At 39.8% G+C, this 115,343-nt stretch carries 98 protein-coding genes and 1 other RNA gene (1 of these 99 cut by a window edge); 54 read left to right on the forward strand and 45 right to left on the reverse strand.

Annotation, left to right across the window (positions count from 1 at the left end; all coding sequences use genetic code 11):
* Nucleotides 1–1,555 carry the 3' portion of a DNA helicase RecQ gene (recQ, locus tag BUA60_RS13035; protein ID WP_072862724.1) on the forward strand. The gene continues 647 nt to the left of window position 1, outside the view, so 1,555 of the gene's 2,202 nt are visible here — the last part of the coding sequence; its start codon lies off the left edge, out of view; the stop codon is at nt 1,553–1,555.
* 117 nt (nt 1,556–1,672) lie between these two features.
* On the opposite strand, the gene BUA60_RS13040 is transcribed toward recQ, so the two are convergent.
* The 7 genes from BUA60_RS13040 to BUA60_RS13070 form a co-directional block, all read right to left on the reverse strand.
* Complete coding sequence (locus BUA60_RS13040; RefSeq protein ID WP_072862326.1) at nt 1,673–2,731, reverse strand: S66 peptidase family protein; 1,059 nt, start codon at nt 2,729–2,731, stop codon at nt 1,673–1,675.
* Nucleotides 2,732–2,824: 93 nt separating this feature from the next.
* The gene (locus tag BUA60_RS13045; RefSeq protein WP_072862328.1) at nt 2,825–4,162 is read right to left on the reverse strand and encodes a carboxypeptidase-like regulatory domain-containing protein; all 1,338 of its coding nucleotides are present in this window, start codon (nt 4,160–4,162) and stop codon (nt 2,825–2,827) included.
* 469 nt (nt 4,163–4,631) lie between these two features.
* On the reverse strand, nt 4,632–6,161 hold the full coding sequence (locus tag BUA60_RS13050; protein ID WP_072862725.1) for a bifunctional GNAT family N-acetyltransferase/carbon-nitrogen hydrolase family protein: 1,530 nt from the start codon (nt 6,159–6,161) through the stop codon (nt 4,632–4,634).
* 43 nt (nt 6,162–6,204) lie between these two features.
* The gene (gene rluF, locus BUA60_RS13055; RefSeq protein WP_072862330.1) at nt 6,205–6,939 is read right to left on the reverse strand and encodes a 23S rRNA pseudouridine(2604) synthase RluF; all 735 of its coding nucleotides are present in this window, start codon (nt 6,937–6,939) and stop codon (nt 6,205–6,207) included.
* A 130-nt stretch (nt 6,940–7,069) separates the two neighbouring features.
* Nucleotides 7,070–9,166: a beta-N-acetylhexosaminidase gene (locus BUA60_RS13060; RefSeq protein ID WP_072862332.1), complete on the reverse strand. Its 2,097-nt coding sequence runs from the start codon at nt 9,164–9,166 to the stop codon at nt 7,070–7,072.
* 156 nt (nt 9,167–9,322) lie between these two features.
* Nucleotides 9,323–9,775: a DUF1569 domain-containing protein gene (locus BUA60_RS13065; protein WP_072862333.1), complete on the reverse strand. Its 453-nt coding sequence runs from the start codon at nt 9,773–9,775 to the stop codon at nt 9,323–9,325.
* A 276-nt stretch (nt 9,776–10,051) separates the two neighbouring features.
* On the reverse strand, nt 10,052–12,508 hold the full coding sequence (locus BUA60_RS13070) for a M14 family metallopeptidase (protein ID WP_072862335.1): 2,457 nt from the start codon (nt 12,506–12,508) through the stop codon (nt 10,052–10,054).
* Between the two features lie 202 nt (nt 12,509–12,710).
* On the opposite strand from BUA60_RS13070, the gene bshC reads away from it, so the two are divergent.
* Nucleotides 12,711–14,312 (forward strand): bacillithiol biosynthesis cysteine-adding enzyme BshC, encoded by a 1,602-nt coding sequence (gene bshC / locus BUA60_RS13075; protein WP_072862337.1) that lies wholly within the window; start codon nt 12,711–12,713, stop codon nt 14,310–14,312.
* Nucleotides 14,313–14,391: 79 nt separating this feature from the next.
* Nucleotides 14,392–15,762 (forward strand): pyridoxal phosphate-dependent decarboxylase family protein, encoded by a 1,371-nt coding sequence (locus tag BUA60_RS13080; protein ID WP_072862727.1) that lies wholly within the window; start codon nt 14,392–14,394, stop codon nt 15,760–15,762.
* A 30-nt stretch (nt 15,763–15,792) separates the two neighbouring features.
* On the opposite strand, the gene BUA60_RS13085 is transcribed toward BUA60_RS13080, so the two are convergent.
* Nucleotides 15,793–16,338 carry a pyridoxamine 5'-phosphate oxidase family protein gene (locus tag BUA60_RS13085; protein ID WP_072862339.1) on the reverse strand — a complete coding sequence of 182 codons (546 nt, stop codon included), beginning with the start codon at nt 16,336–16,338 and terminating at the stop codon, nt 15,793–15,795.
* 419 nt (nt 16,339–16,757) lie between these two features.
* Here BUA60_RS13085 and guaA point away from each other — a divergent pair, with 419 nt between their 5' ends.
* The 4 genes from guaA (at nt 16,758) to BUA60_RS13105 (ending at nt 21,523) form a co-directional block, all read left to right on the forward strand.
* Complete coding sequence (guaA, locus tag BUA60_RS13090) at nt 16,758–18,290, forward strand: glutamine-hydrolyzing GMP synthase (protein ID WP_072862342.1); 1,533 nt, start codon at nt 16,758–16,760, stop codon at nt 18,288–18,290.
* A gap of 139 nt (nt 18,291–18,429) precedes the next feature.
* On the forward strand, nt 18,430–20,595 hold the full coding sequence (locus BUA60_RS13095; protein ID WP_245802549.1) for a LysM peptidoglycan-binding domain-containing protein: 2,166 nt from the start codon (nt 18,430–18,432) through the stop codon (nt 20,593–20,595).
* 5 nt (nt 20,596–20,600) lie between these two features.
* Nucleotides 20,601–21,005, forward strand: a complete 405-nt coding sequence (locus tag BUA60_RS13100) for an OsmC family protein (protein ID WP_072862346.1) — start codon at nt 20,601–20,603, stop codon at nt 21,003–21,005.
* Between the two features lie 29 nt (nt 21,006–21,034).
* On the forward strand, nt 21,035–21,523 hold the full coding sequence (locus BUA60_RS13105) for a DUF922 domain-containing protein (RefSeq protein ID WP_072862348.1): 489 nt from the start codon (nt 21,035–21,037) through the stop codon (nt 21,521–21,523).
* Nucleotides 21,524–21,578: 55 nt separating this feature from the next.
* Here BUA60_RS13105 and BUA60_RS13110 read toward each other — a convergent pair whose 3' ends face one another.
* Nucleotides 21,579–22,448 (reverse strand): hydroxypyruvate isomerase family protein, encoded by an 870-nt coding sequence (locus BUA60_RS13110; protein WP_072862350.1) that lies wholly within the window; start codon nt 22,446–22,448, stop codon nt 21,579–21,581.
* Nucleotides 22,449–22,759: 311 nt separating this feature from the next.
* On the opposite strand from BUA60_RS13110, the gene BUA60_RS13115 reads away from it, so the two are divergent.
* The 6 genes from BUA60_RS13115 (at nt 22,760) to BUA60_RS13140 (ending at nt 30,964) form a co-directional block, all read left to right on the forward strand.
* Nucleotides 22,760–22,993, forward strand: coding sequence for a DUF3820 family protein (locus BUA60_RS13115; RefSeq protein WP_072862729.1), 234 nt, complete (start codon nt 22,760–22,762; stop codon nt 22,991–22,993).
* A gap of 63 nt (nt 22,994–23,056) precedes the next feature.
* A complete protein-coding gene (locus BUA60_RS13120) occupies nt 23,057–24,682 on the forward strand; it encodes a CTP synthase (protein ID WP_072862352.1) in 1,626 nt (541 codons plus the stop codon).
* 119 nt (nt 24,683–24,801) lie between these two features.
* Nucleotides 24,802–26,658 (forward strand): membrane protein insertase YidC, encoded by a 1,857-nt coding sequence (yidC, locus tag BUA60_RS13125; protein ID WP_072862354.1) that lies wholly within the window; start codon nt 24,802–24,804, stop codon nt 26,656–26,658.
* A gap of 544 nt (nt 26,659–27,202) precedes the next feature.
* Nucleotides 27,203–28,393 (forward strand): tRNA 2-thiouridine(34) synthase MnmA, encoded by a 1,191-nt coding sequence (mnmA, locus tag BUA60_RS13130; RefSeq protein ID WP_072862356.1) that lies wholly within the window; start codon nt 27,203–27,205, stop codon nt 28,391–28,393.
* A gap of 1 nt (nt 28,394) precedes the next feature.
* On the forward strand, nt 28,395–30,023 hold the full coding sequence (locus BUA60_RS13135; RefSeq protein ID WP_072862358.1) for a S8 family serine peptidase: 1,629 nt from the start codon (nt 28,395–28,397) through the stop codon (nt 30,021–30,023).
* A complete protein-coding gene (locus BUA60_RS13140; RefSeq protein ID WP_072862360.1) occupies nt 30,023–30,964 on the forward strand; it encodes an NAD(P)H-dependent flavin oxidoreductase in 942 nt (313 codons plus the stop codon). The genes BUA60_RS13135 and BUA60_RS13140 overlap by 1 nt, the downstream gene beginning before the upstream one ends.
* A 105-nt stretch (nt 30,965–31,069) precedes the next feature.
* On the opposite strand, the gene BUA60_RS13145 is transcribed toward BUA60_RS13140, so the two are convergent.
* A complete protein-coding gene (locus BUA60_RS13145; protein WP_072862362.1) occupies nt 31,070–32,800 on the reverse strand; it encodes a tetratricopeptide repeat protein in 1,731 nt (576 codons plus the stop codon).
* Between the two features lie 340 nt (nt 32,801–33,140).
* The gene (locus BUA60_RS13150; protein WP_072862364.1) at nt 33,141–33,365 is read right to left on the reverse strand and encodes a putative signal transducing protein; all 225 of its coding nucleotides are present in this window, start codon (nt 33,363–33,365) and stop codon (nt 33,141–33,143) included.
* A gap of 93 nt (nt 33,366–33,458) precedes the next feature.
* On the opposite strand from BUA60_RS13150, the gene BUA60_RS13155 reads away from it, so the two are divergent.
* Nucleotides 33,459–33,854, forward strand: coding sequence for a YfiM family lipoprotein (locus BUA60_RS13155; RefSeq protein WP_072862366.1), 396 nt, complete (start codon nt 33,459–33,461; stop codon nt 33,852–33,854).
* Between the two features lie 48 nt (nt 33,855–33,902).
* Here BUA60_RS13155 and BUA60_RS13160 read toward each other — a convergent pair whose 3' ends face one another.
* The 6 genes from BUA60_RS13160 to BUA60_RS13185 are packed head-to-tail and all read right to left on the reverse strand — an operon-like array spanning nt 33,903 to nt 40,122.
* Entirely contained in the window at nt 33,903–35,237 is a 1,335-nt protein-coding gene (locus tag BUA60_RS13160; RefSeq protein WP_072862368.1) for a DUF58 domain-containing protein, read from the reverse strand.
* A gap of 48 nt (nt 35,238–35,285) precedes the next feature.
* Nucleotides 35,286–36,290, reverse strand: coding sequence for an AAA family ATPase (locus BUA60_RS13165; RefSeq protein WP_072862370.1), 1,005 nt, complete (start codon nt 36,288–36,290; stop codon nt 35,286–35,288).
* Between the two features lie 3 nt (nt 36,291–36,293).
* Nucleotides 36,294–37,505 carry a DUF4350 domain-containing protein gene (locus BUA60_RS13170; protein WP_072862373.1) on the reverse strand — a complete coding sequence of 404 codons (1,212 nt, stop codon included), beginning with the start codon at nt 37,503–37,505 and terminating at the stop codon, nt 36,294–36,296.
* Nucleotides 37,498–38,226, reverse strand: a complete 729-nt coding sequence (locus BUA60_RS13175) for a hypothetical protein (RefSeq protein ID WP_143153189.1) — start codon at nt 38,224–38,226, stop codon at nt 37,498–37,500. Before BUA60_RS13175 ends, BUA60_RS13170 begins: the two co-directional genes overlap by 8 nt.
* Nucleotides 38,223–39,173: a hypothetical protein gene (locus BUA60_RS13180; protein WP_072862376.1), complete on the reverse strand. Its 951-nt coding sequence runs from the start codon at nt 39,171–39,173 to the stop codon at nt 38,223–38,225. The genes BUA60_RS13175 and BUA60_RS13180 overlap by 4 nt, the downstream gene beginning before the upstream one ends.
* Nucleotides 39,142–40,122, reverse strand: coding sequence for a stage II sporulation protein M (locus tag BUA60_RS13185; RefSeq protein ID WP_072862378.1), 981 nt, complete (start codon nt 40,120–40,122; stop codon nt 39,142–39,144). The genes BUA60_RS13180 and BUA60_RS13185 overlap by 32 nt, the downstream gene beginning before the upstream one ends.
* Nucleotides 40,123–40,160: 38 nt before the next feature.
* Between BUA60_RS13185 and BUA60_RS13190 the strand changes: the two genes are divergently transcribed.
* Nucleotides 40,161–40,886, forward strand: coding sequence for an RDD family protein (locus tag BUA60_RS13190; RefSeq protein ID WP_072862379.1), 726 nt, complete (start codon nt 40,161–40,163; stop codon nt 40,884–40,886).
* A 3-nt stretch (nt 40,887–40,889) separates the two neighbouring features.
* Entirely contained in the window at nt 40,890–41,507 is a 618-nt protein-coding gene (locus BUA60_RS13195; RefSeq protein ID WP_072862380.1) for a trimeric intracellular cation channel family protein, read from the forward strand.
* 81 nt (nt 41,508–41,588) lie between these two features.
* On the opposite strand, the gene BUA60_RS13200 is transcribed toward BUA60_RS13195, so the two are convergent.
* Nucleotides 41,589–42,305 carry a peptidylprolyl isomerase gene (locus tag BUA60_RS13200; RefSeq protein ID WP_072862381.1) on the reverse strand — a complete coding sequence of 239 codons (717 nt, stop codon included), beginning with the start codon at nt 42,303–42,305 and terminating at the stop codon, nt 41,589–41,591.
* A gap of 100 nt (nt 42,306–42,405) precedes the next feature.
* Between BUA60_RS13200 and BUA60_RS13205 the strand changes: the two genes are divergently transcribed.
* Nucleotides 42,406–43,047 carry an NUDIX hydrolase gene (locus BUA60_RS13205; protein ID WP_072862731.1) on the forward strand — a complete coding sequence of 214 codons (642 nt, stop codon included), beginning with the start codon at nt 42,406–42,408 and terminating at the stop codon, nt 43,045–43,047.
* A 39-nt stretch (nt 43,048–43,086) separates the two neighbouring features.
* Nucleotides 43,087–43,890: a lysophospholipid acyltransferase family protein gene (locus BUA60_RS13210; protein ID WP_072862383.1), complete on the forward strand. Its 804-nt coding sequence runs from the start codon at nt 43,087–43,089 to the stop codon at nt 43,888–43,890.
* On the opposite strand, the gene BUA60_RS13215 is transcribed toward BUA60_RS13210, so the two are convergent.
* Nucleotides 43,887–44,534 carry a hypothetical protein gene (locus tag BUA60_RS13215; protein WP_084532599.1) on the reverse strand — a complete coding sequence of 216 codons (648 nt, stop codon included), beginning with the start codon at nt 44,532–44,534 and terminating at the stop codon, nt 43,887–43,889. The two genes, BUA60_RS13210 and BUA60_RS13215, sit on opposite strands and share 4 nt — an antisense overlap.
* 4 nt (nt 44,535–44,538) lie before the next feature.
* Nucleotides 44,539–45,033 (reverse strand): RNA polymerase sigma factor, encoded by a 495-nt coding sequence (locus BUA60_RS13220; RefSeq protein ID WP_072862384.1) that lies wholly within the window; start codon nt 45,031–45,033, stop codon nt 44,539–44,541.
* Nucleotides 45,034–45,287: 254 nt separating this feature from the next.
* Between BUA60_RS13220 and BUA60_RS13225 the strand changes: the two genes are divergently transcribed.
* On the forward strand, nt 45,288–46,580 hold the full coding sequence (locus BUA60_RS13225) for an NAD(P)/FAD-dependent oxidoreductase (protein WP_072862386.1): 1,293 nt from the start codon (nt 45,288–45,290) through the stop codon (nt 46,578–46,580).
* A gap of 32 nt (nt 46,581–46,612) precedes the next feature.
* Here BUA60_RS13225 and xerD read toward each other — a convergent pair whose 3' ends face one another.
* Complete coding sequence (gene xerD / locus BUA60_RS13230; protein WP_072862388.1) at nt 46,613–47,518, reverse strand: site-specific tyrosine recombinase XerD; 906 nt, start codon at nt 47,516–47,518, stop codon at nt 46,613–46,615.
* 214 nt (nt 47,519–47,732) lie between these two features.
* On the opposite strand from xerD, the gene aroQ reads away from it, so the two are divergent.
* On the forward strand, nt 47,733–48,158 hold the full coding sequence (gene aroQ, locus BUA60_RS13235) for a type II 3-dehydroquinate dehydratase (RefSeq protein WP_072862390.1): 426 nt from the start codon (nt 47,733–47,735) through the stop codon (nt 48,156–48,158).
* A gap of 108 nt (nt 48,159–48,266) precedes the next feature.
* Here the strand turns inward: aroQ and BUA60_RS13240 are convergent, their stop codons facing one another.
* The 4 genes from BUA60_RS13240 to BUA60_RS13255 all read right to left on the reverse strand — a co-directional run bounded on the left by BUA60_RS13240 (nt 48,267) and on the right by BUA60_RS13255 (nt 51,447).
* Nucleotides 48,267–48,566 (reverse strand): DUF3817 domain-containing protein, encoded by a 300-nt coding sequence (locus tag BUA60_RS13240; RefSeq protein ID WP_072862392.1) that lies wholly within the window; start codon nt 48,564–48,566, stop codon nt 48,267–48,269.
* A 95-nt stretch (nt 48,567–48,661) separates the two neighbouring features.
* Nucleotides 48,662–50,053 (reverse strand): dihydrolipoyl dehydrogenase, encoded by a 1,392-nt coding sequence (gene lpdA / locus BUA60_RS13245; protein WP_072862394.1) that lies wholly within the window; start codon nt 50,051–50,053, stop codon nt 48,662–48,664.
* 163 nt (nt 50,054–50,216) lie between these two features.
* Entirely contained in the window at nt 50,217–50,711 is a 495-nt protein-coding gene (gene msrB, locus BUA60_RS13250; RefSeq protein ID WP_072862396.1) for a peptide-methionine (R)-S-oxide reductase MsrB, read from the reverse strand.
* Between the two features lie 160 nt (nt 50,712–50,871).
* Entirely contained in the window at nt 50,872–51,447 is a 576-nt protein-coding gene (locus BUA60_RS13255; protein WP_072862398.1) for a collagen-like triple helix repeat-containing protein, read from the reverse strand.
* Nucleotides 51,448–51,627: 180 nt separating this feature from the next.
* Here BUA60_RS13255 and glgB point away from each other — a divergent pair, with 180 nt between their 5' ends.
* From glgB to BUA60_RS13275, 4 genes are all read left to right on the forward strand, one after another.
* Nucleotides 51,628–53,523, forward strand: a complete 1,896-nt coding sequence (glgB, locus tag BUA60_RS13260) for a 1,4-alpha-glucan branching protein GlgB (RefSeq protein WP_072862400.1) — start codon at nt 51,628–51,630, stop codon at nt 53,521–53,523.
* A gap of 98 nt (nt 53,524–53,621) precedes the next feature.
* Entirely contained in the window at nt 53,622–56,021 is a 2,400-nt protein-coding gene (locus BUA60_RS13265) for a glycoside hydrolase family 31 protein (RefSeq protein WP_072862402.1), read from the forward strand.
* Between the two features lie 39 nt (nt 56,022–56,060).
* Nucleotides 56,061–56,870: a M48 family metallopeptidase gene (locus BUA60_RS13270; RefSeq protein WP_072862404.1), complete on the forward strand. Its 810-nt coding sequence runs from the start codon at nt 56,061–56,063 to the stop codon at nt 56,868–56,870.
* 75 nt (nt 56,871–56,945) lie between these two features.
* Nucleotides 56,946–58,274 (forward strand): MFS transporter, encoded by a 1,329-nt coding sequence (locus tag BUA60_RS13275; protein WP_072862405.1) that lies wholly within the window; start codon nt 56,946–56,948, stop codon nt 58,272–58,274.
* A gap of 22 nt (nt 58,275–58,296) precedes the next feature.
* Here BUA60_RS13275 and BUA60_RS13280 read toward each other — a convergent pair whose 3' ends face one another.
* From BUA60_RS13280 to BUA60_RS13295, 4 genes are read right to left on the reverse strand one after another with little or no spacing between them, the layout of a single operon-like run.
* Nucleotides 58,297–59,022: a head GIN domain-containing protein gene (locus BUA60_RS13280; protein ID WP_072862735.1), complete on the reverse strand. Its 726-nt coding sequence runs from the start codon at nt 59,020–59,022 to the stop codon at nt 58,297–58,299.
* A gap of 19 nt (nt 59,023–59,041) precedes the next feature.
* On the reverse strand, nt 59,042–60,133 hold the full coding sequence (locus tag BUA60_RS13285; protein WP_072862407.1) for a DUF4097 family beta strand repeat-containing protein: 1,092 nt from the start codon (nt 60,131–60,133) through the stop codon (nt 59,042–59,044).
* Nucleotides 60,114–60,674 carry a hypothetical protein gene (locus BUA60_RS13290; protein ID WP_072862408.1) on the reverse strand — a complete coding sequence of 187 codons (561 nt, stop codon included), beginning with the start codon at nt 60,672–60,674 and terminating at the stop codon, nt 60,114–60,116. Before BUA60_RS13290 ends, BUA60_RS13285 begins: the two co-directional genes overlap by 20 nt.
* Entirely contained in the window at nt 60,664–61,227 is a 564-nt protein-coding gene (locus tag BUA60_RS13295) for an RNA polymerase sigma factor (protein ID WP_072862410.1), read from the reverse strand. The genes BUA60_RS13290 and BUA60_RS13295 overlap by 11 nt, the downstream gene beginning before the upstream one ends.
* 219 nt (nt 61,228–61,446) lie before the next feature.
* Here BUA60_RS13295 and lon point away from each other — a divergent pair, with 219 nt between their 5' ends.
* The gene (gene lon / locus BUA60_RS13300; protein ID WP_072862411.1) at nt 61,447–63,897 is read left to right on the forward strand and encodes an endopeptidase La; all 2,451 of its coding nucleotides are present in this window, start codon (nt 61,447–61,449) and stop codon (nt 63,895–63,897) included.
* A 213-nt stretch (nt 63,898–64,110) separates the two neighbouring features.
* A complete protein-coding gene (gene cmk / locus BUA60_RS13305) occupies nt 64,111–64,803 on the forward strand; it encodes a (d)CMP kinase (protein ID WP_072862413.1) in 693 nt (230 codons plus the stop codon).
* Between the two features lie 103 nt (nt 64,804–64,906).
* Here the strand turns inward: cmk and BUA60_RS13310 are convergent, their stop codons facing one another.
* Complete coding sequence (locus BUA60_RS13310; protein ID WP_031442955.1) at nt 64,907–65,284, reverse strand: LysM peptidoglycan-binding domain-containing protein; 378 nt, start codon at nt 65,282–65,284, stop codon at nt 64,907–64,909.
* 263 nt (nt 65,285–65,547) lie between these two features.
* Here BUA60_RS13310 and rpsA point away from each other — a divergent pair, with 263 nt between their 5' ends.
* The 9 genes from rpsA (at nt 65,548) to BUA60_RS13355 (ending at nt 75,075) form a co-directional block, all read left to right on the forward strand.
* The gene (gene rpsA, locus BUA60_RS13315) at nt 65,548–67,389 is read left to right on the forward strand and encodes a 30S ribosomal protein S1 (RefSeq protein ID WP_072862414.1); all 1,842 of its coding nucleotides are present in this window, start codon (nt 65,548–65,550) and stop codon (nt 67,387–67,389) included.
* Nucleotides 67,390–67,676: 287 nt separating this feature from the next.
* Nucleotides 67,677–68,216, forward strand: coding sequence for a bifunctional pyr operon transcriptional regulator/uracil phosphoribosyltransferase PyrR (pyrR, locus tag BUA60_RS13320; protein ID WP_072862737.1), 540 nt, complete (start codon nt 67,677–67,679; stop codon nt 68,214–68,216).
* A 2-nt stretch (nt 68,217–68,218) separates the two neighbouring features.
* On the forward strand, nt 68,219–69,145 hold the full coding sequence (locus BUA60_RS13325; RefSeq protein ID WP_031442959.1) for an aspartate carbamoyltransferase catalytic subunit: 927 nt from the start codon (nt 68,219–68,221) through the stop codon (nt 69,143–69,145).
* A gap of 7 nt (nt 69,146–69,152) precedes the next feature.
* Entirely contained in the window at nt 69,153–69,485 is a 333-nt protein-coding gene (locus BUA60_RS13330; protein WP_072862416.1) for a ribonuclease Z, read from the forward strand.
* 147 nt (nt 69,486–69,632) lie between these two features.
* Complete coding sequence (locus BUA60_RS13335; protein ID WP_072862418.1) at nt 69,633–70,538, forward strand: ribonuclease Z; 906 nt, start codon at nt 69,633–69,635, stop codon at nt 70,536–70,538.
* Nucleotides 70,539–70,824: 286 nt separating this feature from the next.
* Nucleotides 70,825–71,472 (forward strand): pyridoxamine 5'-phosphate oxidase, encoded by a 648-nt coding sequence (pdxH, locus tag BUA60_RS13340; protein WP_072862421.1) that lies wholly within the window; start codon nt 70,825–70,827, stop codon nt 71,470–71,472.
* A 135-nt stretch (nt 71,473–71,607) separates the two neighbouring features.
* Nucleotides 71,608–72,090: a SixA phosphatase family protein gene (locus tag BUA60_RS13345; RefSeq protein WP_072862423.1), complete on the forward strand. Its 483-nt coding sequence runs from the start codon at nt 71,608–71,610 to the stop codon at nt 72,088–72,090.
* A 2-nt stretch (nt 72,091–72,092) separates the two neighbouring features.
* Nucleotides 72,093–74,171, forward strand: coding sequence for a polyphosphate kinase 1 (gene ppk1, locus BUA60_RS13350; protein ID WP_072862425.1), 2,079 nt, complete (start codon nt 72,093–72,095; stop codon nt 74,169–74,171).
* A 16-nt stretch (nt 74,172–74,187) separates the two neighbouring features.
* Complete coding sequence (locus BUA60_RS13355) at nt 74,188–75,075, forward strand: Ppx/GppA phosphatase family protein (RefSeq protein WP_072862426.1); 888 nt, start codon at nt 74,188–74,190, stop codon at nt 75,073–75,075.
* Nucleotides 75,076–75,128: 53 nt separating this feature from the next.
* On the opposite strand, the gene miaE is transcribed toward BUA60_RS13355, so the two are convergent.
* Nucleotides 75,129–75,710 (reverse strand): MiaE family protein, encoded by a 582-nt coding sequence (miaE, locus tag BUA60_RS13360; protein WP_072862427.1) that lies wholly within the window; start codon nt 75,708–75,710, stop codon nt 75,129–75,131.
* 177 nt (nt 75,711–75,887) lie between these two features.
* Between miaE and BUA60_RS13365 the strand changes: the two genes are divergently transcribed.
* The 8 genes from BUA60_RS13365 (at nt 75,888) to BUA60_RS13400 (ending at nt 86,768) form a co-directional block, all read left to right on the forward strand.
* Complete coding sequence (locus BUA60_RS13365; RefSeq protein ID WP_072862428.1) at nt 75,888–76,745, forward strand: EboA domain-containing protein; 858 nt, start codon at nt 75,888–75,890, stop codon at nt 76,743–76,745.
* A 488-nt stretch (nt 76,746–77,233) separates the two neighbouring features.
* Nucleotides 77,234–80,584, forward strand: a complete 3,351-nt coding sequence (locus tag BUA60_RS13370; protein ID WP_072862430.1) for a ThuA domain-containing protein — start codon at nt 77,234–77,236, stop codon at nt 80,582–80,584.
* Nucleotides 80,585–80,830: 246 nt separating this feature from the next.
* On the forward strand, nt 80,831–81,745 hold the full coding sequence (locus BUA60_RS13375; protein ID WP_072862432.1) for a TatD family hydrolase: 915 nt from the start codon (nt 80,831–80,833) through the stop codon (nt 81,743–81,745).
* The gene (eboC, locus tag BUA60_RS13380; protein ID WP_072862433.1) at nt 81,745–82,647 is read left to right on the forward strand and encodes a UbiA-like protein EboC; all 903 of its coding nucleotides are present in this window, start codon (nt 81,745–81,747) and stop codon (nt 82,645–82,647) included. The genes BUA60_RS13375 and eboC overlap by 1 nt, the downstream gene beginning before the upstream one ends.
* Nucleotides 82,648–82,658: 11 nt before the next feature.
* A complete protein-coding gene (locus tag BUA60_RS13385) occupies nt 82,659–83,840 on the forward strand; it encodes a 3-dehydroquinate synthase (protein WP_072862435.1) in 1,182 nt (393 codons plus the stop codon).
* A complete protein-coding gene (gene eboE / locus BUA60_RS13390) occupies nt 83,834–85,027 on the forward strand; it encodes a metabolite traffic protein EboE (protein WP_072862437.1) in 1,194 nt (397 codons plus the stop codon). Before BUA60_RS13385 ends, eboE begins: the two co-directional genes overlap by 7 nt.
* A gap of 3 nt (nt 85,028–85,030) precedes the next feature.
* Nucleotides 85,031–86,407, forward strand: coding sequence for an alkaline phosphatase family protein (locus BUA60_RS13395; protein WP_072862439.1), 1,377 nt, complete (start codon nt 85,031–85,033; stop codon nt 86,405–86,407).
* A 1-nt stretch (nt 86,408) separates the two neighbouring features.
* Entirely contained in the window at nt 86,409–86,768 is a 360-nt protein-coding gene (locus tag BUA60_RS13400; RefSeq protein ID WP_072862441.1) for a transmembrane 220 family protein, read from the forward strand.
* Here the strand turns inward: BUA60_RS13400 and BUA60_RS13405 are convergent.
* The gene (locus tag BUA60_RS13405) at nt 86,757–88,592 is read right to left on the reverse strand and encodes a DNA polymerase III subunit gamma/tau (RefSeq protein ID WP_072862443.1); all 1,836 of its coding nucleotides are present in this window, start codon (nt 88,590–88,592) and stop codon (nt 86,757–86,759) included. The genes BUA60_RS13400 and BUA60_RS13405 overlap by 12 nt on opposite strands.
* A gap of 133 nt (nt 88,593–88,725) precedes the next feature.
* Between BUA60_RS13405 and rnpB the strand changes: the two genes are divergently transcribed.
* Nucleotides 88,726–89,042, forward strand: an RNA gene (rnpB, locus tag BUA60_RS13410) — RNase P RNA component class A.
* Nucleotides 89,043–89,228: 186 nt separating this feature from the next.
* Here the strand turns inward: rnpB and BUA60_RS13415 are convergent.
* The 3 genes from BUA60_RS13415 to BUA60_RS13425 are packed head-to-tail and all read right to left on the reverse strand — an operon-like array spanning nt 89,229 to nt 91,238.
* Entirely contained in the window at nt 89,229–89,774 is a 546-nt protein-coding gene (locus BUA60_RS13415; RefSeq protein ID WP_072862445.1) for an RsmD family RNA methyltransferase, read from the reverse strand.
* Nucleotides 89,774–90,610: a DUF3822 family protein gene (locus tag BUA60_RS13420; RefSeq protein ID WP_072862447.1), complete on the reverse strand. Its 837-nt coding sequence runs from the start codon at nt 90,608–90,610 to the stop codon at nt 89,774–89,776. Before BUA60_RS13420 ends, BUA60_RS13415 begins: the two co-directional genes overlap by 1 nt.
* On the reverse strand, nt 90,588–91,238 hold the full coding sequence (locus tag BUA60_RS13425; protein WP_072862449.1) for a hypothetical protein: 651 nt from the start codon (nt 91,236–91,238) through the stop codon (nt 90,588–90,590). The genes BUA60_RS13420 and BUA60_RS13425 overlap by 23 nt, the downstream gene beginning before the upstream one ends.
* 101 nt (nt 91,239–91,339) lie before the next feature.
* Here BUA60_RS13425 and BUA60_RS13430 point away from each other — a divergent pair, with 101 nt between their 5' ends.
* The 7 genes from BUA60_RS13430 (at nt 91,340) to BUA60_RS13460 (ending at nt 98,200) form a co-directional block, all read left to right on the forward strand.
* Entirely contained in the window at nt 91,340–92,773 is a 1,434-nt protein-coding gene (locus BUA60_RS13430) for an ATP-dependent DNA helicase (RefSeq protein ID WP_072862451.1), read from the forward strand.
* Nucleotides 92,774–92,806: 33 nt separating this feature from the next.
* The gene (locus BUA60_RS13435; protein ID WP_072862453.1) at nt 92,807–93,370 is read left to right on the forward strand and encodes a DUF4126 domain-containing protein; all 564 of its coding nucleotides are present in this window, start codon (nt 92,807–92,809) and stop codon (nt 93,368–93,370) included.
* A 118-nt stretch (nt 93,371–93,488) separates the two neighbouring features.
* Nucleotides 93,489–94,217, forward strand: a complete 729-nt coding sequence (gene kdsB / locus BUA60_RS13440) for a 3-deoxy-manno-octulosonate cytidylyltransferase (protein ID WP_072862455.1) — start codon at nt 93,489–93,491, stop codon at nt 94,215–94,217.
* Nucleotides 94,208–94,909, forward strand: a complete 702-nt coding sequence (locus BUA60_RS13445; RefSeq protein ID WP_072862457.1) for an HAD family hydrolase — start codon at nt 94,208–94,210, stop codon at nt 94,907–94,909. The genes kdsB and BUA60_RS13445 overlap by 10 nt, the downstream gene beginning before the upstream one ends.
* Nucleotides 94,910–94,913: 4 nt before the next feature.
* A complete protein-coding gene (locus BUA60_RS13450; RefSeq protein ID WP_072862459.1) occupies nt 94,914–96,041 on the forward strand; it encodes an iron-containing alcohol dehydrogenase family protein in 1,128 nt (375 codons plus the stop codon).
* A 139-nt stretch (nt 96,042–96,180) separates the two neighbouring features.
* Nucleotides 96,181–96,720 carry a 1-acyl-sn-glycerol-3-phosphate acyltransferase gene (locus tag BUA60_RS13455; protein WP_072862461.1) on the forward strand — a complete coding sequence of 180 codons (540 nt, stop codon included), beginning with the start codon at nt 96,181–96,183 and terminating at the stop codon, nt 96,718–96,720.
* Nucleotides 96,721–97,105: 385 nt separating this feature from the next.
* Entirely contained in the window at nt 97,106–98,200 is a 1,095-nt protein-coding gene (locus tag BUA60_RS13460; RefSeq protein WP_072862463.1) for a hypothetical protein, read from the forward strand.
* Between the two features lie 97 nt (nt 98,201–98,297).
* Here the strand turns inward: BUA60_RS13460 and BUA60_RS13465 are convergent, their stop codons facing one another.
* The 4 genes from BUA60_RS13465 to gcvT all read right to left on the reverse strand — a co-directional run bounded on the left by BUA60_RS13465 (nt 98,298) and on the right by gcvT (nt 101,355).
* Nucleotides 98,298–99,008: a YebC/PmpR family DNA-binding transcriptional regulator gene (locus tag BUA60_RS13465; RefSeq protein WP_072862465.1), complete on the reverse strand. Its 711-nt coding sequence runs from the start codon at nt 99,006–99,008 to the stop codon at nt 98,298–98,300.
* A 67-nt stretch (nt 99,009–99,075) separates the two neighbouring features.
* Entirely contained in the window at nt 99,076–99,363 is a 288-nt protein-coding gene (locus BUA60_RS13470) for a 4a-hydroxytetrahydrobiopterin dehydratase (RefSeq protein ID WP_072862467.1), read from the reverse strand.
* A 48-nt stretch (nt 99,364–99,411) separates the two neighbouring features.
* Nucleotides 99,412–100,230 carry a sugar nucleotide-binding protein gene (locus BUA60_RS13475; protein WP_072862469.1) on the reverse strand — a complete coding sequence of 273 codons (819 nt, stop codon included), beginning with the start codon at nt 100,228–100,230 and terminating at the stop codon, nt 99,412–99,414.
* A 39-nt stretch (nt 100,231–100,269) separates the two neighbouring features.
* Entirely contained in the window at nt 100,270–101,355 is a 1,086-nt protein-coding gene (gene gcvT / locus BUA60_RS13480; protein ID WP_072862471.1) for a glycine cleavage system aminomethyltransferase GcvT, read from the reverse strand.
* 261 nt (nt 101,356–101,616) lie between these two features.
* On the opposite strand from gcvT, the gene BUA60_RS13485 reads away from it, so the two are divergent.
* Complete coding sequence (locus tag BUA60_RS13485) at nt 101,617–103,230, forward strand: aminopeptidase P family protein (protein ID WP_245802550.1); 1,614 nt, start codon at nt 101,617–101,619, stop codon at nt 103,228–103,230.
* Nucleotides 103,231–103,248: 18 nt separating this feature from the next.
* Here the strand turns inward: BUA60_RS13485 and BUA60_RS13490 are convergent, their stop codons facing one another.
* Entirely contained in the window at nt 103,249–104,292 is a 1,044-nt protein-coding gene (locus BUA60_RS13490; RefSeq protein WP_072862474.1) for a glycosyltransferase, read from the reverse strand.
* 136 nt (nt 104,293–104,428) lie between these two features.
* Here BUA60_RS13490 and glf point away from each other — a divergent pair, with 136 nt between their 5' ends.
* Nucleotides 104,429–105,526 (forward strand): UDP-galactopyranose mutase, encoded by a 1,098-nt coding sequence (gene glf, locus BUA60_RS13495; RefSeq protein ID WP_178346998.1) that lies wholly within the window; start codon nt 104,429–104,431, stop codon nt 105,524–105,526.
* 11 nt (nt 105,527–105,537) lie between these two features.
* Here glf and thrC read toward each other — a convergent pair whose 3' ends face one another.
* From thrC to thrA, 3 genes are all read right to left on the reverse strand, one after another.
* On the reverse strand, nt 105,538–106,833 hold the full coding sequence (thrC, locus tag BUA60_RS13500) for a threonine synthase (RefSeq protein WP_072862476.1): 1,296 nt from the start codon (nt 106,831–106,833) through the stop codon (nt 105,538–105,540).
* A gap of 66 nt (nt 106,834–106,899) precedes the next feature.
* The gene (locus tag BUA60_RS13505; protein WP_072862478.1) at nt 106,900–107,832 is read right to left on the reverse strand and encodes a homoserine kinase; all 933 of its coding nucleotides are present in this window, start codon (nt 107,830–107,832) and stop codon (nt 106,900–106,902) included.
* 36 nt (nt 107,833–107,868) lie between these two features.
* Nucleotides 107,869–110,313 carry a bifunctional aspartate kinase/homoserine dehydrogenase I gene (thrA, locus tag BUA60_RS13510; RefSeq protein WP_072862480.1) on the reverse strand — a complete coding sequence of 815 codons (2,445 nt, stop codon included), beginning with the start codon at nt 110,311–110,313 and terminating at the stop codon, nt 107,869–107,871.
* A gap of 268 nt (nt 110,314–110,581) precedes the next feature.
* Between thrA and BUA60_RS13515 the strand changes: the two genes are divergently transcribed.
* Nucleotides 110,582–112,123 (forward strand): bifunctional ADP-dependent NAD(P)H-hydrate dehydratase/NAD(P)H-hydrate epimerase, encoded by a 1,542-nt coding sequence (locus BUA60_RS13515; RefSeq protein WP_072862482.1) that lies wholly within the window; start codon nt 110,582–110,584, stop codon nt 112,121–112,123.
* Between the two features lie 36 nt (nt 112,124–112,159).
* On the opposite strand, the gene BUA60_RS13520 is transcribed toward BUA60_RS13515, so the two are convergent.
* Both BUA60_RS13520 and BUA60_RS13525 read right to left on the reverse strand, forming a co-directional pair.
* The gene (locus BUA60_RS13520) at nt 112,160–112,570 is read right to left on the reverse strand and encodes an STAS/SEC14 domain-containing protein (protein ID WP_072862484.1); all 411 of its coding nucleotides are present in this window, start codon (nt 112,568–112,570) and stop codon (nt 112,160–112,162) included.
* Between the two features lie 205 nt (nt 112,571–112,775).
* Complete coding sequence (locus BUA60_RS13525) at nt 112,776–115,328, reverse strand: ATP-dependent Clp protease ATP-binding subunit (protein WP_072862741.1); 2,553 nt, start codon at nt 115,326–115,328, stop codon at nt 112,776–112,778.
* Nucleotides 115,329–115,343 lie beyond the last annotated feature (15 nt).

Here is a 115,343-nt window from a genome sequence, read left to right on the forward strand (position 1 = left end):
TAGGCCTAAAACCCAAAATGTTGATGGTGACATCATTCGTTTTATAAAACAAAATTCCGGTAAATCGGGCATTATTTATTGTCTTAGTAGGAAACGGGTAGAGGAGCTGGCACAGGTATTACAAGTGAACGGTGTTAGTGCGGTACCATATCATGCGGGATTGGATGGTAAAACTAGGTCCAAGCACCAGGACATGTTCCTTATGGAGGATGTGGATGTAGTGGTTGCCACCATTGCATTTGGGATGGGGATAGATAAACCGGACGTTCGTTTTGTAATTCATCACGATATTCCTAAGAGCATAGAAAGCTATTATCAGGAGACTGGTAGGGCTGGAAGGGATGGGGGAGAAGGACATTGCCTTGCATTCTACTCCTATAAGGATGTGGAAAAACTGGAAAAATTTATGTCTGGAAAACCCGTGGCAGAACAGGAGATAGGAAACGCCCTGCTACAGGAAATTGTAGGGTACGCCGAAACTTCAATGTCCCGAAGAAAATTTATACTTCATTATTTTGGGGAGGAATTCGACGAAATTAACGGTGATGGTGCCGATATGGATGACAATACCCGAAATCCCAAGGAAAAGCAGGAGGCTAAGGACGATGTGGTTAAGCTCATCAATGTAGTAACGGGTACTAGCGAAAAATTCAAATCCAAAGAGGTGGTTAGGACCTTGGTAGGGAAAGTAAATGCCCTGATTTCCTCTCATAAGACCGACGAAAAGGAATTTTTTGGGATAGGAAATGATAAGGATAAAGGTTATTGGATGGCTCTGATTCGACAGACCTTGGTTGCCGGTTTACTTAGAAAGGAAATTGAACAATACGGTATTTTGCATGTAACCCCACTAGGGAAGGAATTTGTAAAAAATCCAGCATCATTTATGATGACCATGGATCATGTTTACAATAAGGAGACGGATGACGCTATTGTAAGCGCGGCCAAATCTTCTGGAGGTGTGGCAGATGATAATTTATTGAAGATCCTAAAAGATTTAAGAAAAAAAGAGGCCCATAAATTGGGTGTTCCGCCTTTTGTTGTGTTTCAGGATCCTTCCTTGGAAGATATGGCCCTTAAATATCCAATATCCTTGGATGAACTGGTCAATATCTATGGAGTTGGGGAAGGTAAGGCTAAAAAATACGGCAAGCCATTTGTAGATCAGATTGCTTCCTACGTTGAGGATAACAACATTTTAAGACCCGATGATCTGATCGTAAAAAGTACAGGTGCCAATTCCTCCCTTAAACTTTATATCATTCAGAATGTAGATAGAAAATTGCCATTGGATGATATCGCTTCCGCAAAGGGGTTGGAATTGAACGAGTTGATCAAGGAGATGGAACAAATTGTCTTTAGTGGTACCAAATTGAATATCGCCTATTGGATCGATGAGATTTTGGATGAGGATCAGCAAGAAGAAATCCATGATTACTTCTTGGAAGCCAATACGGACGATCTTGAAGTGGCCTTAAAGGAGTTTGATGGGGAATATGAAGATGAAGAGCTCCGGCTATACAGACTGAAGTTTATTAGTGAAGTGGCCAACTAACCGATGATCTATTGACTTTAAACAAAAGCAGCCATGCTAAATATGGCTGCATTATGCTTTACTGTAAAATGCTTTCTTTAATTAATAGTTAGCGGTCCATAAGTTTCGGTGGAATATTTATCGTACCGCCTTTTCCAATAACTGTAGTGTCATTTTCTGAGTATCCAATTTGGCATTGATTCCTATTGGGAGTGTAAAGTTGTTTTCTATATGGCCAAATGTCATCCCGTAAACTGCCGGTATATTCAGGGGTTTAATTCTATCCAGTATCACTTCCTTAAGTGTAAACGATTTGGGATCGGGAACACTATCACATCCTTTAAAAACACCTAAGGCAATTCCTGCCGCCTTATTAAAGGTCTTGCCCTGCATCAATTGGGTCAGCATTCTGTCTATGCGATAGGGGGCTTCTTCTATATCTTCAAGAAATACGATGGCATCCGTAAAATCAATTTCATGGGGGGTTCCTATTAGGGCATTTACCAAAGTTAGACTACCACCTACCAATTTTCCCGTTACAATTCCTGGTTTAATACAATATCTATCATATTCAGGTTTGCTGTATTCTTCTAGATCTGTAATTTCTACATTGTTTATAATGGGGGGCAATTCTTTGGATTTCATCACCACATTTTGCAGTTGCTCAATACTATAAGGATCATTGATGGTGCTCCCTACTGGTCCGTGAAACGTAATAAGGCCCGTTTCCTGATGTATCCCATTTAAAAGCGCTGTAATGTCGCTAAAACCAATTAAGGCTTTGGGGTTTTTTCTAATAAGATCATAATCTATTAAATGCATAATCCTAGTGCATCCATATCCCCCACGTGCGCAAAGGATGCCGTCTACCTTTTTATTCGCGAACATTTCGTTCAAATCTGCAACCCTTTCCGCATCCGTATTGCTGAAGTAACCATAGTTCCCGTGTATGCGATCCGTATGGTAAGGTATAAATCCCATTTTTTCCAAAGTCTCTTTGGCCTCTACAAGAACCTCGGGTTTTATGGCGTAACCAGGTGCAATAAGACCTATAGTATCTCCTTTTTTTAATGCTTTGGGCTTTAGGGGTACAAGGGGCGATTTTCTTTCCTGTGGATTGGCAAAAATTGTTGATGGTACTAGGGTGGCTACCCCTGCCCCAAGGGCTGTTTTAAAGAACTGTCTCCTTTTTTTCATTAAGCTTATTTTCTATCACCTAAATATATAAAAAATAGCATAAAAAAAGTCCGTCATAAACATGACGGACTTCATTGTTCAAATATAATAGTTCTACATTCCCAAAGAGGAGGAGTCCTCTTTGGATTTGGACCTTCTTAGCTGTCTTTGTATTTTTTTAATAGCAGATTCAATAGATTTTTCCGGCTCTATGATATTGTACTCGCCCCAAAAATCCGGGTCTGAAAACCCGATGGCCTCATCCTCTAGAATTATGGAAGATTTAATACGGTCCTTAAATTTGGGCGATTCGCCTGTGGTGTTCTTCTCCCAGTCGGTAATGGCCATTTCGCAGGTCATGCTGTATACCGAATTGAAAAGTCGATCGTCCCAATTAATTTTGAATTCCAATAGAACATTGCTGTACCCGTAATACCATTTTCCGTTCTTTTCCCTGTAATCCACACGGTACGCAATATCCGTTGGCCATACATTGGCATGGGCGGGTTTTTTACGAACGAACATTTTGGCTGCCTTGTCCCGGTCCGTAATGTTCAAGGAATATATGGCGCTGGTCAGAATTTTTTTGTCGGCATCAATATACAGTTTGCCTTGGTACAAGGGGTCTGTAATGGATTCCTTTTGTTTGAAATTGATAACGAAGATAAGTTTGTCGTTAACTTTGGTGGAGTTTTCAAAGCTAAAGTTATAATCATCAAACGTTTCTTCCGTAAAGATGTATTGTGGGTATTTGATCATGTCCACAAAGAGGGTGTTAAAAGGTCCTCCTTGCAGTTTAATGGCCAAGGTGTCCAGTTTGTCATAATCGGTGCTCTTCCTCGCTTTGTAGAGCTGTAATGCGTCCCTACGATCGGAATTGTAGGGAGACTTGTAAATATTTACCACGGCTTCGGATAAAGAAACGTTTTTCCTTCTTTTTTTAATGGTTTCCCTGTAAAAGGCTGTCATTAAGGTGGGGTCGTCAAAATAATTTTCACCTTTCCTAAGCAGCGTTTCCTTGACCAGGGCTTTAGCGTCTTTAGGAACGGCGAGGCTCACCTCGGATAATTCCATAAAACTTACTGTCAGTTCAATTTCGTTTTTATTTTCCTTCAACTGGCTTAAAGGGATCGTTCTGGTCTCGTATCCCAAAAAGGAAACACTAACCTGTCCTTCGCTAATGTCCTTGGGGACTTTCAATGAAAAGTAACCCTCGGTATTACTAACGGTACTAATATTGGTATTATCAATGGAAAGAGTGGCGAAGACCAATGGGTTTTTGGTTTCACTATCAATAATTTTACCTTGATATTGGTTAAATGAATTTTCCTGTTCCTGCATGTCTTGATACAGGAGGGCCGCCGAAACGGAGGGCGTTACCCCTAAAAACAATAAAAAAGATATTGCAGCTATAAGGGGGAATTTACTAAAAAGAGTTTTTTCGAGTTTCATCTGTTTAAATTTAATTGTTCTAATCGCCCAGTGGTATTCGCAATAAATTTAAAAGTAATTGGTGCAGGTTGGTAAAGGTAACGTAGGTTAAGCATTCAGTGCTTATATCAATGAACGATTGTCTTCCTAAGTTAGTGATTTTTAATGAAATACCCTATTAAAATTTTGTTTAATTTTCAGGGTGGTTAAGACGGTGAAACACCCGCTATTGGTGGTTGGCTTTCCTGCGGGTGATTTAAACAGGCTTGTGTTTGCTCCGCATTTTTTGATATTGGCAATATGGGAATTTTGCGGCTAAACCTAATTGCAATGTCGCTTTTGGGAAAACATAATTGCAATTAGGCCAACACGTATAAAGTTATTTATACTGCTGTTTTTATTGGAGAGGTTACACCCCCCCTATAATAAGGTGGGGTATATGTTAGTTAATGGATAATATCGTTTAAAAAAGTCTGTTTTAGGAGTTAGGTCAATTCTTTCTACGTACCTCAAATATATCCGTTCTTCTGTCTTTTAGGTTTCTAACGCTTCCAAATTGGTTTAGCTCCCTCAGCAGATCAATATCCAGATCAACGATCAAAATCATTTCGGTATTTGGTGTAGCTTCGGCCTTTATTCCATTGGCCGGAAAAGCAAAATCACAGGGTGTAAATACCATGGACTGAGCATATTGTATGTCCATATTATGTACCTTGGGCAAGTTGCCCACGCTCCCTGCAATGGCTACATAACATTCGTTTTCAATGGCCCTTGCCTGTGCACAATTCCTGACCCTGGAAAACCCATTTTGGGTATCGGTGAGGTAGGGAACAAATAGAATATCCATTCCTTCATCAGCCAATAGTCTACTTAATTCCGGAAATTCGGAATCATAGCAGATCAAGATACCGATCTTGCCGCAATCCGTGTCAAATACCTTTAGTTCCTTGCCTCCCTGCAATCCCCAAACCCTTTCCTCATCGGGAGTAACATGCAGTTTTTCGTATCGCTCCCTGGTACCGTCACGTTTACAGAGATAACCTACATTGTACAATTTTTCATCCACTACTTCCGGCATACTCCCCGTAATTATATTGATGTTATAGGAAATTGCCAACTCGGAAAATCGCTGAACAATGGTTGTAGTGTAATTAGCCAGTTCCCTTATGGCCGCAGATTCCGATAAATGATTGTGTTCGGCCATTAAAGGGGCATTAAAGAATTCGGGAAATAGGGCAAAGTCCGAGCGATATCCCGAAACGGCATCTACAAAATACTCTGCTTGTTGCAGTACGTCATCCAGGTTTTTGTAAGGTCTCATCTGCCATTGGATGAGCCCGACCCTTACAACCTTTTTTACAACGCTAGCCTCTATATTCTTCTTCTCATAGTAAATGTTGTCCCATTTCAAAAGTACCGCGTAATCGCTGGAAGCAGAATCACCTTCCAAATAGTTTTTTAGAATTTTACTGGGATGGAAGTCGTTGGAAATTTGGAAGTTAAGTACAGGGTCGTTTATTTCCTTGCGTTTTACTTTTTCAATATATTCCTTGGGAGATAAGGTGTCTTTGTACTTATGATAGTTGGGGATTCTACCTCCAAAAGCAACCCCCTTTAAATTTAAACGCTCGCATAGGTCTTTTCTGTAATCATATAGTCTACGACCCAACCGCATACCCCTATATTCAGGTTTTATAAAAACATCGATACCATACAGTACATCACCTTCCGGAGAGTGGGTGTTAAAGGTGTAATTTCCGGTTATTTGCTGGTAGGTATGTTTATTTTCAAATTTATCATAATCCAGAATAATGGACAATGCGCAGCCTGCAATATGGCCATTCACTTTTATGACTACCTGTCCCTCCGGAAATTTGGAGATTAAATTATCTATTTGATGTTCCCGCCAGTAAGATTCCGGCATAGTGGTGTAAGATTCTATCATGGCCGTTTTAAGCTCTTGATAGTCATCCACGCTTAAGTACAATAACTCAATATTTTCTATTTCTTCCATCTTCATGGCCATACTTTTAAAATTAAATTAGAGGGGCAGTTTATTGTTTTTACTTGTGATGGGTCTTGGTAGAATCGGAAATCATTTCATTGATTTCACCCAATTCCTTTTCGGATAAATATCGCCATTTACCTACTGGGACGTCCAATTGAATATTCATGATCCTGATTCGCTTTAGGGCGGTTACATTGTAGCCCAAATACTCGCACATTCGCCTTATCTGACGGTTTAGCCCTTGTGTTAGAATAATCCGAAATTGGAACGTGCTTATTTCCTCAATTTCGCACTTACGGGTTACCCGATCCAAGATGGGCACCCCATTGGCCATTTTTTCTAGGAAAACCTTGGTTATAGGCCTGTCTACGGTAACAATATACTCTTTCTGGTGCTTATTTCTGGCCCTTAATATCTTGTTTACGATATCTCCGTCATTGGTCAATAGAATTAATCCTTCACTAGGTTTGTCCAATCTTCCAATTGGGAATATCCTGGTTGGGTAATTTATGAAGTCGATAATATTGTCCTTTTCCACCCTGGTATCGGTGGTGCAAACAATGCCAATAGGTTTGTTGAAGGCTATATATACGGGCTTTTCTTGAGGTTCGGAAATAAGCTCCCCATCCACGCGTACCTCGTCGGCCATGGTTATTTTTGTACCCATTTCAGGAACCTTTCCGTTAATGGTTACCCTACCTTGCTCTATAAGTTTGTCCGCGGCCCTGCGCGAACAATACCCCATTTCACTTAAAAACTTGTTTATTCGGGTGGCTTCCTTCTCTTTCATATACGCTCCTTAAGCCCGATTTCCACATCGGATTTAGGGGCGAAATATACTTAATTAAACGCTTATTATTGTTAACATTGGTATAAGATATTTCACCCCTATTTCTTCTACAGTAAATTTTGGCAAGTAATTATTTTTTTAACGGATCTGCATTCTCCATGTAAATTTCCTTTCCAAGTTCTTGGTTCAATTTTTTAAAGAACAATATTTCTGCATAGAATTGCCAATCGAAATTTATGGTTTGATTGGCCAAATGCACATGATGGTCCTGATCCAGAATGTAATTGTCCGGTTTGTTCAATATACGGGTTTTGCCATATACCATTTCCAATTCCTTTCTTAGGCTTCCAAATTCGGATTCCAACTCCTTTAGCTTGGAGGCCGTGGCCATGATGTCCTCCCTGCTTTCCGCAATGTCGTAATCACGAAGGGCCAGTAACATTTTTGGACTATAACCCGCCAGTTTGTTTACCTGTTCATATACTTGTAGGTTGTGGTCGTTGCGCAGGGCGAGTGAACGGGCATTCTCAATTTTCTTTGCAATACTATCTGTTTGGGATAGGGTTTGGGCGGCTGTCTTTAAACGCTCTTCATTGGCCAAGCTCCAGGCTCCTATATTTTCTTTGTTCGGAAAGTCAATAACAGCTTCTTCCAGTGGATCTTTCATCTGATGAAGGAAGTTGCGTTGGTTCTTTTTAAGAAGGGCATTTTTCCAAAAGGCCACGGGGGTTTCAAGATCGGTAATAAAAGCCTTATTGCCATCGGCCAAGGTGTACCCATATTCCCTTTGTCTAAAGGCCGACTTTATTTCCTCTTTACTGCGTTTATCGCCAACCCAGGAATATTCGGCAAAGGCCAAGATACCCCTCATGTACAGTTCAAAATGTGGAGAATCATCATCCCATAAAGTCAATAATAACCCATTTAGGCCGCTGTCTATGGAGCTAACGGCAAAGGAACGTATGTTTTCCATATTGCTTTCTTCCTGCGGCATTAATACCCATCTGGTTTGCCCCGCCGTGGCACCCATAACCTCCATGCCATGATCCGTAAACCATTGCATGGCCTTGATGTTTCCTAAGGCTTGTGGCGAACTATAGTTCCATCGCATATAAATGCAATTCTTAGGGAAGATATCCAGAAACTCCAATAATTTGTGCTCGTTATCCTTCCAAACCTGGTCCACTTCTTCTTGTGTCATATCTTTTTTGAACATAGGGTCGTAAACGTCTGCCTGTTTTAGGGGCATATCATCCCAAAAAATAGGAGTCTTTCCATGTTCTTCAGCAAATTTGGCCACTTTGTCCAACCACATTAGCTGTAATTTTAAAGGCGACTCCTTGCTACCTCGTCCAGTAGTGTGTACTTCGTCGCCCCCAACATGCAGGTATCTACCGTAGGGAAAAGCCTCCATGGCATCCAAATAAAGGTCAAATTGTACTTCATAAGTCTTGGGGTCAAGGGGATTAAAAGCCCAATCGCTTTCGGGACTGTCCCTAAGCTCCGTGTATTCGGGATGCTTTAGAATAAACGAGGCATGGCCCAAACCTTGTACCAACGGACTAATTTCTATATGTCGCTCTTTGGCATAATCGCTGATATTTTTCCATTCCTCAATACTCAAGGCATCTGCGGAGGCGACTGTAGGTTGACGTTTAAATTTTAATTTGTCCTCAACTTCCAGTATAATGCCGTTGATTTTGTAACTGGCTAACTTATCCAGAAGTTCATAGTAGTATTCTGTTTTTTCCAAATGGTGTTTTACATCCAAGTGGACCGAGCGATATGCCAATGAAGGGTAATCCTTTAACTGGCATAATGGTAGGTTTACCTTTTGGTCCTTCGCATCCTCCATTAATTGTTCCAAGGTTTTTAACCCATAAAACAAACCGGCTTCATCCTTACCTATAATTAGAATCTGGTCGTTGGTAATGGTCAGGGTGTAACCTTCGGCAGGAGTATCTAGATTGCCATCCATCTCGTAGCTCAAAGTATATTTGCCTTCATCTCCAAGTAATAATATATCGTTATTAATTATAGGCAGTACTTCCCCGTTTTTTGCTTCTGCTTTTAGGGTTGCATCGTGCGAAATTGAACTAACCCCAGTGACTTCAAATTCTTGTGGTTGAGGTAATAATTTAAAGTCGCCCATCTTGTTCTCTTTAGGGGAACAAGAGAAGAGTAGAACGAATAATGTCAATAGGTAAATGCCGGTAATTTTTCTCATGAAATTTGTAATTGGTAGTTGATTTTGGATTTAGAATTTTAATTAATAGGTAAAAATATTGAATAATATTCAAATACGAAATCTTTTTTGGAAATTGGCCCAAAGCCGTATCGAATGATGAATATTATGGGCTCAATAGCTTTCTTGCATTGCACTTTAGACCCCAAATTGTTCCAGATGATGGTTGAGATGTTTGTAAAACAAATTATTCCATTCCGTTTTGGTCAATGGGCCAAATGAATGTGATTCCTTATTGTGAAAATGATCCTCTCCAAGTTCTTGGGTTTTTGTCAAATGGTCTATCAATCGCTTCTTTTCCTTATCAAAATCCCTTTCGTCCACGATTAGGAAAGCAGGTGCTGTGCGGCTATTTTTTTTGTATGGTTTTTCATTGACCACCGTTGGTTTTACAAAAAGTTTAAGCATAAGTTTCATGGGACCCTTGGGTTTGGGATGCTTATCCGTATACACCATTTCATAGGAAACATTGCAGTGGGCCAACATTTGGGCAACATTCATCTTACCCCAAATTCCGGTACTTTTTGAGGTTAATCTATTAATTCTTCCTATTAGCTCATCTACTACTTTTTTTTCAAAAATGTTTTTCATCTTCTGGTGTTTTTAGTTGTTACTGTTTCTTGTTCAGGAGGTATGGTTTTGTTGCTAAATATACCCAAGAATGGCAAGGTTTGCGGGTTTTCGTCAATTATTCCTGTGGGTTGGCTTAACCGTATTAATATATTATTTGATATCTAGGTGAAATTAAAATCTGTACACTACAATGATTTTCGGTTCCCATATTCCCTTATGTTTGGGCTTACGTCCAAAGCTATACATAAAATATAATGCGTCACCGGCAAATCTGCTAAATTGATTTTATAGGAATTATTTTACCATAAACAGGGCATTGACGAAGAAGAGCTTTCCATTTTCCCAAAATCCCCTAAACAATGGGTTGTCTACCATATAAATAACCTGTCCCTTGCCCACTTCCTCAACACCGAATACCAATGTGTTTGTAATTTTTTTCTTTGCCTCACTTCCTGCAAATCCCGCAATATGTGAATTGGCATTTTCCAAGTAGACCACGGTCCCGGTCTCTAAATTTTCAAAGGCATCATCGCTCAATTTAAGGGTAAAATAGTGGTCGCCATAACCGTAGGCCAATGGATGTGTCTGGTCGACTTTGGTTTTAAAAATGGCACCGGTAATGGCATTTTTAATGTCTTCCCGCTCCGCTTCTTCATATGGGAGTATGTTTTCTGTGCTGTCTTTTTTTATTTCCTTTTCCTTAATGGCAAACCCATGTTCACCATTTATAGCTCTTATAGCTCCTTCCATGGCAATCAACTTTCCACCATTGGATACAAAGTCCTTCAACTCTTGCAGTTTATTTTCCGTGAAGAATTTGCTGTACCATCCGTTTGGCAGAATAAGGACATCGTATTCGGATAAATCCACCTCGTCATAATATTCGGTATCCAAAATAGTTAGTGGATAATGAAGTTGTTGTTCAAAAAAGTGCCAAATTTCTCCAAATTCGAGGGTGCTGGTAGGTTCTCCAGACAGCATGGCTATTTTGGTATCCGTAATCATAGGCACATAACTGGAACCAAAATCATTTCCTTTTTCAACAAATCCTGTATTGGTCGGTGTCAAAATAGTCTTATTGTATTGTGCAATCCGGCTTAGTGTCTCCACAAAATCCTTGTGGTTTCTATTGTCCCCTTTGGTAATGATGAGGCTGCCCCTATCAAATTTTTTGCCTTCTGCCCAAAAAGGATTTTTTGCAAAACGCACCCTAATATTTTCTTTTACCAATGCGGTTAAAAAACGGGCATCCTTCATGCTGGACCAATCACTTATATAAGCATAGGTGTCCAGGCTAACGTTGGCTCCCTTAGTCGGTTGAGGCTCCCGGCTCCCGGATGGGTCGGACTCTACCAGCGATTGGGAAGCAATAGCCTCCAAACCATATGCGTAGGGTAAGGACCATGCAGTTATATCATAGGTCAAAGAATCACTTAGCTTGGTATTGGGCTCCATAAGTACTTGGGCCAAGGTTCCTTTGACCTGGTTGGTGGATACTACCAGATTGGCAGGGGTGGTTTTCAAGGTGCCCAATTTTCCTGAGCTATAAAGATGGCCCTTGGCAGTGCCTTCCTTTGCCCAGCCATATTTAATCTCATGGGAATTGAGTAGTGCCGCAATGGCATCAATTTTATCGGGATCCCCATTCAAAACATAACTTTTGTATTTGAAATTTTTATTCTGATAAAACTTCTTGAATTCCCTGTTTAATTTTTCCATGTTTTTGGAAGCTACTTCTACAGTAGACAGGCCAGTTGTAAGATGATGGGCTATACGATCGTGTAGGGTAAGGGTATCCCCTATAAAAGTTCTAACACCCAGGCCGGCACGCCCGCTACCGCCTTGCTCATAGGTCATACCTATGCCGCCATTATATGTGGGGTAGGTATCACCATAACTAGGATATAATAGGTCGAAAACTTCTTTTGTAAAATAAAACCAGCCATTGGCATCAAAGTACTTGGCATGGTTCTTCCCTATGGTAATTTGAAAATCGCGCTGAAAATCGGTTACCACCTCATGAAAGGGTTCTGCGGCCGGGGCAAAATAATAGGGGTTATTTACGCCTTGTTCATGAAAATCAACATGTACATGCGGTAACCACTGGTTGAAAACTTTTATCCGTTGCTGACTCTCTACCTGTGTAAGCCATGCCCAATCCCGATTAAGGTCGAACATATAGTGGTTGGAACGCCCGTTAAGCCAACCTTCATGGTGCTCCTTGCTATTGGGATCTATGTTATTAGGGGTGTTCTTAAATTGGTTGTACCAGTTGACATATCTATCGCGACCATCCGGATTAATGCACGGATCCATGATTACCACCGTATTTTCCAAGTAACTGGACTTGCTGGTCAAAAGTTCATATATGGTCTGCATGGAGGCTTCGGTACTTACGCTTTCGTTGCCGTGAACATTATAACTTAGCCAGACTATGGCCTTGGTGGGCGATCCCTGACCAGTGGTATTCTTTAAGTGCTCCAATCTGATGGATTCCAAGTCAACTATGTTTTCCGGGGTGGAAACATAGGCCACGATCAGCGGCCTGCGCTCATTGGTTTTTCCATATTCTACCAATTTAATGCGGTCTGAAGCATTTTCGGCCAGATATTTATAGTAATCTACCACTTGGTGATGCCGTGTAAATTCGGATCCCAATTCATAACCTAAAAAATCGGAAGGAGATAGTAATGTTTGGGAAATACCGTAGGTGGTTGAAAGGAGAAAAAAGGATAGTAGAAGTTTTTTCATTTAAATCCATTGATTTGCTAAGAATCAAATCTAAGGAATATTCGTGATATTAGTGGCCTTCCATGAATACTTGCCATTATTTGGATTGGGCAAGCGGTGCACCAAAAAAATATTAAAAAAGTGAATATTAAACTTCTTAACGTATTTTTAGGAACTGAAAAAAGGGATAATTTTATCTTTACCAGCTATTACCAACATTTCTATGGAAGTCGAATGCATACCCTTTAAAAAAACTGGCTATTTTTCCAATTTAATATGTGATTATCTGGATGGGAAGGAAACTTTGTCTCCTTTCTATGACAGGCCTCCGCAAATAGATCAGTTTACCGAACAGATAAAGGCGAAGCAAAATTTTCCCAGCTCCCATCGTGAAGTTCTGTATTCGGTTTTGAAAAATCAGTACAGGAATGTTGATATTTCAGAGGATACCAAGGTAAATATATCGCTTCTTAAAGAAACCTCAACGTATACGGTTGTAACCGGCCATCAATTAAATTTATTTACAGGGCCATTGTATTTTTTGTACAAGATCATTTCTACCATCAATTTGACCAAGGAACTGAAGCTGGCCAATCCGGAAAACAACTTTGTGCCAATATATTGGATGGCCACGGAGGATCATGATTTTGATGAAATAAATTACTTCAATCTTAAAGGTAAAAAATTACAGTGGAATAAAAATGTTTCCGGTGCGGTGGGGCCATTGGGAACGGATGGACTGGAATCGATACTAGAGGCTTTTTCCAATGAAATGGGCAACAGTATAAATGCCAGTAAGCTTAAGGAATGGTTTAGTAGGGCATATTTGGAGCATGATAATCTTACCGATGCGACCCGTTTTTTGGCCAATGAACTTTTTGGTGAACACGGCCTGGTTATTTTGGATGGGAACAATACCGAATTGAAGCGTTTATTGGTGCCCTTTGTTAAGCGCGATTTGTTGGAAAATACTTCCTACAATAAGGTTGTTGAAACTATAGATCAATTACAGCAGCTGCCGGAAAATTACGGTATACAGGTAAATCCAAGGGAAATCAATTATTTTTATTTGTTGGATGGTGTCCGGGAAAGAATTGTGGAGCAGGATGGCAGATTTTATGTGAATGACACTAAAATTGAATTCAGCCAGGACGAAATTCTAAAAGAATTGGAGAATTACCCTGAACGTTTTTCGCCCAATGTAATTACCAGACCTCTTTACCAAGAGGTGATATTGCCCAATCTATGCTATATAGGAGGAGGAGGCGAACTGGCGTATTGGTTGCAATTGAGAGCCATGTTTACGGAAATGAAGGTTCCGTTTCCTATATTATTGCTCCGTAATTCCGCTTTGGTCATTACCGGAAAGCAGATGGAAAAATTAAAACGAATGAATATCTCGCTTGCCGATATATTTTTAAATCAAAGTAGTTTTATCAATAAGAAGATTAGGGAGATATCCAATATTGATATCGATTTTACACCACAAAGGAAACATTTACAAGAGCAGTTCAAGGACCTGTACGAACTGGCCGCCAAAACGGATGCCTCTTTTTTGGGGGCTGTTAAAGCCCAAGAGGTTAAACAGTTAAAGGGATTGGATAATTTACAGGGAAGGTTGCTGAAGGCCCAAAAAAGGAAGTTGCAGGATCATGTGGTGCGTATGACGGAGATTCAGAATCAACTTTTTCCCAATAAGTCGCTTCAAGAGCGCAACCTTAATTTTTCGGAGCTTTATCTTGAGTATGGGGAGCGGCTGATTCCACATTTGATGAAAGCGCTCAAGCCACTTTCCGGAGAGTTTTCTGTTGTAAAAATGGATTGATCCATACCGATTTATTACAATACCTGACGGGTTTGTAGACAGTCAAAAAGGTTATATTTGTTAAAAACAGAGTATGTCCATGCACAAAGTAGACTTTGAAATGGTGGAAATGACATTGGATGTCATGAAGTACGCTATTGGTCGAATTACCCATCCGGCTCCGGAACTAGGCAAGCCCAAGAAGGAAGAGGAGTTAAAGACCCTGGTAGGGGAAACAATAACGCCTGATGGAATTGGAGGAGAAAAGGCTTTTCAATTGTTTAAAGAAGTTCTAATAAAAGCTACCGTACCTATTGATCATCCCCGACATTTGGCTTTTGTGCCCGCCTCGCCCACAAGGGCTGCAGTGATGTTCGATCTGGTAACTTCGGCATCCAGTATTCACGGAGCGTATTGGATGGAGGGAGCCGGCGGAATATTTTGCGAGAATGAGGCCATGAAATGGTTGGTATCCCTAACTGGCTTACCAAAGGGGTCTTTCGGGGTTTTTACCAGTGGAGGAACGGCTGCCAATTTATCGGCCATGGTAACAGCAAGGGAGAATTGGCGGAAGAATCCGGAAAATGTTAATAAAAAAGGATTGATCATAACCTCTTCAGGGGCGCACTCATCGGTAAAATCTATGGCCAAGGTGATAGATTGTGATGTGCTTTTGGTGGAAACCGAGGAACAGATGACTGCAGAGGCCCTAAGTGAAAGCATTAATTCCTTGGATGCCCAGCAAAGGGATAGGTTATTCGCGGTGGTAGCAACCGGCGGTACCACGAATGCCGGTATAATAGATGATTTGTTAGGTATTGCGGAAATTTGCGAAACCGAAAATCTTTGGTTCCATGTGGATGCTGCCTACGGAGGCGGTGCCTTGGCATCAAAATCGGCCCGGCCACTTTTCCATGGTATAGAAAAGGCGGATAGTATAACCATTGATCCGCATAAATGGCTGTTCTCTCCCTATGATTGCGGGGCCATAATCTATAAAAATCCGGAGTTGGCCAAGGAAGCACATTCACAGGAAGGTTCCTATTTGGAAATATTTAAGGACGAAGGTGCGCATGGTTTTAACCCTTCGGACTATCAAATACAATTAACGCGTAGGGTAAGGGGTTTGCCTCTTTGGTTTTCACTGGCCATGCACGGGACAGATAAATATTCTTGGGCCGTTGATCAGGGTATTGGGTTGGCCAATTTGGCAGGGGAACTTATAAACAAGCATCCCTTGGTAGAATTGGTAAGGGAGCCCAGTCTTTCATGTGTCCTGTTTAGGAGAAAAGGGTGGTTGCCGCAAGATTATACCCACTGGACCTATAAAAATCACAGGGAAGGTTTTGCCTTGGTGACTCCTACCAAGTATAGGCAAAAGGGCGTTTACGAAACTGTAGCGCGTTTTTGTTTTATTAACCCGGATACAACTGAAAAGGATATTTCAATGATATTGGATTCCATGGTATAGTATAATGTGATCGCAATTTCCAAAATAGTCCTAGGGCACCAGATATTCACTTTCCCATTGTAAGCCAACTTTGGAGAACCGGACCCTTATATGATTGGGTTGACTTAATTTTAGATATTCAATTTTGTATGGAGTAATCTCCACAAGACAGAAATGATTTTCTTCACTCAAATATTCAAGATTTTGGGGGTTGATTAAATTACTCCCAGGAGACCTGCTTGTGGTATATTGCTTTTTTGCGTAGCTGTCCAGTTTACTCCAATATTTCTCTTTAGTGGCATCATCATCTTTGTAGATTGCCGTACCTTCAATCTTTAATTGAAGCAATTTGGTAGGGTGGTATAGGAGTAGGCTAACCCTTTTATTTTCTTTGATATGTGTAATTTTTTTTGAGCGCCTATCGGTGTAAAAAGTTAGTTTTAGATTATCGGAAACGTCCCTTAAAACAACGGTGCGCAATCGTGCAACCTGATCCAGACCGACAGTTGCAAGCGTAAAAAATCGGAAAGGATGGTCTTTTTCCTTGGGGACCTTTTGTAGCTCTTCCCTTATTTCCTCTAAATAAACGGTGGCCATGATAATCTGAATTTTAGTTTTATTAAAGATAAAAATAAATGTTGGAGTAGGGTATTTCTTTTCTCAGGTGTTATAGATATAAATTGCTATGAATTTGAAAATAATTTCCAACGAAATTGTGAGTAGTTATAATTAGTTAATTGGTTTAGGTTGGTTTTGATTAGTAAGCCCGGTTGGTTACCGGGCTTTTTTTGTGCATAAATGAAAAAATCTTTGCAATGGAGCCAAATTTTCACCCTGTTCGAATTTGACTGTTGTGTATTTTAAATAATTATTGTGTTTTTCAATGGTAGAAGGAAGCCCTTGTTTAAAAGGCCATATCGGCAAAAAGCTTGGGTAATATCATTCTGTTTATAAGTTTTGTGATTATTATCCTCTAAAGATACTTTTTCAAAAATTTCAAATTACTATTTTTGCCCATGCAAAATAACGTCCTCATATTAGATTTTGGTTCCCAGTATACGCAGCTCATCGCTAGAAGGGTCAGGGAACTTAATATTTTCTGCGAAATTAAACCGTACAACCATTTGCCCGAAGATTTATCGGAATACAAGGCAGTGATTCTTTCTGGATCGCCATTTTCGGTAAGGGGAGATGATGCGCCACATCCTGATTTATCACAAATAAAAGGAAAAAAACCGCTATTGGCCGTTTGTTACGGAGCCCAATATTTGGCGCATTTTAACGGTGGCAATGTAGCGCCTTCCAACACCCGTGAATACGGTAGGGCAAAATTATCCTTTATAGATCACAGCGAATCCTTTTTCGAAGGGATTTCTGAAGGGAGCCAAGTTTGGATGAGCCATAGTGATACCATAAAAAAATTGCCCGAAGGAGCTATTAAATTGGCAAGTACCCATGATGTGGAAAATGCGGCTTATAAGCTGAAAGACGAAGATACCTATGCCATACAGTTTCACCCAGAAGTATATCATACTACCGATGGGAAAAAATTGTTGGAAAACTTTTTGGTCCATATAGCTGGGGTGGCCCAAACATGGACTCCGGATTCTTTCGTGGAAACCACCGTAGCGGAATTAAAGGCAAAAATTGGTGATGAAAAGGTGATACTTGGTTTATCTGGGGGTGTGGATTCCACAGTAGCAGCGGTCTTATTGCACAAAGCAATCGGAAAGCATTTACACTGTATATTCGTGAATAATGGACTTTTGCGGAAAAACGAGTTCCAATCCGTATTGGACCAATACGAAGGAATGGGCCTAAATGTGAAGGGAGTTGACGCTTCGGCACGTTTTTTGGATAGCTTGGAAGGAGAAAGCGATCCAGAAAGGAAACGAAAGGCCATAGGTAGGGTTTTTATAGAGGTCTTTGATGATGAATCACACTTGGTGGAAGATGCAAAATGGTTGGCGCAGGGAACGATATATCCAGATGTTATAGAGTCTGTCTCTGCCACTGGAGGTCCGTCCGCAACCATTAAGAGTCATCATAATGTAGGTGGATTGCCGGATTATATGAAATTAAAGGTTGTAGAGCCCTTGCGAATGTTGTTTAAGGATGAGGTTAGGCGTGTAGGTGCCAGTTTGGGTATAGATAAGGAATTGTTGGGCAGACATCCTTTCCCTGGACCAGGTTTGGCCATCCGTATCCTAGGCGATATTACTCGGGAGAAAGTGGCTATTCTACAGGAAGTAGATGCCATTTTTATCAACGGATTAAAGGAATGGGGCCTATATGATAAGGTTTGGCAAGCGGGAGCTATGCTTTTGCCCGTCAATAGTGTAGGCGTAATGGGGGATGAACGGACATATGAGAAATGTGTAGCATTGAGAGCTGTGGAAAGTACGGATGGTATGACGGCGGACTGGGTAAATTTACCCTATGAGTTTTTGCAAAAAACCTCCAACGACATTATAAATAAAGTTAGGGGAGTAAATAGAGTGGTTTATGATATAAGTTCCAAGCCACCTGCAACGATCGAATGGGAGTAGGTTATAAGCATCCGCGATGGAATTTTAAATTTCCAACTGCGCATTATTTTTTAATTTTTATTATAACATTGTTGTGTTTATGTTCGTTCTCAATTTTGTACTTGGCTTAATCTAAATAGAACAAATAAAATCTATACTTGTGAAAATATATAGAAAAGTAATATTGACAACATTATTATTAATGTTGGTGAGCATCAATGCAATAGCACAAAAATTCACAACACATTCCGTTAAGGCAGGGGAAAGCTTGGAAAGTATCGCTAAACGATATCAGGTATCAGAGCAAGCGATATTAAATTACAACAAGGAGCTAAAAAAGGGCCAGGCCTTAAGGGCCAATACTATCTTGGTGATACCATCTTCCAATGGCGCGGCTGTAAAAAGTGATAGTGTTTCAAGAGTAGACGCCTTATTGCAGGCATTACAGGGTGATGAGTCTGGGCCTCAGCATCGGGAGCCCATTGGCTATACCTCACATAAGACAAAAAGAAAGGAAACCTTGTTTGGTATTTCCAAACAGTACAATATCTCGGAGGATGAAATTAAACGGTACAACAAAGAGTTGTACTCCGTTCAATTGAAAAAAGGCATGATTCTTAAGATACCCAAATATAAAAGGGTAGACCCGTCCGAAAAGGAATATATTGAGGAAAATTATGAAATCTATACGGTACAACCCAAGGAAACGCGTTGGAGTATAGCCAATAAATATGGGATTACTATAGATAGTTTATTGGTGTTAAACCCTAAATTGTCCAAAATAACCGATTATCTTTCTTCTGGACAGGAGCTTTTGTTGCCAAAGATATTGGGGAGTTCCATTGAGGATCAGGAAACCCAATTGTACAATTCATATACCGTTCCGGCCAAACAGACATTTTATAGTTTGGAGAAAAAATTTGGACTAACGGCCAACGAAATCATAGCCTTGAATCCTGAAATAAAGGAAAGGGGAGGATTAAAGGAAGGTATGGTATTGAGGATTCCGGCCAAGAAGTTGGAAACCGGCGAGGTCAATATTGAGAATTACAATTTTTACGAGGTGAAACCAAAACAGACCGAGTTTTCACTTACGCGTAAATTTGGTGTTACCTATAAAGAATTATTGGAGCTCAATCCGGAATTAAAAGATGGATTAAAGGCGGGAATGGTTCTTAAACTACCTAAGGCCCAAATCGGAAATTTTGACGTAAAAAATGCCCTGATCCTGGATAAGATAAATCTAAGGGACAGTATCAATACATTAAACCGCCCAAAATTGGTTTTTCTCTTGCCGTTTAGATTGGATAGATTGGATTTAAACGATAACGCTGCCACCAAGAGTGCCATTGAGAACAGGAAGGACGTGAAATACAGTCTGGGACTCTATTCGGGGGCAATGGTTGCCTTGGATTCCATAGCCAAACTGGGGATTTCCGTAGATGTTAAAACATATGATACCCAATTGGATATGAATCGCACCAAGGGTATATTGCAAAAGGAAAATTTAATTGGCGTATCGGCAATTTTTGGTCCTTTGGAGGCCCAATCCCTAAAAGAGGTAGCGTTGCAAGCCTCGGAGTATGGAGTCCCCGTGGTAGCACCCTTAACGGATAAAAGCGATTTAAGTTTGAACAATGTATTTTTTGCCCTTCCTTCAGAAAAGGTGATGGAAGAACATATGATGACCTATGTTGAAGGATTGAGGACAAAGGAAAATGTAATCATAATAGCGGATCAAAAGAACAAGCCTACGGAATCTGCTTTGTTAATGAAGTTTCCCGGTGCAAAAATAGTGGCCTTAAAGGAGGATAGAACGGTGGATATAGATAAAATCTCCAAGATACTGTCCCAAGAGACCGAGAACTGGGTGTTTTTGGAAACTGATCAGGCCAATGTGGTGTATCATGTAGGTTCATTATTGAATTCATTGATAAGTAAGGAAATTAGCATACGTCTTTTTACAACGGATAAGAACAAGGCTTTCGATAGTGAAGTCGTTTCCTATTCCCATCTTTCCAATTTAAGGTTTACCTATCCTTCAGCTTCCAGAGAAGTAGGGGATAATAGTTTTGCGAAATTATATAGAAAGAAATATGGGGCGGATCCAGATACTTATGCCGTACGTGGTTTTGACCTTACTTATGATCTACTTCTAAAATTGGCCTATAAAAATGATTTGGTCAGTGCTTCCAAGCTAGTTGGGGAGACCGAATATGTGGGCAACAAATTTAATTTCAACAAAGACATTTCCTCTGGATATTTTAATAGGGCCTCCTATATTCTTGGATATGAGAATATGAATATTGTAGAACTTAAAGACTAAATCCCATGACAGCGAAAGTAACCTATACCGGTGGACTTAGGACAAACTGTGAACATGTAAGATCGGGCAATTCGTTTATAACAGATGCGCCGCTGGATAATCATGGCTTGGGACAGGCCTTTTCGCCTACCGATACAGTAGCCACAGGTTTGGCCAGTTGTATGTTTTCCGTTATGGGAATAAAGGCCAGGGGATTGGACTTGGATCTGGAGAATTCCACTGCCGAAGTCATAAAACATATGGAGGCCGATCCGAGGCGGATTAGCAGAATCGATGTTACATTTAATATGCCCAAGAAAATCTCTGATAAACACAGAAAAATTTTGGAGCATACGGCACGTACCTGCCCCGTCCATCACAGTTTGCACCCGGACATAATAAGGAATATCACTTTCCAGTGGGATCTTTAGGGAAAATAGTTTGGCTTTTTATTTGGCTTATGTTCCAATGGGGATATGGCCAGGAGGATGAGGTGATTTTATGGACCCCTGCAAGAAAATTAGCGTGGTCCGATTTCAAGGGCAAACCATCCAATATTTCAGGTGCGGCGGCTATCACGGCTAGCGGTATTACCTACAATTTTTCCGCTCAGGGAACCAAGGATAGAATGGAGCTTGATTTTAAGGTGGAGACCCATTTTTATCCGGATAAATCGTGGTACAAGTCTAAATTGGCAAACCCGATCATCTTGAGCCATGAGCAATTGCATTTTGATATATCCGAAGTGTATGCCCGAAAAATGAGGCAAATTTTGGCCAAGACCAAATTTACTAGCAATGCAAAGTCTGAGGTAAAGGCGATATATAGGGATATACTCCGTGAACTGAACGACTTTCAGAACCAATATGATTCCGAGACCAATTTTTCCCGGGATACCGTTCAGCAGTTAATCTGGAATAAGAAGATTAAAAAGGCCTTAAACAATTAAAAGGAGACTTTTTTCAAAATCTCCTTTTAAATGGATCTGTCACTTAATTTATAACTTATACGTCGCAGATGGTAACGCCTTCTTTAAGGGCGGCTATTTTATCGTCCCAAGTAGGTATAAATTCTTGCGCCACATGTCCTTTATAACCTGTGGCCAAAATAGCCTTCATTATTGCGGGATAATACAATTCCTGTGTTTCGTTTATTTCATTTCGTCCAGGATTGCCGCCTGTATGGTAATGTCCAAAGTACGAATGGTAGTCCTGTATGTTGCGTATAATATCGCCCTCCATTATCTGCATATGGTAAATGTCATAAAGCAGTTTAAAATTGTTGGATCCCAATTTTTTACACAATTCCACGCCCCATTCGGTGTGGTCGCACATATAATCTTCGTGGTTCACTTTAGAGTTCAATAACTCCATTTGTATTATCACTCCGTGTTTTTCTGCCAGTGGCATAATCTTCTTTAATCCGTCCACACAGTTCTGCAGTCCAACAGCGTCATCCATTCCCCTGCGATTGCCGCTAAAACAGATAAGATTGGTATAGCCAGCTGCCGCCACTTTTGGAATCATTTCTGTATAATTCTTGATCAAAGTTTCATGGTATTTGGGGTCGTTCCATCCTTCGGTAAGGCTTATTTCGGCCCCATTGCACATGGAGGAATTGATATTGTATTTTTTAAGTAATGGCCAGTCCTTAGGTCCAATTAGGTCAACGCTTTTTATACCAAGTTCGTTAAGCGACTTTAAAAAATCTTCAAGTGGAATGCTTCCATAGCACCAATAGCAAACACTGTGATTAATGTTGTTTTTTAATTTAGATTCTTCTTTTTTGTTTGGCTCCATTGCATTTCCAGTTTTGTAAGCCAGCATGCCAACCGACGCCGCTGCTGAGGTTCCTATAAATGTTCTTCGTTTCATCTGTTCTACTTTAGTTTATTATTGATGGTACTAGGTGGGTTGCTTTCATATTTTCCAGGAATATTTACCTGGCCTGAAATTTGCCAAAATCTGCCCTGTGTAATGATCAGAATACCGCTATGGCAAGATATATAGTGGCAAACCGTTTTAAATGTAAATTGTACGCGTATAAAGATAGTGGATTTGTCATAAAAATACGAAATTTCGGATTGAAATGTTCCAAAGGTGATGGGTATAAATTTGGAAATAGATTTCAATTAAATCCTTGGGAGGCATTTCTGAAGATGGTATCTTTGGGGAGAAGTTTTAATATGAATGTAGTTCCAGACAAGAGACAGTTGATAGAATTGGCACATTATAGAATGCCATTTGGTAAATTTAAGGGAAGATATTTGGTGGAACTGCCCGAACCATATTTGGTATGGTTTCAACAAAGCGGTTTTCCAGAGGGAAAGCTGGGAAATTTGTTAAGGGCCATGCTTGAAATTAAAATTAACGGACTTGAGGGGTTAATTCGAAAAATTCAAAAAGATTTTCCCCAATAATACCCGTGAATTGTGATAGCAATTCGTATTTTTGCTCGCGTTACGAATTCAACCTAACGCTTCATGTCGCAGACTAAATATATTTTTGTAACCGGTGGGGTTACTTCATCCCTCGGAAAAGGGATAATAGCAGCCTCTCTTGCCAAATTATTACAGGCTCGAGGTTACAGAACTACCATTCAAAAATTAGATCCTTATATAAACGTTGATCCGGGAACTTTAAATCCCTATGAACATGGTGAATGTTATGTTACCGATGATGGTGCCGAGACCGATTTGGATTTGGGCCATTATGAGCGTTTTTTAAATGTTAGGACTTCACAGGCCAATAATGTTACCACCGGACGCATTTATCAAAGCGTTATAGAAAAAGAACGCAGAGGTGAATTTTTGGGAAAAACGGTTCAAGTAGTACCCCATATTACCAATGAAATAAAGGAACGTATCCAGTTATTGGGGAAAAGCGGGGATTATGATATTGTCATTACTGAAATTGGGGGAACTGTTGGGGATATAGAATCCTTACCTTATATAGAGGCTGTACGTCAGTTGCTATGGGAGTTAGGCGATAATAATGGGATTGTTATTCATTTAACTTTGGTGCCCTATCTTTCTGCGGCCGGGGAGTTAAAAACAAAACCTACCCAGCATTCCGTAAAGACCTTAATGGAAAGTGGAATAAAAGCGGATATTTTGGTCTGTAGAACAGAACATGAAATTCCGGATGACCTCAAGGAAAAATTGGCACTTTTTTGTAATGTTAAAAGGGAAGCGGTAATACAATCCATAGATGCATCAACCATATATGATGTGCCCATTTTAATGCAACAGGAAGGGTTGGATACCGTAACATTGAAAAAATTGGCCCTTCCTGACACCGTTGTTCCGGATCTTACCAATTGGAACCAATTTTTACAGTGGCATAAGAACCCTAAAAATGAAGTCACCGTTGGTCTTATTGGAAAGTATGTGGAATTACAGGATTCCTATAAATCCATTTTGGAATCTTTTATACATGCTGGTTCTGTGAACCATGTAAAAGTAAAGGTGAAATCCATTCATTCCGAACATCTTTCCGTCAAGAATATTGAAAAGAAGATGCAAGGACTGGACGGTATACTAGTTGCCCCAGGTTTCGGGGAAAGGGGAATAGAAGGGAAAATTAAAGCGGTTCAATTTGCACGCGAAAATAAGATACCTTTTTTGGGCATCTGTTTGGGGATGCAGATGGCCGTAATAGAATATTCCAGAAATGTACTTGGCCTTAAAAACGCCAATTCCACGGAGATGGATGAAAACACCCCTGATCCAGTGATCAGTATTATGGAGGAGCAGAAAAATATTGTTAACAAGGGCGGTACAATGAGATTGGGAGCCTGGGACTGTCATTTAGAAAAAGGTAGTCTGGTACAAAAGATCTATCATGGAGCGTCCGAGATTTCTGAGCGCCATCGTCACCGTTATGAGTTTAACAACAATTATAAAAATCAATTGGAGGAAGCCGGACTGGTGGCTTCCGGGGTAAACAATGAAACAGGATTGGTAGAAATAGTAGAGGTTCCTGCCCATCCTTGGTTTATTGGGGTTCAATATCACCCAGAATACAAGAGTACGGTAGACAATCCGCACCCTTTGTTCGTAGGGTTTATTAAAGCTGCTTTAAAGCATCAGAAGGAAGTAAAGCAATAAACTAGTGCCAGTTTGGCATATATAGCCTAATTGGGCATATATTTGCAAGCTGATTTAATCCGTTGGGAACGTAGATGATGTTTGTATCCCCGCCGATAATATTTTAAATTAAACTTTAGATGGAGGAAAAGAAATTGGATATTAATACCATTATCGGTTTTGTACTGATTTTTGGTATTCTTATTTTTATGTTTTGGCAGAACCAGCCAACACCGGAAGAGCTGGAAGCACAGAAGGCAAAACAAGAGCAGCTTGAAGCCGCCGAAATGCAAAAGGCCAATTCAACCAAAGAAGAGGTTGCACAACCAAAAACAGTGGATCTACAAGATTCTATGGCCGTTGCAAGTTACAAAAGTGCAATAGGTGCTTTTGGTTATACGGCTCCTACAGAGGGAACAACAGTTTTGGAGAACGATGTTGTTTATTTGGAAATAAGCAACAAGGGAGGCCAGATTATCGAGGCAAAAATGAAAGGTTACGTAACCTATGATTCCATTCCAGTTTATTTGATAAAAGACGGCAATGCCAATTTTGCACTTAATTTTAGTACTTCGGACAATAGGGTTTTAAACACCAACGATCTTTATTTTGAACCTACACTTTCCAAATCTGGTGAGAATCAGGTGTTGTCCATGAAAGCCAAAGTAGCATCCGATAAGTTCTTGGAATATCGCTACGAAATGAAACCTGACGAATACCTTATCGGTTTTACAGTGCGTTCGCAAGGCTTAAATGGAATCGTAAATAGTTCAAAACCTATTGATTTGGATTGGAAGATGAAGGCCATCCGCCATTCCAAAAGTATTCAATATGAAAATAGATATACTAGGGTTACCTATAATCACGATGGGGATAAAATAAGTAAGTTATCCGAGGGCAGTGAAGATGAGGAAACGGAAGTGGATGTAAAATGGATTTCTTACCGTCAACACTTTTTTAGTTCCATTCTTACCTATTCCGATAAGTTTGAAACGGCCAAATTGAATTCTATTAATTTGGTGGAGGAGGAAAGTCACACCCAACAATTTACCAAGGAGTTCGCTGCAGAGGTGCCTTTGGAGTTGCAGGGCGGAGAGTTTGCCTATAATTTTAATTGGTACTACGGGCCAACAGATGTAAAGGTTTTGGCGCAGTACAAGGAATTGGGACTGGAAGATTCCATACCATTTGGATGGGGAATTTTTGGATGGATCAATAGATACATTTTTACCCCCGTATATACTTTTCTAAGTTCGTTCTTACCTTACGGTATTGCCATTGTGGTCATGACCATTTTGGTAAGACTTATCATGTCGCCAGCTACTTATAAGTCCTACTTGTCCCAAGCAAAAATGAAGGTTTTGAAACCTGAAATTACAGAGCTTAATGAGAAGTATAAGGACAATGCCATGAAAAAGCAGCAGGAAACCATGAAATTATATAATAAGGCCGGGGTAAGCCCTATGAGTGGTTGTGTGCCCGCTTTGTTGCAGATGCCAATCTTCTATGCCTTGTTTATGTTTTTCCCAACTTCCTTTGCGTTAAGACAGAAGCCATTTTTATGGGCAGATGACCTTTCTTCCTATGATGCCATAGCGCAATTGCCGTTCACCATTCCTTTTTATGGGGATCATGTAAGTTTGTTTCCAATTTTGGCCTCTGTTGCCATATTCTTTTATATGATGATGACCACTGGGCAGAATATGCAGACGCAACCAGGAATGCCCAATATGAAATTTATCATGTATTTGTCTCCCTTGATGATGTTGGTTTTCTTCAACAACTATGCAAGTGGATTAAGTTTGTACTATTTTGTGTCTAACTTGATTACCATTTTTATAATGTTGGCCATCAAGAATTTTATTTTGGACGAGGACAAGATCCACGCGCAGATACAAGAGAATAAAAAGAAGCCTAAGAAAGAAAATAAGTTTCAAAAAAAGATGCGCGAGATGATGGAGCAGGCCGAGGAACAGAAAAAAATAGGCAAGAAATAAGTCTATATCTATAACATTCGATTAAAGTGCTTGAATTTTTTCAAGCACTTTTTTTTTGAACCTAATTGACGCAATGGAAGAAAAGGATCAATGGCCTAGGATTGTATTATAAATAAAAACCCCGGCCATCTGGTCGGGGTTTTTAGCATTGATTTGGTTTAGTTTGGTAAGATTTGGGTCTCCAAAGATTGTACTTTTTTAAACTGTATAAAACTATTAGTTGTAAAGAGGTCTTTTTAGTATGCTAAAGTGGCTTCTTTTGATGTATGGTTATTTTTTTGATTACAATTCTCCAAATTTAAGGTTGGCGGTATTCCAATTTTACGACTGGGTTTTCAAATAAAGTATGTCCAAAATCAAAGATGTTTTTAGTCTTGATGACAAAAGGTGGTACAATTGTTCTTTACTAAACAAGGAAACCATCCCTCAATTTTAGTTGGATTATATTTTTAGGGTGGGCAAAATCCAATTTTGTATTTTTGCATGGTAATTGTAAGCCATTAATGGTTTGCAGCGACCAAGGGTAAACAATAAATTATTACAGATGCAAAAGGTGGTAGTTGGACTTTCCGGTGGAGTAGATTCCAGTGTTACGGCATATCTATTAAAGGAGCAGGGATACGATGTTATTGGCCTGTTTATGAAGAATTGGCATGACGATTCCGTGACAATTTCCAAGGAATGTCCGTGGCTGGAGGATAGCAATGATGCCCTTATAGTTGCGGAGAAGTTGGGAATACCCTTTCAAACGGTAGATTTAAGTGCCCAGTACAAGGAACGTATTGTGGACTATATGTTCAGGGAATACGAGAAAGGGAGAACACCAAATCCGGATGTACTTTGCAATAGGGAAATAAAGTTTGATGTGTTTATGAAAATTGCCATGCAACTGGGTGCAGACTATGTGGCAACGGGTCACTATTGTAGAAAAGGTGTGATTAAAAATGAGGATGGAACGGAAACGTATCAGTTGTTGGCCGGTGCGGACGCAAATAAGGACCAATCTTATTTTTTATGTCAGCTATCCCAAGAGCAACTTGCTAAAACCTTATTCCCTATAGGTGAGTTACAGAAGCCTGAAGTGAGGAAAATTGCTGCAGAAAATGATTTGATTACCGCAGATAAAAAGGACTCACAAGGCCTCTGTTTTATTGGAAAGGTGCGTCTGCCAGAATTCCTTCAACAGAAGCTGAGACCAAAAAAGGGGGTAATTGTGGAAGTACCGGCGGTATTGGAGCAGTATGCTAGCACCATTCCCCAGTTTAATTCCAAATTGGAAGAATTGGCCTTTTACGCTGAAAAGCCCCATTATGACCTAACCGATGGGAAGGTGGTAGGGGAGCACCAAGGGGCCCACTATTTTACGAAAGGCCAGCGCAAGGGGTTGGATGTAGGGGGGACCAAAGAACCTTTATTCGTAATTGAAACCGATGTTGATCAAAATGTCATCTATACCGGTCAGGGCAAGGCTCACCCCGGACTTTACCGTAGGACATTATTTGTAAACAATGATGAACTGCATTGGGTTCGTACAGATTTGGCATTGGAAGTGGACCAGACCATGGAGGTTATGGCCAGGATAAGATATCGTCAACCGTTGCAAAAGGCAACGCTATACAGGGTTGATTCCGGTTTGTATGTGGATTTCGTTGAAAAACAATCGGCAATTACGGAAGGGCAATTTGTAGCTTGGTATATTGGAGAGGAATTGGTAGGTTCAGGCGTAATCTCCTAAAATGGCCAGGGCTGTCCTTTTTCTATGTATTATATTCTCGGTTTGGGGAGGGGCCCAAGAGCATGCCTGGGTATATTTTAAAGATAAAGACCAGGTAGAGGCCTCCATTTTAAATCCATCAAGTATTTTATCCGAACGGGCAATACAAAAAAAGAACAGATATAATATAGGCATAGACCAAAGGGATGTTCCTGTCAATGAGGATTATATTGCCCAATTAAAACTTCAAAATGGTATCACGGTCAAGGCTAAGTCCAAATGGTTCAATTGTGTTCACGTTCTTGGCAGTGAATCGGACATAGCAGCTTTAACGGATCTTCAGTTTGTAGACCATATTTCTTATGCCGATAAGGGTTTGAATGCCAAATCCAACTTCGTTACGTTTGTGGGAAATGAAGTCAATAATCATAAAAACAAGTTTTTGGAACAAGGGGTGGATTTTGTCTATGGACAATCTTATTCCCAGGTAGAACAATTGGGGGTACACGTTTTGCACCAAAACAATTTTACAGGGGAGGGTTTCTTGATTGCAGTTTTGGATAGTGGCTTCCCCAATGTGGATCAAATGGGTGCATTTGACCGTTTACGTGCGAACAATGGTTTATGGGGCGGATATGATTTTGTTGCTCGGTCAACAAATATTTATGTAGCTAACGGAAATGATCACGGTACAAGGGTATTGTCCGATATGGCTGGTTTTGTGGACGGACAATTTGTTGGTACCGCTCCGGATGCCAGTTACATTCTTTTTAGAACTGAAGATGCCGCTACGGAAACACCAGTGGAGGAAAGCTACTGGGTAGAGGCTGCTGAGCGTGCGGATAGCCTTGGTGTAGATATAATTAACAGTTCCTTGGGCTATAGTACTTATGATAATCCAAGATATAACTATTCCCCAGCGGATATGGATGGAAATACAGCGTTTATTTCCAAAGGGGCCAATATAGCCACGGAAAAAGGGATATTGGTCGTGAATTCTGCAGGGAATTCCGGTGATAGCTCTTGGGGCATTATTACTGCCCCGGCAGATGCCAATGTATTTGGTGTTGGTGCGGTTGATACCTCTGGCGACTATGTGGCATTTAGTTCCAGGGGGCCAAGTGCCGATGGAAGGATTAAGCCTGATGGGATGGCCTTGGGCGCAGGAGCAACGGTAATAGGTCCGGACGAAAGATTGGTGAAAAATAATGGAACCTCTTTTGCATCGCCAATTATGGCGGGTGCCATGGCTTCATTTTGGCAGGCCTTCCCCGATAAAAACAATATGGAAATTATGGACATGGTAAGGGAATCCTCTTCCCGTTATCAAAATCCAAATTCCCAAATGGGTTTTGGAATACCCAATTTTTCAACGGCATTGACACTTTTGGGAATTGATATTACAAATTCAGGGGACGATTTGTGGTACCTATTTCCTAATCCTTCCAAGACCGAGTTTCAGGTTCGGCTTCCAGAGACCTATGGGAATGCCCATGTAACGCTTTTTGATATTTATGGAAGACGTATCCTGGAAAGGCAATTAAATCAAGGTAACGAGGAAATATCCGTAGAAACTTTAAGTAGGGCCATTTACATTGTACATGTAAATGTTGATGGGGTTCGAAAGGAATATAAATTGATAAAAAACTAATGGGAAATAGAATTGCCGATCTTTTTGGAATTCAATACCCTATAATTCAGGCTGGTATGGTATGGGCCAGTGGATGGCGGTTGGCATCTGCCGTTTCCAATGCCGGGGGATTGGGTATAATAGGAGCTGGGTCCATGTATCCGCAGGTATTACGGGAACATATAGTAAAATGTAAGTTGGCCACCAATAAGCCTTTTGGGGTCAATGTGCCTATGCTATATCCGGATATTGAAAAGCTCATGGCGATCATAGTGGAGCTTGATGTGAAGATTGTATTTACCTCGGCAGGAAATCCTAAAACCTGGACTTCATATTTAAAGGACAGAGGGATTACTGTTGTGCACGTAGTGAGCAGTGTGAAATTTGCCCAAAAAGCAGAGGAAGCTGGGGTGGATGCCATTGTTGCCGAAGGTTTTGAAGCCGGTGGGCATAATGGTAGGGATGAGACCACTACTTTGACATTAATTCCTGCGGTAAAGGAAAAAATAAGTATCCCATTAATAGCTGCAGGGGGAATAGCAACAGGTAGAGCTATGTTGGCGGTTATGGTTTTGGGTGCCGATGGTGTGCAGGTGGGCAGTCGATTTGTGGCGAGCAATGAAGCTTCGTCCCACCCTCTGTTTAAGCAAAAGGTAGTAGAGGCCGGTGAAGGGGCTACCCAATTGACCTTAAGGGAATTGACACCCGTTAGGTTGATAAAAAATAAATTCTATAACGATATTCAAAAGGCCTATGCCGGTTGTGCAACGGTAGAGGAGCTAAGGGCCCTATTGGGTAGGGCCAGGGCCAAAAAGGGGATGTTCGAGGGAGATATGGAGGAAGGTGAATTGGAAATTGGTCAGGTGGCCGCTTTAATCCATGAAATAAAACCTGCGGCCCAAATTGTGATGGACATGATGGAGGAATTTACCCATGCCAAAGCAGATGTCCAGCATTTGTAGGAGAAATAATCAATCTAGTTCTGTAATATACCCCATATTGGAAATTAGTTTACCAAACGTCTTCCAAGCTTCCTTAAATATGTCCTGTTATTTTTTTGGGCGTAATTATAGTACAGAAGTTTTTAATGAGATATCTGCATGTTTCCATGCCTCATCATATTCCTGCTCGATCTTTTTTGCCTCTTCTATTTTACCTTGACCAATAAGGCTTTTATGCAATCCCATTAAAGACCAGCCGTTTTGGCGGAGTATTTCCAGGTCTTCCTTGTATACTTTTTCAGCTTCTTCATATTTTTGGGCCTTTAATAAAATAGCACCTAAAGTCTGCCTTACTGGTATATGCCATGCTGTAGGTTCGCTATAAATTAACTGGTCTTCATGATATACCGCTTGCTTTAGAAATTCCAAGGCCTCTGTTGTATTACCTTCTGCATGGGCTATTTCACCGGAAACAACCCCATGTGCAATTTGGGCTATACTTGAAGATGGATTGGTGTAATTGGCCACAACGGTTTCCAATTCTGGGTCGTTCTTCATTAATCGAAGGGCTTCCAGCTCTTCCTTGGCCTCTTTGATGTTATTTTTTCTGACAAAGGCAATTCCCCTTGCGTAATGCCAAATAAGTTTAAGGTGTTTATATTGATCTCCTGGATAAGGTATGGTCAGAATTTCATTCCACTTTCCAAAGCGGATATAGGCCAACAGTGGAGAGGAAGCAAAATCTTGTAAAAATGGCAAAGTTGCCATCTCGCTTATTGGTACTTTTTCCGCTGTTTTTTTTGCGGCGTCAATAGCTAGGTCACTGTTGCCCAAGAGGGTAGCGGCAGACCATAGAAAGTGTAGATTGTGCGGGTAATATCCCAATGGATACATGCCCTGGGAATAGCATTGGGAGATATAATCCTCATCTGCCAAAATAGCTGCCTGATTCACCTTTACCGCATCCTCATACCTGCCTACCCTTATATAAATATGTGAAGGCATATGTACAATATGGCCTGCTGCGGGCATTAGGGACCCTAGTTTGTCCGCACTGGGAATGGCGAGGTCTGGTTTGGGAAGCTCCACCATATGAATATAATAATGATGGGCTCCTGGATGGTCGGGATTCAGGATCATTGCACGCTCTAACGCAGTTTTTCCCTTTAGTGTATTGGGAGCTGGGTTGCCATCATTGTCCCAATAATTCCAAGGCATGGTATTCATAATGGAGGCAGCGTACAAGGTCTGTATATGGGCATCATCTGGAAATGCTTCCACTACTTTTTCCATGGCACTCATATAGGCCATGTTCAATTCTGAAATTTCTTTAGTTAAATCACCACTATATCTGTGGGTCAAAGCTTCTATTAAAGCTTTTTCCTTGGGCGAACTGTTTTGGGACAGGTTTTTGGCTTTTAATATTGCTTCATAAGATTTTTTTCTGCGCTCGTCATCTGGCATGGGGTCATTTATATTGGGGCCCAATGCGTAGGCCTGTCCCCAATAGGTCATGGCAGCCTTTGGGTCGAGTCGAGATGCTTCCATAAACGAACGGTGGGCTTCGGCATGGTTAAAAGCATAGGTAAGTTTTACGCCCTGATCAAAATAAGCTTGGGCCTTTTGGTCTTTTGTGCTTATGCCGAAATGTAAATTACCTAGGTTCTCGAACAGCGGTGCAATTTGTTGGGTGGTATCCACATTGCTCAATAGGAATTTGGCCACAGTACATTTCATGGAGTAAAAACTGGCTTCCTGCGTTACCTCCAATACCTTTGGAGAGGTTTGAGGCGTCCAAAAATAGGCTATGGCCATTAGCACTATCAAGAATATGGACAAACTTAATTTTGTTTTCATGACGTTGATGTTTTATGTTGATGCCGTTAGGTCCATTTTGGATTTCCAAAACGTTGCAATGCCTCAACCTATGTTTGATGATAGGTTGGCTTTGTTTTTAATTAAGGACTGTTTAAGTGCGAGGGGAAAATTTGTAATCGTTTAAATACAGGGGAGATAAAAAACTAAATATTACGATATCTAAAAGTAGTGAATTCTAGGAGGTTATACAAGTATTAAATGGTTGGTGTTGGTGAAAGAAAGCCCTTGAAGTTGATATTCCGCAAACTATGAGTTGGCTATTTCTACGAATAATAGGGTCAAGAATGTTACATAGAAAATTTCTTGGCAATATATTCCTTTAGTCACCAATAGCTTTTTGGACAATACTTTGCGCTTTTCCCAGCTCATCGGCATGGACATAGATCTCTTGGTTCCCTTGAATGGCAGATCCAAAACCTGCCAACCTTCCGGATTCCGATTCATCCTTTATCACTGGTACTATGCCAATTTCCCTTAGTTGATTAACTATTGTCTGAACAGAAATAAAACTACCTGAAAATATGCGGGTATAATTGGAATTCATTTTTTTAGTATTGGTAAACTGTTGTTAAGATACAAATTTTATATAAACGCCAATCAGACAGTATTTGTTTCGGCATTAGTATCTTTGTGGCCGATGAAGACTATTATAGTAGGTATTATCTTTTTTTTATGCGCATTGCCGCTGTACGCACAACTGGAACAGGATAAGGTGAAACATTTTATGGCCGGTACCTTAAGTGGGGCTATAGGAGCAGATATTGCGGATGGCTTTTCTGGAGGTAACCGCTATTGGAGAATTGCCGGTGCCGTAACTTCAAGTCTGTTGGCAGGCTTGGCCAAGGAGGCATATGATGAGTATAAGTACAACGGTTGGGACAACAGAGATCTTGCTGCTACAGTATTGGGAGGAGTTTCCATTGGAATTACTATTGATATTTTTTCGGAGAAGAGGCAAAGAAAGGGAAAAGAAATGATGGTTGAAATCGTCGATGAAAATATGACTTTTGGTAAGCATGAAATGGAATACTGAAGGAATTGATTTTGATTGAAAATCCATAAAACTGGACGTTACCAAATCTTAGATTAGTCCTCTCGCTTTTATTTCCAAATATTTGTTGATGGTATTTATGGTCAAGTGCTCTGGTTTTGTTAGAATGGTCTGTATTCCGTATTTCCTTAGTTCGTTAACGATAAGCTTCTTTTCATAAACAAATTTCTCTGCAATTGTTTTTTCAAATATTTGTTGGATGGTCTCGGCCTTTTCATCCGTAAATTTGATCAATTCGGTGTTCTCAAAGAAAATGACTACTAATAAATGTTGCTTGGCAATTGCTTGTAGGTAGGGTAGTTGTCGCTGCAGGGCATCCAAGGTCTCGAAATTGGTATAGAGCAGTAGCAGGCTCCTGTGGGTAATATTTCTTTTAATATCGGCGTATAATCGACTGTAATCACTTTCTGCAAAATTCGTCTCCAAATTGTAAAGTGTTTCCAAAATAAGGTTCATTTGGGAACTTCGTCTCTCGGCAACTACCCTGTTTTCAATCTTCTTGGCAAAGGCGAACATTCCGGCCTTGTCATGTTTTTTAAGGGCAATGTGGGAGATGACCAAGGTAGCGTTAATGGCATAATCCAATAAGCTAAGTCCGTCAAAAGGCATTTTCATGACCCTCCCTTTATCTATAATGGAGTAAATAGGCTGCGACTTTTCATCCTGATACTGGTTTACCATTAGGCCACCTTTTTTTGCAGTTGCCTTCCAGTTAATGTTCCGGATATCATCTCCCAGAACATAATCCTTGATCTGCTCGAACTCCATGGTATGGCCAATACGGCGAATTTTCTTAAGGCCGTATTCGAAGAGTTTATTGGTAAAGGCCATAAGGTCATACTTCCGCAATTGTAAAAAGGAGGGGTACACAGGGACTTGCTGTTCATTGCCAAAAATGTACTTTTTGGAGATGAAACCAATAGGGGAGTTGGCAAACACGTTTAAATTCCCAAAGGAATACACTCCTCTTTCCGTGGGTCTCAGGTAATAATTGAACCGCTTTTCCTTACCTTTCCCAAGGGTAGTGTAAATTCCGAAATCCCGCTTTTGAAATTGATGGGGTACTTCATCCAAAATCTTCAAACCGACCGGGAACAAGTAAGAATTGGATAGACTTATGTTAATTTCGTTTTCATCCCCATTGGAAAGTTTTTCGGGAACCGAACGATGTCCTGTTATTCCGCCCTTGGATGCGAATACCAATATAATATCGACCAAAAAAATTAGGGCAAATACATAGAACAATAATTTAACTGCTCCAAAAATATTTGGCACCATATAAGAAAGCAAGAACCCTAAGACCAAAATAGTCAATACAATAAAGAATCTCTTTTGTAAATAGATGTTGCTTAGGAGTTTCTTCATATGATATAGGGTACTATCGTACATTTTATAGCCAATAGATTTTGTCCGTTATCTTGGAATTTCAATGGTTTCCATAATTTGTTTAATCACTTTATCCGGAGTAAATCCTTCCATTTCCCTTTCAGGAGTCAATATAACTCTGTGCCCCAATATTGGGGTTGCCACTTTTTTAATATCATCCGGGGTTACAAAGTCACGTCCGTTGATGGCAGCCAGAGCTTTGGAGGCGTCCATGATAGCTATGGAGGCTCTGGGGGAGGCTCCAAGATATAGGTTGGCATTGTTACGTGTATTATGGACAATTCCTGCTATATACTTCATTAGATTGTCCTCTATAATAATTTCCTTGATAACCTCTTGATAGCTGGCTATTTGGTCTGCGCTAAGCACCGAAGTTATTAAGCTTTCCAAATTTTTGTTTTTTTGGCGATGTTTACTTTCCAAAATCTCTATCTCTTCCTCCAGGGATGGATAGTTCACTTTTATTTTAAAAAGGAAACGGTCCAATTGGGCTTCGGGAAGTCGGTAGGTACCTTCCTGTTCAATTGGATTTTGTGTGGCAAATACCAAAAATGGCGGCGACATTTCATAAGTAAGTCCATCCATGGTAATTTGCCGTTCGGCCATAGCTTCAAACAAGGCTGCTTGGGTTTTGGCGGGGGCTCGGTTTATTTCATCTATCAAAATAATATTTGAAAATAAAGGGCCTTTTTTAAATTCAAATTCCGAGGTCTTCACATTAAAAATTGATGTGCCCAAAATATCGCTTGGCATTAGATCTGGTGTGAATTGTATTCTGCTGAAGCCTACGTTCATTGTCTTTGCCAGGAGTTTGGCAGTGACGGTTTTGGCAACACCCGGTACCCCCTCAATTAAGGAATGCCCATTGGCCAAGATAGAAATAATGAGTAATTCGATCATTTCCTGTTGCCCAATGATAACTCTTCCCAATTCGGTTTTTATCTGTGCCACCGACTCTTGTAGCTGGCTTAGGTCTATTCTGTTTTTAAATTCCAACGGCCTGTAGTCTTCCCCTTGCTGACTTTCTTCCATGTATTATTTTTTAAATTGATTTATTTTTTTGTTCAATTGAACCACATCTTGTTCATTGTGATGTTTTTTATTGTTAAGATGTACTACAAAATCTAAAAGTTCTTTGACTTTCAATAGTGGTTTGCCCGATTTTGCCGCAAGATCCATGGTGGTTTTTTCGTTTATGGATTCGGTATTTAGTTGATATTGACTTCTAATATGCTCCAAGAAAAAATTAATCTTTTTATGGATCAGATCTGTATAGTCCCTATGCTCATAATATAGCCCCCCGACGGTTTTGGCAAATTCAATGGACGAATTCTCCAAAGGTGTAATCACTGGAATAATCCGTTGCTCCCTTTTGGCCTTGAATATTATAAAAATTAATAGTCCTAACATACCCAAGTAATAGGCCCACCTTAGGGATGCTTGATTAAGTATAAAGCGCATGGGGGAATCTATTACTATCCGTCCGGATTTTTTATAATTATCCCAATATACATCCAAATCCTTGAGATAGCCAAAGGCATTTGCTGCATAGTCTTTATTGCCTCTAAGCATATAATAGTTGGTAAACGCTTGAGGAGTGGTATTCAGGTAAAAATGGCCCTTACCGAATCTTACCTTTACAAAATTGGGACTCATGGCCATTTTATTGGATCCTGAAGCTAAAGTTCCCTGTTCCGATTTAAAGTTAATATACCCTAAAACCGTTGTGTTTAATGTATCCACGGAAGAAAAATGGGTATTGTATACTCCGCGCTTTAAGGGATAATTTTGTTTGGAAAATGAATTGTTGGTAAGGTGGATCAGGACTGTATCCTCTTTTATGGAGTATTGGGTTTCTACTTCAATGTTTAAGGTGTCTGCCAAATAGGTGCCAAAGCTGGAAGCAGCAATAAAGGTGTCATTACCATCATAAACGTATTGAAGTAATTTAAAAGTCTCCTGTTTGTCCAGATCCAGAAAATCATTGATCAATAAATAGTTGGAGGCGGTGCTGGAATCCCTTGTAGCAAGGACGTTGTATAAACTTTCATTGGTAGTGTGTATTTTTTGTCCTGGGAATAGTTTGGGGAGTTCATGGAACAGTACATAGCACCCAAAAGGTATTTTGTCCGAGGAAGTATATGATGGTCGCCAGTTTAGGGGTTTCGGGCGCACAACTTCGGTTACTATAATGCCAATAAGTACGGCAAGAAACAACCCAAGGATTATTTTGGAACGCTTATCCATGGGCGCTTATGTTGTTAAGGTTGGTAAACGTAATCTGGGCGGCTCGGTATTTTTGATCGTCTATTTCCTGTTCCCCGTACCAGATATGGTCGTATAAATAGGAAACATCTTTAAATAGTAGCCTTATTTTGGGAGCTATTATTTCTTTTTCGTAGTCCAGATTGGTTTTTTCATAATGCCATTCAATGATCTGATGTTGGGACAGTGTTTTTAATACTTTTAGATACTGGTAACGTATGGCCAGTCTGTAATTATTTTGTTGTATGGCATCGGTTATCAAAGCATCCAAATCCAAGCTTTCTATATGTTCCTCGGCCAAGTTTAGATTTATGGTTGCAGCCTCCTTTTTTCTAAATATGGCTGAGGCGTTTTCTCCGGTCAGGAATCTTATTAACAGGTATATGGCCAAAGCGCCCATTAGTCCATAAATAAGGTATTCCAGTAGTTGGGTAATCCCTGGTGGAATGTCAATACCAAAAACATCCCTGAGTCCGTTCATAACCCATGTAAGAAAACGGGCCAGTAAATTTTGTGATTCACCATCCTTGATGTCGTAGTTAAACTCCTTTCCCTGATATTTTTGGATAAGATCTTCATCCAAACTTCGCAATACCAATTTACTGTTGGTATCTTCGGTTAAGGGTACCGAATCCTTTTCCCCTTGGGCCAACCCGAAGAATAAATTAAAAAAACAATAAAGGGTTGCGGTTAATCTTATCACTGGTCTTGAAGTCCTATTTGGTCTATTTTGCTTCTTGAATTGAGATTATATGTTTTTTCGTGCAGGGAAAAGTACAACAGCCCATTTACAAACTGCGATAGACATTGCGAATAAACCGCAATTATCAGGAACAGGCAGGTGCCCAAGGTGTAAATGATAGTGGGTACCACGGAAGCACCTAGATCAACATCGTTTTGAACTACGTGAAAAGTGTATATCCCGATAAGAATTCCAGGAATCATAATGACCACCATGAACAAAAGACCAATTAAGAACCCTAAGATAAAGTTAACCCCTACGGACCTCCAAAAATTTTTGGTCACCAAGTTCCAACCTTCTCCAAGGGCATCGGTAACACCTCGTTTTTCTTTCAACATTACAAAGAAGGATACTCCTACCCAGGCCATTACGAAGTATTGAATTACATATTGTGCAAGCATACCTGCCAAGGGTATAAAAGTCAAGATTATGGCTGCGATCATAATGCCAAAAAATAGTAACATCAAAATCAGAATAAAAACAATGATGCTTCCCAGATTATTTTTGACTTCTTCCCAAACCTCGGTTTTATCAAAATTCTGCCCTTTGCGTTCTTCGTATTTTATCATATATGAAGTGCTGAGACTATAATTTAACACAGCCACCATTAGAAAAATAACAAAGAACAGAATACCTCCAAAGATAAAGTACATAATATAGGCTTCGCTGCCGGAACCTACTACATCCAAGACTGTATTTTGGTTATTGGTGATAAGTCCAATTACCCCGGATACCAGCAAATAACTAACAACTAATAGTCCTATTAGAAAAATACCGTTGTAGCTTAGAAAAACATTGGTGAATTTTTTAAGGTTTTGTTTAAAGAATTCGAAGTAAACATTGATGATATCCCCAAAGTCCCTATTAACTCTTAGTTCAATAAATTTTTCCTGATTTTCGACTTGCATAAGATTGGTTTAACAAAATGGGATATATGATATAATAAAAAAGAACTAGCAATAAAGAGCTGCCTATAATTAAAAACGCCAACCAAGAGGGCATATTGGAATAGCGGGTAATAAACCCTTCTATAAAACCGGCAATTATAAAAAAGGGAATGGTGCTGACCACTACTTTTAATCCGTCCTTGGCCCCTTTCATAAAAGAAATTCTTCTGGAATAGGTTTTGGGAAACAGAATGCTATTGCCCATGATCAATCCGGCACAACCGGCAATAATGATAACCGAAATTTCTATGGTCCCATGTAGCCAAATCTGCTTGTTTGCCTGATAAAAGACATCCTGGGTGTAAAAAAAAGTAATGAAAGCCCCTAGCATTACACCATTGCTAAACAGAATATAAGCAGTACCGATACTGGTAATTACACCAAAGGAAAAGGCCATAAAGGCTACTTTGATATTGTTTATGGTAATTCCTAAAAAAGTGCCAATTTCACTGCCTCCTTTATATATGGCAGTGGGGTCTCCGCTGGCAATATTGTTGAGGGTTTCGTTTACATAGGCATCACCTAAGATCAACCTTACAAAGGTATCGTCGTTCATAGCGGAAATACTGCCTATAGCACTGGCGATCATAAAGATTAGAAAGGCGATGCCCAAGGTTTTATGATATTGCCTAAAAAAAAGTGGGAATTCCGTTTTCCAAAATTCCACTATTCTGTTACTGCTCTCCTTTTTGTTCTTATATATTTTTTGATGTGCCTGGGATGCCAAGGAATTTAAGTACAATAATGTCTTGCTTTCGGCGTAATAAGTCTGTGCGTAGGCGAGGTCGTTGGTCAATTGAATGTAACCATTGGCAAGTTCGTCCGGACTAATGTGGGCATTATAGTTGATAGCCTTTTCAAATGCTATCCATTTTTCCTTATTTTGCTTCACAAAAGCTGCCTCACGCATACTGGGATAATCCTTTAAAAAATAAAAATAGTACTAATATGTCCAAACTTCAAATCAATACAACGCAAAATGTAAACCTGGATTATAAAATTGTTGGAATTGGTGAAAGGATCGTGGCTTTTTTAATCGACGGCTTTATACTATATCTCTACGCCATGCTGGTGCAGTTGATAGGAAGGGCCATAGGTTATGTGTATGATGATAGTTGGACACAAATAGGGTTGGTAAGCCTTATTTTTCTTCCGGCCATGTTTTATAGCTTAATATTGCACTCACTTTTCAATGGTCAAACGGTGGGGAAAATGCTCATGAAAATAAGAGTGGTGAGATTGGACGGATCCCCTGTACATTGGTCAAATTTATTGGTTAGGTGGATGCTCCGTGTTGTGGATATTTGGCTTTTCTTTGGGTCCGTTGGATTATTGACCATTTTATTTACGGATAAAAAACAAAGGTTAGGGGACGCCGCTGCCGGTACCGTGGTTATAAGTACTAAAAATACAGTGAAAATTTCACATACTATTTTGGAAGAGGTAGAGGAAACCTATGCCCCTAAGTTTACCAACGTTACCTTATTGACAGATAAGGATGTTCGTCTCATAAAGGAAACCTACCAAATTGCCAAAAATAGTCATGACTATAAGACCATGAAGGCCTTGAGGGATAAGGTGGAAAGTGTTTTGAATTCCAATTCGGACCTGTATGACGTGCAATATATAGATACAGTATTAAAAGATTATAATTTTTATACCCAAAAATCATAGCCCATGCTCTATTTTGTAATTGATATATTAGGAATAATTTCCTTTGCCATTTCCGGAGTTTTGGTGGCTATGGACAAAAAATTGGATCTTTTTGGGGTCTTTATTATAGCTTTTGTAACGGCGACCGGGGGTGGTACTTTACGGGATTTGTTAATTGGCAATACACCAGTATTGTGGATGCAGGAACCTACCTATGTTTATGTGATAGCCGGAACCGTTGTTTTTGCCATAATTTTCAGGAATCAATTGAAATATGTGCGCCGGTCACTATTTCTTTTTGATACTATTGGAATAGGCCTGTACACCATGGTTGGCATTTCTCATGGGTTACAATCGGGCTTGCCTCCGGTAATGTGCATAGCCCTTGGTACTATAACAGCTTGTTTTGGAGGGGTAATACGCGATATATTATGTAATGAAATACCTGTAATATTTAGAAAGGAAATTTATGCCACGGCCTGTATAATGGGTGGTGTTAGCTTTTTCCTTATTCGTAAATTGCCCTATGATGATGCATATGCCTATGTAGCTACCATATTGATCGTCATCGGGATCCGATTGCTTGCAGTTAGATTCAAGATATCCCTTCCAAGTATCTACCGTAGAGTCAAGGAAGGGTAGTTGCTTTTGTGGATAGGGTGCAATTAGAGGGTAGGAATAGGACCGCTTGCTTTGTATCAATATATAATAATTTATTGCCTATTAAAAAGCTTCCGCTTTTAGAATATAGATATTCTGGGAAGGCCAATCCCCATTGTCCACAGGTTGGCTGTTTATTTTGTCTACCACATCCATGCCGTCTATTACCCGTCCAAATGGGGTGTATCCACCATCCAAGTGATAGGAGCCCGGTTTGGTAACCACTATAAAGAATTCGTAGGGAGATGCCAATTTATGGGGGTTGTTGATTTCACTGCTGGGCATAGATACTACCCCCCTATGGTGTTTGTGCCCTTTTCTTGTATCGGGAGGCAAAAGATATCGTCCAATTTTTGACCTTTTTTCCGCAGTTTCCACATTATCGGCATTTCCTCCTTGAATTATGAAGTTTTTAACTACTCTATGGAAATAGGTATTGTTAAAATACCCCATTTTGGTAAGGTATATAAAGTTGGCTTTATGATAGGGCACGTTGTCGAATAGTTCTATGGTAATTTCCCCTAGGCTAGTGGTTAGTTTTACCTTGTCCTCCTTTAAGGTTTTGCTGTAATTGAAGAAAAACTCAATGGCATTATCTTCCGTTAGCTCAAAGGCCTCTTCTTCTTTTTCCTCTACTTCTGCAGGTATCTCTGGAACAATGCTATCTTTTTTAATATTGTTCTGGGGAAGCTTGTTTTCTTCGGTAGTCGGCTGATCTTTGCAGCTCCCTAAAAGGAACATAAACAATAATGCAAAAAGTGAAATTTCTTTAAGTGACATGTAATTTGTATTATTTTTTAAATGAGTGTTAAATGATTAATATCGCCCGAGGGTTGGTTGTTTTTTAATTAATTTGCTGAAAATTACAAAAATAGAATTTGTGCATTTTGACGATTTTTCCAACAGAGTATCAAAAATAGAAAATCTAGAACTTCCTGGAAGTGCTTCGCATTATAAAATGGCCCCAATGTACAGGATAAAAGAGTTGGAGTCCGGTAAAATAGTAAAGAAAAATCCGAGGCAGGCTGCAGTAATGGCGCTTTTTTATCCAAGTATGGACTACCAGACCAACCTACTTCTGATATTAAGAAATACCTATAAGGGCATACATAGCAATCAGATAGCATTGCCTGGTGGCAAGGTGGAAAAGTTGGACCTAAATTTGTTGGATACCGCCTTGCGTGAAACCCAGGAAGAAGTGGGGGCAATTCGGGAGCAGATTACGGTAATCAGATCCATGAGTGAGGTCTATATTCCTCCGAGCAATATTGAGGTTACGCCCTACCTTGGGCTCTATAAAAAGGAGAAACCGTTTTTACGACAGGCAGATGAGGTGGCGGCCATTGTAGAGGTTCCCTTGTATGATTTTATGGATGATAAGAAAATTTTTCATCAAATTTTGAATACGTCCTATGCACAGAATGTAGAGGTACCAGCCTTTAAATTAAATGGTTATACAGTTTGGGGGGCAACCGCAATGATGTTGAGTGAAATTAAGGAATTGTTTAAACAAGTGTTATAAGGTACTTATTTTGTAATTTTGAATGTTAACAAAAAAAATATGGGCCTGTTTAAGAAAAATCCGTTTGGACATAATTTGTTTTTAAAGAAGTGGCTTATACGCATTCTGGCCGTTATCACGCACAAAAGATATAGGGGATTTAATACTATTGAAATTGAGGGGTCGGATATTATTAGAAAATTGCCACCTCAAAATGTACTTTTTGTAAGTAACCATCAGACATATTTTGCGGATGTGGTAGCCATGTTCCATGTCTTCAACGCCAGTTTAAGCGGTAGGGAAGATTCTATAAAAAATTTGGGATACATATGGCAGCCCAAATTGAATATGTATTATGTGGCGGCGGCGGAAACCATGAAGAAAAGCCTGTTGACAAAAATCTTGGCATATGCGGGTTCAATTAGTGTGGAGCGTACTTGGAGGTCCGAAGGACAGGACGTTAACAGACAGGTTAAAATGAGCGATATTTCCAATATTGGGACGGCACTAAAGGATGGTTGGGTAATTACATTTCCCCAAGGCACCACAACTCCCTGGAAACCGTTACGTAAAGGAACTTCCCATATTATAAAGAAATACAGACCCGTAGTGGTCCCTGTGGTCATAGACGGTTTTAGAAGATCTTTCGATAAAAAAGGACTGCGTATTAAAAAGAAAGGAATTCTACAGTCTATGGTAATCAAGGAACCATTGGATATCGATTATGAGAATGAATCTTTCGATTCCATCATTGAAAAATTGGAATATGCCATAGAGCAACATCCGTCCTTCTTAAAGGTTATTCCCAAAAGTGAGTTAATGGCATACGAAGAGGAAAACAAAAAACGGAAATTCAGGGTCTAAATATCCATTTCCTTAAGTTCCTTATAGTTTTTCTTTAGTTTCTTTAGGAGGATTCCGTAAAGTAAAAAATAAATACATCCCATTACTAGGGTAACCACTACCCCCAAAACAACCACTGTTGCGATCAAGGTGGTCTTTAATTGTTCCCGGCTAATATTTTCTGGCTGATAGCTATAGCCCATTGCGGCCATGGGATCTTCGTTCAAATATATACCTACGGCCATGACTATGAACGACAGGAATATCAGGGACAAACAGAATATGACGTAATATTTAACGGTCTTTCTGGTTTTTAAGATGTTCAATAGAAGTTTTTTGGCATTGTCCAAGGTTGATATTTCCCTATATCTTCTATAGAACTGAAAGATAAAAAAGAGCACCACGGTATATTGAAGCACGTTGGAAATCAATAGAAAATTCCCAAGGCCCAGATCTTTCCATACCGCGAGATTTTTGGACATAGAAGGAAGGAGGTACAATAGGTGGGGTACCAAAAATTCTATAATACTTATTAAGAAGATCCATTTAACGATGGAAGAGGATTTCTTCCATATCATTTTATAAATCTCATCAAAGGACAGTTGAGGCAATTGCTTGTCTTTCTTTTGCCAATCCCTTTTTAATAATTCCAGTTCATCCATCATGTGGCTAGGGATTTAAAATGGTTTTTAATTTGTTTTTTATTCGGTTCATTTTCACTCTGGCATTTACCTCGGTAATACCCAAGGTTTCCGCTATTTCTCTGTAGTCTTTATCTTCCAGGTAAAGAAAGACCAAGGCCTTGTCTACATCCCCTAATTGCCGTACCGCATTGTACATTAGTTTAAGTTGTTGTTCCTCGGTAGGGTCGTATTCGTCCGCTGTTATTTTAAACATGACCGACTCATAATCTTGGGTCGGTATACTTTTTTTTGATTTTCTATATAATGTTATGGCCGTATTCAATGCAACCCGATACATCCATGTACTAAATTTGGATTCTCCCCTAAACTTGGGATAGGCCTTCCATAATTGAATCGTTATTTCCTGAAACAAATCATTATGGGAGTCCCTATCATTGGTGTACAATGTACAGACCTTATGCACAATATTCTGATTGTGCTCCAATTCCGTAACAAATTGATGTTCCAAATCTTTGGTCACTCGGTTCTAGTAGTTAGTTGATGATTAGTAGCAGAAAATATATTTTTGTTACAACCAATATATTTTTTAAAGCGGATAATTAAAAATTATTGTGGATTTACTTTGTTCTACATTATGATTCATCTATTAGAATAGTCAAATCGTTCGTTAAAGTTGTGTGCTATTTTATTTTTGGTAAATCTGAATACATTTAAATCCAATATTCTTCTTCTTGATTAGTTTGCGAATGTTTAAATTTACCCATATTTACGCGTATGAATATTCCTAAGACTAGTTTTCCAAGAATTGTTATTATAGGTGGTGGTTTTGCAGGTATTTCCATTGCCAAAGGATTGAAAAATAAAGAAGTACAGGTTGTACTTCTGGATAAACATAATTATCATACTTTTCAGCCTCTGTTATATCAAGTATCTACCGGGGGCTTGGAGCCAGATTCCATTGCCTATCCCATACGAAAAGTTATAAAGGGCTATACCAACTTTTTCTTTAGGTTGGCCAATGTTGAGGAAATAAGAACCGAGGAAAATACTATTGTGACCAATATAGGTGCCCTTGAATATGATTATTTGGTGATTGCCACTGGTTCTGAAACCAATTATTACGGGAACAGGGAGATTGAAATTAATAGTATGGCCATGAAAACCATACCCCAGTCATTAAATCTTAGAAGTTTAATACTGGAAAACTTTGAGCAGGCACTTCTCACCGATCAATATCATGAAAGGGACGCCCTAATGAATTTTGTCATTGTTGGGGGAGGGCCTACGGGGGTGGAATTGGCCGGTGCCTTGGCGGAAATAAAAAAAGGGATTCTGCCAAAGGATTATCCGGATCTGGATACCAGAAGGGTACAAATTCATATCATTCAATCCGGAGATCGCATACTTAAGGAAATGAGTGAAAAAGCTTCACAAAAAGCGGAGGATTTTTTGGAGGGACTTGGTGTTCAAATATGGAAAAATACAAGGGTAACGGGCTATGACGGTAAAACGGTTACCACGGATACAGATGTTAATTTTGAAACTGCTACCCTAGTTTGGGCAGCTGGTGTAAAAGGAGTTGAAATTAAAGGTTTGAATGCCAAAGATCTATTGGTGGGAGGAAGTAGAATTCCGGTAGATGAATTCAATAAGGTAAAAGGTCATAGCAATATTTTTGCTGTTGGGGATGTGGCCTGTATGCAGACGGAGGATGCGCCCAAAGGGCACCCTATGATGGCTCAGCCCGCCTTGCAGCAAGGAAGGAACCTTGGGGAGAACCTAGTGCGATTATTGGAAAACAAGCCCTTAGAGCCCTTCGTTTACAAGGACAAGGGCAGTATGGCCACTATTGGAAGGAACAAGGCAGTGGTGGATATGAAGAATATTAGGTTCCAAGGAGTTTTTGCCTGGTTTGTTTGGATGTTCGTACACCTGTTCTTTCTTATCGGCTTTAGGAACAGAATGGTGGTCTTCGTGAACTGGGTTTATAATTATGTTCGCTTCGATAGGGAGGCCCGATTGATCATTAGGCCCTTCAATAGAAATTATAGCGCTTTTAAGGATTAGAATAAGTAAGCATTAAGTTTAATTGTCCAATCCTATATCACACTTTTTCTGGGATGGTATTTATTCATTACTTCGGCTAAATGTGTGCGATCTACATGCATATAAACTTCCGTTGTGGTTATGCTCTCATGGCCGAGCATTTGTTGAATGGCCCGCAAATCTGCTCCATTCTGCAATAAGTGGGTGGCAAAGGAATGCCGAAATGTGTGGGGGCTTATACTTTTTTGTAGCCCTATATCCTGTGCAAGTTGTTTTATAAGGGTAAATATCATGGCACGGGTCAATTTATTCCCTCGTCGGTTTAAAAAAAGGACATCTTCAGCCCCCTTTTTAATGGTCATATGGCTTCGTATTTCCTTTCTATAGATATTGATGTATTTTTTGTTGATTTCGCTTATGGGAACAAAACGTTGCTTGTCGCCTTTTCCCGTAACCTTGATAAAATCCTCCTCAAAATAAAGGTCCGATAATTTTAAGTCCAATAGCTCGGAAACCCTTAGTCCACAGCCATAAAGTGTTTCCAAAATGGCCCTATTGCGCTCTCCTTCGGGTTTGGAAAGGTCTATGGCCCCAATGAGTGTATTAATTTCCACTTCGGAAAGTGTATCGGGGAGTTTGCGGCCAACTTTGGGGGATTCTATCAATTCCATGGGGTTGTCTTGGCGATAATCCTCGAAGACCAAGTAATTGAAAAAGCTTTTTAAACCCGATATTACCCTGGCTTGAGACCTAGGGTTTACATTTTTTGCCAGTTCGTAAATAAATTGTTGAACCGTACTTTTATCAATATTTATGGGTGTTTCCACAATTTGATGGCTTTCCAGGAAAAGTATTAATTTCTCAACATCCAAAACGTAGTTGCTAATGGAATTCTTGGAGAGACCTCGTTCCAAATTTAGGTAATGTTGAAAATCGTGAAGGGCTTGATTCCATTTCATAGCCTAAATATAATGGACTTTTTTGGGTTGAAATAACATATGCCCACTAACTCTTTATACGGATAAATTAATACTGGTTCTTTCCTGGTGGGTTGAATTGTTTATTGCCAATGGATTGTATAGAAACCGCCAGGGGATCAAATCCTTTTTCAAAGCGGGATTAATACTCCATGACCCTCTTTTTTTATGAATTACAATTTCTTACATTTATCCCATGAAGATTATCATTATCAACGGACCAAACCTTAACCTTTTGGGCAAACGAGAGCCAGAGGTTTATGGAAAAACAACTTTTGAGGAGTATTTTGCCACCTTGCAATTCAAGTTTAAGGAAGTGCAATTGGAGTTTTATCAATCTAATATAGAAGGTGAAATCATAAATAAATTGCACGATTGTGGTTTTGAAGGATACCAAGGTATTGTTTTGAATGCCGGTGCCTATACCCACACTTCCATTGGTATTGGCGATGCCATAAAGGGAATAACCACTCCTGTAGTTGAGGTCCATATCAGTAATACCTTTGGGCGGGAGGAGTTTAGGCATACCTCCTATATTTCCCCAGTAGCCAAAGGCGTAATATTGGGCTTTGGTCTAAAAAGTTACGACCTGGCTATTCAAAGCTTTTTGAAGGTAGACTAAGGTTGTGGTTTGTTTGGATAAAAAATAGCTATCCAAGTAAAATACAGTATTTAAACAATATCAGTGACGTACACTACTGACTACTGACTACTGAATACTGTTCACTGATTACTGCCCGCTATTTACGGCCATTTGCGGCTTTAGATACTTCTTGTCAACATAAAAAGTACCAAAAGGAACAAGGGAGGCAATGAATAGAATGGCAAACATTTTTAGGTCCCATTTTTTTTCTACGCAGACCACGATTGCCAAAACTACATATGCCATGAACAGAAATCCATGGGCATAACCAATATAAATATTGGGTTCTGGTATTTGGGCCATATATTTTAAAGGCATTCCAATGCCAAAAAGCAATAGATAGGAAATACCTTCAAGAATTGCGGTCAAACTAAAAATTTTCAACATATCTTTTTCGGTCAGGTTCGAAATAAAATTATTTTTTAAGACCCGTTAGGATATAGGCCTAACGGGTCTAAATTTTTAAGGAAGTGAGCCTTGTTTTATATGTGTATTACTTCCCCATAGGCATGTGCTACAGCCTCCATTACCGCTTCACTCATGGTAGGGTGGGGATGCACGGCTTTTAGGATCTCATGGCCTGTAGTCTCCAATTTACGGGCAACTACTGCTTCGGCAATCATGTCCGTAACTCCTGCACCGATCATGTGGCATCCTAGCCATTCGCCGTATTTGGCATCAAAAATTACTTTTACAAAGCCGTCCTTGTTACCGGAAGCACTGGCTTTTCCACTAGCTGAGAATGGGAATTTACCAACTTTTATTTCATATCCTTTTTCAATAGCCTGTTTTTCGGTAAGTCCAACAGATGCTATTTCAGGAGAACAGTAGGTACACCCAGGAATGTTACCGTAGTCCAAAGGTTCTACGTGCATACCCGCAATTTTCTCCACACAAAGTATTCCTTCTGCCGATGCAACGTGGGCTAGGGCCTGCCCTGGTGTTACATCGCCAATGGCGAAGTATCCGGGAATATTGGTCTGATAATAATCGTTTACCAAAATTTTATCCCTATCCGTTGCAATACCAACATTTTCCAAACCAATATTTTCAATATTGGTCTTGATACCTACGGCAGACAATACGATATCGGCCTCTAGAATTTCTTCTCCCTTGCTTGTTTTAACTGTGGCCTTAACTCCCGCACCAGAGGTATCTACCTTGGTTACTTCGGAGGAGGTCATAATTTTTATTCCTGTCTTTTTAAGACTGCGCTCCAATTGTTTGGAAACTTCTTCGTCCTCTACCGGTACTACGTTTGGCAAAAACTCCACTACGGTTACTTCTGTGCCCATGGCATTGTAGAAATAGGCAAATTCTATACCTATGGCCCCACTGCCCACTACAAGCATTTTCTTTGGTTGTTTGTCCAAGGACATGGCCTCGCGGTAGCCTATAATTTTTTTGCCATCCTGTGGTAAACTGGGTAGTTCCCTACTGCGTGCGCCTGTAGCAATAATAATGTTATTGGCCGAATACTCTGTTTCTTTGCCGTCATCGGATTTTACACTTACTTTTTTTCCTGGCTTTAAGGTTCCATAGCCCTTAATGACTTCAATCTTATTTTTTTTCATCAAAAATTGAACGCCCTTGCTCATTCCTTCTGCAACGTTCCTACTTCTCTTGACTACGGCATTAAAGTCCTTGTCCACACCTTCGGCCTTTAGTCCGTAATCCGCTGCATGAAGCAAATATTCGAAAACCTGAGCGGATTTCAATAATGCTTTGGTAGGGATACATCCCCAATTTAAACAAACGCCACCTAGATTTTCCTTTTCTATAATGGCAGTCTTAAATCCCAATTGAGAGGCTCTGATTGCGGCTACATAACCTCCAGGACCACTACCTAATACAATAATATCGAAATTGCTCATTTATATTTTTTTTGGTAAATAAATTATGAAGTCGCAAAGTTACAAAACCATACTGAATCCACACAGAGGCCGTTTTAAATTAATTGGAATAAAATAGGCTGGCCCGTATGTAGATGTTGGCCAGCCTGATGAATTAAATAGTTTGTTTTATTGTAGTCTTACCTTATTTTTCAGGTACAAAGTTCAAAGCAGCACCGTTAATGCAATGTCTCTTACCGGTGGTTTGTCTGGGGCCGTCGTTAAAAACGTGACCCAAGTGCCCTCCGCAGGTGGCACAATGTTCTTCAGTCCTGGCATAACCTAGGTCATAATCAACGTCATAGGCAACATTTCCCTTAATCTCCCTGTCGAAACTGGGCCATCCCGTTCCGGAATCAAATTTGTGCTCACTTTTAAAAAGTTCGGTTCCGCAGGCTGCACAGGTATAAACACCCTTTTGTTTGTTGTTCAACAACTCGCTGGATCCAGGGTTTTCCGTACCTGCCTTTCTAAGGACATAAAACTGCATGTCTGTAAGCTGTTTTCTCCACTCTGCCTCAGTTTTGGTGACTTTGAACTGCTCCTTTTTTTTGGTATCCAATTTGGGCGCCTCCTTTTCCTGTGAGGTTCCCTTGCATCCAATAAAAACCACACAAAGCGCGAATATTATTTTTTTCATAGCGTATCTTATTTTATTGTACTTCCTACATTTAGACGAAATGCAAATAGCTTCCTTTCACTGCTTCACTTAAGTCAATTCCTGAGTTAAGGTTTCAATGTATAAAAATAGCCCTTATTTCCTAAAGGAATTAAGGGCCAAGTAAATTTTGTAACGAAGTTTAATCCAATGTAAATCGTTTAACATCTTTTTCTTCAACACCTATAGTGCTCATTACGGCATTAATATTGGATTTGTCCAATTTCGATGCGGCAAATTGACTAGGTAGTATTACGATTCTAAACAATTGATTGTCTGTAAATCCGGTGTCTAAATTAGATAAGTTAAAATTACCGTCAATAAAAATCTCAACATCTATGAAAGTGTGGGCATTGGTGTATTGTATAGTGCCTTCGGGTAAAAAGAAATTTTGAGGTATCAGGCTCCATGCATCGGCTGTTGTATTGTCTTGATAATCTACCGAACCATCATATCGGTATACCAGAACTGCATCAGATTCGAAGACAGGGAAACTAGTAAAATCAGAATACGTAATAATGTAAGAATAGATATCACCACCTGCATCATAGTTGAAGTCAATATTATCTACTTCAAATACTTGTCCTTGGATGCCGTCCTCGCCATCCTGTCCGTCCTGTCCATCAAAACCATCAAAGCCAGGAGGGCCTGCAGGTCCTTCACAGGAGATAAAAAATAAAGCAATAAATGCGCCGAGTAATAAGGTTACTTTTTTCATAATATTTATTTTAGTGTTTAATCAAAATCTATAAATGTTATTGTATTTTTATTGTAGTTTCAAAAAGCGTTCCATTTTTTATATCTATACTTGCAAAGTTAGGTTTTAGAGAAAACTTGTTGTTCGTATATCCAAATTACGGAACAAAGTTGTCTAAACAGTGCACTAAATAACGTAATCATGACCAAAGTAGTATCCCATAGTTTATTTTCAGATTTTGATATAAATCTATTTAAGGCGGGCAAACATTTCAAATTATATGAAAAGTTGGGTTCCCATCTTATTGAAGTCAATGGGGTCAAAGGGACCTATTTTGCCGTTTGGGCGCCTTCCGCCCGTTCCGTTTCAGTGGTGGGCGATTTTAATAATTGGTACGAAGCTGACCATCAATTGTACGTGCGTTGGGATGGTAGTGGTATCTGGGAGGGATTTGTTCCAGACTTGGGAAAAGGCACTTTGTATAAATATATTATTCATTCTACAAATCATGGAGTGGTTACCGAAAAGGCAGACCCCTTTGCCCGAAGCTGTGAACATCCGCCTATGACGGCATCTATAGTTTGGGAAGATAAACATAAATGGGGAGATGAAACCTGGATGAAATCCAGAAAGGAAAAAAATGCCCTGGACAAGCCATTTGCTGTATATGAGGTGCATTTGGGATCTTGGAAGCGAAAATCCAATAATGATTATTTGACCTATTCGGAATTGGCCGAAGATTTGGTGAAATATGTTAAGGAAATGAATTTTACCCATGTGGAGTTTATGCCCATCATGGAGTATCCATATGATCCTTCATGGGGATATCAATTAACGGGCTATTTTGCCCCTACTTCGAGATTCGGAAAACCTGAAGGTTTTAAAGTGTTGGTGGATGCATTGCATCAAAATGGAATTGGGGTTATCCTGGATTGGGTACCTTCGCATTTTCCGGAAGATGCCCACGGTCTAGGTTTTTTTGACGGCTCCCACCTTTATGAGCATCCCGATAGCAGAAGGGGCTATCATCCCGATTGGAAAAGTTTGATATTTAATTACGGGAGAAATGAGGTAAGGGCATTTCTGATCAGTAATGCCATGTTTTGGTTAGATCAGTTCCATGCCGATGCACTTCGTGTAGACGCCGTAGCATCCATGCTATATTTGGATTATTCCAGGGATGAAGGTCAGTGGGAACCCAATATTTACGGGAATAACGAGAATTTGGAGGCAATTTCATTTATCAGGGAACTCAATGAAACCGTTTATTCCAATTTTGAGGGAATACAGATGATTGCCGAGGAATCCACCTCTTTTTCTATGGTGTCCAAACCGGTAAGTATGGGAGGTCTTGGTTTTGGAATGAAATGGATGATGGGTTGGATGCACGATACCTTGGAATACTTTAAAAAAGAACCCATTTATAGGAAACACCATCAAAACGATCTTACCTTTAGTGCTACCTATGCCTTTACAGAGAATTTTATGTTGCCTTTTTCCCATGACGAAGTGGTTTATGGTAAACAATCCCTCTTGTATAGGATGCCTGGGGATGAATGGCAACGTTTTGCCAACTTAAGATTGCTTTTTGGGTATATGTATACCCACCCCGGGGCCAATTTAATTTTTATGGGAGGCGAATTTGGACAATCTTCCGAATGGAATTTTCAAAAAAGTTTGGACTGGCATCTCTTGCAATATGACTTCCATATAGGAATTCAAAATTTGGTGAAGGATTTGAATAAATTGTATCAGGAGTATCCTGCGCTATACGAGAAACAATTTAGTCCTGAAGGTTTTCAATGGATAGATTACGGGGACCATCAAAATTCGGTCCTTACCTATATTAGAAAAGGAATTAATCCCAAGGAGAATATCTATATAGCCTGTAATTTTACTCCGGTACCTAGGGAAAAATATAGAATGGGAGTTCCAAAATCAGGACAATTAAAGGAAATTTTCAATAGTGATGACACAAAATATGGCGGTACAGGGATGAAAAACAGCACATTGAAAATTGGGAAAACCGCATGGCATGGATATGATAAGTCCGTGGAAATCACAATACCACCTCTAGGAGTGGTCGTTTTTAAGTGATTTTTTATATTATAATGCTACCCAATGTATTTGCACCTCATATCATTTCTTTAATTCACATGAATGTATTTTTTTTGTATTCGAAAAATTAACCGCCCATGATCACTAATACTGAACTTGAATACAAAGGCAATTTATACCCCAGTACAATTGTTGAATTTCATAGGGATACGGATAAATTGTATTTCACCACCTCGAACGGGGTCATTTTGGAGATGACAATTTTACGGGACAGTATATTAAGATTTAGGTACGCCACCGAAAATATTTTTGAGCCCGATTTTTCATACTCTATCAGTGAAAATGTTAGTGTTGGGTTTAATCACCTTAAGGTAGAGGAGACTACTACAGAGTATTTGGTGTATACGGCCAAACTAAAAGTGCTCATAGATAAAAAGACTTTGAGGACCCAGATTTCAGATCTTGACGGCAATATAATTAATGAGGATGAACTTGGTTTTCATTGGGAAGAGAATTATGAGTTTGGAGGTAATTCTGTAAAGATGAGCAAGATTACCCAAAACGCGGAGAGTTTCTACGGTTTGGGAGATAAGGCTACACATTCCAACCTAAAAGGGAAACGTGTAAGTAATTGGGTAACGGATCAATACGCATACGGAAAGGATCAAGATCCTTTATATAAGGCAATTCCATTTTTTATAGGCTTGCACAATAATAAGTCCTACGGAATTTTCTTTGACAATACCTTTAAAACGAACTTCGATTTCGCGCATGAGCGGAGAAATGTAACCAGCTTTTGGGCAGATGGGGGAGAGATGAATTATTATTTTATCTACGGTCCCCAAATGAGCCAAGTGGTCAAAGCTTATACCAATTTAACCGGGACGCCAGAGTTGCCCCCAATGTGGGCTATGGGTTATCATCAATCCAAATGGAGCTACTATCCGGAGAGCAATGTTAGGGCCATAGCCAAGAATTTTAGGAAAATGAGGATTCCATGTGATGCCATTTATTTGGACATCGATTATATGGACGGATTTAGGTGTTTCACTTGGGACAAATCGCGTTTTCCAAATCCTAAAAAGATGATTTCTGATCTGGAGGAGAAAGGGTTCAAGACGGTAGTAATGATAGATCCGGGGATAAAGATCGATAAGGATTATTGGGTATATCAAGAGGCTATTGAAAACGATTATTTCTGCAAACGGGCCGATGGTGCGTTTATGAAAGGCAAGGTATGGCCCGGAGAGTGCAATTTTCCGGATTTTACCAATCCCAAGGTAAGGGAGTGGTGGGCCGAACTTTATAAGGAAATGATGTCGGAAATTGGCGTTCATGCGGTTTGGAACGATATGAACGAACCTGCGGTTATGGAGGTCCCCACCAAAACGGCACCTTTGGATACCCGTCATGATTTTGATGGACATCCATGCTCCCATAGAAAGGCACACAATGTATATGGAATGCAGATGGTTCGTGCTACCTATGAGGGCATTAAAAAGTACGTGTATCCAAAGAGGCCCTTTGTAATTACCAGAGCGGCATTTGCAGGAACCCAAAGATTTTCTTCTACATGGACCGGCGATAATGTGGCTACGTGGGAACATTTATGGATTGCGAACGTACAGGCGCAACGTATGTGTATGAGCGGATATTCGTTTGTAGGTTCGGATATTGGGGGCTTTGCGGAACAACCCAATGGCGAGCTATTTGCAAGATGGATTCAATTGGGGGTTTTTCATCCGTTCTGTAGGGTGCATTCCAGTGGCGATCACGGTGATCAGGAACCATGGTCCTTTGATGATGAGGTAACCAACATTGTGCGCAAATTTATTGAATTGCGCTATCAGCTTTTGCCTTATTTGTATACCATGTTCTATAGGTATTCCAAAGAAGGGGTGCCCATGTTGAAGCCATTGGTACATTTTGATCAAGAAGATCATCAAACTCATTTTAGGACCGATGAATTTATTTTTGGGGAGCAAATTCTAGTTTGTCCAGTACAGGAACCGAATGCCCAAGGGCGTAGGATGTACCTGCCAAGGGGCATATGGTATAATTATTGGACGAATGAGGCCGTAGTTGGTGGTATGGAGAAATGGGTGGTAGCCGGTTTGGATAAAATTCCAATCTTTATTAAGGAAGGTGCCATGATTCCAAAATACCCTGTGCAACAATACGTAGGTGAACTGGACATTAAGGAATTGGTTTTGGATGTTTACTATAAAAATGGAGTAGAAACGTCAACCGTCTATGAGGATGGACAGGATGGCTACGACTATAAAAAAGGCAGATATAGCCTAAGAAACTTTAATTTAAAAGGAAAGCCTAATGAACTCCTTATCCAACAGTTTAAGGATGGAAGTTTTATAACTTCCTATGAAACCTTTAAAATGAATCTTCATGGGCTACCCTTTAAAATAAAGAAAATTCAAGTGGATAATGAGTTTGTGGATTTGAAAGATGTTAAGTTAAACGGTAACAATAATATTCATATCAGCAAGGATTTTACTTTATTGCACATTATTGGTGCGTAATTTTTTGTAATTTTCGGGGAATAAATATCTAATCTTAAGATGAAAAAAATAGTTTTAATAATAATGGTCTTTTTAGGCGTTATGGCCTGTAAAACCAATCCCTTTACAGGGCAAAAGGTTTTGAACTTTTACCCTAATAGTCAACTTTTTCCAACAGCTTTTGCTCAATACGACCAATTTCTTGAAGAAAACAAGGTAATTACCGGAACGGACGATGCAAGAATGATAACCAAAACCGGTCAGCGTATTGCAGCGGCTGCCGAACGTTGGCTAACTGCCAATGGTTATGCGGGATACCTTAAGGATTACAAGTGGGAATATAATCTGGTGAACGATGAGACGGTGAATGCCTGGTGTATGCCTGGAGGTAAAATTGTCTTTTATACCGGAATACTTCCAATATGTCAAGGAGAGACCGGAGTGGCGGTAGTAATGGGTCATGAGGTGGCCCACGCTTTGGCAGACCATGGAGCACAAAGGATGAGTGCCGGTACTTTACAGCAATTGGGTGCAGTGGCCGGTAATGTAGTGATACAGGATGAACAAAAAAGGAATATATTCAATCAAGCGTATGGAATAGGTTCCCAAGTTGGGGTAATGCTTCCTTTTAGCAGAAGCCATGAAACGGAAGCCGATAGAATAGGTTTGCAAATTATGGCCATTGCAGGCTATAATCCAGATGAAGCAGCAGAATTGTGGAAGAGAATGCAGGCCAATAGTGGAGGTAGTGCACCGCCAGAATTTCTAAGTACCCACCCTTCCAACGAAACCCGTATAGCCAACCTTACGGAATGGGCACCTTTGGCCAAAAAAGAAGCCGCTAAATTTGGCGTTACCTCTTTTCAATAGTGATAGTTGAAATAAAAATAATTAGTACTAATTTCAATTGGGAAGCTGCTCTTATAGGAGCAGCTTTTTTTATATATGAGTCGAATCCTTCCCATTAAAGGCAGTAAAAAATTATTGAACGCTTGGGCATTTTATGATTGGGCCAATTCTGTTTATAGCCTTGTAATTTCTTCCGCCATATTTCCTATTTTTTATGGAGCCCTGTTTAGAGTGGCCGGAATAGAGAAGGTGTTGGTATTTGGTGGAGAAATTGCTAGGGCACCCCTTATAAGCTATGTTACCTCGGCCGCATTTTTGTTCATAGCGCTTATAACGCCAATTTTATCCGGTATTGCAGACTATTTGGGGAACAAAAGGCTTTTTATGAAATTGTTTTGTTACCTGGGAGCCTTGTCCTGCATAGGATTGTATTGGTTTTCCTTGGAGCATATTTATTTTAGCCTGATTTGTTATTTTTTTGGATTGGTGGGATTTTGGGTAAGTTTTGCCTTTAGTAACTCCTACCTTCCTGATATAGCTTTCCCGGGGCAACAGGATAGGATTAGTGCAAAGGGTTTTTCACTAGGTTATATTGGAAGTGTTATTTTGCTGCTATTTAATTTGGCAATGGTCATGAAGCCCAATCTCTTTGGAATCGAAACAGACGCTGGTGGAATAGCGGAAATCAAGGCTATGAGGTATTCCTTTCTAACGGTAGGCCTTTGGTGGATAGGGTTTTCACAGTATAGCTTTTATTTTCTGCCCAAAGGGTTTAAAAGGGAAGGGGTAAGGCAACATGTAATCCTTAATGGTTTTAGGGAACTAAAAAATGTGTGGCATCAAATGGGAGGGCAAATAAAATTGAAACGATATTTGGCCGCCTTTTTTATCTATAGTATGGCTGTACAGACCGTGATGCTGATAGCCACTTATTTTGGGGAAGAAGAAATTCAATGGACTTCAGACTCCGAAAGGACAACAGGATTGATCATTAGTATCCTTCTGATCCAGCTAGTGGCCATTGCGGGAGCAACGCTTACAGCCAAAGCATCCAAATCCTTCGGCAATATTGCGACACTTATTGTGGTGAATATACTATGGGTGTTGATTTGCATTTATGCCTATTTTTTGATTACACCTTTGGATTTTTACATAGCTGCGGGGTGTGTAGGTGTCGTTATGGGAGGGATTCAGGCACTTTCCAGGTCCACTTATTCCAAATTTTTGCCGGAAACCACAGATACTGCATCTTTCTTTAGTTTTTATGATGTAGCGGAAAAGATAGGAATCGTTATTGGCACTTTCTTATATGGTTTTGCTGCCCAATATTTTGGTAGTATGCGATTTGCCATTATTTTGCTTGGATTGTTTTTTATGGCAGGCGCATTTCTATTGACCAGGGTTAATAAGACACGGAAAATATAAGGTCTTAAGGTAATATTTCCGCTTAATGCTGGGTAATGTCTCCGGATCCTGAAACCTTAGTGCTAATTTTTTCAGGATTGCCCCGATAATCTATGTCGCCCGAACCAGACACTTTTGCGCTTATTTCTTTATTGGCGGTTACCTTTACATTTGCAGAACCGGAAACTGTGGCATCTACATTTTCGGCAATAAGGTCATAAGCATTGATATTGCCCGATCCCGAGATGGACGCTATAAAATCTGTTGTTTTTCCACTTAGGGCCATATCCCCGGAACCGGACATACTGGTATTTATGGAATTTACATCCAGTGCCAGGGTAATATCCCCAGAGCCGGACATAGCGGTTTCAAAATGATTGGCTTTTAATGTCTTTTTGCCAACAATTTCCCCGGAGCCGGACAAGCTCAAGGCCGTAATGCTTTCTACAGGAATGGTTATGTAAACCCCTTTTTTCCAGGAAGATGGATTTAGGTTATATCCGTTTTTTACTTTTATCGTTAATTTATGGCCAGTTACTTCGGTTATAATATGGTCCAATATATTTTGTTCTCCCACCAAAGTAAGCATGCCTTCCTTACCATCGACCAACTCAATATTGAAGAAACCTGAAATGGCAATTTGATCGTAGTCCTTTGTTGTTCTCTCTAGGGTAACCTGTTTGCCGTTACCACTTATTTTCTCGTTTCTTTGGGCACTAATGCAGCCAATAACAAATAGACTTAATAGGCCGAGTGTTAAATGTTTCATCTTTTTTACCTGTTTAACGTTATTTTTTATAAAATGAAATCCCTCCATATTCACTGGTAATGGTCATTAGATTACCACTATTTTGACTTCCGTAATAGCCCTTAAAATATTTTTGGGTAGATCTTTCATTGCTAATGTTTATTTCGAATTCATCCTTTCCACTTACTCCTGCATATTTGCTGTCAATTTCAAAATTGAAATGATACGCCGGGGAGTACCCTATTTTTATGCCCGTGTAATCCGTATTTATCCGAAGGTTTTTAGCATCTGGTGCCATCTCGTCAATTCTCACGGACCCGTAACTGGATTTTATATCCACGTTACCGTGAATGGTTCCCAAGCTTACATTTATATAATCACCGTTGCCTTGAACATTTCGCGCTTCCTTTATTTCCAATTTACCATAATCGCATACATAGGAAAGGTCTTCCATAGATTGGACCGTGGCATTGGTGTAGTCGGCAACGATATCCAGGTTTCCCGCCTTTTCAATGGTAAAGCCTGAATAATCGGCATTAATTTTACCGCTGTTGATATAGCCTATGGTAGATTTGGAAGTGTAATCGAAGGATAATTGGTTGCTTCTCCCATGTAGTTCCCCAATTTCCAATCGGCCATAGTCGCAATTTATTTTGGCATGGCCGTCTATCCTGTCCAAAATTATGCTACCGTAGTCGTTGCTCAGATTTACGCTGTTCTTTATTGGGATCTTTACCGTGTAGTTTACCTGCATATTTACATTGTTGCTACTGCCCCAATTCCATCCCCAACTATTTTTACTCTTGTTAAAGATGGTGGTGGCAGAGACCATAGTACTGCTGCCCTCAAAATCTACGTTGATTTCATCCAGCTTGCGCTGTACCTTATCTTCGTTGTCCCCAGTGGTTTTGATATGGACCTCTATGGTTACTCGGTCTTGGTTCCAGGAGGTGATATTTAAATTTCCATAGCTATTGTCGATTTTCAATAAGGCGTCCAAATTTACTTTGTACTCTTTTTTAATGGTTTTCTCCTTTGTATACTTGCCTCTAGGCATATCATTGATGGCAAAGGAACTAATAGGTACAAGCCATAACAGGGCGATTATGTATCTAAGCCGTAATATTTTCATTTTCGTAGTTTTTAAAATTTTTAATTTCTTCAATTTGTTCCAGTACTTCATTTAATAGATCTATTCTGGTCTGAAAATTGGTGATCATGGCACTTAATATTAATTTGCTATTGCCTCCATCCAATAGATCCTGCTCCATCTTTTTGTAATCATTGTCCAAGTTTCTAAGTTGGGTCATGGTATCGGCAATTAATTTTTGAGTTTCGGGTGTACTTTCTTTTTGCATTTTTTTTACCTGGTCCTCTATAACACTGGCAAAGTAGTTTTCGGTATTGCTGATTTCCGGGGAAATTTTGGAAACCTGTTGCTGTACGCTTGGGGATGTGTAAAGGAAATTGAATCCTATGCTACACAATATTATCACGGCAGCAGCTATGGATAGTGGCTTCCAACCAAAAAGATTCTTTTTGGTTTTTGTTGACGCCTTCGAAGTGGCTTCCAGTTTTGCCAGGAACCTTAATCTGTGTCCATCTGCCGGCTCCGCCGTATCAAAGGAGCCCTTTAATTCCTTAAACAGTTTTTCTATATGATCAACTTCCATGGTATTCGGTATTTAATTTTTGTCTTAGGCTATCTTTTGCCCTGGATATCAATGTCCTGCAATTGGCATAACTCAATTTCATTATTTCGCATATTTCTTCGTAATCGTATCCTTCAATCAAATGTAAGGTCAAAGAAATTCTGTAATTGTCTTTTAACAGCTTCATGGTTTCAATCACTTTTTGAGCCTTTAGTTCAATCATTCCATTATCTGGGACATATCCATCATTGTCTTCGACCTTGTACATTACATTTCCAAGATCGACTTCCTGGCGTTTCATTCTCTTTTTATACTGATGAATACTATTGTTTACCACAATTCGCTTTAGCCAGGCCCCAAAGGAAACTTCACCCTTAAATTGGTCCAGTTTGGTCAGTGCACTTAGTAGGGATTCCTGCATTACATCTTCTGCAATGGCGCTGTCTTTTACGATCCTATAGGAAACATTGTACATTCCTTTATAATAGCGATTGTAAATTTCTAGTTGCGCGTTCCGGTCGCCGTTTAAGCACAATGGTATCAACTCATCAATATGTTTCTTTTCTAGGCTCAAAAAGGTAATGGTTTGCTTAATAGATGAGGTAATTTATGGAATGTTACAGTTTATTTATAAAAAGATTTTCTTAGTTGGCATAAGAATTGCCCAAATAGAAATGAAAAGGAAATGTTAGAATCCCCAATCTCCTGATTATTATAGGGAAAGGAGGTGTACAAAGGATTAAATATAAATTGTTTCTCTGTCTATGAATGACAGAATGACCGAAAATAGAATATGGCTAAAACAAAAAACATACAATTTGACACAATGTCATTGCACGGGATCGATGAGGATGCGGAATTAATACCTTTAATGACGCCTGAGGATGAGGAGGAGATCAACAATGAAAAGTTGCCCGAAACCTTGCCTATATTACCCTTGCGCAATACTGTTTTGTTTCCTGGTGTAGTAATTCCAATCACTGCAGGAAGGGATAAATCCATTAAATTGATAAAGGATGCCAATAACGGATCAAAGGTAATTGGTGTAGTAGCCCAGAAAGATGAGGAAACAGAAAATCCCGGCGTAAAGGATATCAATACATTGGGAACGGTGGCGAGAATATTAAGGGTGTTGCAAATGCCCGATGGAAACACAACCGTAATCATTCAGGGTAAAAAGAGGTTTGAGGTGGCCGAAGTGCTTACCGAAAAGCCGTACATCACGGCTACCGTTAGGGAAACTACCGAAGTTAGACCAACACGTGACGACAAGGAATTTAGGGCGATTATAGATTCGATTAAAGAGCTGTCTTTGCAGATTATAAGGGATAATCCAAATATCCCCAGTGAGGCTTCCTTTGCTATAAAGAATATTCAGAGCGATTCATTTTTGATAAATTTTGTCTCCTCCAACCTTAACTTGAGCGTAAAGGACAAGCAGGAATTGTTGGAAATAGGCAGTTTGCAGGATCGTGCACTGGCTACCCTTAAATATATGAACATTGAGCTTCAGAAGCTGGAACTGAAAAATGATATTCAGTCCAAGGTGCGAAGTGATATGGATCAGCAGCAACGGGAGTACTATCTTCATCAGCAAATGAAAACCATCCAAGAGGAATTGGGTGGACTTTCTTATGAAGAGGAAGTGGACGAGATGCGGACAAAGGCCAAAAAGAAGAAGTGGAACAAAACCGTTGCCGAACATTTTGAAAAGGAATTGGCCAAAATGCAGCGGATGAATCCTCAGGTGGCCGAGTATTCCATTCAACGTAACTATTTGGATCTGTTCTTGGAGTTGCCTTGGAACGAATTTTCCAAGGATAAGTTCGATCTAAAAAGGGCCCAAAAGATATTGGATAGGGACCATTATGGTCTGGAAGATGTTAAAAGAAGGATAATCGAATATTTGGCGGTGTTAAAATTGCGGAATGATATGAAATCGCCCATCCTATGCTTATTTGGACCTCCTGGTGTTGGTAAAACCTCCTTGGGAAAATCTGTAGCAGAGGCTTTGGGAAGGGAGTATGTGCGAATTTCACTTGGTGGCCTAAGGGACGAAGCCGAGATTCGCGGGCACCGTAAAACCTATATAGGGGCCATGCCCGGTAGAATTATTCAAAGTCTAAAAAAGGCCGGTAAATCCAACCCTGTTTTTATTTTGGATGAAATAGACAAACTATCCAATAGTCATCAAGGCGATCCTTCCTCGGCAATGTTAGAGGTTTTGGATCCGGAACAGAACAATGAGTTTCATGATAACTTTTTGGAAATGGGCTACGACCTATCCAAAGTAATGTTCATTGCTACGGCCAATAGTTTGTCGGAAATACAGCCTGCCCTTAGGGATAGGATGGAAATTATACACGTAACAGGCTATACCATAGAGGAAAAAGTGGAGATTGCAAGGAGGCATTTATTGCCTAAGCAGTTAAAGGAGCATGGTCTTACCGTAAAACATTTGAAAATTGGCAAGCCTCAATTGGAAAAGATTGTCGAGGGTTATACCAGGGAATCTGGGGTTAGGTCTTTGGAGAAACAAATTGCCAAGATGGTGCGGCATGCTGCCAAATCAATAGCAATGGATGAGGAGTATAACCAAAAGGTTTCCTTTGAAGATATTGAAAAGGTTTTGGGGCCTGCACGTATGGAAAGGGATAAGTACGAGAACAACGAAGTGGCCGGTGTGGTCACAGGCTTGGCCTGGACCAGTGTTGGTGGGGATATTTTATTTATAGAGTCCATCCTGTCCAGAGGTAAGGGGAACCTGACCATTACGGGTAACTTGGGCACGGTGATGAAGGAGTCTGCCACCATAGCCATGGAGTATATAAAATCCAATTCGGATAGGTATGGATTAGATCCAGAAGTATTCGATAAATACAATGTTCATATCCATGTTCCGGAAGGGGCTACTCCTAAGGACGGTCCTAGTGCAGGGATCACCATGTTAACCTCTTTGGTATCCCTGTTCACCCAGAAAAAAATAAAGAAGAGCCTGGCAATGACAGGAGAAATTACCCTAAGGGGAAAAGTGTTGCCTGTTGGTGGGATAAAGGAAAAGATTTTGGCTGCAAAGCGAGCAAAAATCAAGGAGATCATTCTTTGCGAGGATAATAGGAAGGATATTCTGGAAATTAAGGAGGACTATTTAAAGGGGCTTACTTTTCACTATGTCAACGACATGCAGGAGGTTATAGATATTGCCGTCACGGATGAGTCCGTTAAAAATCCAAAGCAATTGTAGAGAGATTGATTTTAATGAATTTTTAGAAAGTACCTACTAGGAAATTAGTAGGTACTTTTGTTTTTTAGGGAAGCTGTGACCATTTGATAAAAGTTTTAGAAGAATCTAACTGATGCCTAGGAATTGGAATTTGAAAGGATTCCCTTGTCAAAATGGTAATATTAAGGCTTGTCTATATGCTCCAATTGAGCAATTCTTACTATTTTTAGACCCATGGGAAAGATAACTATTGCTATTGATGGATATTCATCTACAGGAAAAAGTACTATAGCCAAGCAGTTGGCAAAGGCATTGGATTATGTATACGTAGATACCGGGGCCATGTACAGGGCGGTAACACTTTTTGCTATGCGCGAGGGTTTTATTGGGGGTGAAAAGGATGATCTGGATGGCTTGGTCCATGCCCTTCCCAGTGTGGAACTTACATTTGTCTATAATAAATCCCTTGGGTTTTCTGAGATGTATTTGAACGGGGAGAATGTGGAGAAGGAAATCCGGACCTTGCCCGTTTCGCAACAAGTAAGTAAGATTGCCACTATAGAGAAGGTGAGGCTAAAATTGGTGGCGATGCAGCAGGAAATGGGTAAGAAAAAAGGACTTGTAATGGATGGTAGGGACATAGGGACCGTTGTCTTTCCCGATGCCGAATTTAAAATTTTTATGACGGCTTCTCCAGAAACTAGAGCGTTTAGAAGATATAAGGAGCTTTTGGACAAAGGAGACAAGGTGTCCTATAAGGAAGTGTTGAAAAATGTTCAGACTAGGGACTACATTGATTCCCATCGCGAATTTTCACCCTTGAGAAAAGCGGATGATGCCATAGAATTTGATAATAGTGACATGGGCTTAAAAGAACAATTGGAACGCATATATAATTTTGCACTCCGTAAAATTGAAGGAAAATAATTTTCTTTAATTGTTCCTCTAAATATCAAATCGGGCGTAGTTGGGATGTTATTGCCTTAGTGGCTTTAATCCTTACTACGCCCGAATTTAATATGTGATTCCCCTAGTTGGGGATAACCAAGACTTGGTCTGGATGAATAACATCCGGATTTTTAAGGATATTGGTATTTGCCTCAAATATTTTTTTGTATTTCATTGGGTCTCCATAGTATTTTTTGGCAATCTTACTAAGCGATTCCCCGCTTTTTACGGTGTGTCTGTGATAAACACTTTCGTCGGCAACGGTAATGTTGGCTTTAATATCCGAAGGATTTTCACCGCCCAGTTCCTTTATTTTGTCCCACAAAAGATTTTTCTCGTACTGGGTTGCGGCCTGCCCTTTTATCTTTAGAATACCTGCTTCCTCCTTTACGTCCCCATCCTTTATTTTTAACTGCTCGCCAAGGTTCAGGACAGCTTGATATTTTGCTTTTACACTCATAATCGTATTTTTTTAACGGTTAATATTTATGGCTTCAAGATAGGGATTCTTGGTCTAGTTTTCATAGATTTTTAGAAAATAGTCAAGTAATTGGCACTCATCTCATTTTTAGGTTTGTAAAACCATTTTTTAGTTGTATTTTTGCACTCCTTTTTTAGCAAAGCATCGAGAGGAAAAAGGGACGAAAAGAAAATCAATATAACTTCTTCCGTGGTAATTGTTAGCTCTTGTTACTCCATGGAATACAAATTAATAATCAGCAAATGGCTGAAGAAAAAACATCAGTTGAGGTAGAAGAAACTACTGAAGCTACACAAGAAACAAAAGTAGAAACCCAAGCGCAGGATCCAAAAGAGTTTTTGGAAAATTTTGATTGGGACAAGTATGAGCAGGGAATAGAGCGTGTTGATGATTCCAAATTAAAGGAATTTGAAAACTTGGTCGCTGAAAACTTTGTAGATACTGCAGACGAAGAAGTAGTACAGGGAACAGTAGTGTACCTTACAGAACGTGAGGCGATTATTGATATTAATGCCAAGTCTGAAGGTGTTATTTCACTGAACGAATTCCGATACAATCCTGACCTTAAGGTTGGAGATAAGGTAGAGGTGTTGATCGATATCCGTGAGGATAAAAGTGGACAGTTGGTACTTTCACACAGAAAGGCAAGAACTATTATGGCTTGGGATCGTGTAAATGCGGCCCATGACAAAGAAGAGATTGTTAGTGGTTTTGTAAAATGCAGAACTAAAGGTGGTATGATCGTCGATGTTTTTGGAATTGAAGCATTCTTACCAGGTTCACAAATAGATGTTAAGCCAATCCGTGATTACGATCAATATGTAAATAAGACTATGGAATTTAAAGTGGTTAAGATAAACCATGAATTCAAAAACGTAGTTGTATCGCATAAGGCGTTGATCGAGGCCGATATCGAAGAGCAGAAAAAAGAGATCATTGGTCAATTGGAAAAAGGACAGGTTCTTGAAGGTGTTGTTAAAAACATTACTTCTTACGGTGTCTTTATTGACCTTGGTGGTGTTGATGGATTGGTACATATTACCGACCTATCTTGGAGCAGAATCAACCATCCAAATGAAGTGGTGGAATTGGATCAGAAATTAAATGTTGTTATCCTTGATTTTGATGAGAACAAATCTAGAATCCAGTTAGGTCTTAAGCAATTGGAGAAACATCCTTGGGATGCTCTTAGCGAAGACATTAAAATTGGAGACAAGGTTAAAGGTAAAGTAGTGGTTATTGCCGACTACGGTGCATTTATCGAAGTTGCAGAGGGTGTTGAAGGATTGATCCACGTTTCTGAAATGTCTTGGTCTACACATTTACGTTCCGCTCAGGATTTCGTAAAAGTTGGTGACGAGGTAGAAGCTGTTGTATTAACCTTGGATAGGGAAGACCGTAAAATGTCTCTTGGAATTAAGCAATTAACTCCAGATCCATGGACTGATATCACTAGCAAATATCCTGTTGGATCTAAGCATAAAGGTATTGTACGTAATTTCACCAATTTTGGTGTGTTTGTTGAATTGGAAGAAGGAATAGACGGGTTGATCTACATCTCCGATCTTTCTTGGACCAAGAAAATTAAGCATCCATCCGAGTTTGTAACCGTAGGTGATACTTTGGAAGTTGAGGTATTGGAATTGGATGTTGAAGGTCGTAAGTTAAGTTTAGGACACAAGCAGACTACTGAAAATCCTTGGGATAAGTACGAAACTGAATTTGCTTTGGATACAGTTCACAAAGGAACTATCGCTGAAATAGTGGATAAAGGAGCAACTATAGAATTTAACGAGGATATCGTAGCCTTCGTACCATCACGTCATTTGGAAAAAGAAGATGGCAAGAAATTGGTAAAAGGTGAAGAGGCCGAGTTCAAGATCATTGAATTCAATAAGGAATTCAAAAGAGTTGTAGCTAGCCACACCGCTATCTTTAGAGAAGAGGAACAACGTAATGTAAAAGCTGCCGTTAAAAAAGCTGCAGCCTCTGCTGATGAAGCTAAACCTACTATAGGTGATGCCAACGAAGCATTGCAAGCGTTGAAAGATAAAATGGAAGCTAACGACAAGAAAAAGAAGTAAGCTTTTAGTTTATTAATATAAGGGAGCCCTGACATTTTTGTCAGGGCTTTTTTTTGTTGTAAAAGGATTGAAATTTTAATTCCTAGTTTATACGGAATTGAAGGTGGGCTAATTCCGTGGTTATTTACGTTCGGAATATTATATAATATGCAACTTCTGGGTTCTCAAGGATTTGTGTGCCGGATAAAATACTTATTTCTGTTAAGTTGTGGTCTTTTGTCTTTATGGCGCCAATATTAAATAGAAATCCCTACTTTTGTAGTTCAAAAGCATTGGCCAAATCATCTATGAGTCAAAAAGTATTACTTTCTTCCAAAGAAATAAATATTATCCTGCATCGCCTGGCTTGTCAATTATTAGAAAACCATCTCGATTTTAAAAATACTGTTCTCATAGGGATACAACCTAGGGGAATATTTTTGGCTTCCCGCCTGGCCAAGATCCTTAAAGAGGATTATGGAGTGAAAAATATTAATTTAGGATTCTTGGACATAACATTCTATCGTGATGATTTTAGGAGAGGTGATAAGACCTTGGAAGCCAACAAGACCAAAATAGATTTTCTTGTAGAGGATAAGAAAGTAGTCTTTGTGGATGATGTTCTTTATACCGGTAGAAGTATAAGGGCAGCTTTAACGGCTATACAGTCTTTTGGAAGACCGTTGGAAATAGAATTGTTAACATTGATCGATAGGCGTTTTAGTAGGCATTTGCCTATTCAGCCCAATTATAGGGGGCGGCAAGTGGATGCCATAAATGGAGAAAAAGTTAAGGTAATGTGGGAGGAAAATGATGGGGAGGATGTAATATATTTAGTAAAGACATAGGTATGGGCGAATTAAGTGTGAAACACTTGTTGGGAATCAAGTATCTGAAGGAATCGGATATTCAGCTCATTTTTGAAACTGCAGATCACTTTAAGGAGGTGATCAACCGATCTATCAAAAAAGTTCCTTCCCTACGCGATATCACCATAGCCAATATATTTTTCGAGAACAGTACCCGTACACGACTTTCCTTTGAGTTGGCGGAAAAGAGGTTGTCCGCAGATGTTGTTAATTTTTCTGCAGCTCAATCTTCGGTCAAAAAAGGGGAGACCTTGATAGATACGGTCAATAATATCCTTTCCATGAAGGTAGATATGGTGGTAATGCGCCATCCCAATCCTGGAGCGGGAATATTTCTTTCCAAACACGTAAAAGCATCTATTGTCAATGCCGGTGATGGTGCCCATGAGCATCCCACACAGGCCTTGTTGGATTCCTATTCCATTAGGGAAAAATTGGGAGACGTAGCGGGAAAAAATGTGGTCATCGTAGGGGATATTCTTCATTCCAGAGTGGCCCTTTCAAATATTTTTGCCCTGCAATTACAAGGTGCCAATGTAAAGGTTTGCGGACCCAAAACATTGCTGCCCAAACACATAGAATCCTTGGGTGTCACCGTAGAAACCAATTTGCGAAAGGCGCTGAATTGGTGTGATGTAGCCAATATGCTGCGTATTCAGAATGAACGTTTGGATATTAGTTACTTCCCCACAACAAGGGAGTACACCCAGCAATTTGGGGTAAATAAGGCCTTGTTGAACAGTTTGGATAAGGAAATTGTAATAATGCACCCGGGTCCCATAAACCGTGGAGTGGAAATAACCAGTGATGTAGCGGATTCCAAACAATCCATTATATTGAACCAGGTAGAAAATGGGGTAGCCATTCGTATGGCAGTGATTTATTTATTGGCGTCAAAAATTAAATAATAGGTCTATGATTTTGGATAAAGAAGGGAATGTAACTACGGTTCTTCAAGAAAATATCTCATTAAGCAAGTTTCTTGCCAATTTTAAGGATATGTATCCTAAGATTAAGAACGATCATATTATTGTAAATCTTTTTTCATTTTCAAAACTGACCTCCAACGACGTTTTGGAATTTCTGGAACTCTCCGATGCCCATCGAAAAACCAAAAAATCTTTTGTTTTGGTAACCGGAAAAGTATCCTATGACGAGGTTCCAGATCGTATCTGTGTGGTGCCTACCATTCAGGAGGCAAAGGATATTATAGAAATGGAGGAGATTGAAAGGGACTTGGAACTTTAAGAATATATAATTTATAAGTGATAGTGGAAGAAAGATGTTAATTGAAGTGACAACCACATTTTTATTGGGTTGTTATTGTCCCTTAAGGGTCTTTTAAATATAATAAGGGAATAATCTTCCATTTTCCACTTTCAATATTTCATTTTTATGAAACTAACCGTATTGGGTTGTTATGCAGCAACACCAAGATCTTTAAACAATCCTACATCACAAGTATTAGAGATTAAGAACCAATTGTTTTTGATAGACTGTGGAGAAGGGACACAGGTGCAATTGCGCAAAAGCAAAATAAAGTTTTCCCGAATCAATCATATTTTAATATCGCATTTGCACGGGGACCATTTTTTTGGATTGCCGGGGTTAATATCTACTTTTAGGTTGTTGGGCAGGACCAATGAATTGCATGTGTATGGCCCAAAAGGGATTAAGGAGGCTATTACCCTATTTCTCAAACTGGGGGATTCATGGACCAATTACCCCCTTGTTTTTCATGAATTGACTTCAACAGAGCCCGAAAGGATTTACGAGGATGATAAGGTGTCCATTACCACAATTCCATTGGAACACAGGGTATATACCAATGGTTTTCTGATTAGGGAACAACTGGCAGAGCGAAAATTGAATGTAAAAGCCGTTGCCAAATACAAAATAGACAAGTGCTATTTTCAGAATATTAAGAATGGCAAGGACATTGTTTTGGATAATAATACGATTATTCCCAATGCCTTGTTGACCTTTGACCCTCCAGCTCCCAAAAGTTATGCGTTTTGTAGTGATACAGCCTTTTCCAGAAGAATTATTCCTTGGATAAGTAATGTGGACGTTTTATATCATGAGACTACATTCTTGGAGACGGAAAAAAGATTGGCCCCGAAAACAAAACATGCAACCGCCAAAGAGGCCGCTACCATTGCCAAAGAAGCCAATGTAGGGCTGTTGATATTAGGGCATTTTTCAACTAGATATCAATCTTTGGACCTGTTTAAGGAAGAGGCCAAGACCATATTTCCAAATGTGGAACTTGCTGACGATGGTAAGGAGTTTGATCTTTAGTCCAGAGAAATCCCAATAATTTAGTTGCGGAGGTAAAGTGTGTTGATTTAAAGAAGTTTAAAATCGACTTGTTATTTTTTGGGCGATGTAAAAAAAACAGGACACTGATTCTGTGATAGATCGTCTTGACTTTTTCAAATTCACACTTAACTTTTGGGATTGATGCTACATAGGGCTTCCTTCGGTTTTTAGAGGTTAAAAAAACTACACTTACTTTTCGTGTTTCAGTTTGTTTTATGCAATTTTGTATAGTAACTTTTCACGCTAATAATATCCAAGAGTACATATGCAAAAAGACCTAGGGAATTACAGGAAATCCTATGAAAAAAGCTCGCTTTCAGAAGAGGTTATTTCTGATAACCCTATGGAGTTATTTCAAAAATGGTTCTATGAGGTCGAGGCGTCGGATGGAGTAGATGAACCCAATGCCATGACGGTCTGCACCATTGGTTTGGACGGGTTTCCAAAGAATAGGGTGGTATTGCTGAAAAAGTACACTTTTGAAGGTTTTATTTTTTATACCAATTACGAAAGTGAAAAGGGGAGGGCCATAACCCAAAACCCCAATGTTTGCATTTCTTTTTTTTGGCCCAATATGGAAAGACAGATCATAATTAAGGGTAGGGCCGAGAAAATAGCTGAAAATTTATCTGATGGCTATTTTGAATCACGCCCCGATGGTAGCAAACTGGGTGCAATAGTATCCAAACAGAGCGAGGTGGTTCCGAATAGGGAATATCTGGAAAAGAAATTAAAGGATTTGGAGAAGGAATATGAAAATAAGGAGATAGTTCGTCCAAAATACTGGGGCGGATTTATTGTAAAGCCTGTTTCCATTGAATTCTGGCAAGGACGTCCCAACAGATTGCATGATAGGATACGTTACAGCCTGCAGGCCAATTACGATTGGAAAATTGAAAGGTTGGCCCCTTGACGCTTGGCCGGCACTTTGGATATGAATGGTAATGGGGTTGTGCGAATCAATATGTGGAAAAAGGTGGCGAACAATTATTGGCGCCATCAATTTTTGGTTTTCTTTTTTAGGAATGAATTAAAATGATTTAAGCGTATGAAAACGGTAATATTGGTAAGGCACGGAAAATCGTCTTGGGAATATAATGTTTCGGACAGGGATAGGCCATTGATGGAAAGAGGTATTAAGGATGTAAATAAGGTGGCAAAGGAATTTTCATCAAATTTGATACATATTGATGCAGCTTATTCCAGTCCCGCCAATAGGGCTTTGCACACGGCAATGATTTTTTTAAGAGCCATAAACTTTCCATTTACAAAATTTGAACTGTCCAATGAACTTTATGATTTTTCGGGTGAGGATGTATACCGTTTTATAAAGGGATTGAACAATGACAAGGATACGGTAGTTATTTTTGGACATAACGAAGCCTTTACACATATTGCCAATTCTCTAGGAAACATGTATATTGACAATGTGCCCACTAGTGGATTGGTACAATTAAAATTTGACACAAACGATTGGAGTGCCGTAACAAAAGGAATTACCGCACAGACACTTTTTCCAAAACAATTATAAGAATGATCAAGAGTAAAAATCAATATATAAATAGAGAAATTAGTTGGTTAAGTTTTAATGAGAGGGTTTTACAGGAAAGTGCGGACAAGAATGTTCCTTTAATAGAGCGACTCCGATTTTTAGGGATATTTTCCAATAATTTGGACGAATTTTTTAAGGTGAGGTATGCAACCGTTAAAAGAATTGTAGAAGCAGGTAGAACCGGGAAAAGTGTTTTGGGAGGGGAAACAGCAAAGGATCTTCTTGAAGAAATTACCGAAATTGTTATTAAGCAGCAGACCAAAAGCTTAAAAATACTTAGCGATATTGAAAAGGAATTGGAAACCCAGAATATTTTTTTGATCAATGAGAAAAAAATAACGGAGTCCCAATGTGCCTTTATTAAAAATTATTTTATTGAAAAGGTCAGTCCGGTTTTAATGACCATAATTTTGAACGATTTGGCCGGCTTCCCAATGCTGAAAGATACAGCGGCCTATTTGGCGGTAAAATTGATATTAAAGAAACAGCCCGATAGCAAATCCAACTTTAAAGAAAAGCGATATGCTCTTATAGAAATACCTAAAGGTATAGATCGTTTTGTGGTTTTGCCCAAGGAGGGCGATAAAAATTATATCATTATTCTCGATGATCTTATCAGGTATTGCCTGGGGAGTATTTTTAATATGTTCGACTATGAATCCATATCGGCCCATATGATCAAAATTACCCGTGATGCCGAGCTGGATATGGACAATGACCTGAGCAAGAGTTTTATTGAAAAAATATCATCAAGTGTAGAGCATCGAAAAATAAGTGATCCCGTACGTTTTGTGTACGATAAAAGTATTGGTAAGGATACGCTCGATTTCCTAAAGGACAAAATGGACATTGAGGATACGGACAGTGTAATTCCGGGAGGTAGATATCACAATAGGCGAGACTATATGGGCTTTCCAAGTTTGGGAAGAAATGATCTAATGTACGATAAGATATCCCCATTGCCCATAAAGGGAATTTCATTGGAAGGCAGCCTTTTTGAGCGGATTGCCGAAAAGGATTTCCTGCAGTATACCCCATACCAGACTTTTTCTTATATCATTAAGTTTTTAAGGGAAGCTGCTCTAGATCCCAAGGTGAGAAATATCAAGATTACAGTCTATAGATTGGCCGATAACTCCCAGGTGGCGGCATCCTTGATCAATGCAGTAAAAAATGGAAAACACGTTACGGTGCAGATAGAACTGCAGGCAAGGTTCGATGAGCAGGCCAATATTGAGTATGCTGAACAATTACAGGCAGAAGGGGTGAAACTTATATTCGGTGTCCGTGGTTTAAAAGTGCATAGCAAAATATGTCTTGTAGAACGGGAAGAAGGAGCGCATATTAAACGCTATGGGTTTATTAGCACAGGAAATTTCAATGAATCAACGGCCCGTATCTATACCGATTATACCTTGTTCACGGCACATGATGGGGTATTGAAGGAATTGAACAAAGTTTTCGATTTCTTTGAGACTACCTATAAGATCAATAAATACAAACATCTGATAGTTTCTCCCCACTACACCAAAAATGTGTTCAAGAAGTTGATCGATAGGGAAATTCAAAATGCCAAAGCTGGCAAAGAAGCCTATATTAAGATAAAAATGAACAGCTTTACCTCCTATAAAATGGTAGATAAACTGTATGAGGCCAGCAGGGCGGGTGTAAAAATTCAGCTTATTATCAGGGGTATTTGTTGTTTGGTGCCAGGTGTTAAGGGGATGAGTGAGAATATAGAGGCCATTAGTATTGTGGACAAATTTTTGGAGCATCCTAGGGTCTTCATTTTTGGAAACGATGGTAATTCCAAAGTGTATATATCCTCGGCCGATTGGATGACCAGAAATTTAGATTATCGTGTAGAAGTTGGTGTGCCAATTTATGATGCTGACGTTAAACAGGAACTTCTGGATACTTTCGATATTTCTTGGAGGGATAACGTAAAAGCCAGGATGTTTTCTGAACGGCACGATAATGCCTACAGAAAGAACAATAATCCCAAAGTGCGTTCACAATTCGCCACCTATGATTATTACCTTAACAAATTGAATTCCTAAATAAAGAACAGCAACTTTGAAAGTAAGGAAATACGCTGCCATAGATATTGGCTCCAACGCTATACGTTTACTTACCCATAACGTAATTGAAGAAGAGGGGAAAGATACCCTATTTAGAAAAAGCGCCTTGGTCCGATTGCCCATAAGGCTTGGGGAGGATGTGTTTAAAAATGGGACTATTTCCAAGCGCAATGAAGAGCGTTTGTTGAATGCTATGAAGGCTTTTCAGCTCTTGATGGAAGTGCATGGTGTGGAAAAATATATGGCCTGTGCTACATCGGCTATGAGGGAGGCAGATAATGGGCAGCAGGTCATTGATAATATCTTAGAGGCTTCAGGAGTACATATTCAATTGATTGACGGGGAAAGGGAGGCTTCCATTATAGCCTCTACAGACCTTAAGAATTTGATAAGAAAGGATGAAACTTATCTTTATATAGATGTGGGCGGTGGTAGTACTGAGTTCACGGTCTTTTCCGAAGGGAAAATAAAAATTTCTGAATCCTTTAAGATTGGAACCGTTCGGCTACTGAATGGTATGGTAGATGATACTAAGTGGAACGATCTGGAGTTTTGGCTGAAGAAACACGTTAAGGGGCTGCCCAATCTATCGATCATTGGTTCTGGGGGAAATATTAATAAACTACATAAAATGTCGGGCCGAAAGGAAGGGGAGTCCTTGTCCTATATTTGGTTACGGGCTCAATATCATTTCTTGGCAAGCCTAACTTTTGAGGAAAGGGTCTCAGAATTGGGACTAAATCCTGATAGGGCCGACGTAATTATTCCTGCAACCCAAATTTTTGTCTCTTCGGCAAAGTGGATAGGAGCCAAAAAAATTCATGTACCCAAAATAGGTTTGTCGGACGGGATTATTAAAACCCTGTACTATACCAAAGACTAAGGAATTCTGGTACCGAAGCCGGATATATTGGTCTTTTTTCGATGAAAGGTAATTTAGCCGTGCACGGTTTCGGTATTGCCCAAATCCTTCATGATGGATGCTTCGTAAGTTAGTAGAGCGTCCCATTTCTTGTCTACCTCCTTGCGGTCTCCATACTTGCGGGCGAAGTTTAAAAACATGGTGTAATGACCTGCCTCACTGATCATGAGTTTATGGTAAAAATCTGCCAGCTCTTTATCCTGTAATTGTTCGGATAACAATCTAAAACGCTCACAGCTACGGGCTTCGATTAATGCGGCGTATAATAAACGGTGCACCAACTGCGTGGTTCTGCTGCCTCCTTTTGGAAAAAACTTCAATAATGCTATCACATAGTCGTCCTTTCTGTCCCTCCCCAATGTTTTGCCACGGGCCAATATACGGTCGTGTACCATTTTAAAATGTCCCATTTCCTCTCTGGACAAGGCTATCATTTCTTGGGTAAGTTCCGTGTATTCGGGAAAACTCACAATTAAGGAAATGGCTGTGCTAGCTGCCTTTTGCTCGCAATAGGCATGATCTGTTAAAATTTCATCTATATTCTTTTCAACAATGTTGACCCATCTAGGGTCTGTGGGTAACTTTAAACCTAACATAGCACAATTTTCTATTTCAAAAATAGAAAGAATACCATAAACCGCGGTAATTAATGCTGATATAGTTTTATATTTAAGCCTTCTTTGTAGGCAAGGTGCAATAATTTGGATTGCTCATCGGCTTACTATATGTTTTATTAAAATTTATGGTTTAACACGGGATAAATATATTGTAATATGTTATTTGAAAATATCGGTGCCCAACTTCTCAAAATTTTAGAGGATAATGTGGATAATGAAAATAAGCAATGGTTGTTGTCTAAAATTGAAGGCATTGTGGAATCGGAGTCCACAAAGGATCTATATCTAACCTATAGTTTGGTGCCCACAAAAATTAGATCGGAAAAGGATTTGTCACTTGCATTGGATGATAAGGAATTAAAGGCTTATTTGGAAATTCAACATGCAGACCTTCAGCAAATAGGTAGAATTTACTTGCTTTACAAGGTGTTGGAAGCCAAGGAAGATTTTTTTAAGGCCAAGGTGGCCAATATTATTGAAGTGGCGGATAAGAGTGAACTGGAAACCTTCCTTAAATTTTTGGTGTTGTTGCCCCACCCCGAAAACTATAGGGTACAGGCTGTTGAGGCACTTAGGACCAATATCTCTACCGTTTTTGATGCAATTGCCTTGAACAACCCTTACCCAGCACTTTATTTTAATGAACAGCAGTGGAACCAAATGTACCTTAAGGCGGCTTTTATGCAGCAAAACCTTAATGAAATTGTACAGGTGGAAAAAAGAGGAAACAAGGAACTTGCTAGAATTATTTCCGATTACGCCCACGAACGTTGGGCTGCATCAAGGGAAATAGACCCCTGTTTTTGGAGGCCAGTGAGTAATTTTATGAACGAAAAACTCTTAAAGGATATGAAGCGACTTTTTTCCAGCGATAATACTGCTGAGAGAAAAGCGGCCGCTCTCTGTTGTTACCACTCCAATTCAAGTGAAGCCAAGGAATTGTTGGCAGGATTTCCCGACCTTATAAAAGGAATTGAAAATGGAAGTATTACTTGGCAGAACATTAAAGAATAGTGTTACTTTTAAAATTAGGAGCGGCTCAGTATTGATACTGGGCCGCTTTTTTTGTGGGATTTAAGAAGGCTTATTTCTTCAATGAGTTGATCCATCATACAATTTTAAGGGCTCTATCATTAGGGACATGGGGTACAGGTGCCATTGGTATTTGGTTTTCCTGCTTCTAATAGCTAACCACTTTTCATAACATAAGCACTCACTTTAATTCAGATAACTGTGACATGTTCATTTCCATTTCAAAAGGCCCAACTTGGAATAGGGTAATGTTGGTCCATGGTCGTATTTTTTTACTGGTTTATATAAAATTCTTTTCAAATGATTTAAATTGCTGCATTATTGTAAAGAATTCTACGTTTTAGGCAAAAAAAGTATTTATAATAGTATAATTTGTTTTTGGTTGAGGTGTTTTTTCAGATTTGAAGGTTACAGTTGAATCTACATTTGCGACACCTTATTCAATGATAGTATTTAATTAATTGATTTTTATGGATAATATTTTAAAGTTGGCAATGGGACTTATCCTAGTTTGTATTCTAGGCTCCTGTACCTCCAAGGAAACCAAATTATTGGTGTTTAGTAAAACGGAAGGGTTTAGGCATGGTTCTATTGAGAAAGGTGTGGAAGCAATGAAGGTAATGGGCGATCAAAATGGTTTTATAGTGGAGGCGACCGAAGATGCAACCTATTTTACAGAGGAAATATTAAAGGAATATTCGGCAGTTATATTTTTAAATACTACCGGGGATGTTTTAAACGATGTACAACAGGCCGATTTTGAAAGGTACATTCAAGCTGGAGGGGGATTTTTGGGAATCCATGCCGCGACCGATACGGAATACGGCTGGCCTTGGTACAATAAATTAGTGGGTGCCTATTTTAAGAATCATCCCAAAATTCAGGAGGCAAGGTTGAATATAGTGGATAAAAGCCACCTGGCTACCAAAACTATGTCTGATAATTGGATGAAGACGGACGAATGGTATAATTTTAAGGATATCAACCCGGCGATAAAAGTGTTGATAGAAATAGACGAGACAAGTTATGAGGGAGGGGAAAATGGGGAGCACCATCCCATATCCTGGTATCACGAATATGACGGAGGAAGATCTTTTTATACGGAAATGGGGCATGACGATGCGACCTTCGAAAACCCTGATTTTTTAAATCATGTATTGGGTGGTATTAATTATGCAATTGGGGATAAAGCTTTGGATTACAGTAAGTCAAAAACCGAACGGATACCTGAGGAAAACAGATACGTTCGCAAGGTGCTCGATTTTAATCTGAACGAACCAATGGAATTGGAAGAGCTGCCCGGTAGGGGGATTTTGTTCGTGGAACGAAGGGGGGCTTTGAAGCTCTATGATTTTAAGGAGGAAAAAACAAAACAAATAGCACAGCTTAACTTGTTTTATGGCAATGAGGATGGATTGTTGGGTATAGCGGTGGATCCCAATTATCAAAAAAATAATTGGATCTATTTATTTTACTCTGCCCCAGGTGAAATATCGGAGCAACGCATTTCAAGATTTACCTTGGTAGGTGATTCCTTGGATTTTGCTTCTGAAAAAAACCTATTGACTATTCCAACATTGCGTAAATGCTGCCATAGTGGAGGGGCGTTGGAATTTGGTCCGGATGGCAATTTATTTATTGGCTTGGGCGACAACACCAATCCTTTTGAATCTTCTGGTTACGCACCAATAGATGAAAGAGAGGGTAGAGCCCTATGGGATGCCCAAAAATCAGCAGCCAATGCCAATGACCTAAGAGGGAAGATTTTGAGAATTAAACCAGAGGACGACGGCACCTATTCCATTCCCGAAGGAAATCTGTTCCCGGTGGGTACTCCTAACACTAGGCCGGAAATATATGTGATGGGTTGTCGTAACCCCTTTAGATTTTCTGTAGATAGTGAAACGGGGTATTTATATTGGGGAGATGTTGGTCCGGATGCCGGGAAGGGCGACCCCAATAGGGGACCTCATGGAATGGGCGAATTTGACCAGGCTAGAAAAGCGGGGAATTGGGGATGGCCTTATACACGGGGCAATAATCAGGCTTATAATGATTATGATTTTACAACCGAAACTCCAGGGGAAAAATTTAACCCTGCCAAATTAATTAATGATTCTCCCAATAATACAGGTATCAAAGAGCTTCCGCCCGCACAGGAATCATTGATATGGTTTTCCTATAGTGCTTCGGAAGAATTTCCTTGGTTGGGCTCTGGAGGGGTAAACCCAATGGCGGGCCCAATTTATCATGCTTCCAATTATCCCAATGCTGCCAACAAATTTCCGGAATATTTTGAGGATAAGATTTTGTTGTATGAATGGATGAGGGATTGGATCTATGTGGTAACATTGGATGAAGATCACAATTATGTAAAGGCGGATCCTTTTATGCCCAGTGATGAGTTTTCCCACCCAATGGATATGCTTTTTGCCTCCGATGGCAACCTATATGTACTTGAATATGGACAAAAGTGGAATTCCCAAAATATGGATGCACGCTTAAACAGGATTAGCTATGTTAGTGGAAATCGCAAGCCAGTTTCCCGAATTATCTCTGATAAAATGGTTGGTTCCCAACCCTTTACTGTAAATTTTTCCGGTGCTGAATCTGAAGATTTTGATAAGGATAAATTGCGTTATGAGTGGTATTTTAATTCTGATGAAGTACAGGATACGGCTATGGAGCCGAGTTTTACGTTCAATGAACCTGGGAATTATACGGTTCGTTTAAAGGTGACCGATGACGCTGGAAACTCGGATATAGCCACCCAGAAGATATTGGTGGGCAACGATATTCCCGAAATAAAAATTGAATTGGATACCAAGAACAGAACTTATTGGGATGGACATAAAGTGGCCTATAAGGTTGTCGTAACAGATAAACAGGATGGCAGTACCCTTGAGGGTACCATAGACCCCAAGGATGTTAAAGTTACTTTTGATTATATACCGGAAGGTGAGGATATGGTAAAGGCTACCATTGGTCATCAACAGAATACCATTCCGGAAGGCAAATTGATTATGGACGATACGGACTGTAAGGCATGCCATGCCGTAAATATTAAGGTTAATGGGCCATCTTACGAGGAAATTGCAGCACGCTATTCAGCTAAGGACAAAAATTATTTGATAGATAAGATCATTAAGGGTGGTTCCGGGGTTTGGGGAGAAGGTATGATGTCTGCCCATCCTCAACTTAAGGTTTCCGAAGTGGATAAAATAGTAGATTATATTCTTTCTTTAAATTCTGATAAAGGAAAAGATGAAAATCTATTGGATGTACTAGGTGAAGTTAATTTCAATGCACATCAGGCAAAAGATAGTCAAGGCAAGTATGTATTAATGGCTTCTTATACGGATAAAGGCAGCAAGGACCAACCAGAATCTTCACTATCGGTCAGGGATCAAATTATATTTAAATTCCCAAAGTATGAAGGAACCAAAGCCGATGAAAAAAGTGGGGGATTGAGTAATTGGGAGGTGGAAGGAGACCAGGTAGTTGGCTCCATTAAAAATGATTCCTATTTAAAATTCAACGATATTGGCTTGGAGGGGCTAAAAAATATTGAGCTGTTTATGTATTATGGGGCCGATTATCCGTATGAGGGTAAAGTGGAAATTAGAGAGAATAGTCCTAATGGAACACTGATCGGGGAAAGCTCCCTGAAATATTTTAACAAAGAAAAAGGAGCCAAGAAGAACTATCTTATCCCGGTAAAGCCTACCAAGGATTTTGATGCCCTATATCTTGTTTTCAAAGGTTCGGGAGACAAGGAGCAAATAATAGCCAATTTTAACGCTATGGTATTGAAATATTGATCGGGTCAAGGTTATGGATAAGAATTGGATTCCTTAGGCACTGGGTTAAGGTTGTAGGTTCCTTTTATTGTTAAAACACTTTTAAAATGGGCCAATTATAATCGCTATGACCCATTAATTAATTAACTTTATCGGTTGGAGTTGCCATCAGAATAGGGAATTTGCCGTAATTGGAACACGATCCAGAAGGCTGTTAAAACATTTGAATAGTAGAAGCGTTAATCAATTAAAGTATATAATATTATTATGGAAGAGAAAATGATGATTATAGACCCCCATGTACACATGACCTCTAGGACAACCGATGATTATGAGGCAATGGCAGCGGCGGGCGTAGTGGCTATTATAGAGCCTTCATTTTGGTTGGGGCAACCGCGTACACAGGTAGGATCTTTTCAAGATTATTATAGCAGCCTTGTGGGCTGGGAACCTTTTAGGGCCAGTCAGTTTGGGATACATCATTATTGCACTATTGGATTAAATTCCAAGGAGGCCAATAATGAAGCGCTGGCGGAACAGGTAATAGAATTATTGCCCTTGTACGTACATAAGGAAAATGTGGTAGCCATTGGTGAAATTGGTTACGACGATCAGACCCCGGCCGAGGATAAATATTTTAGAATGCAGTTGGAATTGGCCAAAGAATTGAATATTCCGGTACAGATACATACCCCGCATAGGGATAAAAAGTCGGGAACCTTAAAAAGTATGGAGGTCTGTTTGGAACATGGTCTGGATCCGGGTATGGTCGTTATCGATCACAATAACGAGGAAACTGTTAAGGATGTATTGGATCGTGGTTTTTGGGCTGCATTTACAATTTATCCAAAAACCAAAATGGGGAATGAAAGAATGGTGGAAGTAGTGAGAAATTTTGGAAGCGATCGCATTATTGTGGACAGTTCTGCGGACTGGGGTGTTAGTGATCCCTTGGCAGTGCCAAAAACAGCCTCATTGATGCTGAAAAGGGGAATAGCTAAATCGGATGTGGTTAAAACCTGTTACCAGAATGCATTGGATATTTTTGGTAAAAATGGTAAAATGAAAGAATCCGATTGGTTGAATCCAAAAGGCATCAATCAAACCAAATTATATAACGATAATAGTGTTTTGCGAGGGCAAGAGCCTAAGGTTGATGCGGATGCGGATAAAATAGTATAATGAATCCTGTATTGAAAGGATATTTAAGGCTCGCGAGACCTGCAAATTTACCTACAGCTGCAGCCGATGTATTGGCAGGTGTGGCTATTTCCGGGGTATTCATAGGTGTTTTTATTGATAAGGCATGGAATACGTCCATGTTGTGGGATATTCTTTTGTTGGTATTCTCCTCCGTATTTCTATATGCCGCAGGTGTGGTTCTCAATGACTTCTTTGATCATAAATTGGACAAAACGGAGCGGCCGGAAAGACCCATTCCTTCCGGATTGGTTTCTGTTCGATCTGCCGCAATCTTTGGAGGAGTTTTAATGAATTTAGGGGTTCTATTTTCATTTTTGGTGGGCACTGTAAGTGGAATGGTTGCCATTACACTAGGGCTTTCCATTCTTTTGTACGATGCCTTGGGAAAACACCATTCCTTTTTTGGTCCACTTAACATGGGAGTTTGTAGAGGTTTAAACTTACTTTTAGGGATAACCATTTTAAGCGATTTTAGCAATTGGGGGTATTTTATTTTCCCTGTTTTATATATAGCGGCCATAACCCTTATAAGTAGGGGCGAGGTACATGGGGATAATAAGAACCACATTATTTTTGCAGGGGCGTTGTACAGTATTGTAATTTTGGGAATAGTTGTTCTTTTTGCAACTTCCGGCCTTAATTTATTGGAGTCAGTTCCATTTTTACTACTGTTCGCTTTTTTAGTATTTAGACCTTTGTTGAAGGCATATTCGGAAAATTCGCCCAAGAATATAAAAAAGGCGGTAATGGCCGGAGTCATATCGATCATTGTTTTGGACGCATCTTTGGCCGTAGGATTTTCCCATTGGTGGGTAGGGTTGATTATACTATTGCTATTGCCCTTATCTGTTTTTTTATCAAAACTGTTCGCAGTTACCTAAAGTTTTAAAGTATGTCACATTATAAACCAATAGAGCAATCCTTTAAAGTAGCTTATGAGTATAAGCTACATTTCACGGAACATATTTTTAGTATGGATAACCCCTTGTTCAAAGATATTATTCAAGGGTATAACAGTAAGGGGGACGTAAAAGTACTTTTTGTAATAGACAGCGGTGTACTAACCTGCCATCCAAATTTAAGTAAGGATATTACCTCCTATTGTACCCGGAATAATTCGGTGATCCATCTAACGGAACAAATGGTGATTACGGGCGGGGAACAGTGTAAAAATGATTACCACCATGTAGAGCGGATATTAAATGCCGTAAATGATAATAGGATTTGTAGACACTCGTTTGTTGTTGCTATTGGAGGAGGTGCCATCATTGATATGGTGGGATATGCTGCCGCAATAGCCCATAGGGGGGTTAAGTTGATAAGGATTCCTACCACAGTGCTGTCCCAGAACGATTCGGCCGTAGGGGTGAAGAATAGTTTTAATATATTAGGGAAAAAGAATTTTCTAGGGACTTTTGCTCCCGCTTATGCCATAATAAACGACAGTAATTTTTTAACCACTTTGGAGCAGCGCGATTGGATTTCCGGTATAGCGGAAGCGGTAAAAGTGGCGTTGATTAAGGATGCGGTATTCTTTGATTTTATTGAGGAGAACAGTACACTGCTTCGGGCACGTGATATGGAGTCCATGGAGTACTTAATTTATCGCTGTGCAGAGATGCATATGGAGCATATTGCCCAAGGGGGCGATCCATTTGAGAGCGGTTCTTCCAGACCTTTGGATTTTGGTCATTGGGCAGCCCATAAATTGGAGTATATGACCAATTATCAACTGAGACATGGTGAGGCTGTTGCCATTGGTATGGCCTTGGATTTGGTGTATGCCCATTTTATTGGATTGATCGGTAAGGAGACACTGGACCGAATTTTAAAAGTTCTGGAACAAATTGGCTTCGATTTGCATATCCCTTTGCAGAAGGATGGTGATTTGGACGATCTGTTAAATGGCATACAGGAATTCAGGGAGCATTTGGGCGGGGAACTTACCATTACCTTGATATCCAAAATAGGTGCCAAACACGATGTTCATGAAATTGATATTTCCACCATGGGGAAAGCAATTGTATGGCTAAACGAAATGTACAAACCTAAAGTATCCAATACCGCATGTTAATACAAAATAAATATCATCTTAGTTATTGTAGTAATATTCATCCTGGTGAAGATTGGGAGCAGACCTATGATAGTCTAAAAACATATCTTCCTAAAATAAAGAAGGAAGTATCTCCAGAATCTCCTTTTGGCATTGGACTTCGTTTGTCCAATGTAGCAAGTTTGGGACTTAATGAAGGTAGTAATTTGAAGGATTTTAAGGATTGGTTGGACCAAAATCAATTCTATGTTTTTACCATGAACGGCTTCCCTTATGGAAATTTTCATAACGAAAGGGTAAAAGATATGGTACATGCCCCGGATTGGACTACCAAAGAAAGATTGGATTATACCAAGCGACTTTTTGATCAATTGGCTTTTTTGATTCCTGAAGGTATTTCAGGAGGAATTTCTACCTCACCTGTTAGTTATAGGCACTGGCATACTTCAGATAAAGCTTTGGAAAAGGCCTTTGCAACGGGAGCCGAAAGTATGTCGGAGATTGTGTTACAGTTGGTGGAAATTGAAAGCAAAACCGGTAAGTATCTTCATATGGATATTGAGCCGGAACCGGATGGGATGATAGAGAACAGCGATGAGGTGCTTCACTTTTACGATACTTATCTGCTTCCCTTAGCAACCCAAAAATTGATCACAGTTCTTCGGTGCAGCGAGGAAAAGGCCAAAAATTTAATTCTAAGGCATATAAGCGTTTGTTATGATGTGTGCCATTTTTCACTAGCCTATGAGGAACCGGAACATACTTTGGCAAAATTTAAGAAAGCTGGAATAAGGGTTGGTAAAATACAAGTAAGTTCTGCTCTTAAGATTCTTTTCAAAGAGGGCGATAATGAGGCTATATGGCACTCGCTTAGTCAGTTTAACGAACCCACTTACTTGCATCAGGTCACCGAAAAGATAGGTGACAAAGTAGTTACCTATAAGGATCTGCCCGAAGTTTTGGAGCATCGCTCCAATACCAAAGAGCTAAGGTCCCATTTTCATGTACCCATTTTTTTGGAAAAGTACGACGATTTATTTTCTACCCAGGACCAAATACTCAAGGTGTTGGAATATCTAAGGGAAGATCAATTTTCGGATCAATTGGAGATTGAGACCTATACTTGGGATGTTTTGCCCAAAGATCTTAAAACCGAACTGTCCAATTGCATTGTTCGTGAAATTGAATGGTTAAAGAGTAAAATTTAAGGAATGAGGAAAACCGTAGTGCTAAACGTTGTAGGATTAACACGGGGATTGATAGGGGAGCATACGCCCTTTATTAAATCTTTTATGGAGAGAGGAGCTTCGGCAACTATTACACCACAATTGCCTGCAGTGACCTGTGCAGTTCAAGCCACCTATTTAACGGGCAAAACGCCATCTGAACATGGTATAGTTGGTAATGGTTGGTATTTTAAGGAAGAGCATGAGGTTAAGTTTTGGCGTCAATCCAATAGTCTTATCCAATCTGAAAAAATATGGGACAAACTTAAAAAGCTTGATAGCAATTTTAGTTGTGCCAATATGTTCTGGTGGTACAATATGTATTCCAATGCGGATTACAGTGTTACCCCAAGACCAAATTATTTGGCGGATGGAAGGAAGATACCTGATGTGTATTCCTATCCGGCGGAACTTCGGGACCATTTACAAAATGAATTGGGAACATTTCCGCTATTCCACTTTTGGGGACCAAAAACCTCTATAAAATCCAGTCAGTGGATTGCTGATGCAAGTCTAAAAACGGATGTGCTACATGATCCGACCCTTACTTTGGTCTACCTACCGCATTTGGACTACAATATGCAACGCTACGGGACCGATTTAAACAAAATTTCAAAGGACCTAAGGGAGATAGATGATGTAGTTAAGCAATTGGTGGAATATTATGAAACCAAATCGGCCCATATTATTATACTTTCAGAATACGGGATAACCAATGTAAACAATCCTATTCATTTAAACAGAAAACTGAGGCAGGAGGGCTTACTTGGCATACGAGTGGAAAGGGGACTGGAATTATTGGATGCTGGAGCCAGTAGGGCGTTTGCCGTTGCAGACCATCAGTTGGCCCATGTGTATGTAAGGGATAAGGAGGATTTTGATAAGGTCAAGGCCATTTTAAAGGGCTTAAAGGGGGTTGAGCAAGTGCTTTCTGGAAGCGAAATCAAGGAGCTGCATTTGGATCATGAACGTTGTGGAGATTTAGTGGTAATTGCGGATAAGGATTCGTGGTTTACCTATTACTTCTGGCTGGATGATAACAAGGCACCTGACTATGCTAGGATGGTGGACATTCACAAAAAGCCCGGATACGATCCAGTAGAGATGCTTACCGATCCGAAGGATAAATTCTTGATGCCAAAGGTTATTTGGAAGTTGTTGAAAAAGAAATTGGGTTTCAGAACGGTAATGGATATTATTCCACTGGACGCTACATTGGTTAAAGGATCACATGGTAGGATGCCCGAGGATTCCAAAGATCATCCAATATTGATAACCAACAAAAAAAGTGATTCGTTAAAGGACAATGTGTTGGCAACGGAGGTGTACGGTATTATAGAAAACCATCTTATTAATTCATAACATGCGACTTTTTTCCAAGATATTTTCGGGAGTATTCACCATATTGTTTGTTTGGGCGGCATTGCTCCAATATAACGATCCAGATGCCTTTATGTGGTACATTATCTACGGAATTGCCGCTGGGGCATCCTTTTTATTTTTCCTTGGCAAGCTAAATTTATTGATACCGGTGGTGCTATCGTTTGCCTACTTGATAGCGGCGTGGATTTTTTGGCCGGATCATTTTGAAGGAGTTTCAATAGGCAGTGGAAATATAGATAATATAGAACATGCCAGGGAGTCCTTGGGGCTTATAATCAATGCCTTGGTAATGTTGTTTTATGCTTGGAGGGTTAAGGTTGTAAGGGCGCTAAATATCTAAATCGAACTCTTTTCTCAAAAGGTCGATAGCTGGATTCTTCTCCCTTAATTTCATGTATTTTTCTTCCGGGGTAAATGCAAATTTCTTGGCAGTGGCCTCGTTTACCGTTATTCGCAGTTGAATAAAGTGGTTGTTCAGTTTTAGTTTTAAATACTCCATCAGGTCGTACTTTTCCCGCTCGATTTCCTTTTTCATGGTACCATTGGGCAATTCAATCCAAATGGTAAAATTGTCGGTAAGCTTGGGAACATCCGAATGCAGATTGGATGCCAAAATTTTACGTCCATCATTATCCAAAATATCAACGAAATCTGCCCAATGTTTTTGCATTTCTTCCTCGGTAAAATTGGCTTTTGGAAGGTTGCTTTCGTCAATAACGTCCTCTTTTTTGTTCAGTTGATGTTCCTTTTTGGCCTTTAAGCTAGAAAGCGAAAGACCAGAAACCCTCCTTTCGGTAGATTTTATGTTGATTTTGGTTCTGGGGGCAGGATTGGACTCTTGGGCAACATTTACGGATCCACTCCCGTCACTTTTGTGTGTCTTTGTGGAAGTATGTGAAGGGGAAGCTTGGCTCTGGGAGGCTTGTTCCTCTTCAACGACATTTTGGGTACTGGGAACTTCGGTATGGACGGTTTTTGCTTCCGATTCGTTGGCCTTGGCTTCTTTCTCTAAAGAGGAGGGCCGACTTACCTTATAAAAGGAAGCGGGGATTATAAAATCTGGTTTGTTACGACCATTCCCTAAGGATTCAGACTTTTTTTTTTCTCCATCAAAATCGATAGAGGCTAATTTCATTAAGGTCAGTTCAACAAGAAGACGTTGGTTTTTACTGGACTTGTAATTTATGTCGCAGTCGTTGGCCAAATCGATTGCCGATAGTAAAAAGCTACTGGATGTTTTTTTGGATTGCTCGCTATAGTGTTTTTTTGCCTCCTCCCCAACTTCCAGGAGTTCAATAGTGTTTGGGTGTAGGCATACCATTAAATCCCTAAAGTGTGAAGCCAGACCACTTATAAAATGGTGTCCGTCAAATCCCCTGGCCAAGGTTTCATTAAAAAGAATCAATAGACCTGGAATATCATGCTTTAGAATAAGATCTGTAGCAGCGAAATAGGTGTCGTAGTCCAGTACGTTCAAATTCTCGGTAACGGCCTTTCTGGTCAATTTTTTGCCCGAGTAACTTACTACCCTGTCAAATATAGATAGGGCATCGCGCATGGCGCCATCAGCTTTTTGGGCTATGATATGAAGCGCATCGTCTTCAGCTTCTATTTCTTGGTTCTCGGCAATATATTTAAGGTATTCGGCGGCATCTTTAACGGTGATGCGCTTAAAATCAAATATCTGGCAGCGAGATAGAATTGTAGGGATAATTTTATGCTTTTCCGTCGTAGCCAAAATAAAAATGGCATGGGCCGGCGGTTCCTCAAGTGTCTTTAGGAAAGCATTGAAGGCGGCCTGTGACAGCATGTGCACCTCGTCAATTATGTATACCTTATATTTCCCGACCTGGGGGGGTATGCGCACCTGACTGGTGAGTTCCCTTATGTCATCTACGGAATTATTGGATGCGGCATCAAGTTCAAAGATGTTAAAGGCAAAGTCCTCATCGTCGTCCGTCCTACCATCCTGATTGATCTGCTTCGCCAAAATACGCGCACAAGTTGTCTTTCCTACGCCTCTGGGACCTGTAAACAAAAGTGCCTGAGCTAGGTGGTCATTGTCTATGGCATTGGTCAAGGTATTGGTAATAGCCTGTTGTCCAACTACATCCTTAAATGTTTGGGGCCTATATTTTCGGGCGGATACTATAAAAGGTTCCAAGGCTATTGACTTATATACGGTGCAAAAATAATACGCCGATGGGTGAAGTACAAATATAAAAATAGCATTGCATTAAAGGGGCTATTTAACTTTCTTTAGTATTTTATTTATCAACAATTCAATTACCTTTGTATCAGCAGGTCGCCTTATCGCTCCCCGCGTTCCGCGGGGGGAGGAAAGTCCGGACACCATAGTGCAGTATAGCGGGTAACGCCCGTCCATCGAGAGATGAGGACAAGTGCAACAGAAAGTATGTACAGGTAATGCTGTAGTGAAACCAGGTAAACTCTATACGGTGCAACGTCATGTAAATCAGTGATTGAGGGCTGCACGCCCGAGCTGAAGGGTAGGCGGTTGGAGCCAAAGGGCAACTTTTGGCCTAGATAAATGATAGGGAGGCCTTGAAGTAATTCAAGGCTAACAGAATCCGGCTTATGACCTGCTTTTTTTAATGAGACAGCATTTGCATAGCAAATGCGTAGTCGAATTAATGCCGCCGCAGGGCGGTATCTTTTTGATGACCGCTGACAAAGGAAGATTATGTCAGTTAATGCCGCCGCAGGGCGGTATCTTCCTGATGAATGCTGCCATTGGAAGATTCTTTTGATAAATACTGCCGCAGGCACTATACTTTCATTATTCTTTAGTCCATTCAAAAAAACTGAAAACACTACCACCATACTTTCTTTGGTTGGTGAAATGCTCCAATTTTGAAAGATCGGTATGTTTGGAATGCTCAATGATCAAAACACCATTCTCTAGAAGTAGCTGTTTTTCAAATACCAGTTGGGGAATGGTAGCAAATTCTTCAGGGGATAGATCATAGGGGGGATCGGCAAAAATAATATGTGCTTTTACAGGGTTGGTCTGCAAGTATTGAAAAACATCTTTCTTAATGGTCACTATAGGGAAGTCCATCTCCGTAGATGTTGCTGTAATAAACTTAATGCATCCATAGTCTGCATCCACGGCGGTTATATTTTCCGAACCTCTGGATGCAAATTCGTAACTGATGTTTCCCGTACCGGCAAATAGATCCAATACGCTTACCTCGCTAAAGTGGTATTGGTTATTGAGTATGTTGAAAAGGGCCTCTTTAGCCATATCGGTTGTGGGGCGGACCGGGAGCTTTTTGGGAGCTGTAAGTCTTTGGCCTTTGTTTTTACCAGATATAATACGCATTAAAGAGTGTTTAGTAGTGTAAAATCTATAGTCTCCTTATCCGATCCCCCAAAATGATGAAATGAGGTGTTGGAGGGGATAAAAATGGAAATATCCCTTATATATTGATGGCACATAGTGTAAAGTTCATCGCCTTCCTCAATAGAACCAAAAAGTTTGAGCTTAGTGGTTTCCGTATCCAGTTTCAATTGTTCCAAAGTAAATAATAGATAGTAAATAAAATCCTCCTTGGTAGCAAAACTGAAGTTATTGTACAGAATCAACTTTTTATTTGAAATTACGGCGATGTCCATATGTCCCTCTATGAGGTGTACATAGCAAATGGGTTCGTTTTGGTTGCCATGGTGGTTTGTCAAGGTTTGGATCATGATCGTTCCATGGTGCATAAATTCAAATTCGCCGAAAAGGTCGTAGATATAATTGTTTATATTCATAAAAGGAACATAAACGTTTACCATGTCCAGACTTTTAATTTCATCGTATTCCAGATGGTCGTTTGCTAAGATTTTGGCATTGAATTTTAGGTAGTTGGCCAGTTCATTTTCATTGAAAAGAGCCCGTGGGACCAAGCTGAAAAGATTGTTCCTGTGTATTGCAACGACTTCTGAAAACTTTACATCCCTTATTCTGTTTTTTTCAAAAAGCTGCTTTATTTCCTTTTGAACGGCATATGGGGTAAGCTCATTTTCAAACACCATCCTTTCAGAAGCAAGAATGGTATTGGAAAGTGTGTCCACGACACAAAAAGAAAGTCCATTCAAGCTAACTTGAATGGACAATTTATGATATTCCGATTTAGAATTTTCTAAAACGCTATTGGTCGTTTCGTTTGTCATATATAGATGGCCAATTTCCACTGGTGCTTACCTCGGTCAAAGATCCAACCTTAATTACATTTCCATTTACCTCATCTACATTGATTTGGGTATTCTCCCTTGCCAACAAAGCTTTGGGTTGGTCATGTAAAACAACGTCCTTGCTCACTTTTACTTCAAAAACTGGAGCTTTGTATCCGCTTTTTTCGATGATGGTCGACTTCATTTCAAATTTTTCGCCATTAGGAGCGTAAGGTACATTCATCATGGTCTTAAAGCGATCGTCTTTTTTGAATAAGGAATCCTTAACGGAAACAGTACCAAGTGTATCAATTATTTTAACTTCCTTCAACATATCGATACCAAAATTCTTGTCGTACTCCAAATAAGAGGAATCTCTCTGCTGGGTAATGGTATATTTACCGGTGTCGACAAAACTTACTAGGGACTCAAAATCCTTGGCATATCTACCATTTACAGTTTTATAGGCTTCTTGGGAATTTCTAATATCCTTTAGATTGGCTATTACCTTAGCAAAGCGTTCTTGCTTGACTTTCTTAAATTCAATTGGGCCGTTCACAGAATTATATATCATATAACCCAACACGATAGCTGCTATCCAAAGGAAAATTTGTAAAATGGTCTTCATTTTGTAAGTGTTATTTTATTTAGTGGTTGTCACAAATCTACAATTTTTTTTTAATGGTAAAAGTATTTGACCTTAAAAATACTGATTATCTTTGATGACCTATGACTTCTATAACCGACGCTACTTTTTTTAAACTCCTGACAGACAAATTTCCACATGACCCAACTGCCAAGCAGTCAGTGGCTTTGCAAAAACTTGCAAGTTTTGTTTTATCCAAGGAAAAGGATAGTGTTTTTATGTTAAAAGGGTTTGCAGGTACCGGTAAAACTACAATCGTAGGTACAATTGTGACCAATCTTTGGACGACGACGATGAAGGCTGTTTTAATGGCCCCTACAGGTAGGGCGGCAAAGGTAATGTCCAATTACTCGGGCACACAGGCATTTACTATACACAGAAAAATTTATTTTCCCAAAAAACAGAGTGGGGGTGGAGTGCAGTTTGTTTTGTCTCCCAACAAGCATAGAAATACCATTTTTATTGTAGATGAGGCCTCCATGATTCCAGATACCCCCACCGATTCCAAGTTGATGGAAAATGGGTCACTTCTGGACGATTTGCTAATGTACGTGTATTCGGGACATAATTGTAAACTCATACTCATTGGGGATACTGCACAGCTTCCTCCGGTTCATTTAAACATTAGTCCAGCTTTGGATGAAAACCAATTGGGCTTGAATTATAACAAGGAAGTTATAAAATTGGAGTTGGATGAGGTAGTGAGGCAGGCAGAGGATTCGGGAATCTTAGTTAACGCAACCAACCTAAGGGAACAGCTGCAAAGTGAATTCTTTGATGATTTTAAGTTTTCTGTAAGTCACTATACGGATATAGTCCGCTTGGTGGATGGCAATGATATCCAAGAGGCCATAGATGACTCCTATTCGCAAAATGGTAAAGAGGAAACGGCCATTATAGTACGCTCCAATAAGCGGGCCAATCTATACAATGAAAATATTAGGAATAGAATCCTATATCTGGAAAACGAGTTGGCCACAGGGGACTATATGATGGTGGTTAAAAACAACTATTTCTGGTTGAAACCTACTTCCGAGGCCGGTTTTATTGCCAACGGGGATATTATTGAAGTGTTGGAGATATTTGCCATTAAAGAGTTATACGGTTTTAAATTTGCGGAGGTAAAGGTGAAAATGGTAGATTATCCCAATCAAAAACCATTTGAAACTGTGCTTTTATTGGATACCATTATGGCAGAGACACCATCCTTGTCTTATGAAGATGGCAACCGACTTTATCAGGAAGTTATGAAGGACTATGCCGATGAGAAATCCAAATACAAGAAGTTTTTGGCAGTAAAGAACAATAAGTTTTTTAATGCTTTACAAGTTAAATTCTCCTATGCCATTACCTGTCATAAGTCCCAAGGGGGCCAATGGAATACTGTCTTTGTGGAACAGCCGTATTTGCCCAACGGAATAGACAAGGAATATCTTCGCTGGTTGTATACCGCTGTGACCAGGGCAAAGCACAAATTGTACCTGATAGGCTTTAAGGACGATTTTTTTGTTGATTAGGAATAGTCTAATTTCGCATTAAAGTTAGGAAATATGACTTTTGAGACCATTTTAAGCATATTTTTAGGTATCGGGCTGGCGGCATCCGTAGGTTTTAGGATTTTTTTGCCTTTGTTTGCTTTAAGTTTGGCCGCGTATTTTGATGTATGGCAGCTAAATGAAAACTGGGAATGGGTAGGGAGTATGGCCGCCATAATAACATTTGGTGTCGCCACATTGGTTGAAGTATTGGCGTATTTTATTCCTTGGTTGGATAATTTGTTGGATAGTTTCGCGATACCTATGGCTGCCTTGGCTGGTACCGCCGTCATGGTGTCAACAGTCTCCAATCTAGATCCAGTGATTACCTGGACCCTGGCTATAATTGCCGGTGGGGGAACGGCCACCGCAATAAAAGGAGCTTCGGCTACCGGCAGGTTGGCCTCTACGGCCAGCACCGGGGGAACGGCCAACCCTGTTATTGCCCTCGTAGAAACGGGAACCGCGGCAGTAGTAACTACAGCATCAATTTTCGCTCCTATCCTTGCGGCGTTTTTGGTCCTTGTAATATTGATAATTATATATAGGTTATATAGAAAGATTAGACCGAGAACATAATCCAAATTAATTTTAAATAATTTTCGTACGAAATGGGCATGACCCAAAACTGGTCGCAAAATCAATAATGAAGATATGCTTATTTCATATGACCTTTAAAAAACAATAAGATCTACTTATGAAAATCATTGCAATGATACCGGCTCGTTATGCAGCCTCAAGATTTCCAGGGAAGCTTATGCAGGACCTTCAAGGGAAACCAGTAATACAAAGAACCTATGAAGCGGCTTTAAAAACCGGTTTGTTTCAGGACGTTTATGTAGTTACGGACAGTACTACTATATATGATACGATTACCAATATAGGAGGCAAGGCCATAATGAGTGTAAAACAGCATGAGTGTGGAAGCGACCGAATTGCTGAGGCAGTGGAATCCATGGATGTGGATATCATTGTAAATGTACAGGGGGATGAACCATTTACGGACAGGGAAAGCTTGGCCAGTGTAATCGAAGTTTTTAAGGATGATGTTAAGAAAGAAATAGATTTGGCATCCTTAATGACCAGGATTACGGATTGGGTGGAGATTAATGACCCCAATACAGTAAAGGTAATAGTGGACAACCAAAATTTTGCCCTTTATTTTTCCAGGGCCCCAATTCCATATCCCAGATCAAGGGAGTTGGACATACCTTATTTTAAGCACAAAGGAATCTATGCCTTTAGGAAAAGTGCATTGATGGATTTTCAGAGATTGCCTATGCTTATTTTGGAAGCCACGGAAAAAATAGAAGCTATTCGATACCTGGAGTATGGAAAAAAAATAAAGATGGTAGAAACTAGTGTTACCGGGATAGAAATAGATACGCCGGAAGATTTGGAAAAAGCAAAGAAGGTATGGAAGTAGATTTTGGCAATATCACGGTGGTGGGTTTTGATGCCGATGATACCCTTTGGGTAAATGAAACGTATTTTAGGAATGCGGAGGAAAAATTTGCCAGTCTTTTGGATAGCTATGAAACCAAGAATCAAATAGATCAGGAGCTGTTTAAAACAGAGATCAAGAACCTTGAGCTATATGGTTATGGCATTAAAGGTTTTATGCTTTCCATGATAGAATCTGCCCTGGATCTGTCCAATAATAGGATTTCGCAAGCAACGATTACGGAAATTTTGAATCTAGGGAAGGAAATGTTGACACACCCAGTGGAATTATTGGATGGCGTGGAGCAGGTATTGGAAGCATTGAAGGACAAATATCGGCTAATAGTATTGACCAAAGGGGATTTGTTGGACCAGGAGAGGAAATTGGAAAAATCTGGCCTCACCCAATATTTTCATCATGTGGAAGTTCTGAGCGATAAAAAGGAAGAAAATTATAAGAATCTATTGGAGCATTTGGAGATTCCTGTGGAGGAGTTTTTAATGATCGGAAATTCTTTAAAATCGGACGTACTGCCAATACTGAAAATAGGAGCACAAGCCGTGCATATTCCTTTTCATACTACTTGGCTGCATGAAGAGGTAAAAATGGAGGAACATAACAATGATCATCTTACCTTAAGCACTATTTCCGATATTTTAAAGTATCTTAAATAAATTTATGGATATAAAGAGTAAAAATATCAACACAATTATAAGCCCTGAATTGAAAACGAATTACAAGAACTTTCCTATGGTGCCGCGCGTTATATTTGGCGCAGGTTGTTTTGGACAGTTGGGAGAGATTTTAATGCCAAAACGCATTAATTCCGAGGCGCCATTTATTTTTTTAGTGGACGATGTATTCGAAGGCACTGGGCTAATTTCTAGAATACCGCTAATTTTTAATGATCAGTTAATATTCATTTCGGCGGACGAAGAGCCTAAAACGGACCAGGTAGATGCCTTGGTCCATAAAATTAAAAGTGATTATGACGATCTGCCTTCCGGAATTATAGGTATTGGTGGAGGCACTTTATTGGATCTCGCAAAAGCTGTGGCAATCATGTTGACCAATAAGGGCAATTCCTATCAGTATCAAGGTTGGGATTTGGTAAAAAAACCATCCATATATCACGTGGGTATACCCACCATTAGCGGTACAGGAGCAGAAGTGTCCCGGACAACGGTACTATTGGGGCCTGAGAAAAAATTGGGAATAAACTCTGATTATACCACTTTTGACCAAGTTCTCATGGATCCCGATTTAACGAAAGGGGTTCCTAAGGAGCAGTGGTTCTATACCGGAATGGACTGTTTTATACATTGTATAGAATCCTTAAATGGCACTTTTTTGAATGCCTTTAGCCAAAGCTATGGTGAAAAGGCACTGGAATTATGTAAAGAGGTCTATTTGGAAGACCTACAGGAGGATGAAGCCAGAAATAAATTAATGATGGCTTCTTGGCACGGAGGTATGAGCATAGCCTATTCACAGGTTGGGGTTGCACATGCCATGAGTTATGGTCTGTCCTATTTATTGGGAGTAAGACATGGAATAGGGAACTGTTTGGTGTTTCAGCATTTAAAGGAGTTCTATCCTGAAGGAGTAGAATTATTTAATGAAATGAAGGAAAAACACAATATCCTGTTACCAAAAGGCATCTGTAAGGAATTGACCAATGATGATTTTGAAATTATGATCAACGTTGCCCTTAGTCTTGTGCCCCTATGGGAAAATGCACTTGGAAAGGAATGGCGTACCATTGTAACCCCTGAAAAATTAAAATCGATATATCAAAAAATATAGTATACCTAAAACCAGGAATCGTTTTGATGTAGTCAATATTGTTTTATTTTTTGATTAACGGGATCATGGAAGTTATTGATAAATTGGGATATCTGGATCAAATACGAAAACTCCTAACATGTTAAATAGTTGATGATTTATGCGGGCCCTAGCCAAATTTATTTATTTTAAGATTTTGGGGTGGAAGCTGGTGGGCTCATTTCCACAGGTGGACAAATGTGTTGTTATTGTGGTGCCGCATACCAGTTGGGTCGATTTTTTTTTGGGACTTTTGATTAGGAGGGTTTTGAATGAGGAGATTCATTTCATTGGAAAAAAATCACTTTTTAAACCTCCATTTGGCTGGTATTTTCGCTGGATGGGCGGTGCTCCCATCGATAGAAGTAAAAATATGGATACCGTGAGCGCTACAGTCAAGATATTTAATCAAAATAAAAAGTTCAGATTGGCACTTTCCCCGGAAGGAACCAGAAAAAAGGTTACGGAATGGAAAACCGGTTTCTATTTTATTGCCAAAGCGGCCAAGGTTCCCATTGTATTGGTGGCGTTCGACTTTGGAAAAAAGCAGATCAAAATTTCCAAACCACAGTATCCTACGGATAACAAAGAGGAAGATTTTGCAACCTACAAAGCCTTTTTTAAAGGCGTGGTGGGAAGGGTGCCCGAGAATAGTTTTTAAGATAGGCAGTTGCATATCCCGTTTAAACAGAATAAATGCTCCCTTGACATTATCTTTTCCAACTTGGAACAATTCAAATTAACAAGGATATTTCGCCATGGTCAATTCCATTTATTTTTAATATCTATAGGAGCTTTTATTAATTGGTGGGTAATACCGCCAAGCGCGATGGATTTGATTCCCATTAAAAAATCAAACTGCACAATAAGGGCTTTACACAACATTTTCAGGCACTTATACATCTTTGGGGTTATAAAAAATCCTTTTTTAGGTGGGGAATACTAATTTTGATCTTAATACGTTATGAAGGAACAAGGTATAAGCTTGTTTCTTAAAAGGAATAACGTTGATTTAATTAACATTTATAGTATTAATTCCATCGAGAATGAAAAGAGATCAAATAATTGTTTTTTTAATTGCCTTCTTCTGTTTTTCCATATCCATTGCACAATCCGAGGTAATGGTTACCGATCTTGGCGACGATAATAGCAAGGGTACTTTACGTTGGGCCATAAATACGGCCAATACAGATGCGGATATAGATGAAATAAGTTTTTTGGAAGGATTGGAGGGGACTCTTAGATTATCTTCAGATCTGCCTCATATCAATAATAACCTGACCATTACAGGACCAGGTGCGAAGCATATTACCATCTCTGGGGAAGGCAAATATCGGATGTTCGTAATTAATAAAGGTTTTAGACTGGATATTTCAGGACTTACATTTACCGATTCTGCGGATAATTACAATGACGGAACCATTTTTGCTGTTTCGGGCTCTGAAGTAAAGGCTTCTGAAATAAGGGTAACCGGCGTTTCCAATCAAACGGCGTTTTGGTCCAAGGGAGACAATTCATCCATTACCATTTCCAATTCAATTTTTGAAAATAATTCTGCCACCTTGTTTAGGAGCTATTGGGGATCTACTCCCAATTTTACTTCGGACAATGAAAATGATTATACCAATAGAATTACCATTACGGGATCTTCATTTATTTCCAATAAGGGCTTAATCTTTTCAACAGAGCATTATGTAAAAATAGATAGCTGCGTCTTTAGCGGGAATTATGATCAAATAGCAAGTTTTAAGGGGGTAAACCGTTACCAGATATTGAACTCTAAATTTGTTAACAATACCGGCCGGTTGTTATTTACGTTTTCAAGTAAGATTGGCGATACCCCATCCTGGGGAGAAGATACACTTGGGACCAACAATACCCTTTTTGATGGGAACCTTTTTCAGGGAAATACGGGAACTATTATTAATACAGGTGGAGGCTTTAAACATGATTCCAAGACTACCATTACCAATAATATCTTTGTAAACAATGGAAATAACTGGTATGGTAATCCTATTGTAACCACAGGAAACCAAGAGAATAATTTTATAACCTCGGTTACCCCAACGGAAGATGAGGGAACCATAGTACTTACGTTGAACAAATCACTCATTATCGGGTCTGAAGACAAGCTGCACTAAAACTGGATTCTGCAAAATTTATCACCTAATTTTGTTGTTTTAAAAAAACAAAAGAGGCCCATTTACGGGCCTCTTTCTAATTATTGTAAGGTGATTATTATTCCTGCATGGTGTGATAAACGTTCTGCACATCATCATCTTCCTCTATTTTCTCCAAGAGTTTTTCCACATCGGCGGCTTCCTCCTCGCTAAGGGCCTTTGTGACCTGTGGAATGCGCTCAAAGCCTGAAGATAGAATTTCGATCCCCCTGTTTTCCAATTCTTTCTGGATGGCCCCGAAGCTCTCAAAGGGAGCATAGATCAATATACCGTCCTCATCCGCAAAAACTTCTTCGGCCCCAAAGTCGATCATTTCCAATTCCAATTCTTCTGGGTCTATGCCTTCGGCAGATATCCTAAAGTTACAGGTGTGGTCGAACATAAACTCTACCGAACCCGAAGTTCCCAGGCTACCGTTGCATTTGTTGAAATAACTTCTAACATTGGCCACGGTCCTTGTATTGTTGTCCGTAGCTGTTTCTACTAAAATGGCAATTCCATGTGGTGCGTATCCTTCAAAAAGCACTTCCTTGAAGTCGCCCAAACTTTTGTCGGATGCCCGTTTAATGGCTCTTTCCACATTGTCTTTAGGCATGTTTACTGCCTTGGCATTTTGGATAACGGCCCTTAATCGCGCATTGGAGCTCGGGTCTGGCCCTCCCTCTTTTACCGCCATAACGATGTCTTTGCCTATTCTGGTAAAGGCCTTTGACATTGCGGACCACCTTTTCATTTTACGTGCTTTTCTAAACTCAAAAGCTCTTCCCATTTCTTAGTTTTATTAGAATAATATGGAACAAATTTAATAATTTTTACTCCTGGGGCAAGTGTTAAGTTTACTTGCTAACAATAATTTCCTCTATACTGTGCGCCAACTTAAAATCCCTTTCGGTTACTCCCTCCGCATCATGGGTAGAAAGTCGTATATTAAGGGAATTATAGACATTGCTCCAATCCGGGTGATGATTTTGGGATTCACATTCAAAGGCAATTCTGGTCATTACCGAGAAGGCATCCTTGAAATTTTTAAATTCAAAAGAGGTCTCAATGGCACCATCCACATAATCCCAGCCGTCAAATTCTTCCAATCGTTTTTCTATTTCTGATTCCGTTAATTTTTTCATGTCGCTATTTTTTATAAAGTTAAAGAAAACACTACAATTCCAAGCGGCTTATTCACTAAAGATATGATGGTCTATTATTTCCTGATAATTGAATAATAAATTTTTTGGAAGCTGATTGGACTTCGGTAGCACTGCCAAATAACGATCTTCATTGGTGGTAAATACACGCTTATAAATAGGACTGTAATTGCCCAAACGATTTACGATTTCCTTAATAAAATCTTCATGGTGTATCAGGTCTGTACTTCCCAAATGAAAAGTCCCCGTCTTATTGTGGTTTATCAGATAATGTATTTGTTGTGTTAGTTTGTCATCGTTGGTGACGTTTATGATCAAATTGGGGAAGACTTCAATAGGTTCCTTGTTGGTCAGGGCATTTTTTATTTCCTTAATCCTAGGGGAATTTATACCAAAAACCATGGGCACTCTAAGTATAGCCATTTTAGAATCGGGTATCCTTAGAAGCATGTTTTCAATTTTAATTTTCAGTCGACCATATATGCTTTCGGACAAGGTCTTGTCATTTTCATAAGATGGATATTTGCTATAGGCATCAAAGACATTGGCAGAGGATATAAAATACAATTTGCAATCCCTATTTTGAATGTATTCCACCATATGTTGGTGGGCCATTACCTGTGCTTGGAAATTTCCCCTCAAGGCAGATATTATTAAATCTGGCTTTACCTTATTCAAAATATCATGAACATCGTCTTCTTCCAGGTCATACCGGAAGAACTGTTGATTGTTCTCAAAGCTTCTTCTTGAAGAATAGTAGGTACCATAGGTGTCAAAGTAGGAATGTAATTCCTTATAAATGGCATTGCCTATAAAACCGCTAGCTCCTAAAATGAGTATTTTGTTCATTCTATCACCTCCTTTTGCAAAACTCAACCGCTACATCTGTTAGTCCTTATAAAAAGGGAGTTTAACAATGGTGGCAGGAACTGCATTTTTCCTAATTTGAATGTGGATTTTACCGCCAATTTGGGATAGTTCCGTGGGTACATAACCCAAACCAATACCCTTTCCCATGGAAGGCGACATGGTGCCCGAGGTTACAACTCCTATTTTATTTCCGTTGGGATCCACTATATCATAATCGTGTCGTGGAATTCCCTTCTCATCCAGCTCAAAAGCAACCAGTTTTTTAGTAACACCTTCTTCTTTTTGTTTTGCCAGGGCTTCGCTATTTATAAAGTCCTTGGTGAATTTGGTAATCCAACCTAGGCCCGCTTCAAGAGGCGAGGTGGAATCATTAATGTCATTACCGTACAAACAGTAGCCCATTTCCAATCGCAATGTATCTCTTGCGGCAAGTCCAATAGGTTTAATGTTGTAGGCCGAACCCGCTTCAAAAACCTTGTCCCAAATTTGTTGTACTTCTTCATTCTTGCAATATATTTCAAAACCTCCTGAACCTGTATAACCGGTGGCTGAAATAATTACATGTTCTATACCTGCAAAATCCGCTACCTCAAAGGAGTAGAACTTAATAGCGCTTAAATTAATCGAGGTCAATGGTTGCATGGCTTCCACTGCTTTGGGGCCCTGAATGGCCAGAAGGGAATACCCTTCGGATATATTGCGCAGATCCGCACCAAAATTTTCATTGTATTTGCTGATGTGCTCCCAATCCTTATCAATGTTGGATGCGTTTACAACCAATAAATATTGCTCTTCCTTAATTTTATAGACTATAAGGTCATCCACAATACCACCAGTTTCGTTAGGTAAACAACTGTATTGCGCCTTGCCAATGGTTAATTTGGAAGCATCATTGGAGGTTACTTTTTGTATAAGGTCCAATGCCTTGGGGCCTCCTACCAAGAACTCTCCCATATGGGATACATCAAATACGCCCACTCCTTTGCGTACCGTTTCATGCTCTATATTAACTCCTTCATAGGACACAGGCATATTATATCCTGCAAACGGTACCATTTTTGCACCTAATGCCTCATGGGTCTTTGTCAATGCGGTGTTTTTCATTTGAATAATTTGTGGCGTAAAAATATCGAAAATTAATCTAAGGGAGAATCTATACACTTTTTGTTTTGCACAAATTAATGTTAATTTGGAACCTTACTTTGTTAATTTGGCGGGCTTGGTATGTTGACTGTTTAAACTAGGCATTGAACTTTTTTTGTCCCAGTAGGGATTGTCCGATATGCTTTTCCAAGTTTTTTGGCCAATTATTAATCAACCTGGTATTATAATTGATTATTTTTAAACATTAAATTAATGATGACTATGAGGAATTTAATAATGATTTCTTTATTTCTTTTTTTTACATCTTGGTTTCAGGCCCAAGAGGTACCCAACGATTTTTTAAGTGCGGATTTTCATAAGGGAAGGCGACAGGAGGTACGTAAGGCCATGCCTCCAAATAGTGTGGCGGTATTTTTTGCCGCAGCTGTTAGGAATAGGGCCAACGACGTAGATTATGTATACCATCAGGATCCTGATTTCTATTATTTAACCGGATATAAAGAACCTAATTCCTTGTTGCTTATATTTTCCGAAAAGCAAAATGATGGGTCAGGGAACAGTTATGATGAGGTGCTATATGCCCAGAAAAGGGATGAAAAGGCCGAACAATGGAATGGAAAGCGGTTGGGGGTAGAAGGGGTTAAGGACCAATTGGGATTTGATCGCGCCTTTAATGCGGAAGAATTCTTATACTCGGATATTGATTTTTCCCAGTTTGAAAGTGTTCTGTTTTTCGATTTTAAAAATGATTTTAGGGATACCAATGACCCCGCTGATATATATGATTTGATAAGGACATTTAAAGAAAAATCCAATTATCCGTCAGATTACGATGCCACTAAACAACAGCTTTACAGCATGATAAAGTCAACGGAATTGCAAAATAGTGCCAATGTGGCCCAGACCCTGGGGAGGTATTTAAATTATTACCAGGAGTTGAAGTCCGATAAATTATTGGTAGATTTTGTGGAAGCTGAAGATGATAAATCCCGGATCGAAATTAAGGAAAAGGTGGCCCTGCAATTAAAATCCAATAACCTTAACAGCGCCATGTTGGAGGAAATAATGAGTACTCTCAGGGAGGTTAAGACCAAGGAAGAGATGGTACTTCTAAAAAAGGCCGTGGAGATTTCGGCAATAGGGCAAATAGAGGTTATGAAGGCCATGCATCCCAATATGTCCGAAATGGAAATTCAGGGGATACATGAGTTTGTCTTTAAGAAGTACGGCGCAGAATATGAGGGGTATCCTTCTATAGTGGGTGGAGGCAACAATGGTTGTATTCTACATTATATAGAAAATAATAAACCCAAGGTAGGGAACGAACTGGTATTGATGGATTTGGGAGCTGAATATCACGGTTATACTGCCGATGTAACCCGGACCATTCCGGCCAATGGAAAATTTTCAAAGGAACAAAAACAGATTTACGATATTGTTTACAATGCCCAAGAGGCTGGAATTAGGGCCAGTGTAATAGGGGCTTCCTTTCAGGCCCCTGGGCAGGCCGCAAGTGAGGTTGTTGCCGAAGGGTTGATGAAGTTGGGAATAATTGAAAGCCCCGAGGAGGCCAGAAAATATTTCCCACATGGCACCTCCCATTATTTGGGATTGGATGTTCATGATAAGGGCACCTACCAGCCCTTTAAGGAAAATACTGTAATCACTGTAGAGCCCGGGATCTATATACCCGAGGGAAGTGATTGTGATAAAAAGTGGTGGGGTATAGCAGTTAGGATAGAAGATGATATACTGATCACCAAAAATGGTCCTGTTAATTTATCGGGAATGGCTCCTAGGACCACCGAGGCCATAGAGGCGGTAATGCAACAAAGCAGTCCACTGGATCATTTTAAATTGCCAGCTTTGGATTAAATGGGTCTATACGGGGAACTAGGAAAGTTCTTGAAGGGCCTTTTTCATAGCCGCTGTTAAAAATCCGCCAGAAATTATTTGTTCCCTAACCTCCGCTACATTTTTTACCATTTGTTGATAGTCCTTATTGGACAGGTTTTTTAATTTTCCGTCCAATTCCTCCAATGAGGAAATGCAAATACCCAATTGGCGTTCTTTTATGAACGCGGCGATGGCCGCCTTGTCCCAAATAATTATTGGAAGGCCACAGAGTAAGTATAGCGAAGTTTTATGGGGGTTGTTATATAAAAGGTATTGTCCAAAATGTCCGGCACATTCGTCTATGGAATTCCCGTTCCAAACCAATCCGAAGGAACCTCTTATATGTTTTGCAACGTCATCCGGGGAAAACATACCTTCGAAACTTATGATGGTGTTGGCGGGGTCCACATCGTTTTTGATAAAACCGCTGCCATATAATTTTAAATGGAAGCTATTATTTTTTAAGGCATCCAATTTATAGATGAAGGCACTTTTTGCCATTCCCAAGCCACCCGCGAAAACCACATCGAATAAGCCATTATTGGAAAGTTCCGGAGCAGTATAGCTACTATTGTCGTCCAAATAATCGAACATGTACAAGGGGATCAATTTGGCGGTTGCCCCTTGTTGCTCGAACCATTTTTTCATGTTGTCGTTATGTACAATGATTACATCGGCACATGAGAATTTTTTCATTTCCCGGGCAATATCCTTATTCTTTCCCATGAGGTATTTAACATCATGAATGATCAAAACGATTTTGCATTTTTTTATTCCAGCTATGGTAGTAATGTATTTGTAATATTTGCTAAGAGGGTATTGTATGGCCAAGGTAGAATTTCTTGGCAATCGGATAACCCCCTTTGTTATTCCAAAAAAACTTATTATCGCACCTAAGGCGGAACTGGCGTATGTAGTCTGTTTAAAACCTAAATTTTTGAAACCTATCTTGTCCAAAATCCGCTCACAATCTGTTTTCGGCTTGGAGGCTGCACTGTTGGTAGCTTTATAATTTCGAGAGATATAAAATAAATTGGCCATTACGGGTTGGTTCTTTGAGCTCTGCAAATATAACCATGTTATGCCAAAAGGGATTTTTTTTTGATTTCAATTCGTAAACGTTATAATATACATTAGTTTTACTTTTTTATTCCTATTGGATACTAATCTACCTATAATGAAATACGACTACCTTATTGTGGGAGCTGGACTTTTTGGCGCCGTATTTGCCCATGAGGCCAAGAAGAAGGGAAAAAAATGCCTGGTTATAGATAAACGTCCGCATCTTGGAGGCAATGTTTATTGTGAGGAAGTGGAGGGTATAAATGTTCATAAGTACGGAGCCCATATTTTTCATACCAATGACAAAGCAATTTGGGATTATGTAAATAGTTTTGTGGAATTTAATAGGTATACCAATTCACCAGTGGCCAATTATCAGGGCGAGCTTTATAATCTGCCCTTCAATATGAACACCTTTTATCAGTTATGGAAGGTAAAGACGCCCGAGGAAGCCAAGTCTGTCATTGCGGAACAAGTAAGGGAAGTAGGGGTGAAAAATCCAAAAAATTTGGAAGAACAGGCCTTGTCGCTGGTTGGTAAGGATATTTACGAAAAGTTGATCAAAGGGTATACGGAGAAACAATGGGGGCGAAAAGCCACAGAACTGCCTGCTTTTATTATTAAAAGGTTGCCATTGCGATTTACCTTCGACAATAATTATTTTAATGATAAGTACCAAGGAATACCTGTTGGGGGTTACAATAAGTTGATCAATGGTTTATTGGATGGTATCGAAACACGTTTGGAAGTCGATTTTTTTAAAGATAAAACGGAATTGGTAGCAATGGCCGATCAGGTAGTGTTCACTGGAAAAATTGATGAGTTTTATGATTATCGATACGGTAAGCTGGAATATAGGAGTCTGGATTTTAAGCATGAAACCCTGGATATGGAAAATTACCAAGGTAATGCGGTTGTGAACTATACAGCTTCAGACATTCCATATACCCGTATTCTAGAGCACAAGCATTTTGAATTTGGAACACAGAAAAAGACTGTAATAACAAAAGAATACCCCACCGAATGGTCTGGCAATAAGGAGCCTTATTATCCTATCAACGATGAAAGGAACAGTGAAATTTACTCCAAATACAAAACCTTGTCCGAAAAGGATAATATTATTTTTGGTGGAAGGTTGGCCGAATATAAGTACTACGATATGCACCAAGTTATAGCCTCGGCATTGGCCAAGTGCAAAAAAATCTTTAACTGAGATAAAGCTATTTATTTACCCAATAGGTAGCCCTTTAGCTCGTCATATTGGGATATTTTAATAGACTTTTTCTTTTTGCCCATTACTTTTACGATACTTTCCGGCAAATCAATATTTTCACGAATGGTATCCTCCACTACATCCAAAAACTTCACAGGGTGTGCGGTTTCAAGAAAGATGCCGTAAGTGCCGGGATGGGTCTGTTGATATTTCTTTAGACCCAAATAACCAACTGCACCGTGTGGGTCGGCTACATAGGTAAAGTCGTTGTATAATTTTAGCATGGCTTCCTTGGTCTCATTATCCGTAAAGGAATAGGAAGTCAAGTTTTTGGATAGCTCCTCAAAATTATTCTTGTACAAATGCCTTATCCTTATAAAATTACTGGGGTCCCCAACATCCATGGCGTTGGAAATGGTGGCGATGGAAGCTTTTGGTTCATATGCCCCTGTATCCATATATCGGGGAACTACATCATTTACATTTGTTGAGGCAATAAAATGTTTGCACGGCATTCCCAATCTTTGTGCCATAATACCTGCACATATGTTTCCGAAATTGCCACTAGGGACAGAAAATATAATATCCTTGCCCTTGGATTTCATCTCTTTATATGCGAACAGGAAATAAAACATTTGAGGAAGCCATCTGGCCACATTGATACTATTGGCCGAGGTCAATTGCATATTTTGGATCAACTCTTCGTCCAGGAATGCTGTTTTTACCATGTTTTGGCAGTCGTCGAAAGTGCCTTCGACTTCCAAGGCAGTAATGTTTTTGCCCAATGTGGTCAATTGTTTCTCTTGAATATCGCTTACCTTACCACTAGGATATAGAATAACAACCTTAACTCCGTCCACCCCAAGGAATCCATTCGCCACTGCGCCTCCGGTATCTCCGGAAGTAGCAACCAATACGGTTACATCTTTGGTGTTTTCGTTCGAAAAATAGCCTAGACATCTTGCCATAAATCTGGCCCCCACATCCTTAAAGGCCAAGGTGGGTCCATGAAAAAGTTCCAATGCGGCCACGTCGTCCTCAATTTCCACAAGAGGAAATTCAAAATCCAAAACATCGGCAATTATTTCTTTAAGAGCGTCTTCTGGAATATCCTTGCCTACAAATTGTTGTATGGCCAAGAAGGCAATTTCGTGATTGGAGTAATCTTCTATCTTGTTGAAAACATCCTTTGGCAGGGCCTTGATTATTTCCGGAAAATATAACCCACGATCAGGGGCAATTCCTTTTATAACTGCATCTTTGAAAGATACGTTGGGTGCTTGTTGATTTAGGCTATAAAAGTTCATATTTATTGGTGTTAGAATGAGTTGTAATTTTTGAGTTCCGACTTATGCCTCGAAGGACATAATATATTAGTTTTCCAGTATTTTAATCCCTTGGGTATTTATTTTGGAAACGTGTACGTCATAGTCTACCCCTATTTTTTCATATACTTTTCTCATGGCTTCGGCCACTTTAAGGGCAGTTTCCTTGCCCTTACTTAGCGCAAAGATAGATGGTCCGGAACCTGAGATTCCACAGCCAAGGGCACCTGCTCCCAGGGCATCTTCCTTCACCTTGTCGAATCCGGGAATAAGAATGGATCTAATGGGTTCTATGATATGGTCTACCAATGACCTGCCTATTAGGTCGTAGTCATTAGTAAATAGCCCGGCAATCAGTCCGCCTACATTGCCCCATTGCTTTATACCGTCTTCCAGTGAAATGGATGTTTTTAGGATTCGTCTGGAGTCTGAAGTCCTTACTTCTATTTGCGGGTGTATTACCGTTGCGTATAATTCTGGAGGGGTCGGAATTTTTACTATATCCAAAGGTTGGTAACTGCGTACCAAGGTAAAACCTCCGAATAGGGCAGGGGCAACATTGTCCGCATGGGCAACCCCACTGGCCAATCGCTCTCCTTCCATAGCAAATTTTACCAACTCCAGATTGCTAAAGGGACTGCCCAACAGCTTGTTCATGGCCCATACCGCTCCTGTAGAGCTGGCGGCACTACTTCCTATACCGCTGCCCGCCTTTATTTTTTTGTAAATTTCTATCTCAAAACCACCTACATGATCACTTTCCGCCAACAGGGCCAAACCGGCAACACCGGCAACATTTTGAAGGGTTTCGGTGGGTAGATCCTGTCCTGTAAGCTTGGTAATTTTTATTCCTTTTTCAGTGGTCTTCCTTACCACCATCTCATCACCTACGGAATCCAAAGCAAGCCCCAAAACATCAAAGCCACAGGAAACATTGGCTATCGTAGCTGGACAGAAAATTCTAATTTCGTTAGTTTTCATTTCTCATCAAATAAATTTCAGATCTGTGGGCCCCTTTTAAAAATTACCGATACGAATAATGTCTGCGAAAATCCCAGAGGCAGTAACATCGGCTCCGGCTCCTGCACCTTTTATAATCATGGGTTGGTTGGGATAGCGTTCTGTGTAGAACAATACAATATTATCACTACCTTCCAAATTATAAAAATCATGTCCCTTGGGTATGCGCTGCAGACCCACACTGGCTTTTCCGTTTTCAAATTGCGCCACATATTTCAATTTGCTGTCTTCCTCCACTGCTTTTTTGTACATCTCTTGAAATGATGTTTCATACTTGGTCAAGGATTTGAAGAAATCCTCATTGTTGGTGGTTTCCAAACTCTCTTGTGGCAGAAAAGGATTGTTCTGGATGTCCTCTATGTTCAGTACATTTCCACTTTCCCTGGCCAATATCAATATTTTTCGCATTACATCCACCCCACTTAAATCTATTTTGGGGTCTGGCTCCGTATAGCCTTCCTCTTGGGCTTGTTTTACTACATCATGAAAGGTGGTGCCATCGTTGAAATTGTTGAAAACGAAATTTAAACTACCTGAAAGTACCGCTTGAATTTTTAATATTTTGTCCCCTGATGCTACTAGGTGCTTCAAGGTGTCTATAATGGGTAATCCAGCACCAACGTTAGTTTCGAAAAGAAAGGGTGCATTGTACTGTCTGGCCAGATCCTTTAACTCCTGATAATTGTCATAGGCCGATGAGCAGGCTATTTTATTACAGGTAACAACGGATATGCTATTCCTCAAATATGAATTGTAAGTTTCCGAAACCTCTTGGCTGGCGGTATTGTCAACAAAGATGCTATTTCTGTAATTGAGTTTTTTTACCTTTTGGAAGAACAGGTCTAGATTGGTCTTTTCTCCCTTGCTTAGCAATTCTTCCCAGTTCTTAAGGGCAATTCCATCTTCATCGAATATCATAGTTCTGGAATTGGACATACCTATAACCCTAATATTGAGCTTTAGCTTCTCTTTTAAATACTTTTTTTGTGATTGTATTTGGTTTAGAAATTTGGCACCTACATTACCTACACCCATGACAAACAGATTCAACTGTTTTATATTTTCCTCAAAAAATTCCTCATGCAATGTATTGAGAGCTTTTTTTACATCTTCCTTAAGGATAACGGCAGATATGTTCCTTTCGGATGCACCTTGGGCTATGGCACGTATATTAACGTTGTTCTTACCTAAGGTACTGAACATTTTTCCGCTAAGTCCTTGGTGGCTTTTCATGTTGTCGCCCACCAAGGCAATGATGGCCAAATCTTTCTCCGCAATTACCGGTTTTATTTTTCCAAGGGAAATTTCAATGTCAAAGGCATCATTGATGACTTGTACTGCATGGTCTGCATCCTGATTGTCTATTCCTATGCAGATGGAATGTTCGGATGATGCCTGGGTAATCATTACAACACTGATACCTGCAGTTGAAAGCACTTCAAAAAAGCGTTTGGAGATACCTGTAATTCCTACCATGCCAGGTCCTTCAAGGGATACCAGGGCAATATTTTCCACATGGCTTATTCCCCGTACGGTTTTACCTTGTCCATTTTTATTCTTGGTAATCAAGGTACCTGCTGCCTTTGGATCGAAGGTATTTTTGATGACGATGGAAATTCCTTTGGTCAATACCGGTTGTATAGTGGGCGGATAAAGAACCTTTGCACCAAAATGCGACAACTCCATAGCTTCTTCATAAGAAATATGTGGAATGGCCATGGCCTGCTTTACTATTTTTGGGTTGGCGGTATACATGCCGCTTACATCTGTCCATATTTCCAGAACTTCCGCATTTATGGCATTTGCAACGATGGCAGCAGTATAGTCCGATCCTCCACGCCCTAGGGTGGTAGAATCTCCGTTTACGGACGAAGCAATAAAGCCTCCCATAATAATTACGGAATTATTGCATTTGTCCACGTATTCGGTAATATTGTTGTTCGTCAGATCAAAGTTAACGGCCGCTTTTCCAAAATTGGAATTTGTCTTTATTAGTTGTCTGCTATCTGCATGTACGGTATCTATTCCTTCAACAATAAAATATTCGCTTATGATATAGGAAGACAGCAACTCCCCATAACTCACAATTTTATCCGATAGTTTTGGTGTAATCTCACCAATTAAATAAGCCCCTTCCAAAAGCGTTTCCAAGGTATTTAGCTCACTCTTTACCTTGCTAAGTACCTTACTCTGGGATTGTATTGGGATTAGTTCCTTGATGGTCAAGAGGTGTCTGTCCTCTATTTCCTTTAGTGTTGTTTTATAGGTTTGATCCTGTGTAGAAGCTAAAGCGGCTGTTTTTAAAAGAAGATCCGTTATTCCTCCAAGAGCGGAAACCACTACTATGGTTTTGTTGGACCCTAGATCCGCGATAATATTTTTTACTAAGCTGATATTATTGGCGTTGGCCACCGAAGTGCCACCGAATTTTAGAACTTTCATGGTTCAATGGAATTAAGTAAGAAAAACTGAATTTTGATAAAATTGTGTAACGGACGTATATGTAGTAGCTTACCCCAATGGGGTAGTGATTCTGATAACGGTAATAGCAATGCAACCATCTATAAATGGTGTATTAAGTAATTTATTGTCCGTATTGTTAAATGTCATCATAAGAATAAAGAACCAAATGTAGTATTTTTGATTACCCAATCAAATGTTTTTGCGGATTTTTGCCAAATCATCAATTTTTACTAAAATATCTTATAGAATGAAGATTTTTAATGCCAAACAGATATACGAAGCTGATAAATTCACAATAGATAAGCAACAAATCACCAGTGAGCAGCTTATGGAAAGGGCTGCAATTCAGATTTTTAATTGGATGCATTCCCGAATGCAGGGTGCCCAGGCAAAAATTCTTTTGTTTTGCGGTATCGGCAACAATGGTGGGGATGGGCTGGTCCTTGCAAGGCATTTGAAGGATCACGATTACAATATCGAGGTTTTTGTTGTTAACTATAGCGAGCACAGGTCCAAGGATTTTTTAATAAACCTGGATAGACTAAAGGATAAAGGCGTCTGGCCCAATTTTCTAAATGAAGAATCGGAATTACCTGTTATTGGAAGAGATGATATTATTGTTGATGCTATTTTTGGGATAGGATTGAACAGGGTTCCTGATACTTGGGTGGTAAGGCTCATGCAGCACCTGAACAACTCCAATGCTTTTATTCTCTCAATAGATATGCCTTCCGGACTTTTTATGGAGGGCGGCCTCCCTAATACCGAAGCTGTAATAAAAGCAAATTACGTGCTTACTTTTCAAGTGCCTAAACTTGTTTTTTTCCTTCCGGAAACAGGTAAATATATGGATCATTGGGAGATTCTTGATATTGGTTTGGACCAGGAGTTTTTGTTTAAGTTACAGTCGAAATATGAGTTGATAGGTAAGAACGAAGTACTGACCATGTACCTTCCTAGAAAGAAATATTCCTATAAGGGCAGTTATGGCCATTCTTTGATTGTTGGCGGAAGTTACGGTAAGATCGGGGCAGTGGTTTTGGCAGCAAAAGGAAGTATGTTGGCCGGAAGCGGATTGGTTACCGCTTATGTGCCAAAATGTGGGTATTTGCCATTGCAAACGGCATTGCCCGAGGCCATGGTAATTACGGATAATGAAGAATTGGAAATATCAAAAATTGATTTCAGTATGCTCCCTACTGTTATCGGTATTGGGGTTGGCATTGGAACCACGGCAACTACGGTTAAGGCCTTTTCTGAATTTCTGAAGGGGAATAAACTGCCTTTGGTGATAGATGCTGACGGATTAAACATTCTTTCCAAGAATCAGGACTTATTAAAAGAAATGCCTCCCCAAACCGTTTTAACCCCGCATCCCAAGGAGTTGGAACGTATAATTGGGAACTGGGCAGATGATTTTGACAAGTTGAAAAAAGCAAAAGAGTTCTCTGAAAAATACGATTGTATTTTAGTGATAAAAGGGGCAAACACCGTTACTATATATAAGGATATGGGTTATGTAAATACCACTGGAAATCCAGGTATGGCCACAGGTGGAAGCGGTGATGTTCTAACAGGGGTAATCACGGGCTTGATTGCTCAGGGTTATTCTCCATTAAATGCTGCCATATTTGGGGTATACATCCATGGGAAAGCCGCGGATATAGCGGTGGAAAAATGTGGTTTTCAAGCCTTGATTGCCAGTGGCATATTGGATAATATTGGCCAGGCCTATTTGGATCTTTTTCAGACATCGGAGCCGGACGCGTCTGCCGGTGAAAGAGAATAACGGTGTGTCATTGCCAAGTACTATAATGACATACCGTTATTCTGCGTTGGATGTTCTTACGCGTCTTCTAACCCACATCAGGGCATTGTCCTGATCAATAAAGAATTTCATGGGTTTCTTATAAAACAGTCTCTCTATATTAAAGTTGTGCATGTCTATTTCCTTAATTGAAACTACTGCAAATGCCTTAATATTCTCTATTTCCCTAATTTGATTGTAAACCATTGGATCAATGGCATAGGAATTCTTTCTTAAACTTATATAGCCAAAGTTTTTATTTCTGAAATGTATTTCCATAATGCCTATAATTTGAAATACTCTTTCTTTGGTTATGGTGCTTCCTTCGTCAAAAATAGAAACCATGTAATCGTCAAATACCTGTACTTTTCCAATGTCCAGTTGATATTCTCGTACGATAATAGTCTTCTTGGGTCGTCCGACTTTCATTCTCCGTATTTTATATAGTGTGTCTGCAGCGAATGTAGAATTAAGTACAACTATTATGAAAATTATTAGATTAAAGACACTTTAATCGTTTATGTGGAGTAGAAATGGGGTCTCTGTGTTTTATTTCTTACAAAGCTTGGGGAATAAATAAAAAAAGGAGTAGCATTTTGCTACTCCTTTTTTGTGTTGATTATAGATGTCCAATTTAGGTTTTGGACGACTTTTCTGCTTTTTTGATCTTAATGGTGAGCTCTTCCTTGGCCTCATCAAGATCCATATGAATAGTATCGCCTTCCTCCAATTTGGAATTTACGATTTCTTCGGCCAGCGCATCTTCAATATATTTTTGAATAGCTCTCTTTAGTGGCCTAGCGCCGTATTGTTTGTCAAAGCCTTTTTCGGCAATATAATCCTTGGCCTTATCGGTTAACTGCAAATCATACCCAATATCCTTGATCCTGAGGTATAATTTCTTCAACTCAATATCGATAATCCTGTGGATATCCTCTCGTTCCAGGGCGTTAAATACAACTACGTCGTCTATTCTGTTCAAGAATTCCGGTGCAAAGGCTTTCTTCAAGGCGTTTTCGATGACACTTTTTTGATGTGTGTCCGCTTGGGCCTTTTTTGCGGAAGTTCCAAAACCAACCCCTTGGCCAAAATCCTTTAGCTGTCTTGCTCCAATGTTGGAGGTCATTATGATGATCGTATTTCTAAAATCGATCTTTCTACCAAGACTATCCGTTAAATAACCATCATCCAGCACTTGTAGAAGCATGTTGAATACATCTGGGTGTGCTTTTTCAATTTCATCCAATAGAATAACGGAATAGGGCTTACGGCGAACCTTTTCGGTTAACTGTCCACCTTCTTCATACCCAACATATCCCGGAGGTGCACCTACAAGTCTTGATATGGCAAATTTCTCCATATATTCACTCATGTCCACTCTGATCAAGGCGTCCTCGGAATCGAATAACTCCTTGGCCAGTATTTTGGCAAGTTGTGTTTTACCTACCCCTGTTTGCCCTAAAAAGATAAAGGAACCAATAGGTTTGTTGGGGTCTTTAAGACCTGCCCGGTTACGTTGGATCGCTTTGGCAACCTTGGCAACGGCTTCGTCCTGACCAATTACATTGCTCTTGATAAGTTTTGGCAATTCGGCCAATTTATTGCTTTCTGTTTGTGCAATCCTGTTTACGGGAATACCGCTCATCATGGAAACCACGTCAGCAACATTGTCCTCGGTAACGGTTTCTTTGTGGAGCTTACTGTCTTCCTCCCATCGTTCTTGGGCAATGGCCAAATCTTTTTCGATGCGTTTTTCATCATCCCTTAGTTTGGCGGCTTCCTCGTATTTCTGTTTTTTTACAACCGTATTTTTTAGTTCACGAACGTCTTCCAACTGTTTTTCCAGTTCCAAAATTTGTTTGGGTACATCCATGTTAACAATATGCACACGGGAACCTGCCTCGTCCAGGGCATCAATGGCCTTGTCCGGTAGATATCTATCCGTCATGTACCTATTGGTAAGTTTTACACAGGCAAGTATGGCCTCATCGGTGTAAATTACGTTGTGGTGATCTTCGTACTTACCTTTGATATTCTTTAGAATCTCAATGGTCTCGGTTACGGAAGTAGGCTCTACAATTACTTTTTGAAAACGCCTTTCCAGAGCACCATCTTTTTCTATGTATTGTCTGTACTCGTCCAAGGTAGTTGCTCCAATACATTGAATTTCACCTCTGGCAAGGGCCGGTTTAAACATATTGGAAGCATCCAAACTGCCTGTGGCGCCACCGGCACCAACAATAGTATGGATCTCATCGATGAACAGGATTACATCATCATTTTTTTCCAGTTCGTTCATGACCGCCTTCATTCGCTCTTCAAATTGGCCGCGGTATTTGGTACCGGCGACTAGAGAAGCCAAATCCAGGGTCACTACCCTTTTATTGTAAAGGATTCTGGAAACTTTTTTGTTGATTATCCTAAGGGCAAGTCCTTCGGCAATGGCACTTTTACCAACACCAGGCTCTCCTATTAGCAGAGGATTGTTCTTTTTTCTTCTGCTTAAAATTTGGGAAACCCTTTCAATTTCCTTTTCACGGCCCACAACGGGGTCCAATTTGTTCTCCTCTGCCATTTTGGTCAGGTCGCGACCAAAATTGTCCAATACAGGGGTTTTAGATTTTTTGCTACCTTTTTGCCCACTACCGGAAGTGCCAAAAGTGCCTTCTTTTTCTTCATTGGGCTCATCGGAATCGCTAGGAAAGGATTCCGAGGTAGGAGAATCTATATAATCGTCATCACTTGTTATCATTGATTTAAACTGGTCTTTTACTCCATCATAGTCCACTTTTAGCTTATGCAGTAATTTTGTGGTAGGGTCGTTTTCATTACGCAAAATACATAGTAATAAATGAGCCGTATTGATAGATGAGCTTTGAAATAATTTAGCTTCTAAAAATGTTGTTTTCAGTGCACGCTCCGCCTGTCTGGTCAGATGCAGGTTCTTTTTGTCCTTTTGTGCAGCGCCAGCATTCGGATTGGCGGGACTTAATATCTCCACTTTTCTTCTCAAGTGATCCAAGTCCACGTCCAATGCGTCTAAAATGCTTATTGCTTTTCCATTACCGTCTCGCAGTAATCCCAGCATTAAATGCTCGGTTCCAATGAAGTCGTGGCCTAATCTTAAGGCCTCTTCCTTACTGTAAGCAATAACATCTTTTACTCTAGGGGAAAAATTGTCGTCCATAAAATATCCTTTCAA

Source organism: Arenibacter palladensis (genome assembly GCF_900129275.1).
GTDB classification, from domain to species: Bacteria; Bacteroidota; Bacteroidia; order Flavobacteriales; family Flavobacteriaceae; genus Arenibacter; species Arenibacter palladensis.

Coding starts and splice junctions, on each gene's coding strand:
- BUA60_RS13040 (WP_072862326.1), bottom strand. CDS start 2,731: ATGAAAAAAAGGAGACAGTTCTTTAAAACAGCCCTTGGGGCAGGGGTA.
- BUA60_RS13045 (WP_072862328.1), bottom strand. CDS start 4,162: ATGAAACTCGAAAAAACTCTTTTTAGTAAATTCCCCCTTATAGCTGCA.
- BUA60_RS13050 (WP_072862725.1), bottom strand. CDS start 6,161: ATGAAGATGGAAGAAATAGAAAATATTGAGTTATTGTACTTAAGCGTG.
- rluF (WP_072862330.1), bottom strand. CDS start 6,939: ATGAAAGAGAAGGAAGCCACCCGAATAAACAAGTTTTTAAGTGAAATG.
- BUA60_RS13060 (WP_072862332.1), bottom strand. CDS start 9,166: ATGAGAAAAATTACCGGCATTTACCTATTGACATTATTCGTTCTACTC.
- BUA60_RS13065 (WP_072862333.1), bottom strand. CDS start 9,775: ATGAAAAACATTTTTGAAAAAAAAGTAGTAGATGAGCTAATAGGAAGA.
- BUA60_RS13070 (WP_072862335.1), bottom strand. CDS start 12,508: ATGAAAAAACTTCTACTATCCTTTTTTCTCCTTTCAACCACCTACGGT.
- bshC (WP_072862337.1), top strand. CDS start 12,711: ATGGAAGTCGAATGCATACCCTTTAAAAAAACTGGCTATTTTTCCAAT.
- BUA60_RS13080 (WP_072862727.1), top strand. CDS start 14,392: ATGCACAAAGTAGACTTTGAAATGGTGGAAATGACATTGGATGTCATG.
- BUA60_RS13085 (WP_072862339.1), bottom strand. CDS start 16,338: ATGGCCACCGTTTATTTAGAGGAAATAAGGGAAGAGCTACAAAAGGTC.
- guaA (WP_072862342.1), top strand. CDS start 16,758: ATGCAAAATAACGTCCTCATATTAGATTTTGGTTCCCAGTATACGCAG.
- BUA60_RS13100 (WP_072862346.1), top strand. CDS start 20,601: ATGACAGCGAAAGTAACCTATACCGGTGGACTTAGGACAAACTGTGAA.
- BUA60_RS13105 (WP_072862348.1), top strand. CDS start 21,035: ATGTTCCAATGGGGATATGGCCAGGAGGATGAGGTGATTTTATGGACC.
- BUA60_RS13110 (WP_072862350.1), bottom strand. CDS start 22,448: ATGAAACGAAGAACATTTATAGGAACCTCAGCAGCGGCGTCGGTTGGC.
- BUA60_RS13115 (WP_072862729.1), top strand. CDS start 22,760: ATGAATGTAGTTCCAGACAAGAGACAGTTGATAGAATTGGCACATTAT.
- BUA60_RS13120 (WP_072862352.1), top strand. CDS start 23,057: ATGTCGCAGACTAAATATATTTTTGTAACCGGTGGGGTTACTTCATCC.
- yidC (WP_072862354.1), top strand. CDS start 24,802: ATGGAGGAAAAGAAATTGGATATTAATACCATTATCGGTTTTGTACTG.
- mnmA (WP_072862356.1), top strand. CDS start 27,203: ATGCAAAAGGTGGTAGTTGGACTTTCCGGTGGAGTAGATTCCAGTGTT.
- BUA60_RS13135 (WP_072862358.1), top strand. CDS start 28,395: ATGGCCAGGGCTGTCCTTTTTCTATGTATTATATTCTCGGTTTGGGGA.
- BUA60_RS13140 (WP_072862360.1), top strand. CDS start 30,023: ATGGGAAATAGAATTGCCGATCTTTTTGGAATTCAATACCCTATAATT.
- BUA60_RS13145 (WP_072862362.1), bottom strand. CDS start 32,800: ATGAAAACAAAATTAAGTTTGTCCATATTCTTGATAGTGCTAATGGCC.
- BUA60_RS13150 (WP_072862364.1), bottom strand. CDS start 33,365: ATGAATTCCAATTATACCCGCATATTTTCAGGTAGTTTTATTTCTGTT.
- BUA60_RS13155 (WP_072862366.1), top strand. CDS start 33,459: ATGAAGACTATTATAGTAGGTATTATCTTTTTTTTATGCGCATTGCCG.
- BUA60_RS13160 (WP_072862368.1), bottom strand. CDS start 35,237: ATGAAGAAACTCCTAAGCAACATCTATTTACAAAAGAGATTCTTTATT.
- BUA60_RS13165 (WP_072862370.1), bottom strand. CDS start 36,290: ATGGAAGAAAGTCAGCAAGGGGAAGACTACAGGCCGTTGGAATTTAAA.
- BUA60_RS13170 (WP_072862373.1), bottom strand. CDS start 37,505: ATGGATAAGCGTTCCAAAATAATCCTTGGGTTGTTTCTTGCCGTACTT.
- BUA60_RS13180 (WP_072862376.1), bottom strand. CDS start 39,173: ATGCAAGTCGAAAATCAGGAAAAATTTATTGAACTAAGAGTTAATAGG.
- BUA60_RS13185 (WP_072862378.1), bottom strand. CDS start 40,122: ATGCGTGAGGCAGCTTTTGTGAAGCAAAATAAGGAAAAATGGATAGCA.
- BUA60_RS13190 (WP_072862379.1), top strand. CDS start 40,161: ATGTCCAAACTTCAAATCAATACAACGCAAAATGTAAACCTGGATTAT.
- BUA60_RS13195 (WP_072862380.1), top strand. CDS start 40,890: ATGCTCTATTTTGTAATTGATATATTAGGAATAATTTCCTTTGCCATT.
- BUA60_RS13200 (WP_072862381.1), bottom strand. CDS start 42,305: ATGTCACTTAAAGAAATTTCACTTTTTGCATTATTGTTTATGTTCCTT.
- BUA60_RS13210 (WP_072862383.1), top strand. CDS start 43,087: ATGGGCCTGTTTAAGAAAAATCCGTTTGGACATAATTTGTTTTTAAAG.
- BUA60_RS13215 (WP_084532599.1), bottom strand. CDS start 44,534: ATGATGGATGAACTGGAATTATTAAAAAGGGATTGGCAAAAGAAAGAC.
- BUA60_RS13225 (WP_072862386.1), top strand. CDS start 45,288: ATGAATATTCCTAAGACTAGTTTTCCAAGAATTGTTATTATAGGTGGT.
- xerD (WP_072862388.1), bottom strand. CDS start 47,518: ATGAAATGGAATCAAGCCCTTCACGATTTTCAACATTACCTAAATTTG.
- aroQ (WP_072862390.1), top strand. CDS start 47,733: ATGAAGATTATCATTATCAACGGACCAAACCTTAACCTTTTGGGCAAA.
- BUA60_RS13240 (WP_072862392.1), bottom strand. CDS start 48,566: ATGTTGAAAATTTTTAGTTTGACCGCAATTCTTGAAGGTATTTCCTAT.
- lpdA (WP_072862394.1), bottom strand. CDS start 50,053: ATGAGCAATTTCGATATTATTGTATTAGGTAGTGGTCCTGGAGGTTAT.
- msrB (WP_072862396.1), bottom strand. CDS start 50,711: ATGAAAAAAATAATATTCGCGCTTTGTGTGGTTTTTATTGGATGCAAG.
- BUA60_RS13255 (WP_072862398.1), bottom strand. CDS start 51,447: ATGAAAAAAGTAACCTTATTACTCGGCGCATTTATTGCTTTATTTTTT.
- glgB (WP_072862400.1), top strand. CDS start 51,628: ATGACCAAAGTAGTATCCCATAGTTTATTTTCAGATTTTGATATAAAT.
- BUA60_RS13265 (WP_072862402.1), top strand. CDS start 53,622: ATGATCACTAATACTGAACTTGAATACAAAGGCAATTTATACCCCAGT.
- BUA60_RS13270 (WP_072862404.1), top strand. CDS start 56,061: ATGAAAAAAATAGTTTTAATAATAATGGTCTTTTTAGGCGTTATGGCC.
- BUA60_RS13275 (WP_072862405.1), top strand. CDS start 56,946: ATGAGTCGAATCCTTCCCATTAAAGGCAGTAAAAAATTATTGAACGCT.
- BUA60_RS13280 (WP_072862735.1), bottom strand. CDS start 59,022: ATGAAACATTTAACACTCGGCCTATTAAGTCTATTTGTTATTGGCTGC.
- BUA60_RS13285 (WP_072862407.1), bottom strand. CDS start 60,133: ATGAAAATATTACGGCTTAGATACATAATCGCCCTGTTATGGCTTGTA.
- BUA60_RS13290 (WP_072862408.1), bottom strand. CDS start 60,674: ATGGAAGTTGATCATATAGAAAAACTGTTTAAGGAATTAAAGGGCTCC.
- lon (WP_072862411.1), top strand. CDS start 61,447: ATGGCTAAAACAAAAAACATACAATTTGACACAATGTCATTGCACGGG.
- cmk (WP_072862413.1), top strand. CDS start 64,111: ATGGGAAAGATAACTATTGCTATTGATGGATATTCATCTACAGGAAAA.
- BUA60_RS13310 (WP_031442955.1), bottom strand. CDS start 65,284: ATGAGTGTAAAAGCAAAATATCAAGCTGTCCTGAACCTTGGCGAGCAG.
- rpsA (WP_072862414.1), top strand. CDS start 65,548: ATGGCTGAAGAAAAAACATCAGTTGAGGTAGAAGAAACTACTGAAGCT.
- pyrR (WP_072862737.1), top strand. CDS start 67,677: ATGAGTCAAAAAGTATTACTTTCTTCCAAAGAAATAAATATTATCCTG.
- BUA60_RS13325 (WP_031442959.1), top strand. CDS start 68,219: ATGGGCGAATTAAGTGTGAAACACTTGTTGGGAATCAAGTATCTGAAG.
- BUA60_RS13330 (WP_072862416.1), top strand. CDS start 69,153: ATGATTTTGGATAAAGAAGGGAATGTAACTACGGTTCTTCAAGAAAAT.
- BUA60_RS13335 (WP_072862418.1), top strand. CDS start 69,633: ATGAAACTAACCGTATTGGGTTGTTATGCAGCAACACCAAGATCTTTA.
- pdxH (WP_072862421.1), top strand. CDS start 70,825: ATGCAAAAAGACCTAGGGAATTACAGGAAATCCTATGAAAAAAGCTCG.
- BUA60_RS13345 (WP_072862423.1), top strand. CDS start 71,608: ATGAAAACGGTAATATTGGTAAGGCACGGAAAATCGTCTTGGGAATAT.
- ppk1 (WP_072862425.1), top strand. CDS start 72,093: ATGATCAAGAGTAAAAATCAATATATAAATAGAGAAATTAGTTGGTTA.
- miaE (WP_072862427.1), bottom strand. CDS start 75,710: ATGTTAGGTTTAAAGTTACCCACAGACCCTAGATGGGTCAACATTGTT.
- BUA60_RS13365 (WP_072862428.1), top strand. CDS start 75,888: ATGTTATTTGAAAATATCGGTGCCCAACTTCTCAAAATTTTAGAGGAT.
- BUA60_RS13370 (WP_072862430.1), top strand. CDS start 77,234: ATGGATAATATTTTAAAGTTGGCAATGGGACTTATCCTAGTTTGTATT.
- BUA60_RS13375 (WP_072862432.1), top strand. CDS start 80,831: ATGGAAGAGAAAATGATGATTATAGACCCCCATGTACACATGACCTCT.
- eboC (WP_072862433.1), top strand. CDS start 81,745: ATGAATCCTGTATTGAAAGGATATTTAAGGCTCGCGAGACCTGCAAAT.
- BUA60_RS13385 (WP_072862435.1), top strand. CDS start 82,659: ATGTCACATTATAAACCAATAGAGCAATCCTTTAAAGTAGCTTATGAG.
- eboE (WP_072862437.1), top strand. CDS start 83,834: ATGTTAATACAAAATAAATATCATCTTAGTTATTGTAGTAATATTCAT.
- BUA60_RS13395 (WP_072862439.1), top strand. CDS start 85,031: ATGAGGAAAACCGTAGTGCTAAACGTTGTAGGATTAACACGGGGATTG.
- BUA60_RS13400 (WP_072862441.1), top strand. CDS start 86,409: ATGCGACTTTTTTCCAAGATATTTTCGGGAGTATTCACCATATTGTTT.
- BUA60_RS13415 (WP_072862445.1), bottom strand. CDS start 89,774: ATGCGTATTATATCTGGTAAAAACAAAGGCCAAAGACTTACAGCTCCC.
- BUA60_RS13420 (WP_072862447.1), bottom strand. CDS start 90,610: ATGACAAACGAAACGACCAATAGCGTTTTAGAAAATTCTAAATCGGAA.
- BUA60_RS13425 (WP_072862449.1), bottom strand. CDS start 91,238: ATGAAGACCATTTTACAAATTTTCCTTTGGATAGCAGCTATCGTGTTG.
- BUA60_RS13430 (WP_072862451.1), top strand. CDS start 91,340: ATGACTTCTATAACCGACGCTACTTTTTTTAAACTCCTGACAGACAAA.
- BUA60_RS13435 (WP_072862453.1), top strand. CDS start 92,807: ATGACTTTTGAGACCATTTTAAGCATATTTTTAGGTATCGGGCTGGCG.
- kdsB (WP_072862455.1), top strand. CDS start 93,489: ATGAAAATCATTGCAATGATACCGGCTCGTTATGCAGCCTCAAGATTT.
- BUA60_RS13445 (WP_072862457.1), top strand. CDS start 94,208: ATGGAAGTAGATTTTGGCAATATCACGGTGGTGGGTTTTGATGCCGAT.
- BUA60_RS13450 (WP_072862459.1), top strand. CDS start 94,914: ATGGATATAAAGAGTAAAAATATCAACACAATTATAAGCCCTGAATTG.
- BUA60_RS13455 (WP_072862461.1), top strand. CDS start 96,181: ATGCGGGCCCTAGCCAAATTTATTTATTTTAAGATTTTGGGGTGGAAG.
- BUA60_RS13460 (WP_072862463.1), top strand. CDS start 97,106: ATGAAAAGAGATCAAATAATTGTTTTTTTAATTGCCTTCTTCTGTTTT.
- BUA60_RS13465 (WP_072862465.1), bottom strand. CDS start 99,008: ATGGGAAGAGCTTTTGAGTTTAGAAAAGCACGTAAAATGAAAAGGTGG.
- BUA60_RS13470 (WP_072862467.1), bottom strand. CDS start 99,363: ATGAAAAAATTAACGGAATCAGAAATAGAAAAACGATTGGAAGAATTT.
- BUA60_RS13475 (WP_072862469.1), bottom strand. CDS start 100,230: ATGAACAAAATACTCATTTTAGGAGCTAGCGGTTTTATAGGCAATGCC.
- gcvT (WP_072862471.1), bottom strand. CDS start 101,355: ATGAAAAACACCGCATTGACAAAGACCCATGAGGCATTAGGTGCAAAA.
- BUA60_RS13485 (WP_245802550.1), top strand. CDS start 101,617: ATGAGGAATTTAATAATGATTTCTTTATTTCTTTTTTTTACATCTTGG.
- BUA60_RS13490 (WP_072862474.1), bottom strand. CDS start 104,292: ATGGCCAATTTATTTTATATCTCTCGAAATTATAAAGCTACCAACAGT.
- glf (WP_178346998.1), top strand. CDS start 104,429: ATGAAATACGACTACCTTATTGTGGGAGCTGGACTTTTTGGCGCCGTA.
- thrC (WP_072862476.1), bottom strand. CDS start 106,833: ATGAACTTTTATAGCCTAAATCAACAAGCACCCAACGTATCTTTCAAA.
- BUA60_RS13505 (WP_072862478.1), bottom strand. CDS start 107,832: ATGAAAACTAACGAAATTAGAATTTTCTGTCCAGCTACGATAGCCAAT.
- thrA (WP_072862480.1), bottom strand. CDS start 110,313: ATGAAAGTTCTAAAATTCGGTGGCACTTCGGTGGCCAACGCCAATAAT.
- BUA60_RS13515 (WP_072862482.1), top strand. CDS start 110,582: ATGAAGATTTTTAATGCCAAACAGATATACGAAGCTGATAAATTCACA.
- BUA60_RS13520 (WP_072862484.1), bottom strand. CDS start 112,570: ATGAAAGTCGGACGACCCAAGAAGACTATTATCGTACGAGAATATCAA.
- BUA60_RS13525 (WP_072862741.1), bottom strand. CDS start 115,328: ATGGACGACAATTTTTCCCCTAGAGTAAAAGATGTTATTGCTTACAGT.